Source organism: Flagellimonas marinaquae (assembly GCF_003992675.1).
Classification (GTDB): Bacteria; Bacteroidota; Bacteroidia; order Flavobacteriales; family Flavobacteriaceae; genus Flagellimonas; species Flagellimonas marinaquae.
In genome coordinates, this window is the sequence record NZ_RZMZ01000004.1 from 7,501 (window position 1) to 122,843 (window position 115,343).

Annotated in this window: 109 protein-coding genes and 1 other RNA gene (2 of these 110 only partly in view); 59 read left to right on the forward strand and 51 right to left on the reverse strand. The window is 43.6% G+C overall.

Features of this window, described 5'->3' with window-relative positions; translation table 11 throughout:
* On the reverse strand, positions 1-713 hold the beginning of the coding sequence (locus tag EO130_RS01265) for an Ig-like domain-containing protein (protein ID WP_127139720.1). Its footprint begins 1,471 nt before the window's first position; the window shows 713 of its 2,184 coding nt (coding positions 1-713); its start codon is at positions 711-713; its stop codon lies off the left edge, out of view.
* Between the two features lie 124 nt (positions 714-837).
* Entirely contained in the window at positions 838-1,524 is a 687-nt protein-coding gene (locus EO130_RS01270; protein ID WP_127139721.1) for a ZIP family metal transporter, read from the reverse strand.
* A gap of 56 nt (positions 1,525-1,580) precedes the next feature.
* Here EO130_RS01270 and EO130_RS01275 point away from each other — a divergent pair, with 56 nt between their 5' ends.
* Positions 1,581-2,747 (forward strand): THUMP domain-containing class I SAM-dependent RNA methyltransferase, encoded by a 1,167-nt coding sequence (locus EO130_RS01275; RefSeq protein WP_127139722.1) that lies wholly within the window; start codon positions 1,581-1,583, stop codon positions 2,745-2,747.
* A gap of 140 nt (positions 2,748-2,887) precedes the next feature.
* Here the strand turns inward: EO130_RS01275 and EO130_RS01280 are convergent, their stop codons facing one another.
* From EO130_RS01280 to rlmD, 4 genes are read right to left on the reverse strand one after another with little or no spacing between them, the layout of a single operon-like run.
* The gene (locus EO130_RS01280) at positions 2,888-3,226 is read right to left on the reverse strand and encodes a VOC family protein (protein WP_127139723.1); all 339 of its coding nucleotides are present in this window, start codon (positions 3,224-3,226) and stop codon (positions 2,888-2,890) included.
* 1 nt (position 3,227) lies between these two features.
* Positions 3,228-3,983, reverse strand: coding sequence for a DUF6048 family protein (locus EO130_RS01285; RefSeq protein ID WP_127139724.1), 756 nt, complete (start codon positions 3,981-3,983; stop codon positions 3,228-3,230).
* Entirely contained in the window at positions 3,964-4,482 is a 519-nt protein-coding gene (locus tag EO130_RS01290) for a DUF6452 family protein (RefSeq protein WP_127139725.1), read from the reverse strand. Before EO130_RS01290 ends, EO130_RS01285 begins: the two co-directional genes overlap by 20 nt.
* Positions 4,483-4,512: 30 nt before the next feature.
* Positions 4,513-5,925 (reverse strand): 23S rRNA (uracil(1939)-C(5))-methyltransferase RlmD, encoded by a 1,413-nt coding sequence (gene rlmD, locus EO130_RS01295; RefSeq protein WP_127139726.1) that lies wholly within the window; start codon positions 5,923-5,925, stop codon positions 4,513-4,515.
* Positions 5,926-6,159: 234 nt separating this feature from the next.
* Between rlmD and rocD the strand changes: the two genes are divergently transcribed.
* On the forward strand, positions 6,160-7,443 hold the full coding sequence (gene rocD, locus EO130_RS01300) for an ornithine--oxo-acid transaminase (protein ID WP_127139727.1): 1,284 nt from the start codon (positions 6,160-6,162) through the stop codon (positions 7,441-7,443).
* Here the strand turns inward: rocD and EO130_RS01305 are convergent, their stop codons facing one another.
* The 3 genes from EO130_RS01305 to EO130_RS01315 all read right to left on the reverse strand — a co-directional run bounded on the left by EO130_RS01305 (position 7,444) and on the right by EO130_RS01315 (position 12,442).
* Positions 7,444-8,499, reverse strand: a complete 1,056-nt coding sequence (locus EO130_RS01305; RefSeq protein WP_127139728.1) for an LD-carboxypeptidase — start codon at positions 8,497-8,499, stop codon at positions 7,444-7,446.
* A gap of 59 nt (positions 8,500-8,558) precedes the next feature.
* Positions 8,559-9,878 (reverse strand): carboxypeptidase-like regulatory domain-containing protein, encoded by a 1,320-nt coding sequence (locus EO130_RS01310; RefSeq protein ID WP_127139729.1) that lies wholly within the window; start codon positions 9,876-9,878, stop codon positions 8,559-8,561.
* A gap of 116 nt (positions 9,879-9,994) precedes the next feature.
* On the reverse strand, positions 9,995-12,442 hold the full coding sequence (locus tag EO130_RS01315; protein WP_127139730.1) for a M14 family metallopeptidase: 2,448 nt from the start codon (positions 12,440-12,442) through the stop codon (positions 9,995-9,997).
* Between the two features lie 158 nt (positions 12,443-12,600).
* On the opposite strand from EO130_RS01315, the gene bshC reads away from it, so the two are divergent.
* Complete coding sequence (gene bshC, locus EO130_RS01320) at positions 12,601-14,205, forward strand: bacillithiol biosynthesis cysteine-adding enzyme BshC (RefSeq protein WP_127139731.1); 1,605 nt, start codon at positions 12,601-12,603, stop codon at positions 14,203-14,205.
* 212 nt (positions 14,206-14,417) lie between these two features.
* Here the strand turns inward: bshC and pgmB are convergent, their stop codons facing one another.
* Positions 14,418-15,077, reverse strand: coding sequence for a beta-phosphoglucomutase (gene pgmB, locus EO130_RS01325; RefSeq protein ID WP_127139996.1), 660 nt, complete (start codon positions 15,075-15,077; stop codon positions 14,418-14,420).
* A 208-nt stretch (positions 15,078-15,285) separates the two neighbouring features.
* Between pgmB and guaA the strand changes: the two genes are divergently transcribed.
* Genes guaA through EO130_RS01345 form a run of 4 tightly spaced genes read left to right on the forward strand, consistent with a single transcriptional unit; the run spans position 15,286 to position 19,901 of the window.
* Complete coding sequence (guaA, locus tag EO130_RS01330) at positions 15,286-16,818, forward strand: glutamine-hydrolyzing GMP synthase (RefSeq protein ID WP_127139732.1); 1,533 nt, start codon at positions 15,286-15,288, stop codon at positions 16,816-16,818.
* The gene (locus EO130_RS01335) at positions 16,815-19,001 is read left to right on the forward strand and encodes a LysM peptidoglycan-binding domain-containing protein (RefSeq protein WP_127139733.1); all 2,187 of its coding nucleotides are present in this window, start codon (positions 16,815-16,817) and stop codon (positions 18,999-19,001) included. Before guaA ends, EO130_RS01335 begins: the two co-directional genes overlap by 4 nt.
* The gene (locus tag EO130_RS01340; RefSeq protein ID WP_127139734.1) at positions 18,979-19,383 is read left to right on the forward strand and encodes an OsmC family protein; all 405 of its coding nucleotides are present in this window, start codon (positions 18,979-18,981) and stop codon (positions 19,381-19,383) included. Before EO130_RS01335 ends, EO130_RS01340 begins: the two co-directional genes overlap by 23 nt.
* Positions 19,371-19,901 (forward strand): DUF922 domain-containing protein, encoded by a 531-nt coding sequence (locus EO130_RS01345; RefSeq protein ID WP_127139735.1) that lies wholly within the window; start codon positions 19,371-19,373, stop codon positions 19,899-19,901. The genes EO130_RS01340 and EO130_RS01345 overlap by 13 nt, the downstream gene beginning before the upstream one ends.
* Before the next feature lie 67 nt (positions 19,902-19,968).
* Here the strand turns inward: EO130_RS01345 and EO130_RS01350 are convergent, their stop codons facing one another.
* Positions 19,969-20,832: a hydroxypyruvate isomerase family protein gene (locus tag EO130_RS01350; protein ID WP_127139736.1), complete on the reverse strand. Its 864-nt coding sequence runs from the start codon at positions 20,830-20,832 to the stop codon at positions 19,969-19,971.
* A 43-nt stretch (positions 20,833-20,875) separates the two neighbouring features.
* On the opposite strand from EO130_RS01350, the gene EO130_RS01355 reads away from it, so the two are divergent.
* The 5 genes from EO130_RS01355 (at position 20,876) to EO130_RS01370 (ending at position 25,368) form a co-directional block, all read left to right on the forward strand.
* Positions 20,876-21,118 (forward strand): DUF3820 family protein, encoded by a 243-nt coding sequence (locus EO130_RS01355; protein ID WP_127139737.1) that lies wholly within the window; start codon positions 20,876-20,878, stop codon positions 21,116-21,118.
* 49 nt (positions 21,119-21,167) lie between these two features.
* Positions 21,168-22,802 carry a CTP synthase gene (locus EO130_RS01360; RefSeq protein ID WP_127139738.1) on the forward strand — a complete coding sequence of 545 codons (1,635 nt, stop codon included), beginning with the start codon at positions 21,168-21,170 and terminating at the stop codon, positions 22,800-22,802.
* Positions 22,803-22,867: 65 nt separating this feature from the next.
* Positions 22,868-24,739 (forward strand): membrane protein insertase YidC, encoded by a 1,872-nt coding sequence (yidC, locus tag EO130_RS01365; RefSeq protein WP_127139739.1) that lies wholly within the window; start codon positions 22,868-22,870, stop codon positions 24,737-24,739.
* An 82-nt stretch (positions 24,740-24,821) separates the two neighbouring features.
* Entirely contained in the window at positions 24,822-24,950 is a 129-nt protein-coding gene (locus tag EO130_RS15635; RefSeq protein ID WP_262707318.1) for a hypothetical protein, read from the forward strand.
* 7 nt (positions 24,951-24,957) lie between these two features.
* Positions 24,958-25,368, forward strand: a complete 411-nt coding sequence (locus tag EO130_RS01370; RefSeq protein WP_313781243.1) for a DUF6515 family protein — start codon at positions 24,958-24,960, stop codon at positions 25,366-25,368.
* A 267-nt stretch (positions 25,369-25,635) separates the two neighbouring features.
* Here EO130_RS01370 and EO130_RS01375 read toward each other — a convergent pair whose 3' ends face one another.
* The gene (locus EO130_RS01375; protein ID WP_127139741.1) at positions 25,636-27,519 is read right to left on the reverse strand and encodes a fasciclin domain-containing protein; all 1,884 of its coding nucleotides are present in this window, start codon (positions 27,517-27,519) and stop codon (positions 25,636-25,638) included.
* Positions 27,520-27,720: 201 nt separating this feature from the next.
* Here EO130_RS01375 and mnmA point away from each other — a divergent pair, with 201 nt between their 5' ends.
* From mnmA to EO130_RS01390, 3 genes are read left to right on the forward strand one after another with little or no spacing between them, the layout of a single operon-like run.
* A complete protein-coding gene (mnmA, locus tag EO130_RS01380; protein ID WP_127139742.1) occupies positions 27,721-28,911 on the forward strand; it encodes a tRNA 2-thiouridine(34) synthase MnmA in 1,191 nt (396 codons plus the stop codon).
* 54 nt (positions 28,912-28,965) lie between these two features.
* Positions 28,966-29,907 carry an NAD(P)H-dependent flavin oxidoreductase gene (locus tag EO130_RS01385; protein ID WP_127139743.1) on the forward strand — a complete coding sequence of 314 codons (942 nt, stop codon included), beginning with the start codon at positions 28,966-28,968 and terminating at the stop codon, positions 29,905-29,907.
* A 50-nt stretch (positions 29,908-29,957) separates the two neighbouring features.
* Positions 29,958-30,431 carry a YfiM family lipoprotein gene (locus EO130_RS01390; protein WP_206513102.1) on the forward strand — a complete coding sequence of 158 codons (474 nt, stop codon included), beginning with the start codon at positions 29,958-29,960 and terminating at the stop codon, positions 30,429-30,431.
* 76 nt (positions 30,432-30,507) lie between these two features.
* Here EO130_RS01390 and EO130_RS01395 read toward each other — a convergent pair whose 3' ends face one another.
* From EO130_RS01395 to EO130_RS01420, 6 genes are read right to left on the reverse strand one after another with little or no spacing between them, the layout of a single operon-like run.
* Positions 30,508-31,839: a DUF58 domain-containing protein gene (locus EO130_RS01395; RefSeq protein WP_127139744.1), complete on the reverse strand. Its 1,332-nt coding sequence runs from the start codon at positions 31,837-31,839 to the stop codon at positions 30,508-30,510.
* A 2-nt stretch (positions 31,840-31,841) separates the two neighbouring features.
* On the reverse strand, positions 31,842-32,825 hold the full coding sequence (locus tag EO130_RS01400) for an AAA family ATPase (RefSeq protein WP_127139745.1): 984 nt from the start codon (positions 32,823-32,825) through the stop codon (positions 31,842-31,844).
* Positions 32,815-34,032 (reverse strand): DUF4350 domain-containing protein, encoded by a 1,218-nt coding sequence (locus EO130_RS01405; RefSeq protein ID WP_127139746.1) that lies wholly within the window; start codon positions 34,030-34,032, stop codon positions 32,815-32,817. Before EO130_RS01405 ends, EO130_RS01400 begins: the two co-directional genes overlap by 11 nt.
* Positions 34,025-34,753 carry a DUF4129 domain-containing protein gene (locus tag EO130_RS01410; RefSeq protein WP_127139747.1) on the reverse strand — a complete coding sequence of 243 codons (729 nt, stop codon included), beginning with the start codon at positions 34,751-34,753 and terminating at the stop codon, positions 34,025-34,027. Before EO130_RS01410 ends, EO130_RS01405 begins: the two co-directional genes overlap by 8 nt.
* A complete protein-coding gene (locus EO130_RS01415; protein WP_127139748.1) occupies positions 34,754-35,644 on the reverse strand; it encodes a hypothetical protein in 891 nt (296 codons plus the stop codon).
* Positions 35,628-36,599, reverse strand: coding sequence for a stage II sporulation protein M (locus EO130_RS01420; RefSeq protein WP_127139749.1), 972 nt, complete (start codon positions 36,597-36,599; stop codon positions 35,628-35,630). Before EO130_RS01420 ends, EO130_RS01415 begins: the two co-directional genes overlap by 17 nt.
* Positions 36,600-36,634: 35 nt before the next feature.
* Here EO130_RS01420 and EO130_RS01425 point away from each other — a divergent pair, with 35 nt between their 5' ends.
* From EO130_RS01425 to EO130_RS01440, 4 genes are all read left to right on the forward strand, one after another.
* Entirely contained in the window at positions 36,635-37,351 is a 717-nt protein-coding gene (locus tag EO130_RS01425) for an RDD family protein (RefSeq protein ID WP_127139750.1), read from the forward strand.
* 2 nt (positions 37,352-37,353) lie between these two features.
* Positions 37,354-37,962 carry a trimeric intracellular cation channel family protein gene (locus tag EO130_RS01430; protein ID WP_127139751.1) on the forward strand — a complete coding sequence of 203 codons (609 nt, stop codon included), beginning with the start codon at positions 37,354-37,356 and terminating at the stop codon, positions 37,960-37,962.
* Between the two features lie 199 nt (positions 37,963-38,161).
* Positions 38,162-39,307 (forward strand): hypothetical protein, encoded by a 1,146-nt coding sequence (locus tag EO130_RS01435; RefSeq protein ID WP_127139752.1) that lies wholly within the window; start codon positions 38,162-38,164, stop codon positions 39,305-39,307.
* An 11-nt stretch (positions 39,308-39,318) separates the two neighbouring features.
* Positions 39,319-39,810 (forward strand): hypothetical protein, encoded by a 492-nt coding sequence (locus EO130_RS01440; RefSeq protein ID WP_206513103.1) that lies wholly within the window; start codon positions 39,319-39,321, stop codon positions 39,808-39,810.
* Positions 39,811-39,836: 26 nt separating this feature from the next.
* On the opposite strand, the gene EO130_RS01445 is transcribed toward EO130_RS01440, so the two are convergent.
* Positions 39,837-40,559, reverse strand: a complete 723-nt coding sequence (locus EO130_RS01445) for a peptidylprolyl isomerase (RefSeq protein ID WP_127139753.1) — start codon at positions 40,557-40,559, stop codon at positions 39,837-39,839.
* Here EO130_RS01445 and EO130_RS01450 point away from each other — a divergent pair.
* Positions 40,558-41,199: an NUDIX hydrolase gene (locus EO130_RS01450; RefSeq protein WP_127139754.1), complete on the forward strand. Its 642-nt coding sequence runs from the start codon at positions 40,558-40,560 to the stop codon at positions 41,197-41,199. The two genes, EO130_RS01445 and EO130_RS01450, sit on opposite strands and share 2 nt — an antisense overlap.
* A gap of 40 nt (positions 41,200-41,239) precedes the next feature.
* Positions 41,240-42,061, forward strand: a complete 822-nt coding sequence (locus tag EO130_RS01455; protein WP_127139755.1) for a lysophospholipid acyltransferase family protein — start codon at positions 41,240-41,242, stop codon at positions 42,059-42,061.
* Here EO130_RS01455 and EO130_RS01460 read toward each other — a convergent pair.
* The 3 genes from EO130_RS01460 to EO130_RS01470 form a co-directional block, all read right to left on the reverse strand.
* Positions 42,058-42,702, reverse strand: a complete 645-nt coding sequence (locus tag EO130_RS01460) for a hypothetical protein (protein ID WP_127139756.1) — start codon at positions 42,700-42,702, stop codon at positions 42,058-42,060. The two genes, EO130_RS01455 and EO130_RS01460, sit on opposite strands and share 4 nt — an antisense overlap.
* Before the next feature lie 2 nt (positions 42,703-42,704).
* On the reverse strand, positions 42,705-43,199 hold the full coding sequence (locus EO130_RS01465) for an RNA polymerase sigma factor (protein WP_127139757.1): 495 nt from the start codon (positions 43,197-43,199) through the stop codon (positions 42,705-42,707).
* Positions 43,200-43,271: 72 nt separating this feature from the next.
* Positions 43,272-44,699 (reverse strand): amidohydrolase, encoded by a 1,428-nt coding sequence (locus EO130_RS01470; protein WP_127139758.1) that lies wholly within the window; start codon positions 44,697-44,699, stop codon positions 43,272-43,274.
* 100 nt (positions 44,700-44,799) lie between these two features.
* On the opposite strand from EO130_RS01470, the gene EO130_RS01475 reads away from it, so the two are divergent.
* Complete coding sequence (locus EO130_RS01475; protein ID WP_127139997.1) at positions 44,800-46,107, forward strand: NAD(P)/FAD-dependent oxidoreductase; 1,308 nt, start codon at positions 44,800-44,802, stop codon at positions 46,105-46,107.
* Here EO130_RS01475 and xerD read toward each other — a convergent pair.
* Positions 46,104-47,009: a site-specific tyrosine recombinase XerD gene (gene xerD / locus EO130_RS01480; RefSeq protein WP_127139998.1), complete on the reverse strand. Its 906-nt coding sequence runs from the start codon at positions 47,007-47,009 to the stop codon at positions 46,104-46,106. The two genes, EO130_RS01475 and xerD, sit on opposite strands and share 4 nt — an antisense overlap.
* Before the next feature lie 202 nt (positions 47,010-47,211).
* Positions 47,212-47,397, reverse strand: coding sequence for a CsbD family protein (locus EO130_RS01485; protein ID WP_127139759.1), 186 nt, complete (start codon positions 47,395-47,397; stop codon positions 47,212-47,214).
* A gap of 275 nt (positions 47,398-47,672) precedes the next feature.
* On the opposite strand from EO130_RS01485, the gene EO130_RS01490 reads away from it, so the two are divergent.
* From EO130_RS01490 to aroQ, 4 genes are all read left to right on the forward strand, one after another.
* A complete protein-coding gene (locus EO130_RS01490; protein WP_127139760.1) occupies positions 47,673-48,692 on the forward strand; it encodes an AI-2E family transporter in 1,020 nt (339 codons plus the stop codon).
* Between the two features lie 343 nt (positions 48,693-49,035).
* Complete coding sequence (locus EO130_RS01495) at positions 49,036-49,560, forward strand: outer membrane beta-barrel protein (protein WP_164732853.1); 525 nt, start codon at positions 49,036-49,038, stop codon at positions 49,558-49,560.
* A 77-nt stretch (positions 49,561-49,637) separates the two neighbouring features.
* Complete coding sequence (locus EO130_RS01500) at positions 49,638-50,099, forward strand: hypothetical protein (protein ID WP_127139762.1); 462 nt, start codon at positions 49,638-49,640, stop codon at positions 50,097-50,099.
* A gap of 181 nt (positions 50,100-50,280) precedes the next feature.
* Entirely contained in the window at positions 50,281-50,697 is a 417-nt protein-coding gene (aroQ, locus tag EO130_RS01505; protein ID WP_127139763.1) for a type II 3-dehydroquinate dehydratase, read from the forward strand.
* On the opposite strand, the gene EO130_RS01510 is transcribed toward aroQ, so the two are convergent.
* The 5 genes from EO130_RS01510 to EO130_RS01530 form a co-directional block, all read right to left on the reverse strand.
* The gene (locus EO130_RS01510) at positions 50,689-50,970 is read right to left on the reverse strand and encodes a DUF3817 domain-containing protein (protein WP_127139764.1); all 282 of its coding nucleotides are present in this window, start codon (positions 50,968-50,970) and stop codon (positions 50,689-50,691) included. The two genes, aroQ and EO130_RS01510, sit on opposite strands and share 9 nt — an antisense overlap.
* A gap of 3 nt (positions 50,971-50,973) precedes the next feature.
* Positions 50,974-52,365, reverse strand: a complete 1,392-nt coding sequence (lpdA, locus tag EO130_RS01515) for a dihydrolipoyl dehydrogenase (RefSeq protein WP_127139765.1) — start codon at positions 52,363-52,365, stop codon at positions 50,974-50,976.
* Between the two features lie 146 nt (positions 52,366-52,511).
* Positions 52,512-52,916: a peptide-methionine (R)-S-oxide reductase MsrB gene (gene msrB / locus EO130_RS01520; protein ID WP_127139766.1), complete on the reverse strand. Its 405-nt coding sequence runs from the start codon at positions 52,914-52,916 to the stop codon at positions 52,512-52,514.
* Between the two features lie 19 nt (positions 52,917-52,935).
* Positions 52,936-53,427: a peptide-methionine (R)-S-oxide reductase MsrB gene (gene msrB / locus EO130_RS01525; protein ID WP_127139767.1), complete on the reverse strand. Its 492-nt coding sequence runs from the start codon at positions 53,425-53,427 to the stop codon at positions 52,936-52,938.
* 107 nt (positions 53,428-53,534) lie between these two features.
* Complete coding sequence (locus EO130_RS01530; RefSeq protein WP_127139768.1) at positions 53,535-54,113, reverse strand: collagen-like triple helix repeat-containing protein; 579 nt, start codon at positions 54,111-54,113, stop codon at positions 53,535-53,537.
* Positions 54,114-54,274: 161 nt separating this feature from the next.
* Here EO130_RS01530 and glgB point away from each other — a divergent pair, with 161 nt between their 5' ends.
* The 5 genes from glgB (at position 54,275) to EO130_RS01555 (ending at position 61,867) form a co-directional block, all read left to right on the forward strand.
* Positions 54,275-56,170, forward strand: a complete 1,896-nt coding sequence (gene glgB / locus EO130_RS01535) for a 1,4-alpha-glucan branching protein GlgB (protein ID WP_127139769.1) — start codon at positions 54,275-54,277, stop codon at positions 56,168-56,170.
* Between the two features lie 96 nt (positions 56,171-56,266).
* On the forward strand, positions 56,267-58,666 hold the full coding sequence (locus tag EO130_RS01540) for a glycoside hydrolase family 31 protein (protein WP_127139770.1): 2,400 nt from the start codon (positions 56,267-56,269) through the stop codon (positions 58,664-58,666).
* Between the two features lie 37 nt (positions 58,667-58,703).
* Entirely contained in the window at positions 58,704-59,513 is an 810-nt protein-coding gene (locus tag EO130_RS01545; protein ID WP_127139771.1) for a M48 family metallopeptidase, read from the forward strand.
* Between the two features lie 109 nt (positions 59,514-59,622).
* Positions 59,623-60,945, forward strand: a complete 1,323-nt coding sequence (locus tag EO130_RS01550) for an MFS transporter (protein WP_127139772.1) — start codon at positions 59,623-59,625, stop codon at positions 60,943-60,945.
* Between the two features lie 4 nt (positions 60,946-60,949).
* Positions 60,950-61,867, forward strand: a complete 918-nt coding sequence (locus tag EO130_RS01555; protein ID WP_127139773.1) for a polysaccharide deacetylase family protein — start codon at positions 60,950-60,952, stop codon at positions 61,865-61,867.
* Between the two features lie 71 nt (positions 61,868-61,938).
* Here EO130_RS01555 and EO130_RS01560 read toward each other — a convergent pair whose 3' ends face one another.
* Genes EO130_RS01560 through EO130_RS01575 form a run of 4 tightly spaced genes read right to left on the reverse strand, consistent with a single transcriptional unit; the run spans position 61,939 to position 64,895 of the window.
* Entirely contained in the window at positions 61,939-62,664 is a 726-nt protein-coding gene (locus EO130_RS01560; RefSeq protein WP_127139774.1) for a head GIN domain-containing protein, read from the reverse strand.
* Between the two features lie 32 nt (positions 62,665-62,696).
* Complete coding sequence (locus EO130_RS01565; protein ID WP_127139999.1) at positions 62,697-63,794, reverse strand: DUF4097 family beta strand repeat-containing protein; 1,098 nt, start codon at positions 63,792-63,794, stop codon at positions 62,697-62,699.
* Positions 63,775-64,335 carry a hypothetical protein gene (locus tag EO130_RS01570; RefSeq protein ID WP_127139775.1) on the reverse strand — a complete coding sequence of 187 codons (561 nt, stop codon included), beginning with the start codon at positions 64,333-64,335 and terminating at the stop codon, positions 63,775-63,777. The genes EO130_RS01565 and EO130_RS01570 overlap by 20 nt, the downstream gene beginning before the upstream one ends.
* Before the next feature lie 2 nt (positions 64,336-64,337).
* Complete coding sequence (locus EO130_RS01575; RefSeq protein ID WP_127139776.1) at positions 64,338-64,895, reverse strand: RNA polymerase sigma factor; 558 nt, start codon at positions 64,893-64,895, stop codon at positions 64,338-64,340.
* Between the two features lie 218 nt (positions 64,896-65,113).
* Here EO130_RS01575 and lon point away from each other — a divergent pair, with 218 nt between their 5' ends.
* Both lon and cmk read left to right on the forward strand, forming a co-directional pair.
* On the forward strand, positions 65,114-67,564 hold the full coding sequence (gene lon / locus EO130_RS01580; RefSeq protein ID WP_127139777.1) for an endopeptidase La: 2,451 nt from the start codon (positions 65,114-65,116) through the stop codon (positions 67,562-67,564).
* 49 nt (positions 67,565-67,613) lie between these two features.
* Positions 67,614-68,312, forward strand: a complete 699-nt coding sequence (cmk, locus tag EO130_RS01585; protein WP_127139778.1) for a (d)CMP kinase — start codon at positions 67,614-67,616, stop codon at positions 68,310-68,312.
* Positions 68,313-68,426: 114 nt separating this feature from the next.
* Here cmk and EO130_RS01590 read toward each other — a convergent pair whose 3' ends face one another.
* The 3 genes from EO130_RS01590 to EO130_RS01600 all read right to left on the reverse strand — a co-directional run bounded on the left by EO130_RS01590 (position 68,427) and on the right by EO130_RS01600 (position 72,629).
* Positions 68,427-69,443: a TlpA family protein disulfide reductase gene (locus tag EO130_RS01590; protein WP_127139779.1), complete on the reverse strand. Its 1,017-nt coding sequence runs from the start codon at positions 69,441-69,443 to the stop codon at positions 68,427-68,429.
* Positions 69,444-69,707: 264 nt separating this feature from the next.
* Positions 69,708-70,823, reverse strand: a complete 1,116-nt coding sequence (locus EO130_RS01595) for a serine hydrolase domain-containing protein (protein ID WP_127139780.1) — start codon at positions 70,821-70,823, stop codon at positions 69,708-69,710.
* Positions 70,824-70,922: 99 nt separating this feature from the next.
* A complete protein-coding gene (locus EO130_RS01600) occupies positions 70,923-72,629 on the reverse strand; it encodes an amidohydrolase (protein WP_127139781.1) in 1,707 nt (568 codons plus the stop codon).
* A 201-nt stretch (positions 72,630-72,830) separates the two neighbouring features.
* Between EO130_RS01600 and EO130_RS01605 the strand changes: the two genes are divergently transcribed.
* Positions 72,831-73,259 carry a hotdog fold thioesterase gene (locus EO130_RS01605; RefSeq protein WP_127139782.1) on the forward strand — a complete coding sequence of 143 codons (429 nt, stop codon included), beginning with the start codon at positions 72,831-72,833 and terminating at the stop codon, positions 73,257-73,259.
* Between the two features lie 67 nt (positions 73,260-73,326).
* On the opposite strand, the gene EO130_RS01610 is transcribed toward EO130_RS01605, so the two are convergent.
* The gene (locus EO130_RS01610; RefSeq protein WP_127139783.1) at positions 73,327-73,707 is read right to left on the reverse strand and encodes a LysM peptidoglycan-binding domain-containing protein; all 381 of its coding nucleotides are present in this window, start codon (positions 73,705-73,707) and stop codon (positions 73,327-73,329) included.
* A 257-nt stretch (positions 73,708-73,964) separates the two neighbouring features.
* On the opposite strand from EO130_RS01610, the gene rpsA reads away from it, so the two are divergent.
* The 8 genes from rpsA to ppk1 all read left to right on the forward strand — a co-directional run bounded on the left by rpsA (position 73,965) and on the right by ppk1 (position 81,920).
* Positions 73,965-75,800 (forward strand): 30S ribosomal protein S1, encoded by a 1,836-nt coding sequence (rpsA, locus tag EO130_RS01615; RefSeq protein ID WP_127139784.1) that lies wholly within the window; start codon positions 73,965-73,967, stop codon positions 75,798-75,800.
* A 114-nt stretch (positions 75,801-75,914) separates the two neighbouring features.
* Positions 75,915-76,451: a bifunctional pyr operon transcriptional regulator/uracil phosphoribosyltransferase PyrR gene (pyrR, locus tag EO130_RS01620; protein WP_127139785.1), complete on the forward strand. Its 537-nt coding sequence runs from the start codon at positions 75,915-75,917 to the stop codon at positions 76,449-76,451.
* A 6-nt stretch (positions 76,452-76,457) separates the two neighbouring features.
* Positions 76,458-77,384, forward strand: coding sequence for an aspartate carbamoyltransferase catalytic subunit (locus tag EO130_RS01625; protein WP_127139786.1), 927 nt, complete (start codon positions 76,458-76,460; stop codon positions 77,382-77,384).
* Between the two features lie 5 nt (positions 77,385-77,389).
* A complete protein-coding gene (locus EO130_RS01630; protein ID WP_127139787.1) occupies positions 77,390-77,722 on the forward strand; it encodes a ribonuclease Z in 333 nt (110 codons plus the stop codon).
* The gene (locus tag EO130_RS01635) at positions 77,719-78,630 is read left to right on the forward strand and encodes a ribonuclease Z (RefSeq protein ID WP_127139788.1); all 912 of its coding nucleotides are present in this window, start codon (positions 77,719-77,721) and stop codon (positions 78,628-78,630) included. Before EO130_RS01630 ends, EO130_RS01635 begins: the two co-directional genes overlap by 4 nt.
* A 66-nt stretch (positions 78,631-78,696) precedes the next feature.
* Positions 78,697-79,344 (forward strand): pyridoxamine 5'-phosphate oxidase, encoded by a 648-nt coding sequence (gene pdxH / locus EO130_RS01640; protein WP_127139789.1) that lies wholly within the window; start codon positions 78,697-78,699, stop codon positions 79,342-79,344.
* Positions 79,345-79,355: 11 nt separating this feature from the next.
* A complete protein-coding gene (locus EO130_RS01645) occupies positions 79,356-79,844 on the forward strand; it encodes a SixA phosphatase family protein (RefSeq protein WP_127139790.1) in 489 nt (162 codons plus the stop codon).
* Positions 79,845-81,920, forward strand: a complete 2,076-nt coding sequence (ppk1, locus tag EO130_RS01650) for a polyphosphate kinase 1 (RefSeq protein WP_127139791.1) — start codon at positions 79,845-79,847, stop codon at positions 81,918-81,920.
* A gap of 9 nt (positions 81,921-81,929) precedes the next feature.
* Here the strand turns inward: ppk1 and EO130_RS01655 are convergent, their stop codons facing one another.
* Positions 81,930-82,511, reverse strand: a complete 582-nt coding sequence (locus EO130_RS01655) for a MiaE family protein (protein ID WP_127140000.1) — start codon at positions 82,509-82,511, stop codon at positions 81,930-81,932.
* A gap of 96 nt (positions 82,512-82,607) precedes the next feature.
* Between EO130_RS01655 and EO130_RS01660 the strand changes: the two genes are divergently transcribed.
* From EO130_RS01660 to EO130_RS01690, 7 genes are read left to right on the forward strand one after another with little or no spacing between them, the layout of a single operon-like run.
* Complete coding sequence (locus EO130_RS01660; RefSeq protein WP_127139792.1) at positions 82,608-83,453, forward strand: EboA domain-containing protein; 846 nt, start codon at positions 82,608-82,610, stop codon at positions 83,451-83,453.
* A 4-nt stretch (positions 83,454-83,457) separates the two neighbouring features.
* Entirely contained in the window at positions 83,458-84,366 is a 909-nt protein-coding gene (locus EO130_RS01665; RefSeq protein WP_127139793.1) for a TatD family hydrolase, read from the forward strand.
* Positions 84,366-85,265, forward strand: a complete 900-nt coding sequence (gene eboC, locus EO130_RS01670; RefSeq protein ID WP_127139794.1) for a UbiA-like protein EboC — start codon at positions 84,366-84,368, stop codon at positions 85,263-85,265. The genes EO130_RS01665 and eboC overlap by 1 nt, the downstream gene beginning before the upstream one ends.
* A gap of 3 nt (positions 85,266-85,268) precedes the next feature.
* Positions 85,269-86,435: a 3-dehydroquinate synthase gene (locus tag EO130_RS01675; protein ID WP_127139795.1), complete on the forward strand. Its 1,167-nt coding sequence runs from the start codon at positions 85,269-85,271 to the stop codon at positions 86,433-86,435.
* The gene (gene eboE / locus EO130_RS01680) at positions 86,432-87,622 is read left to right on the forward strand and encodes a metabolite traffic protein EboE (protein WP_127139796.1); all 1,191 of its coding nucleotides are present in this window, start codon (positions 86,432-86,434) and stop codon (positions 87,620-87,622) included. Before EO130_RS01675 ends, eboE begins: the two co-directional genes overlap by 4 nt.
* Positions 87,619-88,992, forward strand: a complete 1,374-nt coding sequence (locus EO130_RS01685) for an alkaline phosphatase family protein (protein WP_127139797.1) — start codon at positions 87,619-87,621, stop codon at positions 88,990-88,992. Before eboE ends, EO130_RS01685 begins: the two co-directional genes overlap by 4 nt.
* 3 nt (positions 88,993-88,995) lie before the next feature.
* Positions 88,996-89,358 carry a transmembrane 220 family protein gene (locus EO130_RS01690; protein WP_127139798.1) on the forward strand — a complete coding sequence of 121 codons (363 nt, stop codon included), beginning with the start codon at positions 88,996-88,998 and terminating at the stop codon, positions 89,356-89,358.
* Here EO130_RS01690 and EO130_RS01695 read toward each other — a convergent pair.
* Positions 89,347-91,125 (reverse strand): DNA polymerase III subunit gamma/tau, encoded by a 1,779-nt coding sequence (locus EO130_RS01695; RefSeq protein ID WP_127139799.1) that lies wholly within the window; start codon positions 91,123-91,125, stop codon positions 89,347-89,349. The genes EO130_RS01690 and EO130_RS01695 overlap by 12 nt on opposite strands.
* Positions 91,126-91,283: 158 nt before the next feature.
* Here EO130_RS01695 and rnpB point away from each other — a divergent pair.
* Positions 91,284-91,610: RNase P RNA component class A (gene rnpB / locus EO130_RS01700), an RNA gene on the forward strand.
* On the opposite strand, the gene EO130_RS01705 is transcribed toward rnpB, so the two are convergent.
* The 3 genes from EO130_RS01705 to EO130_RS01715 are packed head-to-tail and all read right to left on the reverse strand — an operon-like array spanning position 91,605 to position 93,616.
* A complete protein-coding gene (locus EO130_RS01705; RefSeq protein WP_127139800.1) occupies positions 91,605-92,150 on the reverse strand; it encodes an RsmD family RNA methyltransferase in 546 nt (181 codons plus the stop codon). The genes rnpB and EO130_RS01705 overlap by 6 nt on opposite strands.
* Positions 92,151-92,927: a DUF3822 family protein gene (locus EO130_RS01710; RefSeq protein WP_241244280.1), complete on the reverse strand. Its 777-nt coding sequence runs from the start codon at positions 92,925-92,927 to the stop codon at positions 92,151-92,153.
* 38 nt (positions 92,928-92,965) lie between these two features.
* Positions 92,966-93,616 (reverse strand): hypothetical protein, encoded by a 651-nt coding sequence (locus EO130_RS01715; RefSeq protein WP_164732861.1) that lies wholly within the window; start codon positions 93,614-93,616, stop codon positions 92,966-92,968.
* A 194-nt stretch (positions 93,617-93,810) separates the two neighbouring features.
* Between EO130_RS01715 and EO130_RS01720 the strand changes: the two genes are divergently transcribed.
* The 7 genes from EO130_RS01720 (at position 93,811) to EO130_RS01750 (ending at position 101,469) form a co-directional block, all read left to right on the forward strand.
* Positions 93,811-95,244, forward strand: coding sequence for an ATP-dependent DNA helicase (locus EO130_RS01720; RefSeq protein WP_127139803.1), 1,434 nt, complete (start codon positions 93,811-93,813; stop codon positions 95,242-95,244).
* Between the two features lie 24 nt (positions 95,245-95,268).
* Positions 95,269-95,841, forward strand: a complete 573-nt coding sequence (locus EO130_RS01725; protein ID WP_127139804.1) for a DUF4126 domain-containing protein — start codon at positions 95,269-95,271, stop codon at positions 95,839-95,841.
* A gap of 42 nt (positions 95,842-95,883) precedes the next feature.
* Positions 95,884-96,597 (forward strand): 3-deoxy-manno-octulosonate cytidylyltransferase, encoded by a 714-nt coding sequence (gene kdsB, locus EO130_RS01730; protein WP_206513114.1) that lies wholly within the window; start codon positions 95,884-95,886, stop codon positions 96,595-96,597.
* Complete coding sequence (locus EO130_RS01735; RefSeq protein WP_127139806.1) at positions 96,588-97,292, forward strand: HAD family hydrolase; 705 nt, start codon at positions 96,588-96,590, stop codon at positions 97,290-97,292. Before kdsB ends, EO130_RS01735 begins: the two co-directional genes overlap by 10 nt.
* Entirely contained in the window at positions 97,293-98,423 is a 1,131-nt protein-coding gene (locus EO130_RS01740; RefSeq protein ID WP_127139807.1) for an iron-containing alcohol dehydrogenase family protein, read from the forward strand.
* Between the two features lie 33 nt (positions 98,424-98,456).
* The gene (locus EO130_RS01745; protein ID WP_127139808.1) at positions 98,457-98,999 is read left to right on the forward strand and encodes a 1-acyl-sn-glycerol-3-phosphate acyltransferase; all 543 of its coding nucleotides are present in this window, start codon (positions 98,457-98,459) and stop codon (positions 98,997-98,999) included.
* 349 nt (positions 99,000-99,348) lie between these two features.
* Entirely contained in the window at positions 99,349-101,469 is a 2,121-nt protein-coding gene (locus tag EO130_RS01750) for a M28 family peptidase (protein ID WP_127139809.1), read from the forward strand.
* Positions 101,470-101,649: 180 nt separating this feature from the next.
* On the opposite strand, the gene EO130_RS01755 is transcribed toward EO130_RS01750, so the two are convergent.
* From EO130_RS01755 to gcvT, 4 genes are all read right to left on the reverse strand, one after another.
* The gene (locus EO130_RS01755; protein WP_127139810.1) at positions 101,650-102,360 is read right to left on the reverse strand and encodes a YebC/PmpR family DNA-binding transcriptional regulator; all 711 of its coding nucleotides are present in this window, start codon (positions 102,358-102,360) and stop codon (positions 101,650-101,652) included.
* 64 nt (positions 102,361-102,424) lie between these two features.
* The gene (locus EO130_RS01760; protein WP_127139811.1) at positions 102,425-102,712 is read right to left on the reverse strand and encodes a 4a-hydroxytetrahydrobiopterin dehydratase; all 288 of its coding nucleotides are present in this window, start codon (positions 102,710-102,712) and stop codon (positions 102,425-102,427) included.
* Between the two features lie 47 nt (positions 102,713-102,759).
* Positions 102,760-103,578, reverse strand: coding sequence for a sugar nucleotide-binding protein (locus EO130_RS01765; protein WP_127139812.1), 819 nt, complete (start codon positions 103,576-103,578; stop codon positions 102,760-102,762).
* 7 nt (positions 103,579-103,585) lie between these two features.
* Entirely contained in the window at positions 103,586-104,674 is a 1,089-nt protein-coding gene (gcvT, locus tag EO130_RS01770; RefSeq protein ID WP_127139813.1) for a glycine cleavage system aminomethyltransferase GcvT, read from the reverse strand.
* Between the two features lie 141 nt (positions 104,675-104,815).
* Here gcvT and EO130_RS01775 point away from each other — a divergent pair, with 141 nt between their 5' ends.
* On the forward strand, positions 104,816-106,432 hold the full coding sequence (locus tag EO130_RS01775; protein ID WP_127139814.1) for an aminopeptidase P family protein: 1,617 nt from the start codon (positions 104,816-104,818) through the stop codon (positions 106,430-106,432).
* On the opposite strand, the gene thrC is transcribed toward EO130_RS01775, so the two are convergent.
* The 3 genes from thrC to thrA are packed head-to-tail and all read right to left on the reverse strand — an operon-like array spanning position 106,429 to position 111,101.
* The gene (thrC, locus tag EO130_RS01780; RefSeq protein ID WP_127139815.1) at positions 106,429-107,724 is read right to left on the reverse strand and encodes a threonine synthase; all 1,296 of its coding nucleotides are present in this window, start codon (positions 107,722-107,724) and stop codon (positions 106,429-106,431) included. The two genes, EO130_RS01775 and thrC, sit on opposite strands and share 4 nt — an antisense overlap.
* A gap of 5 nt (positions 107,725-107,729) precedes the next feature.
* Positions 107,730-108,653 (reverse strand): homoserine kinase, encoded by a 924-nt coding sequence (locus tag EO130_RS01785; RefSeq protein WP_127139816.1) that lies wholly within the window; start codon positions 108,651-108,653, stop codon positions 107,730-107,732.
* Between the two features lie 3 nt (positions 108,654-108,656).
* Positions 108,657-111,101 (reverse strand): bifunctional aspartate kinase/homoserine dehydrogenase I, encoded by a 2,445-nt coding sequence (gene thrA / locus EO130_RS01790; RefSeq protein WP_127139817.1) that lies wholly within the window; start codon positions 111,099-111,101, stop codon positions 108,657-108,659.
* Positions 111,102-111,356: 255 nt separating this feature from the next.
* On the opposite strand from thrA, the gene EO130_RS01795 reads away from it, so the two are divergent.
* On the forward strand, positions 111,357-112,892 hold the full coding sequence (locus EO130_RS01795) for an NAD(P)H-hydrate dehydratase (protein WP_127139818.1): 1,536 nt from the start codon (positions 111,357-111,359) through the stop codon (positions 112,890-112,892).
* A gap of 3 nt (positions 112,893-112,895) precedes the next feature.
* Here the strand turns inward: EO130_RS01795 and EO130_RS01800 are convergent, their stop codons facing one another.
* Both EO130_RS01800 and EO130_RS01805 read right to left on the reverse strand, forming a co-directional pair.
* The gene (locus EO130_RS01800; RefSeq protein WP_127139819.1) at positions 112,896-113,315 is read right to left on the reverse strand and encodes an STAS/SEC14 domain-containing protein; all 420 of its coding nucleotides are present in this window, start codon (positions 113,313-113,315) and stop codon (positions 112,896-112,898) included.
* A gap of 164 nt (positions 113,316-113,479) precedes the next feature.
* Positions 113,480-115,343, reverse strand: partial view of an ATP-dependent Clp protease ATP-binding subunit gene (locus EO130_RS01805; protein ID WP_127139820.1) — the 3' portion only. Its footprint extends 692 nt past the window's final position; the window shows 1,864 of its 2,556 coding nt (coding positions 693-2,556); the start codon falls outside the window, past its right edge; the stop codon is at positions 113,480-113,482.

Sequence of the window (115,343 nt, forward strand, 5' to 3'; positions counted from 1 at the left end):
TTGGATACGATAATTTCCGGTCCCGTATTGTCGGAAATAAAGGCAACATCGAAGTTGGCAGTATTGTTGGCGAGATCTATCGCCTCAATCCTAAAGGAATTTTCTCCTTCGGATAATTCCAAGGTGTTAATGTTGAATTCAAAGACCTCATCCGAGAATTGTTGTAACAACTCATTGTTTAAAAAAACCTGTATTGTGCTTAGGGCTTCGTTGTCGCTCACTTCAAAGGTCACGGTATTGGTATCTCCATTGATGATGGCTCCATTTTGAAGGGAAACATTGGAAATGGAGGGCAATTCATTGTCAATGTTGATGACCTGCTCTGCGGAACTTTGGTTACCGGAAGTATCTGTGGCGACAATTTTAAGGGTATAGTCCTGGAATTTGCCCGAACTCGGAATTTTCGAAGCGTATTCGGAAAGGTCGATAGTAATTTGGAAAGGTGCGGTTGTATCCTCGCCCACTTTTTGGTCGTTGATGAAGGCTTCCACCTTTGCTACGCCTCCCGCATCCTGTGCATTGATTTCAATAGTGATTTGATTGCTGAAAACCGGAGTTGACCCACTTGGTGAGCTATTGGCACCAGCAACAGCAAAATTTATAGTAGGTGCTATAACGTCGGGCTCCGGAGCAGGATCTTCGGAGTCTGATGAACATGAATATAAAATACTGAATGCAATAAGTAGAATAGAGGTAAGGCGTAAAAGTTTCATATTGTTAGTTTAGTTGTGGTAAAATAATGTTTTTTTTAAAAAGAGCAGGGTGCTTTTATCTTAAAAAGTAAGAAAAATCTGTAAATTGTTGATTTTCAGAAATTGTAGGTTTCTAGAGCTATAACTATACCAAATAGGCAATCCCGATTCCTAAGATAATCACAACTAATTTCCTCAGATTGAAGGCATGCCCTTGGGCACTTTCAAACAAAATAATGGTGGAAATATGGAAGAACACCCCAATGGTCAAAGCCGTTAATAGGTGCCCGTAGTCCCGTACCCATGGAACGGTGGACAAATAACTACCCAAGGGGGTCATTAGGGAAAAGGCCCCAATAAATAACAATACGGTGCTCAACTTCATCTTGGAATTGATCAAAAAGATACTCAGAATAATGGCGATGGGAATCTTGTGGATAATGATTCCATAAAGTATGGAGTCGTTATCGTGTATAGGTACACCTTCGACCAGGGCATGTACGGATAGACTTAGGAACAAAAGTGTAGGAAACTTATTTTCCTTTAATTGAATGTGCATATGCCCATGTTCGGCTCCTTTGGAAAAGAACTCCAAAAAAACCTGTAATAAAATCCCTCCCAAGATGTAAAGTGCTATTATTTTGGGATTGTGGCCGTGGTACACATCGGGTAGCAGTTCAAAAAAGGTAAGGGACAATAAAAAGGCGCCACTAAAGGCCAACAACAGTTTTATATTGTTACTGTTCTTCGGCTTTGCGACCCAAACGAACACAAAACCGAACCAAACGGCTAAAATGGGCACAATGTAGATAATGGCGGAAGGAAAATTCATATCGGGAATTAAAGGGGCAAAAATAACCTATTTTTGCGGAAAGATTTAAGGATAGTATGACAGGGAATTTTAAAATGATGGCAAAAACGCTCTACGGGTTCGAGCATATCTTGGCTAAGGAGCTTCGTAATTTGGGTGCTGGCCATGTTGAGGAAGGTGTTCGTAATGTTACTTTTGAAGGTGATACGGGTTTTATGTACAAGGCCAATCTGTGCCTTAGGACTGCTTTAAAAGTCTACAAACCCATCAAAACCTTTCAGGTGTTCAATGAAAAGGATCTTTACAGACATATCCATGACATTGATTGGCCCTCTATTTTTGATGTGGAAAAGACTTTTGCCCTTGATAGTATCACTACTACGGAGGTCTTTGATAATTCCATGTTCGTTTCCTTAAAAGCAAAGGATGCCATAGTGGACAAGTTTAGGGCTGTGGTGCGAGAGCGCCCCAACGTGAAGACCCAAGACCCCGATATTCGAATCAATATCCATATTTATAAGAATACCTGTACCGTTTCCCTAGACAGTTCGGGCAACTCCCTACATCAAAGAGGATACCGTATTTTGACGAACATAGCTCCTATCAACGAGGTGTTGGCTGCTGGTTTATTGCTCAAGAGCGGATGGGATGGTCAAACGGATTTCTTGGACCCCATGTGTGGGAGCGGGACTTTCTTGGTGGAAGCTGCCATGATTGCTTGTAATATTCCAGTGAACATCAATAGGGAATCCTACGCTTTTATGCACTGGAAGGATTATGATGCCGAATTGCACCAGAAAATAGTGGATGCCAGCTTAAAAAAGGTCAGGGAATTCCACCATAAGATCATAGGGTACGATAAGGCTCCTTCTGCGGTGCGAAAAACACAGGAAAATGTGGATCATGCCAATCTATCGGATTATATCGATGTGGAACGAAAGGACTTTTTTAGGACCGAGAAACCCGTGGAAGGTAAATTGCACATGGTCTTTAATCCGCCTTATGGCGAGCGTTTGCCCATTGAGATGGAGGAGTTTTACGCAAGGATAGGGGATACCTTAAAGCAAAATTACCCAGGGACCGAAGCATGGTTGATCACTTCCAATCTAGAGGCGTTGAAACATGTGGGGTTAAAGACTTCCAAAAAAATCAAGGCCTTTAATGGGAAACTGGAAGCACGATTGGTAAAATATGATATTTACGAGGGGAGCAAAAAGGATAAAAATCAGGACGGCAATCCGTAGTTTTAAAGAAAAAGATTAGTCCATTATCCAAAAAAATAAAGGTAGGAAAAAGCAAAAGATTTGTTTAGATTTGGAAAGTGTTTAAAACACAGCTAACTAACTCAACCAAATTTGTAAAAGGAGCCCCACAAGGGTTCCTTTTACTTTTCGGACCAAATGGCCAATTCATTTCCCGATGGGTCCATGAAATGGAAACGCTTCCCGCCCGGGAACCCAAAAATCTCTTTGCTGATGGCCCCTCCACTTTTAATTACTTTTTCCTTAATCGTTTTAAGATTCCCATGATAAAGTACGACAAGGGCGCCATTCTTTATGGGTTCGGTGCTCAATTCAAAACCGCCAGTAATACCGGCCTCAGAAAATGAAACATAACTGGGACCATAATCCGTAAATTCCCATCCAAAAGCTTCACTGTAGAAATTTTTGGTCTGCCCTAAATCCGTTGATTTGAACTCTATATAGTCAATGGGAGTTTTCATCTTACTGCTCGGCTTCTGGTTGCTTCTTTTTCGATTTTTTGTAGAGGGGGATAAAGTAGGAGATGGAGTAGTTATAGTTCACCCCAAAATTACTTCCATCAGTCACTTTGTTGAATCCTGGAATCCAAAGATTGGGAAATTGCTCATCTTCTGTATTGGTGATCAAAAATCCCAGTCGTGCGCTCATACCCACAAAAATATTGGCAAAAAGCTCCACTTTTGCACCGACAACAAATTCCAACCATGAGGCTGAAAGTCCGCTGAACTCACGGTTCGGATTTTCTCCCGGTAAAAATTCCTCGTTGAAAAATTGATTGGTCTCGTACAGACTGTAATCATTCAGGGTTTGGGTGAAACTGGCGAAGGCATACCTACCTCCAATGGTAATGGCGTTGTTCATCCCATACCAATTGGTGTAGGTGTTGACGTCCACCCCTGCCTTAATGTAACTCCCTGAGGTCTCATAGTCATACAACAGTGTGTTGAGCAAAGTTTCGTCCTGCTTTTTGGTCTCGTTTCCAATTTCGGCCGCGAGATACAATTTTTGCGTTAGCCGATAATCGCCCACCAGTTCCAGTCCGGTGTAATCTTCATCTGCGAAGGAAAGTATGAGCTTACTGATATCGGCACCCACGCGAAGTCCATATTTTTCCTTGTACTCCACCGTATCCTTTTGCGAAAGATTGATGGGTTCGCTCTGCGCCCATGTAAAAAAAGGCATGAGGCCGATTAAAATGCTAGTGAAATATTTTGACATGGATGTTATCGGTATTTTCGACATTGGGTTGAACAACCTTGATATCTTGAATCCAGTTTTCGGTTCCCTCGGTAAGGGTAACTGAAATGTTATTGTAATTGGTCACAAATCCACAGGCCCTTGATATGAAGGCTTCCTCAAGTTCATAGGAAATGGTCAGGGTATCGATATTCCCGATTTCCTCATCGGTTTCATCATCGTCATCCGAGCCCGAAATAATCTGGTACATCGTGGTAACGGCATTGCTCCGCAATGGTACTTGCAGTGAATCTGGTGAATTGGATCGGTCCCCAAAGGTTGAATTGGTTAGTACGCTATCGATATCCATATTTATGATTCGAATGGAGGGTACGGCCTTCGCCTCTGTTGTATCGTTCACATCAAAAAAGCCCAAGACCAATAAGGGGGTATCGCCATCAACGCAGATATCGTCCTTTTCGCAGGAAGATACCCAGTAAAATAGAGCGGTGATAAGTAGGGTGGGGATTAGTTTTTTCATTCCGTTTACCTAAGGGTTTATGTTCAAACGCTAGACCCGTTTTTCCAAAAGTACAACATTTTCAACGTGGTGGGTTTGTGGGAACATATCCACCGGTTGCACTTTGGCCACTTTATATTTTTCCTTCATAAGGGCCAAGTCCCTTGCTTGTGTGGCACTATTGCAGCTTACGTAGACAATCTTTGGCGGGGCCACTTGCAATAATTGCTCTACCACTTGTTTGTGCATACCATCCCTTGGTGGGTCGGTGATGATGATATCCGGCTGGCCGTGGGCCTTGATAAAATCATCATTGAATACATTTTTCATGTCCCCGACAAAAAATTCCACGTTTGAAATTTGGTTGTGTACTGCATTGGCCTTTGCATCGGCAATAGCTTCGGGAACAGATTCGACCCCAATGACCTTTTTGGCATCTTTCGCTACAAACTGGGCAATGGTGCCTGTTCCTGTATATAGATCATATACCAGTTCATTTCCTGATAGTCCGGCAAAATCCCTTGTTACTTTATAAAGCTCGTAGGCTTGGGCCGAGTTGGTCTGGTAGAAGGATTTTGCGTTGATCTTGAATTGTAAACCTTCCATTTCCTCGAAGATATGGTCGCGCCCCGCAAAACAGATTACCTCCTGGTCATAAATAGTATCATTCGCTTTGGAATTGATGACATACAGTAGGGAGGTGATTTCTGGAAAGGTAACTTTTAGATGATTTAGCAACAGCTCTCGGTACTCCTTGTGCTCCTCGAAGAATTGGATAAGTACCATAATTTCGCCAGTGGAGGAGGTACGAATCATCAAAGTCCTTAGCAGCCCTTCCTGTTTTCTCGGATTGAAAAAACTTAGCCCATTTTTATTGGCAAACTGTTTTGTTTCCAAACGGATGGCATTGGAGGGGTCTTCTTGTAAGTGGCACTTTTTGATGTCCAAAATCTTGTCCCACATCCCTGGGATATGGAATCCAAGCGCATTTCTATCATCGATATCTTTGTCGGAATCAATTTCTTTCTGGGTCAACCATCGACTGTCCGAAAAGGAAAACTCCATTTTGTTTCGATAAAAGTATTGTTCCTTGGAGCCCAAAATGAGATTGGTCTCTGGCAATTCCAAGTTACCGATGCGCTTCAGGTTATTTTCCACCTCTTTTTGCTTAAAATAGAGTTGGTGCTCATAGCCCATGTGCTGCCATTTGCAGCCCCCGCAAGTACCAAAATGTTGGCATACTGGTTCCGTTCTTCTATCGGAAAGGGTGTGGAATTTGGTGGCAACCCCCTCAAAATAGGCTTTTCGTTTTTTGGTGGTCATTACATCCACTACATCCCCGGGTACGGCATTGCTCAGGAAAATTACTCGTCCATCAGGGGCTTTCCCCACCGACTTTCCTTTTGCTCCCGCATCGATAACGGTTACGTTTTCAAACGTTTTTCTCCTTCTGTTTTTACGCATGGCACAAAAGTAAGTTCTTTTTGGTATTTCGGGGAACGCAGCTTCTTAAATTGCATCTAAACTTTTGGTTGTTACAGCGGGAAAGGCATGACGAAAATTATATTTTCATCAATTAATTTGTAATTTGCGGGCACTCCAAGGGATGATTTCTCTCCCACGCTGCTTTTTCGAGACTTCGAAAGAATAAAGGTACAGTAGGAATGGTTATTTTATCAATTTTAATCATTTAATGAAATGGCTGTTTTAGAGCATTTAACATCGCAGCAAGCGATAGATTTGGAAAACAAGTACGGAGCGCACAACTATCACCCATTACCCGTGGTCCTGAGCAAAGGCGATGGGGTCCATGTATGGGATGTGGAAGGAAAGCAATATTACGACTTCCTCTCCGCGTATTCTGCCGTAAACCAGGGGCACTGTCACCCCAAAATTATTGGCGCCATGATGGAGCAGGCAAAAACCTTGACCTTGACTTCGCGCGCATTTTACAACGATATGTTGGGGAAATTTGAGAAATACGCTACGGAGACTTTTAATTTTGACAAGTTGTTGCCCATGAACACGGGTGCCGAAGCGGTTGAAACTGCACTGAAAATCTGTAGGAGATGGGCATACGGCAAAAAAGGAATTCCGGAAAACCAAGCGCAGATTATTGTTTGTGAGAATAATTTCCACGGCAGAACCACTACCATTATTTCTTTTTCCAATGATGAAGTGGCCCGAGATAATTATGGTCCTTACACCGAAGGTTTTATCAGAATCGAGTATGATAATTTGACCGCTTTGGAGAACGCCCTTAAAAGCAACCCCCATGTGGCCGGTTTCCTGGTCGAGCCGATACAGGGCGAAGCTGGGGTTTATGTGCCCTCCGAAGGATATTTGAAAGGGGCCAAGGCGCTTTGCGAAAAATACAATGTGCTTTTTATTGCGGATGAAGTGCAAACGGGCATTGCCAGAACGGGACGTTTGCTCGCCACCTGTGGGAATTGCAGCTGTGCAGATAAAAACTGTAGTGGCACACCAGAAGTAAAGCCCGATATTTTGATTTTGGGCAAGGCCCTTTCTGGAGGTGTTTATCCGGTTTCGGCGGTTTTGGCCAACGACCCCATTATGGAAGTAATCACACCAGGGAGCCACGGAAGTACCTTTGGTGGGAATCCTGTAGCGGCAGCTGTTGGCATGGCCGCTTTGGAAGTGGTCAAAGAAGAAAAACTGGCCGAGAATGCAGAAGTATTAGGTGAGCTTTTTCGAGAGGAACTAAATAAGTTTATACCCCAATGCGATTTGGTGGTGAAGGTTCGCGGGCGCGGGCTGCTCAACGCCATCGTCATCAACGATACCGAGGACAGCTCCACGGCATGGGATATTTGCATGGCACTCAAGGAAAACGGCCTATTGGCAAAACCGACCCATGGAAACATTATCCGGTTTGCACCACCTTTGGTGATGAACCGTGAACAATTGCTGGATTGCGTGTCCATTATTATTGAGACATTGCGCCAGTTTAAGAAAAAATAATTATTGGCAAACAGCAGCTTCCATCAAACGAAGCTGCTTTTTGTAGGCATTGAATCGGGCCAAGATACCAATGGGAAGCGTTCCATTCTGTGGAATGTGCCCAAAACTCATTCCGTAAACTGCGGGTATGCCCAAGGGGGCAAGCCTGTCTGTAATCACCTCTTTTAGCGTAAAATTATCGGTGGTCCGTTTGCGGTCGCAACCCTTGCATACCCCAAATATGATTCCCTTAGCTTTTACAAAGGATTCCACTTGAGTGAGTTGTGTGAGCATACGATCCATACGATATGGAGCTTCTTCCACGTCCTCCAAAAAAACAATACGGTCGGTAAAGTCAATTTCATAAGGGGTTCCTATCATGGCCGTAACCAGCGATAAACTTCCGCCAACAAGCTCTCCTTCTGCCATTCCAGGTGTAATGGTGTACCGATAATACTCGCTGTTTCGGTACTGTTTGGGGTCTTCCAGAATGGCATTTTTAATGGGAAGCATCTCTTGGGGTTCCATTAAAACTTTTTTGAAATAGGATTGGCTATATTCATCGTCCAATGTTTTGCCCACGGGTCCATGAAAGCAAACAAGTCCCGTCTTTTTATAAAAGGTGTTGATAAGGGCAGTGATATCGCTAAAGCCAATAAATGCCTTGGGGTTGTTTGCAATGGTCTCGTAGTCCAATAGATCCAAAATTCGGGTGCAGCCATAACCGCCACGAGCGCAAAGAATACCATCGATGTCCGGATTGGCAAACATCTCGTTGATGTCCTTTGCCCGTTCTTCATCCGTATTGCTAAAATATCCGTGATTGCCTTCTATCCGGTCTGTATAAAAAGCCTTGAACCCCATTTTTTTCAGGGTGTCCACTGCAAGATAAATGGACTCTGTATCCAAAGCAAACCCAGGAGCTACCAAGCCAATAGTATCTCCCATTTGTAAGCGTTTGGGTTTTATTTTAGGTATGGGTTGGACGGTGGAAGCATTGCTCCATCCAATTTGGTGCAAAAGGGTCGCCGCACCAAGAGCGGTAGCCGATTTTAGAAAACTTCTTCTTTTGGACATTTATATGGGATTAGGCACCACAAAGATAAAAATCCAAATAGTAAGGTGGTAAAAATGGTTTAATCGCTGCTGCGCTCCTCTCTGCGAAGCTGTCTTTGAATCTTTCTAATGGCCGATTCAATAGATTTTTCAGGTTCAATGATGTTATACTCTCCCCAAAAATCAGGGTCTGAGAAACCAGAGGCCTCATCACTTAGGATTACGGATTTTCGAATACGTTGACGGTATTTTGGCCTTTCGTCCTTGCCGACTTTTTCCCAGTCGGTTACGGCCATTTCAGCGGTCATGCTGTATTGTGAATTGAACCATTTATCGGCCCAGTCCACTTTGAACTCCATAAAAACACTGCTATACCCATAAAACCATTTCCCGTCTTTTTCCCTGTAATCCACACGGTAGGAGACTTCGGTGGGCCACACGTCCACTCTCGCTGGTTTTTTCCGTACAAAAAGCTGTGCGGCCATATCCCTGTCCGTAATATTCAGTGAAAATATGGCGCCTGTCAAAACTTTCTTGTCGACATCAATGTACAGCTCGCCTCGATAAAGGGGTTCCAGTACATCTGGTCGTTGGTCAAACTTGATGACATAGATCAATTGATCGCTGGTACGCGTGGAACGGTCAAAGGTGAACTTGTAATCTTCCAACATTTCCTCAGAAAATAGATAATCTGGATACTTCATCAAATCCACATAGAGCGTATTGTAAGGTCCTCCTTGTAGTTTAAGGGCCACGGTGTCCAATTTGCTGTAGTCCGTACTTTTTCTTGCCTTGTATAGCTCCACGGCATCTTCACGGTTGATATTGTATGGTGTTTTGTACACATTGACCACGGCTTCTGCCAAGGATACGTTCTTTCTTCTTCTTTTAATGGTTTCCCTGTAGAATGCGGTCATTAAGGTAGGGTCCGTAAAATAGTTTTCGCCCCTATTCTTCAGTGTTTCCTTAAAAAGGGCCATCGCATCCTTTGGGGCGTTAATGTTTACCTCAGATAATTGGGTTGCCGATACTTCAAGATAGATTTCATTCTTTTCGTGTTGTAGGCTCGAAATAGGGATTTGTTTTGTTCTGTAGCCCAAAAAAGAAATGATAACGTTTTTATCGAGGTGTTCCTTCGGAACTTTTAAAAGAAAGTTCCCTTCTGTATTGGTAATGGTACTGATATTGGTGCTTTCTACCGTAAGGGTAGCAAAGACCAAGGATTTATTGCTTGATTCCTCTTTGACCTCACCGCTGTATTCATTGTATTCCATGGCAACGGTTTCTTCCTGCAGGGCCAAGCCACTAAAAGGGTTGATTAGGAATATGGCCACTAAGAATGCAATTCGCAAGGCGCCGGATTTTAGTTTTAAAATCAGAGAAAGGTTGATAGGTGACATAGGTGCAATTTTCTTTTTTTCCATTCTACTAAAGATACAAAAAAAAGGACATACGCTTTTGTTCGGATTGCGTTAAAAACCAAACAATACGCTAAATGTCAACCTTTAAGAGTGATCTATTCTACCATAAAAAGGGCATTGGCAAAAAACAGTTTTCCGTTCTCCCAAAATCCTCTAAAAAGCGGATTGTCCACCATATACACCACTTGGCCGCGGCCATAGTTTTCCACCCCAAAGATTAGCGTTTCTGCAATACGCTTTTGGGCCTCTATACCCGCAAAACCAGAAAATGGTTTGGTATTCTGCTCCAGATAAACAGCGTTGCCGTAATCTAGATATTCGTAGGCACTGCTACCCAACTTTAGTGAAAAATAATCTGAATCGTACCCATAGGCAAGCGGGTTCGAATTGTCCACCTTAGTTTTGAAAATAGCTCCGGTAATGGCTCCCTTGATGCGTTCCCTCTCCCAATCTTCATAAGGTTGCGGGGAATTTTCACTGGTATCCTTTTCCATTTTCTTTTGTTTGATTCCGAAACCATTTTCTCCGTCAAGTGCATTTATGGACCCTCCCATGGCTATAATTTTTCCACCTTGGCGAACCCAGCTTTTCAACTCGGAAAGTTTGTCCTCACTAAAATAGTTGCCATAACGCCCGTCGGGCAAAATCAAAATGTGGTACTCGTCTAAATCCACCCTATCGGCATATTCATCATCGATTACGGTCAAAGGATAATGCAATTGCTGTTCAAAAAAGTGCCAAATTTCCCCAAATCGTAGGGTAGAGGTGGGGCCACCGGACAAAACGGCTATTTTGGGTTTGGTGATCATTTGAATGGATGACGACCCAAAGTCTTTTCCTGAATCCACAAAACCGGTACTGGTTGCCGTGATGTCCTTGTTGAATTTTTGGACAATGGAATTCAGGGCAGTGATAAAATCTTTTTTGTTTTCATTATCACCTTTGGTGATGATCAAAGTACCACGGTCAAAGGACTTGCCATCAATGCTAAAGGGGTGGTCAGCTTTGCGGACCCTTATACCTTCATTGAGCAAAGCAGCTAAAAAACGGGCATCTTCCATACTGTTCCAATCCGCGAGATAGGCATAGCTGCCACTGTTGATGCTGGAGCTAGCCACCCTCGGTTGCACCGCTTGTGGCGAAACTGTGGAGGTGGAAGCAATAGCATCCAATCCATAAGCATAAGGCAACGACCAAGCGGTAATGTCGTACGTCAACGAATCCGAAAGTTTGGCGTTGGGCTCGAACAGCACTTTTACCAAGGTTCCTTTAGGTTGATCTGTAGATACGACCATGCCGTTTTTATTGATGGTCAGGCTACCTGTACTACCAGAACTGTAATGATGTCCTTTGTAAGAACCGCTCTCAAGGTCTCCGTATGCAATGTTGTGCTTTTCCAAAAGGGACTTTAAGGCGTTCAATTTGTCTTTATCTCCTTTCAGCACGTAGCTCTTGTACTTGAATGCTTTGTTTTGATGGAACTTTCTAAATTCTTCGTTGAGTTTTTGTGCATTTTGGGAAGAGACCTCCACCGTAGAAAGCCCCGTTGTAAAGTGATGGGCAATACGGTCCTTCAAGGTAAGGGTGTCTCCAATGGAGGTGATAATACCCAATCCGGCCCTTCCGCTTCCACCTTGCTCATAGGTCATCCCGATGGAACCATTGTACATGGGATAAGTATCCCCATAACTTGGATACAACAAGTCAAATACCTCTTTAGTGAAATAGAACCAACCATTGGCATCAAAATATTTGGCATGGTTCCTACCCAAGGTTACCTGAAAATTTCGTTGGAAATCTGTTATCACTTCGTGATAGGGTTCCGCCGCCGGTGCAAAATAATAGGGGTTGTCCACACCTTGTTCATGGAAATCCACATGAACATGGGGCAACCATTGGTTGAACACTTTTAGGCGCTGCTGGCTTTCCACTTGCGTTAGCCAGGCCCAGTCACGGTTCAAATCGAACATGTAGTGATTGCTCCGACCACTCCACCAACCTTCGTGGTGCTCCTTACTGTTAGGGTCCACTTGGTATGGGGTATTTTTGAATTGATTGTACCAGTTGCTGTACCGGTCCCGACCGTCGGGATTGATACAGGGATCCATAATCACCACCGTGTTCTCTAAATAGGAGCTTTTGTTGGTCAACAGTTCATAAATGGTTTTCATGGAAGCCTCGGTACTCACGCTTTCGTTACCGTGCACGTTATAACTCAACCAAACAATGGCCTTGGATAAATTCCCCGTTCCTTCCGTATCTTTCAAATGCTCCTGACGAATATTCTCCAAATTGGAAAGGTTTTCCGCAGACGATACATAAGCCAAAATGAGGGGTCTCCGCTCATTGGTCTGTCCGTAAACGGTTAGTTTTACCCTATCGGGAGCTGCTTCGGCCAAGTATTCGTAATAATCTACCACCTCATGATGGCGACTGAACTGTGTTCCGAGTTCGTATCCCAAAAATTCAGAGGGGGATTTTAATTGTTGTGCGGAGGCGGAAATCGCGACTAAGAAAACAAGAGAAAGTAAAAATCTGGTCATGCTTGGGTTAATTGATTCTACCAAATCTACTAATAAATTAGGGCAGAATCCTAATTTTTGGATGGGCCTTGGCCAAATTTGCATAAAATTCAATTAACGTATTTTTAGGATCAGAAACAAAGAAGAGACTTATCTTTGAACACCTCATTATCGATTGAATGGAAGTAGAATGTATACCCTTTAAGGAAACTGGTTATTTTTCTCAACTGATTTGCGATTATTTAGAACAGAAAAAAGCATTAGCTCCTTTTTACCATAGGTACCCACTGGCCGAGAATTTTGATGACCAAATACAAGAGAAGATGGCCAACTTCCCTAAAGAAAACCGCACTATGCTGGTTGCTGCCCTAAAAAGGCAGTATCGGGATGTTGCGACTTCCAAAGCGACTCGAAAGAACATAGAATCCCTTCAAGACGGTACATCCTTTACCGTAACAACGGGGCATCAATTGAACCTGTTTACCGGGCCACTGTACTTTCTGTATAAAATTGTATCTACCATCAATCTGGCCAAAAAACTGAACAAGGAACATCCCAACAACCATGTTGTACCTGTATATTGGATGGCCACAGAGGACCATGATTTTGAGGAAATTAACTACTTCAACCTGCATGGCAAAAAGGTGCTTTGGAACAGAAAGGCTTCTGGGGCGGTGGGCCGACTTTCCATAGAAGGTCTGGAAGATGTATTTGATGTGTTTGCCGCTGAACTGGGCAATTTGGGACTAACGGAAGATTTAAAGACCCTGTTCCAAAAGGCTTATTTGGAGCATGGGACCTTAACGCAGGCCACTCGTTATTTGGCCAATGCCCTGTTTGGGGAAGAAGGGTTGGTGATTGTTGATGGTGATGACAAGGAACTCAAAAAATTGTTGGTGCCCTACGCCAAAACGGATATACTGGAGCATGTTCCGTATCAAAAAATAAATAAAACCATCGAGGCTTTGCAAGAGGCCTCTCCGGATTATACCATTCAGGTCAACCCAAGGGAAATCAATTATTTTTATTTAAAGGACGGTCTCAGGGAGCGTATTATCCTCAAAAAGGGGAAATATCACGTCATCAATACCCATTTGGATTTTACTAAGGAAGAACTCCTAGCGGAACTGGAAGAAAATCCAGAACGATTTTCGCCTAACGTGGTGGCCCGTCCGCTCTATCAAGAAGTAATTCTGCCCAACCTGTGCTACATTGGTGGAGGAGGGGAGTTGGCCTATTGGTTGGAACTTAAGTCCTATTTTGATGAGGTAGGGGTTACGTTTCCGATGCTGATGTTGCGCAATTCAGCTTTGCTGATTACCGAAAAACAATCGGAAAAGGTGGAAAAGATGGGGCTGAAAGTATCCCATTTGTTCATGAAGCAACATTCGCTAATCAATAAAAAGATACGCGATATTTCCAACATTGACATTGATTTCTCTCCCCAGAAAAAGTTGCTGGAAGAGCAATTTCAGCATATGTACGAGTTGGCTGAAAAAACCGATAAAAGCTTCTTGGGTGCAGTCAAGGCGCAGGAAGTGAAGCAAAAAAAAGGGTTGGATAATTTGGAAAAGCGTTTGTTACGGGCCCAAAAGCGGAAACTAAAGGACCATGTAGTACGCTTAACGGAACTACAGAACGAATTGTTTCCCAATCAATCGCTACAGGAAAGGCAACTCAACTTTTCCGAAATGTACCTGCACATGGGAGAAGGTCTTATTCCTTTGTTGTTGGACACGTTGGATCCGTTCTCCAAGGATTTCACAATTATTCGGCACGAATAGGGTAGCACCCTAAACTTTTCCATTTGTTTATTTTCTAAAAAAATTGAAAACCTTGGTAGGGTATTTTCCTCCAAGGTTGTTTCATTACCGTAAATAGCTATGAAAATTTAAATTTTGAGTTGGTTAACTCATATGTTTAGGTTGGTTTTGATTTTATTGAAAAGCCCCGGAGTGGTTCCCGGGGCTTTTTGTTTTTATAAACTTTGAGGGAGCTAAAACAGTTCCTTAAAATGTGATTTTACCTCAAAAAGGGTAGCCTCTTTCATGGTGTTGAAGCGAATATCCGCGTGACCTACACGCTCTTCAGGTCCGATACCAACACTATGAAACTTTCCAGCTTTGGCAGCATCGATGCCTTTTTCAGCATCCTCAAAAACGATACAATTTTCTGGGGGGAGTCCCAATTTTTCAGCAGCGTAAAGGAAAATGTCCGGTTCGGGTTTGCTTTTGGAGACGCTGTTCCCATCGCCTATCACATCAAAGAAATGTGTAGCGTTCAATTGTTTTAAAACCTTTATGGCGTTTTTGCTAGCACTACCCAGGGCAACCTTGAATCCCTCAGATCGTAGATGGGTTAGAAGTTCGCGAGCTCCGGGGAGGTAGTCATCTGGAGTCATGTCATCCAGACTCGCCACATAAATATCGTTTTTTTTGGTGGCCAGTTCCTCTACCGTGGCATCATCCAAAGTAACTTGGTTGTAATCCATAATCACTTTTATCGAATCCATTCGGGAGATTCCCCTGAGTTTTTCATTGAGTTCACGGTCGAATTTCCAGTTCATATCATCGGACAGTTTCTTCCAAGCTTCGTAATGGAGTTCGGCCGTATCGGTGATCACACCGTCCAAATCAAAAATAAATCCCTTGATCATGGTCATTAGTGTTTAGACCGCAAAGAAATAATGAAATCAGTTAAGAAAAAAACTATATAGCAATATGTTCTTTCCGATTGGCGGTGTAAGGCGAATCCAGAACTGGCCGAACTGTTGATAACCCGTTGGAATTACTTGTGGGGAAAACTTGTCATAAATAACCTTTAAAAGATACTTTTGCAACTAAAGCAAATTGCTATTTTTGCCCATGCATAACAACGTACTCATCCTAGACTTTGGTTCCCAGTACACACAATTGATCGCTAGACGCGTTAGGGAACTCAACATTTACTCAGAAATTAAACCGTACAATAAACTGCCGGAAAATTTGTCCGATTACAAAGCAGTAATTCTTTCCGGGTCCCCGTCATCGGTGCGTTCGGAGAGTGCCCCGCATCCCGATTTATCTGAAATAAAGGGAAAAATACCCCTTTTGGGCATTTGCTACGGTGCACAATACCTGTCCCATTTTCATGGTGGCAATGTTGCGCCCTCCGCGACCAGGGAATATGGCAGGGCGAACCTTTCCTTTGTAAAAGAAGGAGAAGATTTTCTAAAGGGTATTGGCGAAGGAAGTCAGGTTTGGATGAGCCATAGCGATACCATCAAAGAACTGCCCAAAGGCGCCATCCGCCTAGCGAGCACCCACGATGTAGAAAATGCCGCATATAAAATAGAAGGTGAAGCTACTTATGCGATACAGTTTCACCCCGAAGTATACCACACCACGGACGGAACCAAATTGTTGGAAAACTTTTTGGTGAACATCGCAGGATTGGAACAAGATTGGACACCCGATGCCTTTGTGGAAACCACTGTTGAGGAATTACGACAAGAAATCGGTGACGAAAAGGTCATTTTGGGACTTTCTGGTGGCGTGGATTCCAGTGTGGCGGCCATGTTGCTGCACAAAGCTATAGGAGACCACCTATATTGTATCTTCGTGAACAATGGTCTTCTGCGTAAAAATGAGTTTGAAAGTGTACTGGATCAGTACAAGCATATGGGACTCAATGTAAAGGGAGTGGATGCTTCGGCACGCTTTTTGGATGCCTTGAAAGGCGAATCGGACCCTGAAAAGAAACGAAAAATCATTGGAAGGGTATTTATTGAGGTTTTTGATGATGAATCCCACCAAGTAGAGAACGCAAAATGGCTGGCACAGGGTACCATTTATCCCGATAGGATTGAGTCCGTTTCGGCTAGTGGAGGTCCATCAGCGGTAATTAAAAGTCACCATAATGTGGGGGGACTGCCTGATTACATGAAGTTAAAAATAGTAGAGCCCTTAAAAATGTTGTTTAAGGATGAAGTGAGAAGAGTAGGTGCCAGTATGGACATGCCGCCCGAAATATTGGGAAGACATCCTTTCCCAGGTCCTGGATTGGGAATTCGTATCTTGGGCGATATCACCGCAGAAAAGGTGGCCATTTTGCAAGAAGTTGACGCGATTTTTATCGATGGATTAAAAAAATGGGGACTTTATGACAAGGTTTGGCAGGCCGGAGCTATGCTTTTGCCCGTAGATAGTGTAGGTGTTATGGGAGATGAGCGTACCTATGAAAAATGTGTTGCGCTCAGGGCCGTAGAAAGTACCGATGGTATGACGGCAGATTGGGTGAATTTGCCCTACGAATTCCTACAAAAAACCTCAAATGATATAATAAATAAGGTTAAAGGCGTTAATAGAGTGGTGTATGACATTAGCTCAAAACCACCGGCAACTATAGAATGGGAATGAAAAAATATATGTTACGACTGGTTTTTACCATGGTCTTATTATTGGTCATGGTGCCGGTTTCTGCACAAAATTATGCTACACACGCGGTAAAGGAAGGCGAAACATTACAAAGCATTTCACAAAAATATCGGGTGACCCCTTACAGCATTTTACAGGCCAATAAGGAAATCAAAACAGCGGCTGATGTAAAGGAGAACACCATCCTCATTATTCCGTTGAAGGGGAGCAAGCCTGCGGAAACCAAACCTGTAACCAAAAAGGAGGAACCCCAGGAGGAGGAACTAAAACCTATCCGCTTTACAAAACATAGGGTGCGGAGAAGGGAAACCCTTTTTGGACTCACTCAAAAGTATAACATTACCGAAGATCAGCTCAAGCGATACAATACCCGATTGTACTCGGAAACGCTGGACAAGGGCATGGTGCTCCAGATTCCCGTATTTCCAGAAATCGACCCTGATGAGGAAAAGGAACTCGATTTTGAAATCTACACCGTGCAGCCCAAGGAAACCCGTTGGAGTATTGCCCACAAATATGGAATTAGTGTGGATAGTCTATTGGTGCTGAACCCCGAATTGGATAAGAATACCAATTATTTGGCTGCTGGTGAAGAACTCAAGTTACCCAGGCCCAAAGGGGATAGTCTAAAAGAGCAAAAAACTGAGATCTTTACTTCATATACAGTGCCACCTAAGATGACCCTGTACAGTTTGGGACGGGAATATGGGATTCCAACGGACTCCATTGTGCGTTTGAACCCAGAAATCATGAAGGAGGTTGGACTTAAGGAAGGAATGGTGGTCCGTCTACCCAAGAAAAAAGAAAAAGCAGGTTTGGTGAACACTGAAAATTATGTGTTTTATGAAGTTAAACCCAAGCAGAATATTTTCAGGATTACCCAAAACCTAAAAATTAGCCGCGACGAACTGTTTCGATTGAACCCTGCACTCGAAAATGGATTAAAGGCCGGGATGGTGCTGAAATTGCCCAGAGAGAAGGCAAAGGAATTGGAAGTCAAAAATGCACTTGTGCTGGATAAAATCAGCTTGGTGGACAGTATCGATGTGGAGAACAGGCCTAAGTTGGTGTATATGCTGCCCTTTCGATTGGACAAAGTGAATGTGGCCGACACCCAAAAAGCGGAAGAGCTCATTAAAAATAGAAGAGACCTAGCGATCAGCCTTGGTTTCTATACTGGAGCCATGGTGGCCTTGGACTCCATCAAAAAACTTGGGGTGTCCGTGGATGTAAAAACCTACGATACCCAATTGGACCAAGCCAAGGTGAAAGAAATTCTCCTAAGGGAAAGCCTGACCGGCGTTGATGTGGTAATTGGTCCATTGGCCGCTGGTCCCTTGGACGAGGTAGCCGTTCAAGCCGCAGCAAAAAATATTCCTGTAATAGCACCGATTGCCTCGGACAGTAAACTGAGCCATAGCAATGTATTTTTCTCTGTGCCCAGAGATGCGGTCCTTCGGGATAAAATGTTGGAACACATGGAGAAAATCCACAAAGATGAAAATATCATCATCATTGCGGATTCGACACATCAAGTGGCGCACGATTCCATTTTGAGCAAGTTTCCCTTGGCCAAGATTGCCAAGGTAATCGACAATAAATCACTGCACTTGGACCAATTTCTGGTACAATTGTCAGAAGAAAAGGAAAATTGGGTGTTTTTGGAAACCGACCAAGTAAACATGGTGTCCAGTGTTACATCTATTTTAAATTCCGCCAACATCTCTAGATTGGATGCCGAAGAAACCGATAAACAGGTTAAGGTCCGCATGTTTACCACCAGTTACAACGGGGCATTTGAAGATGAGGCCGTATCCAAAGCGCATCTGTCAAATTTGAAGTTTACCTATCCTTCATTTTATCGCGAAACGGTGAATGATGCCTTTACCAAGGCCTATACCCAAAAATATGATGGCCTGCTTCCAGACAGATATGCCGTTCGAGGCTTTGATGTGACCATGGATGTTTTGTTAAAACTCGCCTATAAAAAGAATCTTTTTGAAACTTCTAAATACATCGGTTTGACCGAGTATGCGGGTAACAGCTTCGATTATTACAATGATTGGACATCGGGGTATTTCAACAGGGCGTGCTATATCATGGAATATGACGACCTTCGTATAAAAGAGGTAGAGCAAAAAAATGACAGCAAAAGTAACCTATAAGGGAAACCTGCGCACCACCTGTGTGCATGTACGTTCGGGCAGCGAATACATTACGGATGCCCCAGTGGACAACAACGGAAAGGGCGAAGCTTTTTCGCCCACCGATACCGTGGCCACAGGCTTGGCGAATTGTATGATGACCATGATGGGCATAAAGGCACGTGACCTTGGAGTGAATCTTGTAGGTTCTACCGCAGAGGTAACCAAGCATATGGCCGCCAACCCAAGACGGATTTCCAAGATTGAAGTAAAAATGGAACTGCCCTCTTCTGTTTCAGAAAAACATCGGAAAATTTTGGTGCACACAGCGAATACCTGCCCAGTGCACTATAGCCTGCATCCTGACATTGAACGGTCAATTGAATTTAATTGGGTAAAATAATTTCCATAGCATCTGCCTTGTTGCTCGCTTTTTTTGGATTTGGACAAGAAATCGAGGAAGGAGTGCCATGGACAGAAAACGTTCGCCTCACTTGGGCCGATTTTAAAGGTAAGGTCCCCCCAGGACAACCTCCTGCAGCCACCACCGCAAGTGGTATCAGTTACTCCTATTCCGCCAATTTGTTGCACCACGAAGTAAAGTTGGATTTTGAGGTAAACGCCTATTTTTATCCCAATGAATCGTGGTACAAGCCCGAACTTTGTGACGAAAATACCTTGGCTCACGAGCAGCTCCATTTTGATATTACGGAGGTTTTTGCCCGAAAGATGCGCGAAAAATTACGTCGCACCTCCTTTTCCGACGATGTAAAGGCTGAGGTTAGAAAGATTTACCACGATATTCTCAAAGAACTCCAGGAGTATCAAGAGCGATACGATTGGGAAACCAATTTTTCCCGAAATAGGGAAAAGCAAGCGGAGTGGAACAGGAAGATAGCTGAGGCGTTAAAGAACAATTGAATCAGAAAACAAAGGTTTTTAAGGCTATTTTTTATATGTAATCAATCAGCTTCCATGCTGTTCTCTGTCACACATCACACCGCATAAAACCATCTTTGAGCGCAGCAATTTTATCTTCCCATGTCACGATAAATTCCTGTGCCACGTAGCCTTTAAATCCGGTTTCATGAATGGCTTTGATGATGGCAGGATAGTACAGTTCCTGTGTTTCATCGATTTCGTGCCTGCCGGGAACGCCCGCTGTGTGGTAATGCCCAAAATAAGGATGATAGTTTTGTATGCTTCGGATAATGTCGCCTTCTTGGATTTGCATGTGGTAGATATCGAACAGCAATTTAAAATTGTCGCTACCCAAATGTTTGCAAAGTTCCACGCCCCAAAGGGAATTGTCGCACATATAATCGGGGTGGTTCACTTGGTTGAACAGCTCCATTTGTATCACCACTCCGTACTTTTCTGCCAGGGGCATGATCTGCGAAAGTCCGTCCACACAATTTTGTAATCCAACGTAGTCGTTCATACCGTCCCGATTACCACTAAAACAAATGAGGTTGGTGTAGCCCGCTTCCGCCACCTTCGGAATCATTTCGGTGTAATTTTTTATGAGTTGCCCGTGGTACTTGGGGTTGTTCCATCCCTCGGTCAAGCTTATTTCGGCTCCATTGCACATGGAACAATGGATATCATATTTTTTCAAAATGGGCCATCTATCGGGACCCACCAAATCAATGGCCTTAACACCCAACTCGTTCAAGGTTTTCAAAAAGTCTTCCAACGGAATATCGCTAAAGCACCATTCGCATACACTGTGATTAATGTTTCCCTTAAGTTTGAATTCCTTGGCAGGATTTTGAGCAGCGGCCATGGCAGGGGCCGAAGCCAGGCCTGCGGAACCGACCGCAGCCGTGGCGATAAAATTTCTACGTTTCATTTTACGGATTTGTTGTTGGAAAGATAGTATTTTAGGCCTACAAATGGAAATACGTCCCGATTCACAACAGCTTCTGGAACTGGCACATTACAAAATGCCCTTTGGTAAATATAAGGGGCGTTATCTGGTAGATTTGCCCTTGGCCTATTTGGTGTGGTTTCGGCAAAAAGGGTTTCCCCAAGGCAAGTTGGGCGACTACCTCAATACCATGCTGACCATCAAGGATAACAACCTGGAACCCCTCATCAAAAAGCTGCAAAAAGATTTTCCTAGGGAATCTACCTGATTTTTGCCAAGCAATTAGTAATTTTACGCCCCGTAATAGAATGATCAATATGTCAGATACCAAGTACATTTTCGTTACGGGAGGCGTTACTTCTTCATTGGGTAAAGGAATCATCGCCGCATCCTTGGCCAAACTACTGCAAGCCAGGGGATACCGAACCACCATCCAAAAGTTAGATCCATACATTAACGTAGACCCTGGAACACTAAATCCGTATGAGCATGGCGAATGTTATGTGACCGATGATGGTGCCGAAACCGACTTGGATCTTGGACATTATGAACGCTTTTTAAATGTTCGCACCTCGCAGGCCAATAATGTGACTACGGGAAGGATTTACCAAAGCGTTATAGAAAAGGAGCGAAGAGGAGAGTTTTTGGGCAAGACCGTGCAAGTAGTGCCTCATATCACCAACGAGATCAAAGAGCGTATCCAAATTTTGGGTAACAGTGGAGATTACGACATCGTGATCACAGAAATTGGTGGAACCGTGGGCGATATTGAATCGCTTCCCTACATTGAAGCGGTCCGTCAATTGCTTTGGGAATTGGGCGAACACAACGGTATCGTTATTCATCTTACCTTGGTGCCCTTTTTGTCGGCAGCGGGGGAGCTCAAGACAAAACCTACCCAACACTCGGTAAAAACCTTAATGGAAAGCGGTATCAAGGCCGATATATTGGTATGCCGTACCGAACATCAGATTTCGGAGGATATCAAACAAAAACTCGCGCTTTTCTGCAATGTGAAAAAGGAGGCCGTAATTCAATCCATTGATGCATCTACCATTTACGATGTTCCCGTGATGATGCAAGAAGAAGGTCTGGATGCCGTGGTATTGGAAAAATTAGCACTCTCCAATACGGTAGAGCCCAATTTGGAGCAATGGAAGGAATTTTTACAGCGCCATAAAAACCCAAAGGACAAAGTGGTCATAGGGTTGATTGGAAAATATGTGGAGCTTCCTGATTCCTACAAGTCGATACAAGAAGCATTTATCCACGCAGGGGCGGCAAATGAAGTTGAGGTGGAAGTAAAATCCATACACTCCGAACATCTGTCAGAAAAAAATATTGAAAAGAAATTACAGGGTCTCGACGGTATTCTGGTGGCCCCCGGATTTGGGGAGCGCGGTATCGAAGGAAAAGTGACCGCTGTGAGATATGCAAGGGAAAACAATATTCCTTTCTTGGGCATTTGTTTGGGCATGCAAATGGCGGTGATTGAATTTGCACGGACGGTACTTGGACTTTCCAAAGCCAATTCCACCGAAATGGACAAGGACACACCGGACCCGGTTATCAGTTTGATGGAAGAACAAAAATCCATTACCGATATGGGTGGAACCATGCGATTGGGATCTTGGGACTGCCACCTGCAAGAAGGTAGCTTGGTAAAGCAAGTGTACGGGAGCTCCGATATTGAGGAACGCCACAGGCACCGCTACGAATTCAACAACAAATACAAGGAGCAGATGGAGCAGGCAGGTTTGATCGCTTCAGGGCTAAACCCGAAAACAGGCTTGGTAGAAGTGGTGGAAATTCCATCGCACCCATGGTTTGTGGGAGTGCAGTACCATCCCGAATACAAGAGTACAGTCGCAAGCCCGCATCCGCTGTTCGTGGGGTTTGTAAAGGCCGTGTTGGCGCAAAAACAAAAACAAAACAATGCCAGTTTGGCATAAAACGCGGTTTTGGGCATATATTTGCCCTCTGGAATACCGTAACATAGTTCTACTAAACAATATTCATGGAAGAAAAGAAGCTGGATATTAAATCCATTATTGGATTTGTACTGATTTTTGGGATACTCATTTACATGTTTTACCAAAATCAGCCTACGCCAGAAGAGTTGGAGGCTCAAAAAGCAGAGCAGGCAAGAGTTGAGGCGGCCGAGGCCCAAAAAGAGGAAGTATCTAAAAAGGTTCCTGAAAAAGAAGTAAAAACCATTGATCTTAGCGATTCCACAGCCGTTGCACAATATAAGAGTACGGTAGGTGCCTTTGGATTCACCCCGACAACAGAGGGAACCACCCTATTGGAAAATGAAGTGCTGAAGCTGGAGGTTTCCAATAAAGGCGGACAGATTGTAGAGGCCAAAATGAAGAATTTTGTTACCTACGATTCCGTTCCCGTGTATTTGGTAAAGGATGGCAATGCCAACTTTGCATTGAATTTCACTACTACGGACAATCGTGTCTTGAGCACGGCCGATTTATATTTTGAGCCCTCATTGTCGCAAAGTGGGGATAACCAAGTACTTTCCATGAAGGCCAAAGTGGCCAATAATCAATATTTGGAATATCGGTATGAAATGAAGCCCAATGAATATTTGGTGGACTTTACCGTTCGTTCCCAAGGATTGAATGGAGTTTTCAATACCAGTAAGCCAGTAACTTTGGAATGGGACTTGAAAGGAATTCGGCACAACAAAAGTGTCCAATACGAAAATCGATATACCCGATTGACCTATAACCACGACGATGGAAACATCAGCAAGCTTTCGGAAAGCAGCGATTTTGATGAGGAAACCGAAGTGGATATCAAATGGTTGTCCTACCGTCAACACTTTTTTAGTTCCATCTTGGCCACGGACAATCACTTTAAGACGGCCGATTTGACTTCCACCAACTTGGTTGAGGAAGAAAGCAAGGAATTGCAATTTACCAAGGCGTATACCACTAAAGCACCTTTGGAATTTCAAGGAGGGGAACTGTCCCAAAATATGTATTGGTACTACGGCCCCACAGATGTTAAGGTTTTGGATGATTACACCGATCTAGGGCTTGCAGATTCCATTCCATTTGGATGGGGTATTTTCGGGTGGATCAACCGCTACGTATTTACACCTTTTTATACCTTTTTAAGTTCGTTCTTGCCGTATGGTATCGCCATTATTATCATGACCATTTTGGTACGATTGGCACTTTCGCCTGTTACCTACAAATCCTACTTGTCGCAAGCGAAGATGAAAGTGTTGAAACCGGAGATTACGGAAATCAACGAGAAGTACAAGGACAATGCGATGAAAAAGCAGCAAGAGACGATGAAGCTCTACAACAAAGCCGGTGTGAGCCCCATGAGCGGTTGTGTGCCAGCTTTGCTCCAGTTGCCCATTTTCTACGCGCTCTTCATGTTCTTCCCCACATCGTTTGCACTGCGCCAGAAGTCCTTTTTATGGGCAGAGGATCTATCCTCTTACGATACTATTTTTGAGTTGCCGTTTACCATACCATTTTATGGTGATCACGTATCCTTGTTCCCGATTTTGGCTTCCGTAGCGATTTTCTTTTACATGCAGATGACCACAGGGCAGAGTATGCAGATGCAGCAACAGCCTGGGATGCCGAACATGAAGTTCATTATGTACCTATCGCCCATCATGATGTTGTTTTTCTTCAACAACTACGCAAGTGGGTTGAGTTTGTATTATTTCATCTCCAACTTGATTACCATCTTTATTATGTTGGCCATCAAGAACTACATCTTGGATGAGAATAAAATTCATGCCCAGATTCAGGAGAACAAGAAAAAGCCCAAAAAGGAAAACAAGTTCCAGCGTAAGATGCGCGAAATGATGGAACAGGCTGAGGAACAAAAGAAATTAGGGAAGAGGAAATAATTTTCTGTTGAATTTTAGGTAACCCGATTAAACCTTTGGCGTCAAACGATGTCAAAGTGGGGTTAACCATTAATTCAACAATATGAAAAATATGAGATTGGCTCTTTTGCTATTTGCGTTCCTAGCGTTGGGAACAACCGATTATGTGGAGGCCCAAGTAAGACGAACCCCAGAAGAAAGACGAACTGTTCGAAGAAAAACGTCGCCATAATCGAAGGGTGGTTAGAAGGACGCTACGACGCCTACCCGCAAACACTAGACCCTTGGTATTCCGAAATGTGACCTATTATCCCGTGGGCGGAATGTATTTTGTGAAACGGCGAGGTGTATATGTCCGTTCCTTTCCAGCAAGAGGACTCCGTTTAAGGGCATTGCCGGTAGCCGCTGTCCGTATCGTTGTTCGAGGTATTCCCTATCAGTACGCTGATGGCGTATTTTATTTGGAGAAACAAGGTGAATATGAAGTGACCGCTCCTCCTGTTGGTGCCGTGGTAAATGAACTGCCAGAGGATGCCGAGGAAATCGACTTTGATGGCGTGACCATGCACGAACTGAACCAAGCGGTTTATAAAGAAGTGGAAAATGGTTATGAAATCATCGAGGTATTGGAAGCAGAACCTGAGGAGTAGGGCGAATCCATTTACAAAATAAAAAAAACTCCCTCAAGAAGGTCTTGGGGGAGTTTCCATTTACAGGTTTAGTTTGGAAAGATTTGGGACTCCAAAGATGCGGCATAACCTGCATCCAAAAAATTAAAAGTTGTAAAACGGCTTCTTTTTGTGGGTAACCATCCCCTTGTTGATGTGTCATCGATGAACGGTAATATCCATTCGATAAAAAGCCCCCTCAAACTAGTTTGAGGGGGCTTTTCGATGCACTATCTATGAAATCAAATATTAGTTCATTGTATCAGGAATCAATACAGTGTTCACTGCATGGATAACTCCGTTGCTAGCTTGAACATCCACAGCAATAATACCAATACCTGTGTTTCCGGCACCATCGGTAATATCGGCTATGTTATCACCAGTACCTGGTAGGTTGATGGTAATGTCATCACCTTCCAAAGTGGGCGCCGTAGCCCCGTCAGATAAGTCTCCAGAACGCACATTGGCTCCAGAAACTACATGGTGTTGCAATACGCTGGTCAACAATCCACCATCGATATCTGCCAATCCATTCCACATATCATTGCTATCCAATAAGGTTTGGAAAGCATCGTTGGTAGGAGCAAATACGGTGAATGGTCCAGCTCCGGATAGTGTAGTTACAAAATCAGGTTGTCCTTCAGCGGTCAATGCGGCCTGCAAGGAATCAAATGTTGGGTCGGCAACCGCAAAGGTGACAACGGTTGGCAAATCGATTACAGCATCAACGGTGTGGATAACACCATTGCTAGCTACAATATCGGCAGTAACAACATTACTGATGCCGTTAAGTGTCACGCCATCATCTGTATTGATATAAAGACTTAAGTTTTCATCAGCAGCAAACTCGGCAGCTGTGTTCACATAAGAATTAGTCAAATCAGCGGAGAATGCAGCTGCTCCAACAACGACGTGGTTGGACAAGATGGCATTCAAATCGTTGGAATTTGGATTAGTGAATGCGCTAAAGGCGTCGTTTCCAGGAGCAAATACGGTGAATAGCTCTTCTTCGTTGGATAGCAAATCCGTGAATGTAGTGTTTCCGCCATCGGTCAATGCGCCTACCAATGAGGTAAGTCCTGGATTGGCAACCGCATGGTCAACAATATTTGGTATGTCGATTACGGCATCCACTACGTGAACAATACCGTTCAAGGCTTTAACGTCTGGAGTCACTACGGAAGATACACCGTTAAAGGTAACACCGTCTGTGGCATCAAAGAACAAACTTACCATTTGGTCTCCAGCTCCTGTTGCCATCGTGCTAGTATATCCTGAGCCTAATCCGACCAAGTCTGTAGAGGCAACCTCACCACTGATTACGTGGTTAAGTAGTACATTGGTCAGCACATCCACAGGAATATCTCCTAAGGCAGCTCCGTTAAGGAAGTTTTCGAAAGCTTCATCGGTAGGTGCCAATACAGTGAAGGGTCCATCACCTCTCAATACCTTTGGTAAATCACCATTGGCAGCAGTTAAAGCAGCAACAAGATTTTGAAGATTTTCGTTTCCGATGGCCAAATCGGTAATTGGAACCAAAATAACGTCGGCCAAAGCATCCAAAACAGCTTGTGGCAACAATACTTTATCAATAATATGTACAACACCGTTGGATACCTCAATATCTGGGGTAGTCACTTGGGCGGGCACATCAGTTGCATCTTGAATGAAAACTCCACCTTGTGTGGATACTTCTACAGTTGATCCTTGTAAAGTGGTAATCGTCTGTCCATCGCTTAAATCGGAGGAGAGCACGGAGGCATCAGCCACTACGTGATAGGTCAAGATAACGGCAAGCAAATCTTGCAACTGTTGTGTGTTGAAATCATCCAATGAATCATAGCCGTCCAATTGTGCCAATAAATCTGTAAAGGCTTGATTGGTAGGGGCAAATACGGTAAAGGGTCCTTCTCCGCTTAGGGCGGTAATCAAATCATTGTTCGCACTTTCGTCCGCTTTTTGAAGGGCGGCCACAAGGGAACTCAATTCTGAAGTGGCCTGAGCCGCTTCTACAATGTTGTCACCTGGCTCCTCTGGTGGGGGAGTAGGTCCGTTGTCATCATCGGAGCACGAGGTGAATCCAATGAACAGTAATAATAACGTAAGTCGGGATAATTGTTTTAAAGTTTTCATGTTGTCTATAGATGTTTGTTTAACCATTTAAAAGTATAAGTAAACAAAACGAATTCAATATTGTTTAACATTTTCACATAAAAATTTAACAAAATTAATAGCTTGTTAACCAATTCCGTAGACTTTTGAGTTTTTTGGATAAAAACCAAATCCTATTATATAAGGATCTATTCGTATTTTTGTACCCTTAATGTTATGCTGATGAAAAAGGTTGTTGTAGGGCTTTCAGGAGGAGTCGATTCCAGTGTCGCTGCCTATTTGCTCAAAGAGCAAGGGTACGATGTGATTGGGCTGTTCATGAAGAATTGGCACGATGATTCTGTGACCATTTCTGAAGAATGCCCATGGTTGGAGGATAGTAATGACGCTTTGATTGTAGCTGAAAAGTTGGGTATTCCTTTTCAAACGGTCGATTTGAGCGTGGAGTACAAGGAACGCATCGTGGACTATATGTTCAACGAATACGAGCGGGGCCGAACGCCAAATCCGGATGTGCTCTGCAATCGTGAAATCAAGTTTGATGTCTTCCTAAAGATTGCTTTGCAATTGGGGGCGGATTATGTGGCGACAGGACACTATTGCAGGAAAGGGACCATTCAAAATACCGATGGAACCGAGACTTACCAGCTCTTGTCCGGAAAGGACCCTAATAAGGACCAATCCTATTTCTTATGTCAGCTTTCCCAAGAACAGCTTTCCAAAACCCTCTTTCCCATTGGAGAACTCTTAAAGCCTCAGGTACGGAAAATCGCTGCGGAAAACAATTTAATTACGGCCGACAAAAAGGACTCACAGGGATTGTGCTTTATAGGAAAGGTGCATTTGCCCGAATTCCTTCAACAAAAATTGAAACCGAAAAAAGGGGTGATTGTTGAGGTACCCAGTGATGCCCATCAATTTGCCACTGCAGTTCCTGAGTTCCAAAACGAAAGGGAAAGATTGCTGTTTCAAGCCGAGAAGCCTATCTACTCAGAAACCGATGGAAAGGTAGTGGGAGAACATCAAGGCGCACATTATTTTACCATTGGTCAGCGCAAGGGCTTAAATGTAGGTGGAACAAAGGAGCCTCTGTTCGTCATCGAAACCGATGTGGACAAAAACATTATTTATACAGGTCAAGGTAAATTACATCCTGGGCTACTTAGAAATACGCTGTTTATTAAAGAGGATGAGCTGCATTGGGTTCGACCTGATTTGGCCCTTGGCATGGATGAAAAAATGGAAGTGATGGCTCGTATCCGTTACCGTCAACCTTTGCAACCTGCAACGCTTTACAAAGTAGAGAATGGCTTGTTCGTGGACTTCGAAGAAAAACAATCTGCCATTACGGAGGGTCAGTTTGCCGCATGGTACGTGGAGGATGAATTGATAGGGTCCGGTGTAATTTCCTAAAGGAAATACTGCTTAATTTTGATTATTTTGCTGAAAACTTGAAGAATCGTTTTCATGCAGAACAAAATCACAGAACTTTTCGGAATCGAATATCCCATTATCCAGGCGGGAATGGTTTGGGCCAGCGGTTGGCGTTTGGCCTCTGCAGTCTCCAACGCCGGTGGTCTGGGTCTTTTGGGCGCAGGAAGTATGTATCCGGAAGTATTGGAAGAGCACATCATCAAATGCAAAAAGGCAACGGACAAGCCTTTTGGGGTGAATGTCCCTATGTTGTACCCGGACATCGAGAAGTTGATGGACATTATCGTAAAGCATGAGGTGAAGATTGTCTTTACTTCGGCTGGGAATCCAAAAACCTGGACCCGATTTCTTCAGGAGAAAGGGATTACCGTGGTACATGTGGTGAGTAGTGTGAAGTTTGCCCTCAAAGCACAAGAAGCGGGTGTTGATGCCGTTGTGGCCGAAGGCTTTGAAGCTGGTGGGCACAATGGGCGCGATGAAACCACGACCATGGTTTTGATTCCTTCCGTAAAAGAAAAAATACAAATTCCTCTCATCGCTGCTGGGGGTATTGCCACGGGACGCGCAATGTTGGCTGCAATGGTCTTGGGTGCTGACGGGGTTCAGGTAGGGAGTCGGTTTGTAGCCTCACCCGAAGCCTCTTCGCATCCTCTTTTTAAACAACGTGTGGTGGATGCCCAAGAAGGGGATACCCAATTGACCTTGAAGGAGCTTGCCCCGGTGCGCTTGCTCAAGAACAAGTTCTTTAACGACGTTCAAGCTGCATATGCCAAAGGCGCCGGTCCAGAAGAGTTAAAAACATTATTGGGCAGGGCCCGTGCCAAAAAGGGTATGTTCGAAGGCGATATGGAAGAGGGCGAGCTTGAAATTGGCCAAGTATCCGGTTTGATACATCGCATTGTGCCCGCTGCGGATATTGTTGCCGAACTGCTGGAGGAATACCATAGGGCAAAAGCTGAAATCTGCGGCAATTGATGGCTGGGGCGAAAAATTTCAGAAACTTTTGATATATTTAGCCCAGCGCAATGAGAACACTAATCCCCACACTACTCTTTTTTGTGCTCGCCTCGCATTGCCATGGGCAAGTGGAGCTGGACAAAGCACTCCATTTTTTGGGTGGCAACCTCTTTGGCTTGGCCGGAGCAGGAATCGCCAAACAGGCTTCGGATGGTAACCGTATCTGGACTTTTGTAGGTTCCGTGGCGGGCAGCACCTTGATAGGACTGGCCAAGGAAACCGTAGATGCAGGGCAGCGCGATAATGGCTGGGACAATGATGATTTGGCCGCCACCATCTTAGGCGGCGTTACCATTGGGGTTACCATAGACCTTTTTGCCAAGAAAGATGATAGAAGGCGTTTACTTGGCCGTTATTCCGAACTCAACTTGAAAAGGAAAAAACAATGGTTACAACCCAAAACTGAATTTGTGCTGCTGGAAGGCAAACTTCCCGCTTTGCAAACTTTGGGACTTTCCAACCAAGAGTTTAAGGTTAAATAATAGCGTAATTCTTTTCAACAGGAGCGAATTCGGGAGCATTCCCATTGAAGCAATATACTTCGGGTCTTGACTCCGCTTAAATGATTCCCCTTGCTTTTATTTCCAGATACTTGTTGATGGTGTTCACGGTCAGTTCTTCGGGCTTGGTCAAAATGGTCTGGATACCATATTTCTGAAGTTCTTTTTGCATCAACCGTTTTTCCAGGGAAAATTTTTCCGCAATAGTTTTATGATAAATGGCCTGAAGGTTTTCCGCATCTTCCGCAATGATGGATTCCAACTCCGTATTTTCAAAGAAAATCACCACCAATACGTGCTTCTTGGCCATGGCCAAAATGTAGGGCAGCTGGCGTTTTAGCCCGGAAATATGTTCAAAATTGGTGTACAACAATAATAAGCTTCGTTGGTTTACCTTTCGTTTGACATGGGCGTACAACAATCCAAAATCGGAATCCGAATAATCCGTAGCAACGTTGTACAAGCTTTCCATAATGGTGTTGAGGTGTGTGATTTTTTGGACTGCCGGAACAAAGGTTTCAATCTTTTTGGAAAAGGTGAGCAATCCCGTCTTATCGTTCCGTTTGAGGGCCACATTGGAAAAAGCCAGCGCGGAATTGATGGCATAATCCAATAAGCTCAATCCATTAAATGGCATTTTCATCACTCGGCCCGTATCGATAACCGAATAGATGGGCTGCGACCGTTCATCTTGGTATTGGTTCACCATAAATTGGTTCCGTTTTGCGGTGGCCTTCCAGTTAATGGTCCGTACATCGTCCCCTTTGATATATTCCTTGATTTGCTCAAACTCTTGGGTGTGACCAATTTTTCTGATTTTCTTGAGTCCGAACTCGGTCAACCTATTGTTGGTGGCCAAGAAATCATACTGCTGCATTTGAATGATGGATGGATAAACAGGCACCATCTGGTCTTTCTGGAACACAAATTTACGTTTGATGATACGCAGGGGAGAGGAGGCGAACACAATTAGGTTGCCAAACACATACTCCCCACGTTCCACTGGCCGTACCGAATACTCGAATATATGGGGCTCCCCTTTTTGTAAATCGGTATGGTGCTCAAAATCCCGTTTTTGGAATTGGACGGGAAGTTCGTCTATGATAGTGACCAACGTTTTGAACGGAAATCGGGATCTCAGGTGTACCGATAGTTTGTTTTCGTCGCTGTTGGAAAGCTTCTTTGGTAGATTTCGTTGGGCTTCGATACCATTTTTAGTGCCATACAGCCAATACAGGTCAAAAAAGAACAGCGCCAACAAAAGGTAGACCAACAGCCAAGCAATCGGATAAAGCAAGGGCACCCAAAATGAGATGACAAAGCATGCGGATAGCAGGGCAAGGTACCAGAAGAAGCTGTTATGTATGTACAACGACCGAATAAAAGCCATGCTTATCTGGGGATTTCAACGGATTCCATGATCATGGTAACCACATTTTCTGTGGTCATACCCTCCATTTCCCGTTCAGGGGTCAGGATTACCCTATGGTTCAAGGCAGGCACCAAGGCTTTTTTTACATCTTCTGGCATTACAAAATCACGGCCGGCCATGGCCGCAAATGCCTTAGCGGCAGTCAATGTGGCAATGGATGCTCTTGGCGATGCACCTAGGTACAAATGGGGATGGTTTCTTGTTCTGGTGATGATGTTTGCGATGTAATCCAATATTTTTTTCTCTACCACTACTTCGTGAATGTTCTTCTTGAACTCCATAAGCTTTTTTGGGGTGAGCACTGCCTTAATTTGATCTTGTGGTTTTTCGCCCTTGCGCTCGTGATGGTTTTGAAGAATAGTGATTTCCTCTTCCACTGAGGGGTAATCCACTTTGATCTTAAAAAGGAAACGGTCCAATTGCGCTTCTGGAAGGGCATAAGTACCTTCCTGTTCAATAGGGTTCTGGGTCGCCAGGACCATAAAGGGTTCTCCCATTTTGTAAGTAGTTCCATCAACGGTGGCCTGACGTTCTTCCATGGTCTCAAAAAGTGCGGCCTGGGTTTTGGCCGGAGCACGGTTGATCTCGTCAATCAATATAATATTGGAAAAAATCGGGCCCTTTTTAAATTCAAATTCGGTGGTCTTGGTGTTGAACACCGAAGTTCCCAAAATATCGCTCGGCATTAGGTCGGGAGTGAACTGGATACGGTTGAAATCCGTTTTTAGGGTCTTGGCAAATAGTTTGGCCGTTACCGTTTTTGCAATCCCTGGGACTCCTTCAATAAGGGCATGACCATCGGAAAGCACGGATACAATCAAAAGTTCGATAAAATCCTTTTGCCCCACGATGATAGTGGCCAGTTCCTTTTTTATCTGGTCTACGGTGTCCCGCAATTCTTCCAAGGGTACCCTGCTGTCAAAATTCAAGTCGTTATTTTCCATGAACGTTTGCTTTAAATGCTTCTATTTTTTGGTTCAGATTCTTTAATTCGGTTTCGGTGACCGTCGGTTTGGAACGTAGTCCGTCCATGAGCGCCATCAACTTTTTAACCTCTTCCAATGGGGTATTGCTTCGCATGGACAAGTTTTTCAAGAATGTTTCGTCTTTCAAGTCTTGGGTCGAAGCATGTAGTTTGGACCTGAGATATTCCAAAAAGTAATCAATTTTATGTTTGGTGATGAGGTGCAGCTCACCTTTTTCAAAATACATATCGGCAATGGTACGGGTAAAGGCCAAAGTCTGATTTTTTACAGGCGGTATCACTGGGATGGCCCGTTGCTTTCGTTTGCCTTCAAAAATGATATACACCAGCGCCCCGATCAGCACAAGATAGTAGGCCCACTTAAATTCCTTGGTATTTAGAAACAGGTACATGGGAGAAGTGTAAAAGGATTTCCCTGACTTATGGAAATTATCCATATAAATGTTTCCTCCTTTTTCCAAATACGATAGTAGACCGGCGGTATACGTTAGATTGTTATCCTTTAGGATAAAGTAATTGGTAAAGGCCTTAGGAAAGCTGGTGAGTATGATTTCTCCTTTCCCAAATTCCTGTTTTATGGCATTGATGTGCCTTGAAAGAGTCTCCGTGCTATCGGTTCTGGTATATACTTCCCCAAGCACTACTGTGCGCAAGGTGTCCAATTGATCAAACCTATTCGTGTAATAATCTCTTTTGAATTCAATCTTTTTGCTTTGGAGTTTTGGGTTGGAAAGCTCCAAAAAGAAGAGCGGCTCCAGTGAGCCCTCATTGTATACATTCCTTTGTTCCAAATGGAGGGTATCCAACAGTTTTTTCTCGAAATATTCGGAGGCCACGAAAAGCTGATTTCCCTCATCGACCCAATCCAAAATGGCATTGAGCTCGGCTTCTTCAAAAGCGACGGTTTCATTTACAAAAAAGTAGGTGCCCTGTATGGAATCCGTACGGGTAAGGAACTCAAAGGGCGGTTTTTGGACCTGTTGGACAAGGTCGGCAAATGATTTTTCCATCAAATCGTTCAGCACATAGGTCCCATAAGGTATTTTGTGATGGGAAACATAGGAAGGAAACCAATTGATGTCCTTGGGCTTGTTGTATTCCAAGAGGAATATGCCCAATATGGTCAATAGGCCAATAATGATATAGATCCTTCCTCTTTTAATCATGGGCAATGGCTTTTTGTAAGGAGGTAAAAACCGTTTCTGCTTTGGTGTATCGGTCTTGTTCGATACTAAACTCGCCGTACCAAATGTAATCGTAAAGCACCGTTGCGCGCCCAAAGTCGGCGTAGTGTCCGTATTCGGATAGTTCGTTCAAGTAATCCTCGTTGGTTTTTTGTTGTTGCCAATCGATGATGTCCCGCTCGGAGAGCAATTGTAAGATATAAAGGTAGTGATACCGAATAGCCAATCGGTAATCTTGGCTCGACAAGGCCTCTTTGATCAATTCACGGATATCCTCATTTTTGATGATGTGCTCATCTTCCGATAGGGAAACCACATTGGGATTTCTTTTATCCATTCCCCATCCCATAATCTTGGAGCTTACGAAAAAACGAATGACCAGATATAGGAACAGTGCCAATAGGAGGTAAGGTAGAAGTTCAAAAAAGAGAGCCAAAAAGCCTTCGGCATTGCCCACTCCAAAAATCCATTCAAAAAACCGTCGAATCAGATTGTAGAACCAATTGGTGAAATCGGTCCACCAGTTGTCTTCCGCTTGTGCTTCCTCGTAGTTAAAAGCACTGTCCTCTCGGTAGGTTTGTAAATCATCCTGGTCAATTTGGACAGCTTCAATATCCGAGGTATCGTACTTTACAATGGAATCGTTTTGGGCAACTAATGTCCACGATAGCAATAGGCAGCATACGATCAGGATATTACGCATTTATTCCTCCGATGATTTTCCAAGATTTTCAATACGTTCAAACGTACCGGTAAAATTCTTTTTCTCGTTGAGGTTGAAAAATATGAGCGAAGTGGCCACTAAAAAAATAATGTTCATAAGGAACTGCACCAAGGAGCTCACAATATTCAATAATAGATAAATAGGGTCATTGAAGACATTCATGTTTTCGGCATCCATTTCCCCAGAAAATACCCCCATTTTAATCCACATATAAATGATGGAGGGCAAACTGAAAGCATAGGAAGCGATGGCCACAATGATGTAAATGACAAATAGCGTGGCAAAGGTGATCCACCAGTTTTCCTTGATCAGGGTAAAACTGTACTGGTAGGATTCCATGGCGTCTTTTTTAAGGAATACCAAAATGGCAAAGGAAACAGATAGCGGAACTGCAAGATAAATTCCGGGGATAATGCAAAAGAAAACACCCACGATAACCGATAACCCAACAAGGATACCCAAACCGATAAGCGACCAAAAGGAGCCATATACCCCGCTACGTATCTCGTCGTAATCCGTTTTTCCGTTATGGTCGATGTACGATTTGATGTAGTGGAGTACCGTACCCTGGGCCAAAACATAGGCAGCTATGGAGCTAAACATCATAGCGGCCACGGCCAGCAGCATTATGAAAGGCGAATAGGTGGAAATGGAAGAGTTTCCGATGTTCCCCAGATTAATAATATCTCCTACCGTGTACATGTAGAACCCCATGGAAATCAGCATGGCCAAAATGTAAGGGCCCACTATTTTTAAGATGGTGCCAAAAAAAGGTTTGTACTCGTTTCGGATAAAAACGAAGGAATCGGAAAGGATTTCCCCCAATTCACGCTGCTTTTTAAATTCAATCAACTTATTCTCTGTTTGCATAAGTGGTTTTTCTATGGATTTGGTTTGGATATATGATGTAATAATAGATAATCAATGACAACGAACCCAATATGATGAAAATTGCCAACCAGTCCGGCATTTCGGTATGTCGGGTGACGTACCCTTCCAAAAACCCGGCAATGATAAAAAAGGGTACCGTACTCACCATAATTTTTAGGCCGTTTTTTACCCCGCGCTTAAAGGATTCCAATCGGGTATAAGTGCCCGGAAATAGAATGCCATTGGCAAGCACCAATCCGGCACAGCCTGCAATGATGATGACGGAAATTTCGATGGTGCCATGAATCCAAATCGTGCGGGCCGATTCCCAGAGGAGATCTTTTTCATAAAAAAAGTATTGAAAACTGCCCAACATAATACCATTTCGAAGCATAATGTATAGGGTGCCTACTCCCAAAAATATACCGAAGGCAAAGGCATAAATGGCCACTTTGATGTTGTTGATGGTAATGCCCAAAAACATATTAAAAGCACCTTGCTTTTTATAAACTGCCATAGGGTCGCCTTTTTCAATATTTTCCAGGGTCATGTTTACATAGCCGTTGCCGAGAATGGACCTTACAAAATCCCCCTCGTTGGCCGATGAAAAGGCCCCGACCACAACAAAGAAGGCAAACACCAAAAACGAGATCAGCAGTTCCCGGTGATGGTATTTGAACATGGTAGGGAATTCCGTTTTCCAGAAATGGACAATACGGTTTTTGGATTCCCGTTTGGTCTTGTAGATTTTTTGGTGCGCTTGCGAGGCGAGGGAGTTCAAATAGATTTGTGTGTTACTTCCTGGATAAAAGGTTTTTGCGTAGCTCAAGTGGTCGGTAATCTCAATGTACAGATCCGAAAGCTCATCGGGATGAAGTTGGCCCTTATTGATCAGGGCATTTTCAAAAGCGGCCCATTTATCCTTATTTTGCCTAATAAAAGCGGCCTCGCGCATTAAATTCGATGGTTTGTAAGTAAAGAAACTAAAATATGGAACAATTTCAAATAGAAACGGCCCAAAATATAACCATCAGCCAAAACACTTCGCATTTGGGAGAGCGCATGTTGGCATACATTATCGATAGCTTTATAATTCTGTGCTATTCCATTTTGGTGATTGTTCTTTTGGTTTCGTTGGATATGGATATTGAGGACCAATGGGCCTTTTATTTGATACTTTCCCTCCCGGCTTTTTTTTACTATTTGCTGTTGGAGACCTTAATGGATGGAAAAACCATTGGCAAAGGGGCCATGAACCTCCGTGTGGTCAAATTGGACGGTTCCAAGCCCAATTTTGGTAATTATTTTGTGCGATGGGCCCTTCGCATCATCGATGTGTCGCTTACCTCTGGAGGCGGCGCCGTACTCACTATTTTGATACGCGGCAAGGGACAGCGTATCGGTGACATTGCAGCAGGGACTACCGTGATCAGTGAGAAAAAAAGGGTCTCGCTAAGCGATACCTTATTACGCGAATTGCCCGATGGCTATCAACCGACCTTTCCACAGGTCACCGTTTTTAAGGATGCCGAAATGCGCACCATTAAAGAGCTTTACGATCAAGCCAAACGTGATGGCAATCACAACATCATCGTTTCGCTGGATGTCCGAATCAAGGAAGTTCTGGGCGTTCAAACCGCGTTGAAACCCATTGAATTTGTGAATGTAATCATCAACGATTACAATTACTACACCCAAAACATGTAACTATGCTGTATCTCACCATCGATATTTTGGGCACCATTGCCTTTGCCATTTCCGGTGTTTTGGTCGCTATGGAAAAGCGGTTAGATCTGTTTGGGGTGCTCATCATCGCCTTTGTAACGGCCATTGGTGGCGGTACCTTGCGTGACCTGTTGATAGGTAATACGCCTGTGGGTTGGATGCATGACCTGACCTATGTAATCACCATATTTATTTCAGTGGTTTTTGCCATCATTTTTGTAAATAAGCTCAAATATTTGAGAAAATCTCTCTTCTTGTTCGATACCATTGGTATTGGGCTCTATACCATGGTAGGTGTTGAAAAAGGACTGGAAGCGCAGCTTTTGCCTATCATGTGTGTATTCTTGGGCACCATGACGGCTTGTTTCGGTGGGGTCATTAGGGATATACTCTGCAACGAGATACCGGTAATCTTCAGAAAGGAAATTTACGCTACCGCATGTATTTTAGGTGCTTTGAGCTACTTTTTGATTGTACAACTTCCGGTTAAGGAGGAGTTTGCCTATATCGCAGGCATCCTTATTGTCATTATCCTCCGATTGCTTGCGGTCAAATTCAAGATAAGCCTACCGAGCATCTATAAAAAGATTTAGGTTCGATTCCCTATAACCATTTCACAAGCTTGCTTAGCTGTTGCTTAGCGCCATTAACCTCCCGTTAATCATTATTACCATTTCGTTAGCCCCAATCATTGCGGGATACTGCTACTTTGGCTTCCGAGCAAATTTAGTAACAACCAGGGGAGGGGTGCACTTAGGTATCTGCACTCCCATAACCAATCAAAAGTCAGGTATGAGAACTTCACAATCATTAATCATTTTTTGTTTAGGGGTGATTTCATTTGTTGGCATCCAAAGAGCAAACGCCCAGGGCTGCGTAGCCATACGTCATTTTTCCTCATGTGTGGGTAATACATTGGAGAATAATCTACTGGGGCCAGGAGATATCCAAATTGGGAGTAATTATCGCTACTTCAAGTCCTTTCGCCATTTTAGGGGCACGGAAGAAGAACCGGACAGGGTCTCCAATGAGACAGAAGTCATCAATCACTCCCATTCGTGGGACTTCTTTTTGACCTATGGCATCTCCAATCGATGGTATGCCAGCATTACCATTCCAACCGTTATCAATACACGTTCTTCGTTGTACGAACACGGTCGTGAAGAGCGTAACACCACTTTTTCCAGGGGTCTTGCGGATATCAGGGTGGGAGTAGGCTACTGGCTGTTCGATTTGGAAAAAAATCAAAATGGCAACGTAGCCGTTGGACTTGGGTTCAAACTACCAACAGGCAGTTATAATGCTTCGGACATATTCTACAACGTTGGACCAGAGGGAGGTCCCCAAGTAAGACCTGTGGATCAAAGTATCCAACCTGGGGATGGTGGATTTGGGATTACCTTGGATTTTCAGTTTTACCAAAAGATTGCCGAGCGCTTTTTTGCCTACGGAGGAGGTTTTTATTTGATCAATCCAAGAGAGACGAACGGAACACGGACCTTTAGGGAAACCTTGAGTCCCATCTTACAGAATGAGGCGATTATGGCCGTTCCCGATCAGTTTTCCGTTAGGGGAGGATTCAGTCATGCCCTGACCAATACCATCTCGGCATCCTTGGGTGCACGTTACGAAGGTGTTCCAGTGAAAGATTTGATTGGGGGTAATCAAGGGTTTCGAAGACCTGGAAATGTACTTTCCGTTGATCCAGGAATCGCTTTTATGAAGGGTAATTTCGCCCTCAACCTTAATGTTCCTTTCGCTGTACGACGTGAGCGTCCGCAAAGTGTCACCGATTTGGAGACGCAACAAATAACGGGAGAGCCAAGAATGGGCGATGCCGCCTTTGCAGATTATTTGATCAACCTTGGGGTTTCCTATCGTTTTGCGAGCAGCAAGGTAAAGGTTGACCCCGAACTGATGAACGAATTCAATAAGTAAAGCAACTTAGCATGGGAGATACCATCAAAAAACGATTACTGTCAATTTCAATGGGTATTGTATATCTCTGGTTCGGGGCATTAAAATTTGTCCCGAGCCTGAGTCCTGCCGAAGACTTGGCAAAGAATACCATTCATCAACTTAGCTTCGGTCTGGTTCCCGATACAGTTTCTATTTTTATGCTAGCAACCTGGGAAGTGGCACTTGGTTTTATGTTGTTGTTCAGGCTATGGAAACGACAAGCTGTTATCTTGGGCCTCATTCATATGGTATGCACCTTTTCGCCCCTTATCTTTTTTCCCGAAGCCACCTTCGGTGAGGCTCTTTTCTCATTGACCTTGGTGGGCCAATACATTTTTAAGAACCTTATTATCGTAGCGGTACTTTTATTTCTTTATGAAAGAAAACCCGCAAAGGAAACCTCCATTCCAAAGTCAGAGATACCTAAGCCAGCATTGTTTTTGATTGTACTAGCGATCAAGAATAGATTCAAAAAAGTATAAATTGATGATGGTTGGGTAGGGTCCAGCTACAGGACTTCTGCTTTCAAGATGTAGACATTCTTGAATGGCCAGTCGCCATCGCCTACGGGAACGTTGTTTATGGCGTCCACTACATCCATCCCGTCAATGACCCGCCCAAAAGGGGTGTAAGAGCCATCAAGATGGTAAGATCCTGGTTCGGTCACCACGATAAAAAACTCGTAGGGAGAGGCCAATTTATGCGGATTGTCACGTTCACTGCTGGGCATGGAAATGGTGCCCCGATGGTGTTTATATCCTTTTTTGGCATCGGGAGGTAGTAAGTAACGACCTATTTTTCCTCTTTTTCGAGCAGTTCTTTTATCATCGGAATTACCTCCTTGAATTATAAAATCCTTGACTACTCGGTGGAATTGGGTGCTGTCAAAGTATTTTTGTCTGGCCAAATAAATAAAGTTGGCCTTGTGATAGGGCACATCATCATAGAGCTGCACGGTAAAGCTTCCCATGGTTGTGGTAATCTTTACTTTGTCCTTTTTTAGGTTTTTGGAATAATCAAAAAAGAAGTCTATCGCATTCTCTTCGGTCAATTGGAAGGGTTCTTCCTCTTCTTCTTCAATGGCGGTACTATCAATCTGAGTTGTGGTGACCGTATCGGTTTTTGCGATATTTTCCTCAACTTTGTCTTTGTCCTTTTTAGGAGATTCTCCGCAGGAAACGATTAGAAAAAGAAATAGGATTGTAGGTAAAGCCGATTGTCTCAACAGCATGGATTTTAATGAATTTTGTCAAAGAGCCCTAAAATTAAAAAATCTCCCACTTCCAGGGGAGGAATCGCACCATAAAATGTCCCCAGAGCTTCGAATCGAATGGTTGAAGAAGAATCGATTCGAAGATATGAACCCCAAGCGGGCAGGGGTCATGGCATTGTTTTATCCTGATGTGGAGCAACAAACACGCCTTTTGTTAATTCTGCGAAAGGTCTACCAAGGGGTACATTCCAATCAGATAGGCTTTCCGGGAGGCAAGGTGGAGCGAATAGATAAAGATTTGATGGATACCGCACTCCGGGAAACCCATGAAGAGGTGGGGGTGCCAGCATCCGAAGTTGAGATAATCAAGGAACTCAGCGATGTATACATTCCCCCCAGTAATTTTTTGGTGCGTCCTTTTATGGGAATTTACCGCAATCCAAGACCATTTGTCAGAGAAGAGGCCGAAGTGGAACGGTTGGTAGAGGTGTATTTGACGGATTTTTTGGACGACTCCAATCATATTCAAGAAATTTTGAGTACCTCATATGCCAAAAATATCAACGTACCTGCCTTTAAATTAAATGGTTATACTGTTTGGGGCGCCACTGCCATGATGATGAGCGAGATCAAGGAGCTTTTACGGCAAGTGCTTTAACGGCGATTTCGTAAATTTGCGGTTACAATCAACACAAAATATGGGTCTTTTCAAGAAAAATCCTTTCGGTCATATTTTATTTTTAAAAAGATGGCTCATCCGTATAGCGGGTATGTTGACGCACCAGCGGTACAAGGGATTCAATACATTGGAGATCGAAGGCTCTCAGATCATTCGGGACCTCCCTGAAAACAATGTACTTTTTGTGAGCAACCATCAAACCTATTTTGCCGATGTGGTGGCCATGTTCCATGTATTCAATGCAAGTTTGAAGGGAAGGGACGATTCCATTAAAAATTTGGGTTACCTCTGGAATCCCAAATTGAATATCTACTATGTAGCCGCCAAGGAAACCATGAAAAAGAGCCTGCTGACCAAGATTTTGGCCTATGCAGGGTCCATAAGCATTGAAAGGACATGGCGGGCAGATGGGCAAGAAGTGAACAGACAGGTAAAGTTCAGCGACATTTCCAACATAGGAAAAGCGCTTAACGATGGTTGGGTAATTACCTTTCCACAAGGCACCACCACTCCATGGAAACCGCTCCGTAAGGGTACGGCACATATCATCAAAAAATATAAGCCCGTAGTTGTGCCCGTAGTGATTGATGGTTTTCGTCGTTCGTTCGATAAAAAGGGGCTTAGGGTCAAAAAGAAAGGGATTCTCCAATCCATGCACATTAAGGAACCTTTGGAAATCGACTACGACAATGAATCCATAGAGGCTATTTTGGAAAAGTTGGAATATGCCATTGAACAGCATCCATCTTTTCTAAAGGTTATTCCTCAAGCGGAATTGTTGGCCTACGAAGAGGAAAACCAAAAAAGGCGCTACAGTTACAAAGGCAAAATCGATGGCTAAACCTCTAACCGTTTGAGCTCATTGTAATTTTTGCGCAGTTTTTTGAGCAAAATCCCATAAAGCAATTTGTAGAACAGCCAGATGATGAAGAGCCCAACTGCGGTTATGGCTATAGAGGTTATTATGATCAAGGCCCAAAACTCCGTGCTATCGCCATCCTGTGCTGCTGCTTGCACGATTTCTTGACCTTCCGGGGTGTACAGAAGAACACCATACCCATAAATAATGGCACTTACGGTAAAAATGATGAGGTTGAACCATACATATTGGGTTACCGTTCGTTTTACCTTCAAAATGGTGCGCATCATGACCCTTGATGAATCCGTAAAGGAGATTTTCTTGTAATTGGTGTAAAATTTGTAGATGAAAAAAAGGATTATGCCGTAGTTGAAGATATTCAGTACCATAACCACTTTGTAGATGTGCATGTCCCTTAGCTCCTGCATGGTCTCTGGGCCACTAAAAATGATATTGATACCCGCCCAGAACACAAACTCTATGATACTGATGTAAAAAATCCATTTTACTATGGACGATGATTTTTTCTTTATCATCGGGTAAATCTGCTCATAAGACAATTTGGGAAGGTCTGCCTCCCGCTTCTGCCAATCCTTTTTCAAGAGCTCCAGTTCATCCAACATAATCACGGATTTAGAATTGTTTTTAATTTCGTTTTCACTCTGCTCATCTTCACTCTCGCATTCACTTCTGTAATACCCAAAGTTTCGGCTATTTCGGAATAATCTTTGTCCTCCAAATAGAGAAATACCAACGCTTTGTCAATGTCGCCAAGTTGTTTAATGGCATCGTACATTAATTTTAATTGGCGTTCCTCCGTGTCGTCGTATTCCTTGGCCTTGATTTTATAAAGTACCGAATCAAAATCTTGGGTCCTCACCCTTTTTTTGGATTTTCGGTACAAGGTAATGGCAGTGTTCAGTGCGACGCGATACATCCATGTACTGAATTTGGCATCGCCACGAAACTTTGGGTACGCCTTCCATAACTGTATGGTAATCTCTTGGAACAAATCTTGATGGGAATCCTTGTCGTTGGTATATAGGCTGCACACCTTATGGACAATATTCTGATTGTCCTCAAGTTCCGTCACAAAACGATGTTCCAGTTCCTTGTTCACTTAAATGGTTGGTGAGTTTGCTTTACCTATTAGTATATCCAACTGCTAATTTGTTACAAGGATTCCCAAAAACTATTTTCGATAATCCAATGCAGGGGGTCTGTTGCCCAGCATGGGGGTGTATTTGAAGTCTTTTCCCCTTCGCTCTTCCAGTTCTTTTTTGGCAGCTTCCACTGTGCTGGGATTTTCAAAAATATCCATAGCGGTCAAAGCCAGGGTTTTTGCGGCGACCATCATTCCTTTGGAACCAATGCTCATGCCTCCAGCGGCGACTGCTTGCCAACTGTGTGCAGGTGTGCCTGGCGCCCAAGTGGCGGCTCCCAGCCCGGCAGTGGGCACTGTATAGCTAACATCACCAACATCGGTAGAGCCAAACGCTTCTGCGGTTTCTTTGTATGGTTGCACGGTTTCTGCCATTTCCATGTTAAGCGTTTTGTTGCCCAAGCTTTTCGATATTTTTTCAGCAAAGGCCTTTTCTTCCTCGTTATAGGTAACACCGCCTACTTTTACCAAATTGTCGTACATCACTTTTTGAACGGTCAAATTGGGCAAAAGCTCGTGGGTTCCCCCGATCATTTCGTAATCCATTGTGGTACCAGTACCCAAAGCAGCACCTTCTGCGGCTTTTACCATTCTATCAAAGATATCGACTACCACATCTCTGGTATTGTGTCTCGCATAGTAGTACACTTCTGCAAAATCGGGCACCACGTTGGGCGCCTCGCCGCCTTCGGTGATGACATAGTGGATTCTTGCATCTTCTGGTACATGCTCTCGCATCATGTTCACCATATAGTTCATAGCCTCCACACCATCCAATGCAGAACGTCCCATTTGTGGAGCAGCAGCGGCATGGGCGGAAATGCCATAGAATCTGAACTTAGCTGATTTATTGGCCAGGGCAGCGCCTGCACTTGCGGCATTGGCTGAGCTCGGATGCCAATGGAGGGCCACATCCACATCATCAAAAACACCTTCTCTAACCATATACACCTTTCCAGAGCCCCCTTCCTCGGCAGGGCATCCATAAAAGCGAATGGTTCCCTTTATGTTGTTCGCTTTCATCCAATCCTTTACGGAAATGGCCGCAGCTGTGGACGCAGTTCCGAACAGGTGATGGCCACAGGCATGCCCAGCTTCTCCACCAGCAGATTTTTTTTCTGGTACCGCTTCTTGTGAAAGCCCGGGCAGGGCGTCGTATTCCCCTAAAATTCCGATTACAGGATACCCTGAGCCATATTCGGCCACAAAAGCGGTCGGAATCCCAGCAATGCCGGTTTCAATGGAAAAACCTTCGGCACTAAGTGTTTCCTGCAACAGAGCCGAACTCTTTTCTTCTAAATAGCCCATTTCGGCAAAGTTCCATATAGAATGGGCAATTTCGCTATAGGTTTCGGCTTTTGCGTCCAATTGCTTTAGGACATCATTTTTCTTTTTTTGGGAATGTAAGGGCATAGTGCACAATAGCAGTAGCACACCCAAGGGGAGAAACTTTTTCATTGGTTGAAGTTATTTTGAGTTAGACACTAAAGATACAAAAAAACCTTCCTGCCATGGGTGGCTGTTGTGTGGAATACGTAAATTTGTGAGTATGTCAAGCATGAACATTCCTCAATCCAGTTTTCCAAGAGTCGTTATCATTGGCGGCGGTTTCGGAGGCATTGCCCTAGCCAAAAAATTAAGCAAGAAAGAAGTACAGGTCGTATTGTTGGATAAACATAATTATCACAATTTCCAGCCTTTATTGTATCAGGTATCTACCGGAGGTCTAGAGCCCGATTCGATTGCGTACCCCATTCGTAAGGTGCTGCAAGGATACCCTAATTTCTATTTTCGATTGGCCCAAGTAAAAGAGGTAAAGACGAAAGCTAAGCAAATCAAGACCAATATTGGTGAAATCGCTTACGATTATTTGGTAGTGGCAACTGGTTCGGAGACCAATTTTTTTGGAAACAAAGCACTGGAGTCAAAGGGAATGGCCATGAAGACAATCCCGCAATCCTTAAACCTGCGAAGTCTTATTCTTGAAAACTTTGAGCAAGCTCTTTTAACGGACGACCTCCACGAAAGGGATGCCCTCATGAATTTTGTAATCGTTGGCGGCGGACCTACAGGAGTGGAGCTGGCAGGTGCCCTGGCGGAAATCAAAAAGGGAATCTTGCCCAAGGATTATCCAGATCTGGACACCAGAAGGGCACAAATCAATTTGGTGCAGGCAGGGGATAGGTTGTTGCCCGCCATGAGCGAGGTGGCCTCCCTAAAGGCAGAAAAGTTTTTGGAGGAGCTTGGGGTGAACGTATGGAAGAATATTAGGGTAACCGACTACGATGGCAAACGGATAACCACCAATACCAATACTGTTTTTGATACGGAAACATTGGTTTGGGCAGCCGGGGTAAAGGCGGTGAGCCTAAAAGGTTTGGATGGGGCAAATTACCTGAGTCGTGGCAACAGGTTGCGGGTAAATGAGTTTCACCAAGTCGAAGGGTTCGAGGATATTTTTGCCATTGGTGATGTAGCCCAAATGGAGACCGAGGCATTTCCGCATGGACACCCCATGATGGCACAGCCCGCTATGCAACAGGGCAGGAATTTAGGGGATAACTTGGTGCGACTGGTAGAAGGCAAACCGATGAAGCCCTTTGTCTATAAAGACAAGGGAAGTATGGCCACCGTTGGCCGGAACAAAGCCGTGGTGGATTTGCCCAAGTTCAAGTTTCAGGGGGTTTTTGCGTGGTTCGTATGGATGTTCGTACATCTTTATTTTCTCATAGGTTTTAGGAACCGCGTAGTGGTCTTTATCAATTGGGTGTACAACTATATCCGATTCGACCGGGAGGCCCGACTCATCATCCGCCCCTTCAAAAAGCAGAACAAAGCAGAAAAAAGTGCCTTGATACAGGATTAACTTTCCATTCTTCTGGGATGGAACTCTTCGAGTACTTTGCTCAAATGTGAACGGTTTACGTGCATGTATACTTCGGTGGTAGTAATGCTCTCATGACCCAACATTTGTTGTATGGCCCTTAAATCTGCACCGTTTTCCAACAAGTGTGTTGCAAAGGAATGGCGGAAGGTATGTGGGCTGATGTTTTTCTGCAGCCCTACTTTTTCGGCCAGTTGCTTCACTATGGTAAAAATCATGGCCCGCGTCAATTGCTTGCCTCTTCGATTTAAAAACACAATGTCTTCATATTCCCTTTGGATGGGTAAATGAACCCGTATTTCCTTCCTGTAAATGTCAATGTACTTTTGGTTGATGCCACTGATGGGAACAAAACGCTGTTTATTGCCCTTTCCCGTGACTTGGATAAAATCTTCATCAAAATAAAGGTCGGATAGTTTTAGGTTGATGAGTTCCGAAACCCGCAGACCACAGCCATACAAGGTTTCGATAATGGCCCGGTTACGCTCGCCTTCTGGTTTGGAGAGGTCGATAGCGGCAATCAAGCTATTGATTTCTGTTTCGGAAAGGGTGTCTGGAAGTTTGCGTCCAATTTTAGGTGTTTCGATCAAGTCCATGGGATTGTCTTCGCGGTAATCCTCAAAAACCAAATAATTGAAGAATCCTTTTAGACCGGAGATCATCCTTGCCTGGGTCCTCGGGGTAACCACTTTGGCAATGGTATAAATAAACCCGTGAACCGTTTCCCGTTGGATATGAACAGGTTTTTTGTCAATGGAGTATTCGTTTAGATAATTTCGGAGTTTTTCCAAATCCATGGTGTAATTCACAATGGAGTTTGGAGAAAGCCCTCGTTCTATCTTCAAATAATTTTGATAATCCTTAATTGCCTGCTGCCAATTCATCATCACAAATATAAATCAATCCATGGTACTCTTAGGTCGACTTTTATGTAGTTCAATTTTGTTTAAAGATAAATGGATTATGGAACTGTGCTTATACAGGTATAATTATTTTACTTAGATTCTTCGGTTCTGCGGTAAATCGATTTTAAAATAAAAAATCCCGTCGCAAGACGGGGACTTTTTATATGGAAAAAGGAAGGTATTATAAGCTTTCGATTTCCTTTTTTAATGCTTCTTTGGATTTTCCTGTTTTCTCTTGTACTCTTCCTAGCATTTCTTCGAATTTTCCTTCGGAATAAGAAAGGTCGTCATCGGTTATCTCCCCATATTTTTGTTTAAACTTTCCTTTTACTTGTTTCCATTTGCCTTCTAGTTGATCACTATTCATAATGTTATAGTTTTAATGATTAATAATGACCTCAATTTAAAGAGTGAGTCTTAAACTACTTATCGTCAAACCTTTAATTGTTGACGCAATAGCATATTCTGAATAAACTTAAAATAGTTTTAAGGGCAATAAAAACCTCGAATGGGATAAGCTGACGTCGTTTATTTTTTCAATTTGAACATATTTATGATGGTCCCTTTTTTAAGATATTAAGTGAAATCCATCCATGTAAACAGGACCAATCACGAGCAGTTTGAACAACCTATAGACAACAGATGAAACAAATACCCTCAAAAATAGTACGACAGATTTTTATTCTACTCTTGATTCTTATGATGGCAGGGTTGATTTTCTTGGAAATAGCCCCCTATTTCTCAGGTATTCTTGGTACGATTACCTTGTTTGTCCTTTTAAAAAGGCCCATGGAAAAGTTGGTGGACAAGGGATGGAATTCAACATTGTCCGCAATTCTTTTAATGTTGACCTCCTTTTTTATCATTTTACTTCCCATCGTAGGAGCGTTTTTTATGCTTGGGAAACGGATCCGTATGGCTGTGGAAAATTCTGAGAAGATAACCTCCATGATCAAAACCCAATTACAAACGCTCGAAGACTACATAGGTTTCAAGCTTACTTCACAGGTGGACGCCTCTGCAGTAACGGAATGGTTGACATCAAGTTTACAGGGACTTGCTGGAGGTACCTTTAATGCTGTAATAGCCATTTCCGTAATGTATTTTTTATTGTTTTACATGCTCACCAATCAGAAAAAGTTATACCGGTCGCTTTATGAGTACATACCTATTGGCAATCATAATTTGAAGATTATCGGAGATGAAGTCCGTGAAATTGTGCGTGCCAATACGTTAGGAATTCCATTGGTCGCTTTTGCACAGGGTTTGGTGGCCTTGATAGGTTTTCTGATTTTTGGGGTTGATAATGCTTTGTTTTGGGCTATCATGGTTACCATTGGTTCCATGATTCCCTTTGTAGGTAATCTGCTGGGGACTTTGCCCGTATTTGTATTGTCCCTATCCAACGGGGATAATTTTCAGGCTTGGGGTGTTTTGTTGTATGGATCCATAGTGGTCGCGTCTACCGATAATCTAATTCGATTGTATGTGCTTAAAAAACTCGATGATGTTCACCCGCTTGTAACTATGATTGGGGTTTTGGTAGGTATCCCCTTATTTGGATTTATAGGTCTGGTTTTTGGTCCGTTACTGGTCAGTCTGTTTTTGGTAATCGTGCGCATTTATAAAAGAGAGTATGGAAAGGAAGGGACTGGACCCTGATTAAAATATAGGGTTGTTCTCAGCGATTTTTTGATTCCATCATTTTGGCATAGCCATCCTGATGTAACAGGAATTCCATAAATCGGTTTTTATTTGACGGTTCGCATAACTTTTTCAGAGATACAAAAAAAGTATTGCAATAAATATTCCGTTGATCCAGAAGGGGCATTGGTCAACTCAAAAAGGGCATCCGTCAATTGGCCACTTCAAACATTATTAATTTCTCTACTTTTCGGTAAGCAAACCAAGCTTCATTTTAAAATGAAATATTTTCATAAGAAAAATATTACAAAAGGTACTTTTTTAACCATCAATGCGTTTTTCAGGTAGAAAAAATACAACCATGATTAAAAAAACCTTTGTATTGGCAATCCTAGTGATGGTTGCCATCAGTTATTCGTCCCATGCACAGCATGTGGACCGTACCAGTTTTAAAGCAGGAGTCCATGTTGGTGTGCCAATAGGCGATATTTCCGATTTTTCCAATTTTGAGTTGGGTCTTGATCTTGGATATCATTGGTCCGTATCCGAAATGGTGGATGTTGGTTTGGCCACTGGATTTATGAATGCTTTTGGCAATACGTCGACCGAAGATATTGGCCCTGTAGCCGTAGAAGTTGATTTTCCGGACATCCAATACATTCCAGTCGCTGCGGCATTACGACTTTACCCGACTTATGATTTTAAATTGGGTGCCGATGTTGGATACGCTGTTGGTGTAAACGAGGGCAACGATGGCGGATTCTACGTGCGCCCCATGATTGGATACAACATCAATGGGAATACCGAATTGAATGTTTCCTATACAACGATAAGTGACGATTACGACTACTCGATGGTCGCCTTGGGATTGTTGTTTTTGTTTTAGATAGTAAAAAAGTAACTGTTCATAACCCCAAATCTTGCAAAAAAACATGAATATTAACCATTAATTATGTTTAGAAAATGAGAAAATTACTTTTAGTTTTTGCAATTGGAATGCTTGGACATTTGGCGGTAAAGGCCCAAACCAACTATCGGGCAGCCTTGGGATTGGGTGTCGATCTGTATGATGAGGCCACCTTTTTTGGGGCAACAGGGAAATACTTTTTTTCCGATAACCACGTGGGTCAGGGCGATTTGGGATTTGAGGACAATGCTACCATTGCTACATTTTTGTACTCCTATCACAAGGAATTTTTTAGGGCAAAAGGTTTACGTTGGTACGCTGGGGTAGGGCCAAGCATTATTTTTATCAAGAATTCGGATAACATTTTTGCGTTGCGCCCGCATTTAGGACTGGATTTTAAAGTGGACGGGGTCCCTTTTGTCATTAATTTTGACTGGCGTCCCTCGGTGGTACTAAGCGAATTTGGCGATAATCAAGTTGCCGCATTCGGCTTTGGCCTTCAGTTTGCCATTAACTAAAGAATAGAAAATAGCAGAATAAAGAGGCTGTCTAAAAAGCGGTAATAGTTGAATTTTGTCAGGTTGAGCGCAGTCGAAACCCATTGATTTTCAATGTGTCTTAAGTTCTCGACTGCGCTCGAACTGACAGGCAAACTGCTTTCTAGACAGTCTCTTTTCTTTTTATTGTATTTTTGAAGGCATGAAATTGATCATTATCAACGGACCCAATCTGAACCTCTTGGGAAAACGTGAGCCCGAAATCTACGGGAGTACTACTTTTGAGGACTATTTTGCTACGCTTCAAAACAAGTTTCCCAATGTGGAATTGACATATTATCAGTCCAATATTGAAGGGGAGATCATAGCCAAAATTCAGGAAGTTGGGTTCGATTACGACGGTATCATTCTAAATGCGGCTGCCTATACGCATACCTCTGTTGGTATCGGTGATGCAGTTAAAGCTGTGGAATCTCCGGTAATCGAGGTGCATATTTCCAATACGCACGAGCGTGAGGCGTATCGCCATGTATCTTACATCGCACCGGTCGCCAAAGGCGTAATTCTGGGATTTGGCCTCAAGAGTTACGATTTGGCCATCCAGAGTTTTTTAGGCTAGCTCTTTCAAGTATTTCTTATCCGCGTAGAACGTCCCGAAGGGAAGGAGGGAAGCCACAAAAAGAATGATGAACCTTCTGAGCTTCCATTTGCGTTCCCAACAAAAAACAATGGCCACCACTACGTAAAGAATGAACAATACTCCATGAACCATTCCAACTACCAGATTTGGTTCAGGAATATCCGCCCAATACTTCAACGGCATGGTCATTCCGAAAAGGAGTAGATAGGAAATACCTTCTAAAATAGCAGTGGCCCTAAAAATCTTCAGCATACGTTATAGGTGGATTACTTCATCGTAAGCATCCGCAACTGCTTCCATAACCGCTTCGCTCATGGTAGGGTGTGGGTGGACCGCTTTAAGTACTTCATGCCCGGTGGTCTCCAATTTTCTGGCCACTACGGCTTCCGCGATCATGTCGGTTACACCAACGCCGATCATATGGCAACCCAACCATTCTCCGTATTTGGCATCAAAAATCACCTTTACAAACCCATCAGGAGTTCCGGCCGCTTTGGCCTTACCACTCGCTGAAAACGGGAATTTACCAATTTTAAGTTCGTATCCTTTTTCTTTGGCTTGCTTCTCCGTCAATCCAACAGAGGCAATTTCGGGGATACAGTAGGTACACCCTGGAATGTTTCCGTAATCCAGCGGTTCTACGTGCATTCCGGCCAACTTTTCCACACAGATAATCCCTTCTGCGGAGGCTACGTGAGCCAATGCCTGACCTGGTGTTACGTCGCCAATGGCAAAGTAACCCGGTATGTTGGTTTGGTAGTAATCGTTCACCAATATTTTGTCACGGTCTGTGGCAATGCCCACATCTTCCAATCCGATATTTTCGATATTGGTTTTGATCCCAACTGCGGAAAGCACTATGTCCGCTTCCAATACTTCTTCGCCTTTTTGGGTCTTCACCGTGGCCTTGACCCCGTCACCGGAGGTATCCACTTTGGTCACCTCTGCGGAGGTCTTGATTTTTATACCTGATTTTTTGAAGTTACGTTCCAACTGTTTGGAGATATCCTCGTCCTCTACGGGAACAATGTTCGGCATGTATTCCACTACGGTAACTTCGGTACCCATGGAGTGATAGAAATAGGCAAACTCCATACCTATGGCACCGCTACCGACAACAATCATTTTCTTGGGCTGTTTTTCCAAGGTCATAGCCTCACGGTACCCAATCACTTTTTTGCCATCTTGGGGAAGGCTAGGCAATTCGCGGCTGCGAGCTCCAGTGGCAATGATAATGTGGTCTGCTGCGTATTCCGTAGTATCACCGTTCTCAGCTTTTACTTCTACTTTTTTTCCTTTTTTCAGCTTTCCAAATCCATTGATGACCTCGATTTTGTTCTTTTTCATCAAAAATTGGACGCCCTTGCTCATGCCATCGGCTACGCTACGGCTTCTCTTTACCACTGCATCAAAATCGTGCGATACATCTTTGGCATTCAAACCATAATCCTCGGCATGCTTTAAATATTCGAACACCTGAGCAGATTTAAGAAGGGCCTTGGTAGGGATACACCCCCAATTAAGACATACACCTCCCAAACTTTCTTTTTCTATAATGGCTGTTTTGAAACCTAATTGTGATGCCCGTATGGCAGTAACATATCCACCTGGACCACTTCCCAAAACAATTATATCGAACTTGCTCATTAGATTTTGATTTTAGTTGTTAGATAAAAACCTGCCGTTGAATGGCAGCTGCAAAAGTACGCAAAACCATATCCAATTCCCAAGTCGAAAAACTCAAATTTGGATTCGTTTGTGAAATCTGAACCTTTGGTTGTTCGAGGAATAAATTAAGCCTCTGGGTCGAAATCGATGCTCACCGAATTGATGCAGTACCGTTGCCCTGTGGTTTCCCGTGGCCCGTCGTTAAAAACATGCCCCAAATGACTACCGCAGTTGGCACAGACCGTTTCCGTGCGTACCATGCCGTGACTGGTATCCCGGATATATTCGATGGCACCTTCAACAGCTTGGTCAAAAGAGGGCCATCCGCAACCACTTTCAAATTTGTGGCCGCTTTCAAACAGCTTGGCATTGCAGGCCTTACAATGGTAGCTTCCATTTTCAAAATGGAGGTCGAACTTTCCTGTATAGGGTCTTTCTGTGCCCTTTTGCCTGAGGACATAATACTCCTCTGGGGAAAGTTGTTGTTTCCATTCTTCTTCGGTCTTGTTTACTCCATATTTTTTGTTCATAGCCCTTTTTTGTGCCAAATTATGGGTTATCTGGAATAAAATCAAGGGCCGCACCATTGATACAGTGCCTTTTTCCGGTGGTATTTCGCGGACCATCATTAAATACGTGCCCCAAGTGCCCTCCGCACACGGTGCAGTGCTCCTCGGTTCTGGCTACTCCAATTTTGTAATCCACGTCGTAGGCGACATTTCCCTCGATTTCTCGATCAAAGCTGGGCCATCCTGTCCCGGAGTCAAATTTATGTTCACTTTTAAAAAGGGGAGTCCCACAACCGGCACAAACGTAGGTTCCTTTTTCTTTAATGTCCAAGAGCTCACTGGAAAAGGCATTTTCGGTGGCCGCTTTGCGCAGTACGTAGTATTCCATATCGGTAAGTTCAGCACGCCATTCGGCATCGGTTTTATTGACCTTGAACGATGTTTCTTTTTCAGCTTCTTTTTTCTCTTCCTGTGAAGTTCCCTTGCATCCGGCAAAAATGACCAAGGCAAATACTAGCAATCTTTTTCCCATTCTTGAATTTTTATAGTTTGACGAAATTTTATAGCCATCCTTTCATAATAACATAAAAAAAGTCCCATTGGTTTTCAATGAGACTTAAGATACCATTTTTGTATGATTTATTGAATATCCAACTGGATAACCTGCTCTTCATTTATTTGCAATTTGGACATCACGCTTTCAATATTGGAAGCATCAAAATCGGCAGACTGTGCATATTCACTTGGTATGAATACAATTCGGAACAGCTGGTTGTCCGTAAAGTCGGTGCTGAGGGTGGACAAATCGAAATTACCATCAATAAATAGTTCTACATCCACAAAGGTGTGGGCAAAAACGTATTGTATGGTACCTTCGTTCAAAAAGTAGTTCTGTGGTATTTGGGTCCAGGCATCGGCAGTGGAACCATCGCTTAGTTCTATCACACCATCGTGTCGGTATACCAATACGGCATCCGATTCAAAGACCTCAAAATTGGTGACATCGGAAAAGGTAATCAACGTACTGAAGAGATTGGCTTGGGCATCATAGCCAAAGTCAACTCCCTCTACTTCCACGACCTGTCCTTGGATACCTGGAGCGCCGGGAGCACCATCTAGGCCGTCCAACCCGTCAAAACCCGGAGGGCCCTGTGGGCCTTCGCAAGCCGCAAAAACAAAAACGATAACTGCTCCTAAAATTGTACTAAATTTATTCATGATTTTTGGATTTTGGATTTGTGTTCTATTATCTATTAACGTGGTAAAATCAAAAAGCGTTCCATTTTTTAAAAAATGTGGATTCCACTATCAAACCTGTGGTCAAAATCGTATTCTTCCACAAAGATGCGTATTATTGTATAAGCACTAAATGCACTTTTATGTCAAAGGTAGTTCCACACAGTTTTTTTACGGAGTTTGATATCAATCTTTTTAGGTCGGGAAAGCATTTTCGGCTGTATGATAAGTTAGGGTCGCATCTCACCGAAGTCGATGGGGTAAAGGGAACCTATTTTGCTGTTTGGGCGCCCTCGGCCAAGTCGGTTAGCGTGATTGGTGATTTTAACTATTGGACTGCTGGAGAGCACCAATTGAATGTTCGCTGGGACAGCAGCGGAATCTGGGAGGGTTTTATTCCGGGAGTTGACAAAGGAATCAAGTACAAATACAAAATACAATCCCATAACAACGATATCTGGACCGAAAAGGCGGACCCATTTGCTCGTTTCTGTGAGCAACCTCCGCAAACGGCTTCCTTGGTCTGGGACGACCATTATAAATGGAAGGACCACGATTGGATGGAAACCCGCCAAGAAAAGAATGCGTTGGACAAACCTTTTTCCGTCTATGAGGTCCATTTGGGTTCATGGAAAAAAAAGAATGGATGGCAATGGCTCAGCTATTTGGAATTGGCAAAGGAATTGGCCGACTATGTGGAAGAAATGGGATTCACCCATGTGGAATTTATGCCCATCATGGAGTACCCGTACGACCCTTCTTGGGGATATCAGCTCACAGGTTATTTTGCCCCCACCTCCCGTTTTGGCAAGCCAGAAGACTTTAAGGTTTTGGTAGATGCCTTGCACCAGCGTGGCATTGGCGTAATTCTGGATTGGGTCCCTTCGCACTTCCCCGAAGATGCACATGGACTCGGTTTTTTTGATGGTTCCCACTTATACGAACATCCCGATAGGCGAAGAGGGTACCATCCCGATTGGAAGAGTCTCATCTTTAATTACGGGAGAAATGAGGTACGGGCATTTTTGATCAGTAATGCCATTTTTTGGCTCGATCAATACCATGTGGACGGATTGCGCGTGGATGCTGTGGCCTCCATGCTCTATTTGGATTATTCCCGTGAAGATGGAGAATGGGAGCCCAATATTTACGGAAACAACGAAAATTTGGAAGCCATATCCTTCTTGCAAGAAATGAACCAAGAGGTCTATGCCAGTTTTAAAGGAGTACAGACCATTGCAGAAGAATCCACCGCTTTTACGGGAGTTACCAAACCCGTCCATTACGGAGGGCTGGGTTTTGGCATGAAATGGATGATGGGCTGGATGCACGACACCTTGGAGTTCTTTAAAAAAGACCCGATACATCGCTCGTATGATTTGAACTCCATCAGTTTTAGCCTTACCTACGCCTTTACGGAAAATTTTATGCTGCCATTTTCACATGATGAGGTGGTATATGGCAAACAATCCTTACTGTACCGAATGCCAGGGGATGAATGGCAACGCTTTGCCAATTTGAGGTTGCTGTATGGTTATATGTTTACACATCCAGGGGGCAATTTATTGTTCATGGGAGGTGAATTTGGACAGTCCTCCGAATGGAATTTTCAAGAAAGTTTGGATTGGCATTTGACACAGTACGACTTTCATTCGGGAATTCAGGAGGTCATCAAAGACTTGAACAAACTATACAAAACCAGTCCGGCACTGTACGAAAAACAATTTAGCCCCGAAGGATTTCAGTGGATTGAATATAACGATCAGGAGAACTCGGTGATTTCATACATCCGTAAAGGAAGCGACCCAAAGGACGATTTGATCATTGTTTGTAATTTCACCCCGGTACCAAGAGAAAATTATAGGGTGGGGGTAGCTAAAAACAGTACGCTCAAATTGGTCTTCAACAGTGATGACAAAAAATACTCGGGAAGCGGAATGGGCAAAAAGACCATGAAACCTTCCAAAACCAAATGGAACGGACAGGAGCAGTCCGTTTTGATGAATCTTCCGCCTTTGGGCGTGGTCGTGTACCGATAAAAGGAAAGCTACAACGTTGTAGTTGATTGCTTTTCAAAACATATTTTTAATTATTCAGGCTTTTGTGTTTCTTTTGCTAGCCTCAACTGATTATAGATGATAACCAATACAGAAATAGCAAGAACGGGAAATCAGTTCCCCAATCATATAGTCGATTTTAAACAAGAAAACGACAAACTATACTTCACCACACAGAACGGGGTCATATTACAGGTCACCATACTTAGGGACAGCGTAGTCCGATTCAGGTATGCTACGGACCATGTGTTTGAACCCGATTTTTCCTATGCCATTAGTGAAGATGTCAACCTCGGGTACAATGAACTGACCGTCGAGGATGAGATTCCGGAGTATGTAATCACCACAGCAAAAATCAAAATCTACATCAACAAGACCAACCTTAAGGTGCAGATAGTGGATATGGATGCCGTAATTTTAACGGAGGACGAGCTAGGGTTCCATTGGGAGGAAAATTTCGATTATGGGGGCAATGTGGTGAAAATGAGCAAAATTTGCCATGCGGGCGAAAGTTACTATGGTATGGGAGATAAAGCCTCCCACACAAACTTAAAGGGAAAACGGGTAAATAATTGGGTGACGGACTCCTACGCATATGGAAAGGATCAGGAACCCTTGTACAAATCCATACCTTTTTATGTGGGGCTTAAGGAAAGTACCGCTTATGGTATATTTTTCGACAATTCCTTCAGTACCTATTTTGATTTTGCCAATGAAAAAAGGAACGTTACCAGTTTTTGGGCCGATGGTGGGGAAATGAACTATTATTTCTTCTATGGACCCAAAATGAAGGATGTGGTGGAGTCTTATACCGATTTGACCGGTGTTCCAGAGCTTCCACCCTTATGGGCCCTAGGGTTCCATCAATCCAAATGGAGCTATTTTCCAGAAGAAAAGGTCAAAAACATTGCCTCTACTTTTAGAGAGTTGAAGATTCCCTGTGATGCCATTTATTTGGATATCGATTATATGGAAGGTTTCCGTTGCTTTACATGGAACAATCAACATTTCCCCAACCCAAAAAAGATGATCAAGGAAATGGCCGAGGATGGCTTTAAGGTCATCACCATGATTGATCCCGGTATCAAAATAGACCGTGATTATTGGGTGTATCAACAGGCCATGGATCATGGTTTCTTTTGTAGAAGGGCTGATGGACCTCATTTTAAGGGCAAAGTATGGCCGGGAGAATGCAAGTTCCCCGATTTCACGCACCCCAAGGTGCGGGAGTGGTGGGCCGATCTTTATAAAGAAATGATAGCTGAGATGGGCGTAAGCGGTGTTTGGAACGATATGAACGAACCCGCTGTAATGGAAGTGCCCACAAAAACGGCCAATTTGGATGTTCGCCACGATTACGATGGCCATCCATGTAGCCATAGAAAGGCCCATAACGTTTATGGCATGCAAATGGTTCGGGCCACGTACGAAGGCGTTAAAAAATTTATGTTCCCACGACGCCCTTTTGTGCTCACCAGGGCGGCCTATGCTGGTACACAGCGCTATTGTGCCACTTGGACGGGCGATAATGTGGCCACTTGGGAACACCTGTGGATAGCCAATGTACAAATGCAGCGCATGTGCATGAGCGGTTATTCCTTTGTGGGTTCCGATATTGGAGGATTTGCAGAACAGCCCAATGGCGAACTTTTTGCCCGTTGGATGCAGTTGGCCGTATTCCATCCCTTTTGCCGTGTGCATTCCAGTGGCGATCACGGAGATCAAGAACCATGGTCATTTGGAGAAGAGATTACCGATATTGTTCGGGAATTTATAGAGTTGAGGTACCAATTGCTGCCCTATCTCTACACCATGTTCTACAATTATATCAAGCAAGGATTTCCAATGTTGCAATCCTTGGTGTTTTATGATCAGGAAGATCAACAAACACATTTCCGTACGGACGAATTCATTTTTGGAAAACAGATTTTGGTCTGTCCGGTGCAGGAACCCAACGCAATGGGTCGTAGAATGTACTTCCCAAAAGGAAATTGGTACAACTATTGGACCGATGAACTCAACGAAGGTGGAATGGAACGTTGGGTTTCGGCCGAAATACATCGTATTCCACTCTTTATAAAAGAAGGGGCCATGATTCCTAAGTATCCCGTACAGCAGTATGTGGGAGAAAAGGAAATTGAAAAACTTATGATCGATGTGTATTTTAAGGAAGGAACCGAGAACTCGCAGGTGTACGAAGATCAGCAAGAAGGATATGACTATAAAAAGGGACGTTTTAGTTTAAGACGCTTTAAATTGACGGGCAAGAAAACTGAGTTGATCATTCAACAGTTCAAGGACGGAAATTACATCACCCCGTATGAGACCTTTAAAATGACCTTCCATGGTCTGCCTTTCAAAATTGATTCGGTGGAAGTGGACAACGAAGAGGTTAATTTGGATGACATCAAATTGAATGGCAACAACTCCATTGAAGTGAGCAAGGATTTCACCGAGCTTCACATTTTCGGAGCATAAATTTTGTAAATTCAAAGAACAAAAACACATAGACCATATGAGAAAAATTGTTTTGACAGCTTTGGTTTTCTTGATGCTATCGGCTTGCAAAACCAATCCGTTTACAGGAAAGAGCACTCTTAATTTTTACTCCAATAGTCAAATGTTCCCCATGGCTTTTGCCCAGTACGACCAATTTTTGGAGAGCAACAAGGTAGTTACGGGAACTTCCGAGGCACAGATGATACAAAGGGTAGGGCAACGCATTGCTTCTGCCGCTGAACGCTGGCTGGATGCCAACGGCTACCCAGGATACCTTAAGGATTACAAATGGGAATATAACCTTGTTCAAGATGAAACCGTCAATGCGTGGTGTATGCCCGGCGGAAAGATTGTTTTTTACACAGGGATATTGCCGATTACCCAAAACGAAACGGGGGTAGCGGTCGTTATGGGCCATGAGGTGGCACATGCCTTGGCCGACCATGGTGCGCAACGTATGAGTGCTGGAACCCTTCAGCAAATCGGTGCCGTAGCTGGAAATGTGGCCATCCAAGATCCAGAAAAGAGAAACATGTTCAATCAAGCGTATGGTATTGGTTCACAGGTAGGGGTCATGCTGCCCTTTAGCAGAAGCCATGAAACCGAAGCTGACAGGATAGGACTTCAAATTATGGCGATTGCCGGGTACGATCCCAGCGAAGCCGCCGAACTTTGGAAACGAATGAAGGCGAAATCGGGAGGACAGGCACCACCAGAGTTTTTGAGCACCCACCCGTCCAACGATACCAGAATCAGTAATTTGACCGCATGGGCCCCAGCAGCAAAACAGGAAGCTCGGAAATTTGGGGTTACCTCCTTCAAATAAATTGATATAACTAATTAGAGATGTCACTTCGAAACAGGCGAAAAATCCAAAAGACACCAAAAAGGGTTTTTCCAAATGGGGCGAGGTGATATTTTTTTTATGATATAGCATGGCACAGACATTGGCATTAAAAGGAAGTAAAAAACTGTTGAACGCGTGGGCGTTTTACGATTGGGCCAATTCGGTGTACAGTTTGGTGATTTCGTCCGCCATTTTTCCACTTTTTTATGGACTGTTGTTCCGAACAGCAGGCATTGAGCAAGTAACCATCTTTGGAGGTGAGATTGCTAGGGCCCCTCTCATCAGTTATGTGACTTCTTTGGCCTTTGTTTTTATAGCAATCGTAACCCCGCTTGTTTCCGGAGTGGCCGATTATTTGGGTAACAAAAAGATGTTTCTCAAGTTTTTTTGCTATTTGGGAGCTGCCTCCTGTATAGGGTTATACTGGTTCTCGTTGGAAAATATCCTTTTTGGACTGGCCTGTTATTTTTTTGGACTTGTTGGGTTTTGGGTGAGTTTTGCTATCAACAACTCTTACTTGCCGGACATCGCCTATCCGGAGCAACAGGACAGCATCAGTGCCAAAGGATTCTCCTTGGGCTATGTGGGCAGTGTAATCCTACTCGTGTTTAATCTCTTCATGGTGATGGAACCCGATTTTTTTGGTATTACCGATAGTGGTGGCGAGATTGCTGAAATCAAGGCGATGAAGTACTCTTTTATTTCTGTAGGTATCTGGTGGATACTTTTCAGTCAATACACTTTTAAACATTTACCCAAAGGGTATAAACGGGAAGGGGAGCGACACCATATCATTTTGAACGGTTTCAAGGAATTGAAGCTCGTATGGCATCAACTGGGGGAGAATAGGAGGCTAAAACGGTATTTAGGTGCATTTTTCACCTACAGTATGGCGGTACAGACCATTATGCTGATTGCCACCTACTTTGGGGAAGAAGAAATTGTATGGGGTTCGGATAATGAACGCACCATGGGATTGATTATAAGTATTTTGTTGATACAGATCGTCGCTATTTTGGGAGCAACACTAACGGCAAGGGCATCCAAGGCGTATGGAAATATCAAAACCTTAATTTGTATCAATGTGATATGGGCTTTGCTGTGCGTTTACGCCTATTTTTTACAGACACCAACGGATTTTTATATAGCCGCAGGTTTGGTCGGTGTGGTCATGGGAGGCATACAGGCTCTTTCGCGCTCCACCTACTCCAAATTTTTGCCGGATACGACCGACACTACTTCCTTTTTCAGTTTTTACGATGTGGCCGAAAAAATAGGGATTATCATCGGTACGCTTATGTACGGTATCGTGGCACAACTTACGGGGAGCATGCGCAATAGCACCATCTTTTTGGGGGTGTTCTTCTTAATCGGTATCTTTTTGCTCACTAGGGTCAACAAAAAAAGTTAAACAAATGAAACAAATTTTTATGCTGACCATGTCACTATGGTTTATGGGAACACAACTTCAGGCACAACAAACGGTTCAAGAGCGTTTGGGCTATCCTGCCGATGCCAAGTTGTTAATCGTGCATGCGGATGATCTTGGGGTTATTCATTCTGCGAACCAAGCCACGTTCAAGGCATTCAAGGAAGGTGCTGTAAACAGCGCCAGCATCATGGTACCTACCCCTTGGTTATCCGAAGTTGCCGAATATGCCAAAGCCAATCCAGATCACGACATGGGTATCCATCTAACGTTAACCAGTGAATGGAACTATTTACGATGGGGACCGGTGGCTTCCAAATCAGAGGTGTCCAGCTTGCTGGATGAAAATGGCTATTTATATCCAGATTGTGCACAACTTTGGGAAAATGCCAAGATCGAGGAAGTGGAAATAGAATTAAGGGCCCAAATAGATAAGGCCATTGCCATGGGTATCCATCCTACCCATTTGGATAGCCACATGGGTTGCTTGTTTTCCACAGACCCGCGATACTACGAACTATATGCCAATCTGGCCAAAGAATACGGTATTCCAGCCATGATCAATCATCAAATTGAAGAACTGGGCGGCTCAAATGGTACCAAACAACCAGTGATCATCAATCAAATATTTGGAGCAGGACCTGCTGATTTTGATACCGATATGGCCGCTTACTACGCGAACACTCTCCGTGAATTGGAACCAGGGGTCCACGTGATGATCATACACTGCGGATTTGACAATTTGGAAAGTCAGGGCATGTCCGTGGACCACCCGTATTGGGGGGCCAAATGGCGCCAACAGGATTACGATTTTTTCACCAGTGAAGCCTGTGACCAAATTTTGGAGGAGGAAAACATCCATTTGGTGACTTGGAAAGAAATTGGAGCTTTGTTAAAAAAATAAAGTTCGATTTAAATAAAAAAAAGCCCCGACATTCATCGGGGCTTTTTTGGTAAAATTTTTGTGGATCAGGGCTATACTTTCGTAATATCTCCCGATCCAGAGGCTTTGGAGTGTACTTTTTTGGGATTGCCCTTATACTGAATGTCCCCAGAACCGGATACCCTTGCATCCAAGGATTGGTTTGCGGTCACTTTGATATCGGCCGAGCCCGAAACGGTCGCCTCAACAAATTCAGCTTCCAAATCGAATGCCTTGATATCCCCTGAACCGGAAACCGATACTGAAAAGTCCGTTACTTTTCCAGATAAGTTGATATCACCAGAACCGGAAAGTGTGGCTTCTAGCTCATTGGCTTCAACGGTCAAGGTCACATCGCCAGATCCTGACATGCTGGCATCGAACTGGTCCGCTTGGATGGTCGTTTTCCCTACAATGTCCCCAGAACCCGATAGGCTTACAAAGTCAATGGAAGATATGGGAACCGTAATTCGGATACCCCTATTCCAACTGGAAGGTCTAAGGTTCATGCCATTTTCGGCTTTAATGACCAGTTTTCCGTTCTTGACCTCAGTTTTAATGTGCTCCAAAAGGTTGGATTCGCCTTCCAAGGTCAGTTCGCCTTCGGTTCCAGAAACCAGTTCCACATCAAACCAACCTGCCAGAGCGACCCCATCGTACTCCCCAACAGAGCGCTCCAGGGTTACGTAATCCCCGTTTCCTTTGACCCGTTTGCCCCATTGGGCGTTGGTACAGGCTATCATTCCTAAGGCGAGCACAAATGTGATAAGTTTTTTCATGATCTTGTGATTAAATTGTTTTTTGATTGCTATTAATTCTGATAAAATGAGATACCCCCGTAGTCGCTGGTAATGTTGACCCTGTTTCCAGAATTGGCCTTACCATAGAACCCACGATAATATTTTTCGGTCGATTTTTCCTTACTGATGTTGATTTCAAAATCTTCCTTGCCGCTTACACCGGCATATTCGGTACTGATTTCAAAATCAAAATGGTAACTTGGATCATAACCAATCTTGATGCCCGTATAATCTGAACCAATTTCAATATTTCCGGCGTCAGGTGCCATTCGGTCAATTTTAATGGACCCATAGTCGCTGGTAATGGCCACATTGCCGTGTACATTGCCCAGTTTTACACCAATGTAGTTACCGTTGCCTTCCACATTGGTCACATTTCTTACGTCGATGGAACCATAATCACTGGCATATTGTAGGTTGTCCATTTCTTCTACCACCACATTGGTGTAGTCCGCTTTAATGTTGAGGTTGCCTGCCTTTTCGATGGTAAATCCGGAATAATCTGCAATAATCTCCGCACTGTTGATGTAATCGAAGGTTGATCTTGAGGTATAATCGAACCGAAGCTCGTTATTGCGCCCCCGTAGTTCACCGATTTCCAGCTTCCCGTAATCACAGCTGATCTTGGCATGTCCGTCGATACGGTCCAAAATAATGCTTCCATAATCGTTGCTGAGGTTAACGCTGTTCTTCACGGGGAGTTTTATGGTATAGTTGACCTGTACGCTAACTTTTTTGCGTCCTCCCCAGCTCCACCCCCAGCTATTTTTGCGATCTCCGAAACGGGTGGTGGCAGAGACCATATCAGGACTGTTTTCAAACTCCACGTCGATTTCATCCAATCGTTCCTGCACACGGTCTTCGTCGTTGCCGTTGGTTTTGATGTGCACCTCAATGGCCACACGGTTCTCGTTCCAAGAGGTAAGGGTTACGTTGCCGTAGCTGTTCTTCACCTTAAAAAGAGCTTCAGGATTTACGTTGTATTCTTTTTTAATGGTCTTTTCCTTGGTGTACCTGCCGTTAAGCTTATCGTTGTCCACGTGGGCCATAGCCACAAAGGGAATCAAAGCCAAGGCGAAAAAGAGGGATTTAAATGGTAAAACTTTCATCATGTTGTGATTTTAGATTCTTAATATTTTCTATTTGGCTCAAAACTTCTTTCAATAGGTCGATACGTGTTTGGAAATTGGTGATCATTGCGCTCAGGATGATTTTGCTATCGCCACCGTCTACCAGATCTTGTTCCAGGGTTCGGTAGTCCTTGTCCAATTTGGCCAATTGTGCCAAAGTGTCGTCTACCAATTGGGCTGTTTCCGGGGTTTTTTCTTCCTTGAGCTCTTCCACTTGCGCTTCTATCAAACTGGCAAAGTAGAACTCGGTCTGGGAAACTTCCGGTGCAATTTTGGTGACCTGTTGTTTAAGGCTCGGCCCCGACCCAAAGGCACCATATCCCAAAACGGCCACTATGACCACGGATGCGGCAATGGACAAGGGTTTCCACCATGAGCTTTTTTTCTTGCCCAAGGCAATGGTGCCTTGTTGCTGGTTCAATTTTTCCAAAAACCGCCCTTGGTGCCCGTTTTCCGGCTCTTCCACATCGAACGCTCCTTGGAGGCGCTCGAACAGATGATCTAAACTATCCTTTTTCATAACTAAACATTTACGGTCAATTTTTTTCTAAGGCTATCTTTGGCCCTTGAAATGGTGGTCCTACAATTAGCATAGCTAATGTTCATTATTTCACTGATTTCTTCGTAATCGTATCCTTCTATTAAATGTAAGGTCAAAGAAACTCTGTAATTGTCTTTCAAACTTTTCATGGTTTCCATCACTTTTTGAGCCTTCAGTTCTGTATAACCATTGTGGTCCGAAGCAACTACATCATTATCTTCGACCTTGTACATTACATCATCCAAATCCGCAGTCCGCTTTTTCTGCTGCTTTTTGTAATGATAGATACTGTTATTGATCACAATCCGCTTTAACCATGCCCCAAAGGCGACGTCTCCTTTAAAGGTGTGCAATTTGGTAAATGCGCTCAGGAACGATTCCTGCATCACATCCTCTGCCTCTGCCGTATGCTTTACAATCCTCAAAGCGGTATTGTACATCGCTTTGTAATAGCGGTTGTAAACCTCTAGCTGTGCACTTTGTTTGCCCTGCTTGCACAATTCGAGCAGCGTGTCAATATGTTCATTTTGTCGGCTCAAAAAATGATTGGTTTGTCTTATAGATTATGGAATTTACCAATTGTTACACTTTTTTCTTAAAATTTGATTTTTAAATGGCACAGGAATTGCCAAACAATGGTGGATAGTTAGCTTGTAAATTACTATTAATGTTGATTTTTAGGGGTTTATGCGGCTATTGATGTTGAACAAAAATGCGGGTCGTTCGTCGATTATGACAAAATGACCGAAAAGATGATATGGGAGAGATGAAAATTACCAAATTTGACAATATAGACCTTCAGGGATTGGACGAGGATGCAGAATTGATTCCTTTGTTGACCCCTGAGGACGAAGAGCAAATGAACAAGGAGAGTTTACCGGAGACATTGCCGGTACTTCCCCTTAGAAATACTGTTTTGTTCCCCGGGGTGGTAATCCCCATCACAGCGGGAAGGGATAAATCCATCAACCTGATCAAGGATGCCAATAATGGTTCCAAGGTCATCGGGGTGGTTTCCCAAAAGGACGAAAGCGTTGAGAATCCAGGCCCAGAGGATATCAATACGGTGGGTACCGTGGCACGTATTCTTCGGGTACTACAAATGCCCGATGGGAACACCACGGTCATCATTCAAGGAAAAAAACGATTCAAGATAGATGCACTACTGACCCAAAAACCGTACATAACGGCAAAGGTGAGTGAGGCGGCAGAGGAGCGCCCTGATGACCAAAGCGGCGAATTCGAGGCCATTATCGATTCCATCAAGGAATTGGCCTTCAAGATTATCAAGGACAATCCCAATATCCCGAGCGAGGCCACTTTTGCGATCAAAAACATACAGAGCAATCCGTTTCTGATCAATTTCGTTTCGTCCAACCTCAATCTATCGGTTTCAGAGAAGCAACAGCTCTTGGAAATACCGAATTTACAGGAGCGTGCCCTGGCCACTTTGAAGTACATGAACATGGAACTTCAAAAATTGGAGTTGCGCAACGATATCCAAAGCAAGGTTCGTAGCGATATGGACCAGCAACAGCGGGAATACTTCCTCCACCAACAGATGAAGACCATCCAAGAAGAGTTGGGAGGGCTTTCGTACGAAGAAGAGGTGGACGAAATGACCGAAAAGGCCAAGACGAAGAAGTGGAGCAAAAAGGTGGAGGAGCATTTTGAGAAAGAATTGGCCAAAATGCGCCGGATGAATCCCCAGGTGGCTGAGTATTCCATCCAACGGAATTATTTGGACCTGTTGCTCGACCTGCCATGGAACGAATACTCCAAGGATAAGTTCGATTTAAAAAAGGCTCAGCAGATTTTGGACCGCGACCACTATGGTCTGGAAGATGTAAAACGCCGCATCATTGAATATTTGGCCGTGTTAAAATTGCGTAACGACATGAAGTCGCCCATTCTTTGCCTATACGGCCCTCCGGGAGTGGGTAAAACCTCTTTGGGGAAATCGGTGGCAGAGGCTTTGGGACGTGAGTATGTGCGCATGTCCTTGGGCGGTCTCCGCGATGAAGCAGAAATCCGTGGCCACCGAAAAACATATATCGGTGCCATGCCAGGACGTATCATCCAAAGTTTAAAGAAAGCAGGAACTTCCAACCCCGTATTCATTTTGGATGAGATCGATAAATTGGCCAGCAGTCACCAAGGAGATCCTTCTTCGGCCATGCTGGAGGTATTAGACCCTGAGCAGAACAGTGATTTCCACGATAACTTCTTGGAAATGGGCTACGATTTGTCCAAGGTGATGTTCATTGCCACGGCGAACAATCTATCCACCATTCAACCTGCACTTCGTGACCGTATGGAAATTATCAACGTAACGGGTTACACGATAGAGGAGAAGGTGGAAATTGCCAAACGCCATTTGTTGCCCAAGCAGCTGGAAGAACACGGACTTTCCAAAAAAGACCTGAAAATTGGCAAACGCCAGTTGGAAAAAATCGTTGAGGGCTATACACGCGAATCCGGGGTGCGTAGTCTAGAGAAACAAATTGCCAAGGTGGTGCGCTACGCTGCCAAATCCATTGCCATGGAGGAGGAATACAATGTAACGGTCACCAACGAGGATATTGAAAAGATTTTAGGCCCTGCCCGATTGGAGCGCGACAAGTACGAGAACAACGATGTGGCCGGTGTGGTCACAGGTTTGGCTTGGACCAGTGTTGGGGGTGATATTCTGTTCATCGAGTCCATACTTTCCAAAGGAAAGGGCAGTATGAACATTACCGGTAACCTGGGCAAAGTGATGAAGGAATCGGCTACGATTGCGATGGAATACATCAAATCGAATGCAGAAACCTATGGTATTGACCCGACGGTTTTCGATAAATATAATGTGCATATCCACGTACCCGAAGGAGCTACGCCAAAAGATGGCCCCAGCGCGGGGATTACGATGCTGACTTCTTTGGTTTCACTCTTTACCCAGCGAAAAGTGAAGAAGAGCTTGGCAATGACAGGCGAGATTACACTTCGAGGCAAGGTGTTGCCGGTTGGGGGTATCAAAGAAAAAATCTTGGCCGCCAAAAGGGCGCGCATTAAGGAAATCATTCTTTGTGCGGACAACAAAAAGGACATTGAGGAAATCAAGGACGAATATCTAAAAGGGCTTACGTTCCATTACGTGACCGACATGAGCGAGGTAATCGATATTGCCGTCACCAAACAGAAAGTAAAGAACGCCAAGGAGCTATAATTCGTAAAAGTCTTAAGGGCAGAAGCGCTTTTCTGCCTATTTTTGGCGTATGGGAAAAATTACGATTGCCATTGACGGATATTCCTCTACGGGAAAAAGTACCATCGCCAAACGCCTGGCGGCTAGCCTGAACTATATTTATGTGGATACCGGTGCCATGTACCGCGCCGTAACGCTCTTTGCTTTGCAAGAGGGCATTATAAATGAAAGCGGGCAGTTGGATGAAGCCGCTTTGGTTGACAAGCTGTCTGAGATTCACCTTAAATTTGTGCCCAACCAAGAGACGGGACGCTCCGAAATGTTCTTGAACAACAAGAATGTGGAGCACGAGATTCGCACCCTGCACGTTTCCGGGTTTGTGAGCAAGGTGGCCGCCATTAAGGAAGTGCGCGAAAAATTGGTGAAGATGCAGCAGGCTATGGGCAAGGATAAGGGTATTGTGATGGATGGCCGTGATATCGGTACCGTAGTGTTTCCCGAAGCCGAACTGAAACTGTTTATGACCGCTTCTCCTGAGACCCGAGCTGCACGCCGGTATAAGGAACTGTTGGAAAAGGGCGAACAGGTCACCTATGATGAGGTGCTGAGAAATGTGGAAGAGCGCGACCGCATCGATTCCACCCGCACCGTTTCCCCATTGACCAAGGCCAAGGATGCCATCGAGTTTGACAATAGCGATATGGGTTTGGAAGAACAGTTTGAACGTATCCACGACTATGCCCAACGGGTGATGGCGAAGGTGGGGTGAGGATTACAAAGTTCTTGAGGTTTCACTCATAGGTATGTGTATGATTAGTTTTGGAAAACGATTCAAATGATTTTCTACTTTGGATAAATTATACCGAATGTTGTCAACCAGTGTTTATTCCAATGCTTTTTCAAAATCGCGAAACGAATTATATCTTGCTTTGATTTCTCCATTACTTTTTAAAAGCAAATAAGTTGGGAAAGACCATATTGCCATATCTTTTGTAACTCTTTTAAGAGAATCGATTTCTCTATAATTTTTCCAGTTGTAATTTTGCTTTTTCAAATATTCTTTCCAGACCGAGTGGTTTCGATCAGTAGAAATTCCAATGAGCTCTACTTTTTTTTCTTTAAGCAAACCCAATTTTTTGGAAATCAACTTATGGTCTCTGATACACGGTGGGCAATTAACAAACCAAAAATCAAGAAGATACATTTTTGATTTTTCTATATTAATTGATGATAGTTGATTATCAATATTCGCAAACTTATAATCTCCAGTATTTAAAAAATTTACCTTTAGTATGTTTTCTATTTTTCCGTGAATGCTTATCAAGTGATTTTTTAAAGTATCGCTTTGCGTCGAAAGTATATCAAATAGTTTTCCAATTTTGGCTTTGTTATTCTGATTTCTATGTATGAATGTATTTGCCACAGCAAACGAAAATGGACTTTGGATATTTTGACTAATATTTTCCAAAAGAAATTTATCAATTGCAGTACTATCAGATTTATTTTGAATTAATTCACCATAGTTTTTTGAAAAATTTATGGACCTATAATACAAGTCTGAATTTATAACAGAATCAATTTCAATTTTGTCAGTTAGTTTTGCATTTACAATTACATTGTTTCCATTTAACCAAATTTGATTTGCCTTTCTTCCATTTTCTGTGTAAAAAGCGATATTATACAAATCATTTAATTTTTCTTCAAAGTTCACTTTAATTGTATCCTTAAGTGGTAAAAAAAAACTTTCGGTTTGTCCAATATTGGAAATCCAAACACTATCAATTTTAGTGTCGGTTTGTAATACTAGATTAATATCGGATAAATCACTTTTTTTGGGTTTTATCTCAGACGTACATCCGAAAACAAAAGAGCAAATTAGTAGGGCAATTGTTTGTTTCATACTAGTACGTTGATTCGTTTATAATTTTTTACAGCGTTAAAGATATGATTCGTTTTAACACTTTGGCTACGCAGAGTACGCAGTGAATTATATCGACCGATACCGAAACCAGTTCGGTAAAGGGTAGTGAAGTTAGTCTTTTTGTGGTAAAACCCCGAAAGCAAAAAACCCCAAAGGACACCTTTTCAAAGGTTCACTATTAGCTATTATTTCCAACGGATGATTGCGAAGAGAAAGGTTTAAGTGTTAAGGTATTTCACTTCCTTAAAATGTCCTCATAAGCCCAAAACAGAGTTGGTCAATGTGTATCATGGGGTCGCCAAGTGCTGAAACGTTGGACAAGACAATAATGGCATTTTTACTTTCCGTATTCATTACCAAACAGGATGTGTACCCTCCAGTTCCACCATTGTGCCATATCCAATTTTCGCCGGATGGTCCTTTGCGTATGTGCCATCCCAAACCTACACTGGAATCTTCGTTTATAGCATGTGTTGCCGCTCTGGTAAGTGCCAAAGTTTCATCATTTTCCTGAAATTGTGCCATTACAAATTTGGAAAGATCTTCTGCGGTAGAAATTATATCCCCCGCACCGGTTAACGATGCCAAATTCCAATTTTGCACGGGTTGCCCTTCAGGACTTTTGCCTTGGACTAAAAACATAGATACATTTTCGCTCCCTATGGTGCTGTTGGGCATATTATATTTTGAAAATATTTTTTCCTGGAACAACTGGTTCAAGGGTTTTTCTCCAATCTTTGATAAGGTATGGCCCAATAATCCAGCTCCTAAATTTGAATACTCGTATGCGCCATTCTCATCAAAAGATAAATCCATTTCATTAGCCAAATAGTATTTTAACTTTTCTGCATCGTAAGAGGAAAATGGGTCTTGGTTACCGATATCAAAGTCAAGGTTGGAGGGCATACGTGGAAGGCCCGAAGTATGGTTCGCCAAGGTTTTAAAAGTAATCACTTGGCCATTGTTGAACTCAAAATCGTAGTGGGGGTTGATGGAATCTTCCAGTTTTACTTTGTTTTGCAAAACAAAATCTGCAAGAAGGGTCGCGTTGAAAACTTTCGTGATAGATCCGATTTCAAATGCATTTTGTCGATTTCTAATCGTAAAAATAGTATCGTTCCTTTTTTCAACACCATAATATATTGCAGTGCCATTTTTAATAAAGGCAAAGGCGAGTTGGGTGTTGTCCGGAAATACCTTTGTATGATCAAAGATCAGTTCCGATTGGGCATTTGTGATGCCAACCTCTTTAGCAATTTGGTGATTTATGGTTGCTTTGTTTTGTGGATTGCCGCAACCCAAGAATAATAGGAATATTGGAAAAAGGCTTAAAATGGTATTATTCATGGTCAACTTCATGGAATAAAACAGATTTGATGTGAAACTTCCACCAATGGATAGCTATTACACAATGTCGTTGACCATGTATCACCCTTACGGTAAAAAGTAAAATTTAATCTATCTTCTGTACACCGAAACGCCATTTTTAATGGTTTCCATCACTTTGATGTCTTTAATGTCGCTTTCGGGCACCTTTAACGGATTTTTGTCCAAGATCACCAAGTCCGCTGTCTTGCCTACTTCCAACGTCCCTTTGGTTGCTTCTTCAAAATGTTGGTAGGCGGACCATTCCGTGATTCCTTTTAACGCTTCGTAGGGGGTCATTTTTTCGTTCTCTCCGATCAATTGCCCGGAACGCGACTTGCGTTCTACCGATATGCCCACCATGCGCATGAGGTTGGGCAGGGCCACAGGTGCATCGGTATGTATGGTGATGTTTAGGCCTTTGTTCAGCGCAGTGCGCGTAGGGCTTATTTTGTTGCCCAAACTATCCCCAATGATTTGTTTGTGCCAATCGCCCCAATAAAAGGTGTGCAACGGGAAAAGAGATGCAATCACATCCAATTTTTTGAGGGAGTCCAACTGGTCCTCACGCACGTATTGCCCGTGAATGAGTACGCTTCTCCGATCTTCATTGCCATGGGTTTGGGCGGCAGTTTTCATGGTGCGGATCATTTGGTCGATGGCGGCATCGCCGTTGGCGTGGGTCAAAATTTGCCAATTGTTTTTGAAGGCTTTGTCGTAAATGGCCGTGACCACACTGTCCTGTGGAATGGCAGGATACCCGCTGTAATCCGCGCTGGCGCCATCCGGCGGAATCAAATAGGGGGTGGTGCGCCACGCAGTTCTTCCTTGGGGCGAGCCATCTAGGGTAACTTTCATCCCCCCAATACGGTAATGGTTATTGTAGTTAGTGCTTTTCCATTCGGATTCGAGATACTTGTCCACAAAAAGATAATCGATATAGCTGACCACGTCCAATTTTAATTTTTGGGCCTCCGCCAATTGGACAAATTGCTCTACATTGCCCATATCCCGTCCTTCTTGCGCGGTGGTGTAGCCGTAGGAGAGGGCCATTTCTTGTCCTGCTTCAAAAAATAGGTTGGCCGCTTCGGCCGATGCGGGGGTAAATGCTTTGGCGTAATACGGAATGGCAGCCAGTTCTTCCAATACCCCATTGGGTTCGTTGTTGTCTTCTCTACGGATAATGCCGCCTTCGGGGTCGGGTGTGTTGGCGTCGATGCCCAATAATTCAAGTCCTTTGGTGTTGACCACCGCAAAGTGGCCAGATATGTGTACGATCATAATGGGGTGCTCGGTGGATACTTCATCGAGGTCGTACTTGGTCGGGAATCGGTTTTCCTCCAAAACGGAGTCGTCAAAGCCCATTCCGAAAATCCATCCAGTAAGTGCCCTATTCTCTGGCGTGTTCCATTCCTTTAAAATGGAGATAAGGGTAGGGATATCTTTTGCTCCAGCATCGGGTGGTGGTAGGATTTGCGCTCCAATGGCCTGAGCGGAGAAGGAGGAAAAGTGGGCGTGGCCATCGATTAAGCCCGGCAGCATGGTACGGCCTTCCAAACTTACCATTTGATGGCCTTTGCCCGCTTGGTTCATGGCTTCGTCAGCGGCTCCGGCATAGATAATTTGACCATCCCGAACCACAAGGGCCTCCACATATTCGGGACTGTCACCGGCCATGGTGAGGATGTCTCCCCCATGGTAAACTATGGCAGGGGTTGTATCAATGTGCTTGTTGTCCGATTTACATGCCATGACAAGCATAATCACGGAACATATGGTAAAGGTTTTCAAATGATGCATAGGTTGGATTTTTAAAAAATTAAGGTTTGTGGATTGGTAATCGTAGTTTGTTGATAATCAACTAAATTTAGTAATTTTCGGTTTATGGGCGATAAAAAAATGTGCCTTAATCACTATTATTTTTTGATTTGATAAATGATAGCTGTAGCCATTAAATCAGCAGGGTATCCTGTCCTTGGCGAAATATTGTAGTTTTGGACTATGGATGAAAAAACAAGGCAACAACTGATTCGTTTGGCTGAAGATGAAATTCCGATACACCGCTATTTGGGATTAAAAGTAGTGACCATCGAAAAGGAATTTATACGGGTACGGATTCCGTTTCGTGAAGATTTTGTTGGAGATATCCGCACAAAACGTTGGCATGGCGGCATCATGGCCACGGTGATGGATTCTGTGGGCGGTGCCATAGGAATAGCCAATTTTGAGTCGCAGGAGGATAAGCTTTCCACCATTGATCTACGTGTGGACTATTTGCGATTTGCAGAGGGTAAAGACCTCATTTTTGAAGGTAAACTGGTACGGATGGGCAACCGTATTATGGTGACCAAGATGAAAGCGTTTCAAGATGGGGTTTTGGTAGCGGAAGGAAGAGGCGTTTATAATTTTATTCGGGCGTTGCAAGAGTAGCAAACGATTTCAATTGCCATCAAAAGAAAACAGTCCGAGACCAACGGCCCCGAACTGTGCATCAATTTTACAAATTGGGAATCACCAAAACTTGGTCAGGGTGAATCACATCTGGATTTTTTAGAATATTGGTGTTGGCCTCAAAAATTTTGGTGTACTTCATCGGGTCACCGTAGTAATGCTTGGCAATCTTGCTCAGGGATTCCCCGCTCTTCACCGTATGCCTATGGTAAACGGATTCATCCTCCACAGTGATATTGGCTTTGATATCCGAGGGATTTTCCCCACCAATCTCCTTGATTTTGTCCCATAATAGGTTCTTTTCATATTGGGTCTTGGTCATGCCCTTGATTTTAAGGACATCGCCGTCCACGGTAACATCACCATTTTGTACGTTCAATTTTTCACCTAGGTCCAGTACAGGCTGATACTTTGCTTTTACGCTCATAAGGGTACTTTTTTATAGTTAATAATTAGAAATCTCAAGATAATCAATCTCTCTTTATTTTATCGTTAAATCACGGGATTACTTTTTTTGCGCAAAGCTTGTTTTTAGGCTTTGTATATCAATAATTTAATTGTATTTTTGCACCCCTTTTAGCAAGTAGGCAAGGGCGAAAGGGACTAAAGAAAATCAATTTAAAACCGCTTCCACGGTAATTGTTCAGCTCTTGTAAAACGTGGAATACAAATTTTAATCAGCACATGGCTGAAGACAAACAAAACGTTGAGGTAGAAGAAACTGCCTTGGCAACAGAAGTAAAAGAAGCAAAACAACCCGAACAAGATCCTCAGGAATTTCTTGAAAACTTTGATTGGGACAAGTACGAAGAAGGAATTGAGCGCGTGGACGACACCAAGCTCAAGGAATTTGAAAACCTTGTTGAGGAAAACTTTGTGGACACTGCCGATGAAGAAGTAGTGGAAGGAACAGTGGTTCACATGACCGACCGTGAGGCGATCATTGACATCAATGCCAAATCCGAAGGTGTAATTTCCTTGAATGAGTTCCGATACAATCCCGATCTTAAAGTTGGTGACAAAGTTGAGGTACTTATAGATATCCGTGAAGACAAAACCGGTCAGTTGGTATTGTCCCACAGAAAAGCAAGGACCATCAAAGCTTGGGAGCGTGTGAACAACGCACACGATAAGGAAGAGATTGTTACCGGTTTCGTTAAATGCCGTACCAAAGGAGGTATGATCGTTGACGTATTCGGTATCGAGGCCTTCTTACCAGGTTCCCAAATCGATGTGAAGCCTATCCGTGATTACGATCAGTATGTAGGCAAGACCATGGAGTTCAAGGTAGTAAAGATCAACCACGAGTTCAAGAACGTAGTGGTATCTCACAAAGCCTTGATCGAAGCGGACATCGAAGAGCAGAAAAAAGAGATCATCGGCCAATTGGAAAAAGGACAAGTATTGGAAGGTGTGGTCAAGAACATTACATCTTACGGGGTATTTATCGACCTTGGCGGTGTGGATGGATTGGTGCACATTACCGACCTTTCTTGGAGCCGTATCAACCACCCGAACGAGGTGGTGGAGCTAGACCAAAAATTGAACGTGGTTATCTTGGACTTCGACGACAACAAGTCCAGAATCCAGTTAGGTCTTAAGCAATTGGAGAAACACCCATGGGATGCCCTTGGTGATGAGATCAAAGTAGGAGACAAGGTGAAAGGTAAAGTAGTCGTAATCGCTGATTACGGCGCGTTTATCGAAGTAGCCGAAGGAGTGGAAGGTTTGATCCACGTTTCGGAAATGTCTTGGAGTACTCACCTAAGATCAGCCCAAGATTTCGTGAACGTAGGTGATGAAGTTGAGGCCGTAGTATTGACCTTGGATAGAGAAGATCGTAAAATGTCGCTAGGTATCAAGCAATTGACTCCTGACCCATGGACCGATATCACTTCCAAATACCCAGTGGGATCAAGACACAAGGGAATCGTTAGAAACTTTACCAACTTTGGAGTATTCGTAGAGTTGGAAGAAGGAATCGACGGTTTGATCTATATCTCCGACCTTTCTTGGACCAAGAAAATCAAGCATCCATCCGAGTTTGTTGCCGTAGGTGATACCTTGGAGGTTGAAGTATTGGAATTGGACGTGGAAGGCCGCAAGTTGAGCCTTGGACACAAGCAGACTACAGAGAACCCTTGGGACAAGTACTCCGAGGAGTTTGCAGAAGGTACCATCCACAAAGCTGCCATCGCAGAGGTGGTGGACAAAGGAGCTACCATCAACTTTAACGAGGATATCGTAGGGTTTGTGCCACAGCGCCACATGGAAAAAGAAGACGGTAAAAAACTCCAAAAAGGAGAAGAGGCCGAATTCAAGATTATCGAGTTCAACAAAGATTTCAAGCGAGTTGTGGCCAGCCACACTGCTATCTTTAGAGAGCAAGAGGACAAGAATGTGAAAGCTGCCAAGAAAAGAGCCGCATCATCCGATGAAGCTGCTCCGACCCTTGGAGATGCCAACTCACAGTTGCAAGCCTTGAAGGACAAAATGGAAGCTGATTCCAAGAAAAAGTAATCAGGCCTTTCAATGATACAAAGCCCCGCTGGAAACAGTGGGGCTTTTTTATGTTCCAAACATTTTAAAGAATTGCTTACTTTTGTATTCAACCGAGTTGGTCGCACAAAGCCTATGAGTCAAAAAGTTCTGCTTACTTCAAAGGAAATCAACATCATACTGCACCGGTTGGCCTGCCAGCTCATGGAAAACCATTTGGATTTTAGCGATACCGCATTGATTGGAATACAGCCCAGGGGTGTTTTTTTGGCAGAGCGATTGGTCAAGATTCTCAAAAAGGAATACAAGATCAAACATATTGATTTAGGGTTTTTGGACATCACATTTTTTAGGGACGATTTTGGACGAGGGGAAATCCTCAAGGCCAACTCCACACAGATGAATTTTTTGGTGGAGGACAAAAAAGTGGTGTTTATCGATGATGTGCTCTACACTGGTAGAAGCATCCGGGCGGCCCTTACAGCCATCCAGTCCTTTGGCAGACCAAGCAATATTGAACTTTTGACACTGATCGATAGACGTTTTAGCAGACACTTGCCCATTCAGCCCACTTATCGTGGCCGACAAGTGGATGCCATTAACGAAGAAAAAGTCAAAGTGATGTGGGAAGAAAACGACGGTGAGGATAAAGTATATTTAGTAAGCAAATAAAAGGGAATGAGCGAATTAAGCGTAAACCACTTGTTGGGAATCAAATATCTGAACAAAAAGGATATATCGCTCATTTTTGAAACGGCCGACCACTTTAAGGAGGTCATCAACCGTTCCATTAAAAAAGTGCCCACCCTTCGCGATATTACCATTGCCAATATCTTTTTTGAAAACAGTACCCGTACCAAGCTCTCCTTTGAGCTCGCCGAAAAACGACTTTCAGCCGACGTGGTCAATTTCTCGGCAGGGCAATCTTCCGTTAAAAAGGGGGAAACCTTAATCGATACCGTCAACAATATCCTATCGATGAAAGTGGATATGGTGGTAATGCGACACCCCAATCCCGGAGCTGGTATATTTTTGTCGAAGCACGTAAAAGCATCCATTGTAAATGCAGGTGACGGTGCCCATGAGCATCCGACCCAGGCGTTGCTTGATTCTTTCTCCATTCGGGAAAAGTTGGGCGACGTAGGTGGAAAAAATGTGGTCATTGTCGGAGATATTCTGCATTCACGGGTGGCCCTTTCCAATATTTTTGCACTAAAGCTGCAAGGAGCCAACGTAAAAGTCTGTGGACCAAAAACACTGATTCCCAAACATATTGAATCTTTGGGGGTAGGTGTGGAGACCAATTTGAGAAAGGCCTTGGAATGGTGCGATGTGGCCAATATGCTTCGGGTACAGAACGAACGAATGGACATCAGCTACTTTCCGTCCACACGGGAATACACCCAACAGTTCGGGGTCAATAAAGAATTGTTGAACAGTTTGGACAAAGAGATTGTCATCATGCACCCCGGCCCCATTAACCGAGGCGTAGAGATTACCAGTGATGTCGCCGATTCCGACCAGTCCATTATCCTCCACCAAGTGGAAAATGGCGTAGCCATTCGAATGGCCGTACTATATCTTTTGGCATCAAAAATAAAGTAAGCGATATGATCATCGACAAAGAAGGAACCACCACCATCGTCTTTCAAGAGAAGACCACGCTTTCCGGATTTATGGAAAACCTGCAGAACGCCTACCCAAAACTGAAGCACGACAATATCGTAGTCAACCTCTTTTCGTTCAAGAAATTGACAGTGAACGATGTGTTGGAATTTTTGGACCTCTCCAATTCTCACAAGGCAGGCGGGCAATCCTTTGTTTTGGTCACCGATGCGTTGAATTACGACGAGATTCCAGAGGAGTTGAGCGTGGTGCCAACCCTTCAAGAGGCCAAGGACATCATCGAAATGGAAGAAATTGAACGTGACCTTGGCATATGAAGCTTACCGTACTCGGTTGTTATGCCGCCACACCACGAACCTTTACCAATCCTACCTCCCAGGTGCTCGAAATCAAGAACCATCTATTTTTGATTGATTGTGGCGAAGGGACCCAAGTACAGCTCCGAAAATATAAGGTCAAGTTTTCCAGAATCAACCATATTTTTATCTCACACCTCCATGGAGACCATTTTTTCGGTCTACCGGGATTGATTTCCACCTTCCGATTATTGGGAAGGGATAAAGAGCTTCATATTTATGGCCCAAAAGGCATTAAACAAGCCATTACCCTATTTTTGAAATTGGGGGATTCTTGGACCAATTACCCTTTGATTTTCCACGAATTGGAGTCCAAAGAACCCGAACTCATTTTTGAAGATGAAAAAGTGACCGTACGCACTGTCCCTTTGATTCACAGGGTATATACGAACGGATTTTTGTTTCAGGAAAAGGAATCACCCAGAACTTTAGATGTTGAGGCCGCCCGAAAGTTCGGTGTAGACCGAAGTCAGTTCAACAACATAAAAAATGGAGCGGACGGTGTTGATAAATCAGGTCAAAAGGTTCCGAACAAAAAGTTGACTCTGGACCCGCCAGAACCCAAAAGCTATGCTTTTTGCAGCGACACGATGTACAACGAAACCATTTTGCCCACTATCCAAAATGTTACTGTTTTGTACCACGAGTCAACCTTCCTGGAATCGGAAGTACATCTATGTGAAAAAACAAAACATTCCACAGCCATGCAGGCTGCCCAAATAGCTCAAAAAGCCAATGCCAAACTTTTGATTTTGGGCCATTATTCCACACGCTACAAATCCATTCGGTTTTTTAAAGAGGAGGCAGAAGCCATTTTTGCACCAGTTGATTTGGCCGATGACGGTAAGGTGTTTGACTTTGGGGATTAAAAATTTTACGAAAGTTTTACAAACTTCCCGTTTTGAGGAGACCCTATTTTTAACGATCTTCACCTTATGCAAAAAGATCTTAGCGATTACCGAAAATCTTACGAAAAAAGCGAGCTGACCGAAGCCTCCATTAAACACAATCCCATGGAGCAGTTCCAAAAATGGTTCCATGAGGTGGAAGCTACCGATGGTGTGGACGAACCCAATGCCATGACGGTTTCCACTATTGGATTGGACGGCTTCCCCAAAAGCAGGGTAGTATTGATGAAAAGGTTCACTTTTGAGGGTTTTATTTTTTATACCAACTATCTAAGTGAGAAGGGAAGGGCTATAGCGGCCAACCCATCCGTATGTCTTTCCTTTTTTTGGCCCAATTTGGAGCGCCAGGTAATCATAAAAGGGAAAGCTGAAAAGATTGCAGAAAACCTTTCCGACGGCTATTTTGAGTCCCGGCCCAAAGGAAGTCAATTGGGTGCCGTGGTTTCGGACCAGAGTGAAGTGGTGCCTTCCCGTGAACATTTGGAAGGTAAACTAAAGGAGCTCGAAAAAGAATATGAGGGAAAGGAAGTACCACGACCCGAATACTGGGGAGGTTTTTTGGTGCGGCCCATATCCATCGAGTTTTGGCAAGGCCGTCCCAACCGATTGCACGATAGGATACGATATACGCTGCAAGAAGATTTTGATTGGAAAATAGAACGATTGGCCCCATAAAACCTAAGACAATGAAACAATTGATATTGATGCGACATGGAAAATCCTCATGGGATTATGATGTTTCCGATAAAGACCGGCCCTTACAGGAACGTGGCATAAACGATGCCCACAAGGTATCCAAGACGTTTGGATTGCATGCGCCAAAAATTGATTTCATCTTTTCCAGTCCTGCCAACAGGGCCTTGCATACCAGTATGATATTTGTTAGGAATCTGGAATATGACCTATCCAATTTTAGGGTAAATGATATGCTCTACGATTTTTCAGGCAATAGCGTTGAACAATTTGTTCATCAACTGCACAAGGATTGGGATACGGTTGCCCTGTTTGGCCACAATAATGCCTTTACCTCGCTTGCAAATACTTGGGGAGATCAGTATATTGACAACGTTCCCACTGCAGGATTGGTCCATATTACATTTGGTGTGGACGATTGGTCCAAAATAACCAAGGGAACCACAAAACAAATGGTCTTTCCAAAACACTTAAAAAAATAGATGGTAAAAACAACTAACGAATATATCAATAGGGAAATCAGCTGGTTGCAGTTTAATGCAAGAGTATTGCAAGAAGCAAAGGACCACAGGGTCCCCCTGATTGACAGACTACGATTTTTAGGGATTTTCAGTAACAACTTGGACGAGTTTTTCAAGGTGCGTTATGCTACGGTAAAACGTATCGTGGATGCTGGGAAAACCGGAAAAAGTGTATTGGGAGGAGAAAGGGCCAAGGATTTGTTGGAAGAAATCACTAAAATAGTGATTGACCAGCAAGCACGTAGTTTGGACATTTTTAAACAGATCGATAAAGAACTTCGGCAAGAGAACATCTTTATCATCAGGGAAACCGAAGTCAACGAAAGCCAGGCCGAATTTATTCGGGACTACTTCTTTAAAAAAGTCAACCAGGAACTGATGACCATCATCCTGAACGACCTGACCGAATTCCCTTTATTAAAAGATACCGCAGCCTATTTGGCCGTTAAAGTGGTCATGAAAAACGGAACCCCTCGTGGAAAGCACAATCGATATGCACTGATTGAGATTCCCAAAGGAATTGACCGTTTTGTGGTACTGCCCAAGGAAGGGGATAAGGACTATGTCATCATGTTGGATGATTTGATTCGCTACTGTTTGGACAGTGTCTTTACCATGTTCGAATTCGATTCCATTTCGGCGCATATGATCAAAATCACCCGTGATGCCGAACTAGATATTGACAATGATTTGAGCAAGAGCTTTATTGAGAAAATATCTTCGAGTGTGGAGGATAGAAAAATCAGCGACCCCGTGCGTTTTGTCTACGATAAGAGCATTGATAAGGACACCCTTCAATTCCTCAAGGATAAAATGGACATCATGGATACCGATAGCGTCATTCCCGGTGGACGTTACCATAACCGCAGGGACTATATGGGCTTTCCAAGTCTTGGGCGAAATGACCTGATGTACGACAAGATTGAGCCTTTACCCGTGAAGGGACTGAGCATGAAGGGAAGTTTGCTGGATATGATTGCCCATAAGGACTATATGATCTATGCGCCCTATCATACGTTTAGTTATGTGACCAAGTTTCTACGAGAAGCCGCGCTAGATCCGCGAGTGCGATCTATAAAGATTACCATTTATCGTTTGGCCAGTGAAAGTCAAATTGCATCGGCATTGGTCAATGCAGTAAAGAACGGGAAACAGGTCACTGTGCAGATTGAACTGCAAGCGAGGTTTGATGAACAGAACAATATTGAGTATGCCAACTACTTACAGGACGAAGGTGTCAATTTGATTTTTGGTGTACCGGGGCTCAAAGTACACAGCAAAATATGTTTGATAGAACGAGAGGAAGGACATCAGATCAAAAGGTACGGTTTTATCAGTACAGGGAATTTTAACGAATCCACTGCAAAAATCTACACCGACTACACCCTCTTTACTGCCCATCAAGGCATCTTGAAGGATATGAACAAGGTTTTCGGTTTTTTCGAGACCAATTATAAAATCAATAAATACAAGCATCTGATTGTTTCCCCTCACTATACCAAATCGACTTTTATGAAGTTGATCGATAGGGAAATTGCCTTTGCCAAAGCTGGAAAACGGGCATACATCAAAATAAAGATGAACAGTCTCACCTCTTATAAAATGGTGGACAAATTGTATGAAGCCAGTAGGGCTGGGGTAAAGATACAAATGATTGTTCGGGGTATCTGTTGCCTTATTCCAGGGGTCGAAGGCATGAGCGAGAATATAGAGGCCATCAGTGTGGTGGATAAGTTTTTGGAACATCCAAGATTGTTCATTTTTGGAAACGATGGCGACCCAAAAATCTATATTTCCTCAGCGGATTGGATGACCCGGAACCTAGACTTCAGGGTAGAGGTAGGTTGTCCTATTTACGACCCAGACATAAGGCAGGAACTGCTCGATACTTTTGAGATTTCTTGGAAGGACAATTCTAAGGCCCGTGTGTTCTCTGCAGAGCAGGACAACGCCTACAGAAAAAGGAGCAAGGGCCAACCTGAATTTAGGTCACAATTTGAAATGTACGATTATTACAAAAGGAAGTTGGAGGAGTAACCTACGGAGTTATCCGTGCATGGTTTCCTTTTTCCCAAGATTTTTCATGAGTTGGGCCTCGTACTCCAATAGGTCGTTCCACTTTTGGTCCACTTCCTCCTTTTTCCCGTATTTTCGGGCAAATTTGAGGAACATGGTATAGTGATTGGCTTCACTGATCATGAGATTGCGGTAAAACTCCGACAGCTCTTGGTCATCGATTTCTTCGGAAAGTAACCTAAAACGTTCGCAACTGCGGGCTTCGATCAAGGCAGCATATAATAATTTATGCACCAAGTGGGTCTCTCGGCTCCCACCTTTTGGGAAAAATTTCATTAGTTCGATGACGTATTCATCCTTACGTTCGCGACCCAAAACCCATCCACGCTGGATAATTTTGTCGTGAACCATATTGAAGTGTCCCATTTCCTCACGGGCCAAAGCGGTCATTTCTTTCACCAATTCCGATTTTTCCGGAAATCCGATAATCAACGATATGGCAGTACTGGCAGCTTTTTGCTCACAATAAGCGTGATCTGTCAGAATCTCCTCGATGTTCTTCTCAACGATGTTCACCCATCTTGGGTCGGTAGGTAATTTTAAGCCTAACATGGTCATCTAATTTTGGACAAAGATAATCCGATAGGATTAAATAAAATCGGTGAACCCTCGTTATATTTGTAAACCAACGTATTCTAGTCAGAATTTATGGCCAAAACCTCAAAAGAATATCTCTCCGATATCCTGAAACTAAACTTAGAAAAAACTGAATTTGAATGGTTGATGGATGCCATAACAAGGGTCGCCAATGCTAAAAGCAAGAAAGACCTGTACATCAGCTATAGCTTATGCACTTCAAAAATAAAGGATAGGCCTATCAGTGATTTTGGAGATGAGAATTTCCAATGGGAAAGTTACCTCAAGCAGCAAAAAGCCTCTACCTTGGAAATGTCACGGATTTTTATGCTTTTGTCGGTTTTGGAGTTGGAGGAGGTGTTTTTAAAACCTGTTCAACAATTGATACAAATATCGGATAAAACCGAGTTGGAAACTTTTTTGAAATATTTGGTTCTTTTACCGAAACCGGAACATTTTAAGTTCGCTGCAGTAGAAGCGCTACGGACCAATATTGCAACGGTGTTCAATGCCATTTCCCAAATGAATCCTTATCCTTCAAGGTACTTCACCACAGCGGAATGGAACCAAATGTACCTGAAGTCTGCTTTTATGCAGCAGGATTTAAAGAGGATACCAGAGGTAGAAAAAATGGCCAATAAGGATTTGACAAGAATCATCTCGGACTACGCTCACGAAAGATGGGCTGCTTCACGGGATATTGACCCGATGTTCTGGCGACCTGTGTCACCCTTTTTGGAAGGAGCTTTGGTCAATGATATTGAACGCTTGTTCCAAAGCGAAAACCAACGCGAACAAAAAGCGGCTACCTTGGTGTGCTTTCATTCGGATACCCAACCGGCAAAAAAATTATTGGATACATATAACACCTATCTACAACAGGTAGAAAAGGGTGAATTAACTTGGAAAAACGTATAACAGCATGGATGATAAATTAATGGTCATAGACCCACACGTTCACATGACCTCAAGAACTACCGATGACTATGAGGCCATGGCAGCAGCTGGGGTGGTGGCGGTAATAGAACCTTCCTTTTGGTTGGGGCAGCCCAGAACGCAGGTTGGTTCCTTTCAGGACTATTTCAGCAGTTTGGTGGGATGGGAGCCCTTTAGGGCCTCACAATTTGGAATCAAACATTATTGTACCATCGGTCTTAACTCCAAAGAAGCCAACAATGTGCCCTTGGCCGAAGAAGTTATGGAGCTTTTGCCGTTGTATCTACACAAGGAAAATGTGGTGGCCATTGGCGAAATCGGTTATGACGACCAAACCGAGGCAGAAGACCGGTTCTTCCGGGAGCAGTTGGAGCTAGCCAAAGAGTTTAACATGATGGTCCAAGTGCATACGCCCCACAGGGACAAAAAAGCAGGGACCATTAAAAGTATGGAGGTGTGCGTAGAACACGGAATTGACCCTGGAATGGTGGTCATCGACCATAATAATGAAGAAACGGTTAGAGAAGTTTTGGACCGTGGATTTATTGCAGCCTTTACCATATATCCAAAAACCAAGATGGGCAATCAACGTATGGTGGAGGTAGTCAAAAAATTCGGTAGCACCAATATTATTGTCGATAGTTCCGCGGATTGGGGTGTTTCCGACCCATTGGCGGTTCCAAAAACGGCCAACTTAATGCTGCAAAATGGAGTTGCCCGTGAGGATGTGGTAAAAACCTGTTACCAGAATGCACTGGACTTTTTTGGCAGGTCGGGAAAAATGAAAGCTGAACATTGGCTAAATCCCGAATCCATCGACCAACGAAAACTATTTAATGATAACAGTGTCTTAAGAGGACAAGAGCCAAAGGTAGAGGACAACAAAATCGTTTAATGAACCCACGCTTAAAGGCATATCTCCAATTGTGTAGGCCTGCGAATTTGCCTACCGCTGCAGCCGATATCTTGGCAGGGATGGCCATTTCCGGTTTGTTTGCCATAGATGGAGTCTTTCAGTTGCCTCAAGTAGCTGTTTTACCTTTTATCCTATTGGTTGTAGGATCTGTCTTCCTGTACGCAGGTGGGGTTGTGCTCAACGATGTTTTTGACATAGAAATAGATCGGGTGGAGCGACCGGAACGTCCTATTCCCAGTGGAGTGGTGCCTTTGGGAAAGGCAAGGTCCCTTGGTTTTGTCTTGCTCGCGGTAGGAATCGGCCTGGCTTTTTTAGTGAAAATAACCAGTGGGACAATTGCTATTTTTTTGGCTCTGGCCATCTTGTCCTATGATAAGTTTGCGAAGCACCACCCAATAATGGGTCCCTTAAATATGGGCATTTGTAGGGGGCTCAACCTTTTGATGGGGATTTCAATATTAGGTGCTTTTCACTATTGGCCCTATGTGTTGCTTCCCATTGTATTCATATTTGCAGTGACCATGATCAGTAGGGGTGAAGTACATGGCAAGAACAAAGGAAATATCCTATTGGCAGGATTGCTATATGGAATGGTTATCGCAGGAGTGGTTTTCTTACATATGTTTTATGCAGAAGGTGATTTATGGTATCTATTGTTTTTGTTGACGTTTGCCTTAATGGTATTTCGGCCTTTGGTGCGTGCTTACAGGGACAATACCCCGGCCCACATCAAAAATGCCGTAAAATCTGGAGTGCTGTCCATTGTTTTATTGGACGCTTCATTAGCCGTAGCGCACGCTAATCTTTTGATAGGATTATTAATCCTACTATTATTGCCGTTATCCATTTTTTTGGCCAAACAATTTGCAGTAACCTGATTTATGAATACGAATTTACCTCCCATTCGCCAAGCGTTTCAAGTAAGGTACAGCTATCAGCTGCTTTTTACGCAACATGTATTTGCCGTGGAGAATCCTTTGTTCAAAAACTTGCTGGCGGAATATAGGCCCAACGAGGCCATCAAATGTCTTTTCGTGGTCGATAAGGGTGTTATGGATCACCATGCCCAATTGGAAAGCTCCATAAAACAATACTGCAATCAATACCCATCACAGATCCAATTTACAGAATTGGTCGTGGTTCCGGGCGGGGAGCAGAGCAAACAAGACCAGTCAAGTGTTGATAAGTGCCTAAAGGCGATCAATGAAAATGCCATTTGTAGGCATTCCTTCGTTCTAGCCATTGGGGGTGGAGCCGTGGTGGACATGGTTGGTTATGCAGCTACCATTGCTCACCGTGGAGTTCAACTTATCCGCATACCTACAACGGTACTAGCACAAAACGATGCCGCAGTGGGGGTCAAGAATAGCGTCAATGCCTTTGAAAAAAAGAACTTTTTGGGAACATTTTCTGTTCCCCACGCCATCATCAATGACCTGGAATTTCTGAAGACCCTGGAACAAAGGGATTGGGTGGCCGGAATTGCCGAAGCAATTAAAGTCGCCTTGATCAAGGATAAGGCCTTTTTTGAATACATTGAAGAAAATACTGAAGCTTTAGCCAATAGGGAAATGGAGGTCATGGCCTATCTCATCCATCGCTGTGCAGAGCTGCACATGGAGCACATCTCCAAAGGAGGTGATCCCTTTGAAAGCGGTTCGTCCAGGCCTTTGGACTTTGGTCATTGGTCCGCCCATAAAATGGAGTACATGACCAATTATCAATTACGACATGGTGAGGCTGTTGCCTTGGGTATGGCCATAGATATGGTTTATGCCGATTTGATGGGAGTTCTGCAGGATGATTTAAACAGGGTGCTGGACGTGATCAAAAAGGTAGGGTTCCAGTTGGAAATTCCTTTCGAAAGCGACAAAGAAATCAAGGAACTACTTAAGGGTATCGAAGAATTTCGAGAACATTTAGGTGGGGAACTCACCATCCCGTTGATTCCCAAAATTGGTACAAAAATGGATGTGCACCATATCGATTATGAACTAATGGATCAAGCTATACGAAGCTTTGTTTGCAAACCGCAAAACTCATTATGAGGTTCAACGAAAAATACCATCTGACCTATTGTACCAATATCCATGCAGGTGGCAACTGGGAAGAAACATTTGATAGCCTAAAACAGCATTTACCCCAAATCAAAAAGGCTGTTTGTCCCGATCAACCTTTTGGTTTGGGTCTACGGCTGGGAAATAGGGCCAGTTTGGAACTGGGTCAGGGTCATCTTCAAGATTTTAAGGAATGGCTGAACAATGAAGATTGTTACATATTTACCATGAACGGGTTTCCCTATGGGAATTTTCATGGCGAACCGGTCAAGGATAAAGTGCATGTTCCGGATTGGACCACACAAGAACGTTTGGATTATACCCTTAGGTTGTTCAAACAATTGGATGTTTTGGCGCCCGAAGGTATGGAATGTGGTATTTCCACTTCCCCGGTTTCCTACAAAAATTGGTTCGATTCTGAAGAAGATAAGCGAAAAGCATTGACCAGTGGGGCCAAAAATATGGTTCGCATAGCTGTTGAGCTGTATCAAAAGGAGAAAGCTTCGGGCAGGTATATGCATTTGGATGTGGAGCCCGAACCCGATGGTTTTTTGGAAAATACGCCAGAGGTACTGGACTTTTATTCGAAATACTTGGTTCCCGAAGCTATTGAAGCTTTCACGGAGTTTCAAATGACTAAGGAGCAGGCATCGGAATTGCTGAAGCGCTACATTACGGTTTGCTATGACGTATGTCATTTCGCACTGGCCTATGAAGCTCCAAATTTGACCTTTGAAAAGCTTAAGGAAGCGAAAATAAAGATAGGTAAGATTCAAGTGAGTGCCGCACTGAAAATCATGTATGACCATGAAAAGGCAGATGAAATCTGGAACACCTTGGCACAGTTTAATGAACCCGTTTATCTCCATCAGGTTACGGAACTGGTAAACGGCAAAGTGAAGACCTATAATGATTTACCTATGATCTTGGAAAGGAAAGCCCCTTTTACAGAGTTGCGCTCCCATTTTCATGTGCCCATCTTCCTGAAAGATTATGGCTTGTTGCACTCAACTCAAGATCAGATTGAAGGTGTTTTGGCCTATTTGGAAAATCATTTGGTGAGTCATCATATAGAGGTAGAAACCTATACATGGGATGTTTTGCCCAATGACCTAAAATTGCCCATTACGGAATCCATAGCGCGGGAGTTGAACTGGATGAAATCAAGATTGAGATGAAAAAAACGGTAGTGATCAATATCGTAGGATTGACCCATAGATTGATAGGGGAGCATACCCCTTTCATCCAATCGTTCTTTGAAAAAGGCAAAAGCAGTGTGGTACAGCCCGTATTGCCTGCCGTTACCTGCTCTGCCCAAAGTACATATCTCACCGGAAAATGGCCCTCGGAACATGGCATTGTTGGGAATGGATGGTTTTTTAAGGACGAGTTGGAAGTAAAGTTTTGGAGGCAGGGAAATCCTTTGGTGCAATCCACTAAAATTTGGGACGAACTCAAGACATTGGATTCCAATTTTACCTGTGCCAATATGTTTTGGTGGTACAATATGTACAGTACGGTGGATTTTAGTGCCACCCCACGCCCCAATTACTTGGCGGATGGCAGAAAGATTCCGGATATTTATACCTATCCGGCCGAACTGAGAGACAAGCTTCAAGCCAAATTGGGTACGTTCCCATTGTTCAAGTTTTGGGGACCCAAAACATCCATTGCGTCCAGTAGATGGATTGCCGATGCGACGATGGAAATGGACCGTGAGCATGACCCCACACTTACCTTGGTGTATCTTCCACATTTGGATTACAATACACAACGCCATGGGCTCAACTTTGATATCCTCCAAAAGGATTTAAGGGAAATAGACGAAGTGGTCAAGGATTTGGTGCAGTATTACGAAGGCAAATTGGCCCATGTAGTGCTGTTGTCCGAGTATGGCATCACCAATGTATCAAATCCCATCCACATTAACCGATATCTCAGGAAAAAGGGATATTTGGGTATTCGTGTGGAAAGGGGATTGGAACTCTTGGATGCAGGTGCGAGCAAGGCCTTTGCGGTTGCAGATCATCAAGTAGCGCATGTGTATGCCAAGGAATCTACGGATTATGAGGGGTTGCACACGTATTTGAAGACCATACCTGGTGTGGAAAAAGTCATTCCAAAGCGTGAATTGGAGTCGCATCATTTAAACCATGATCGGGCAGGGGATTTCGTGCTAGTAGCAGATAAGGATAGTTGGTTTACCTATTATTTCTGGGAAGATGATGCTGTGGCACCCGATTATGCCCGAATGGTGGACATTCATAAAAAGCCGGGGTATGACCCCGTTGAAATGTTTACGGACCCTTCAGATCCGTTTGTAATGCCCAAAGTGATTTGGAAACTTCTTAAAAAGAAATTGGGCTTTAGGACGGTAATGGATGTCATTCCCTTAAAGGCCGAATTGGTCAAAGGTTCCCATGGCAGAATACCGGAGTATAAGGAAGACTGGCCCATATTCGCCACCAACGCTCAAGATTATTTGCCAAACGAGGAATTATTGGCGACCGATGTTTATGAAGTACTTAAAAACCATATAATCCAATAAATCATGGAAACCTTTTTTAAAATTTTTGCCCTTGTATTCACGCTATTGTTCGGCTACGCCATGGTTGTTCAGTTCAATGACCCCGATGCCTTAAAATGGATTTTGATTTATTTGGCCGCCGCAGTGGCATCGGTGCTTTTCTTGTTGAAAAAAATGAAATCAGGTATCTTCTTTTTCCTTTCAGGCTTCTTTATCATGCTTTTCATTCTCTATTGGCCGGAAACCTGGGAAGGGGTTCAGTTGGACAATGGGATGAAAACCGTAAATATAGAGGAAGGTCGAGAGTCTTTAGGTTCTTTGATTGCGGGAATTGTGATGTTGGTGTATGGTTTTAGGATCCGTTTTAGCAACCGATCAAAAATCTAGGTCAAACTCTTTTCTAAGCAGGTCCAAGTTTGGGTTTTTCTCCCGTAGCTTTTCATATTTTTCTTGAGGGGTAAAGGCAAACTTTTTGGCTACTTCTTCGTTTACCGTAATATGTAGCGAGATGGAGTAGTTGTTCAACTTCTGTTTGAGGTAATCCAGCATCAAACTTTGTTCACGTTCTATTTCCTTTTTCATGGTACCATTGGGAAGCTCTATCCAAATAGTGTTTTCGTTCTTGAGCTTGGGTATATCGGTCTGTAGATTGCTTGCCAATATTTTTCTTCCCTGCTGCTCCAATTGGTGTACAAAATCATCCCAATGCTGTTGCATTTCCTTTTCTTCAAAGGCATCTTTGGGAAGGTCTTTCTCGTCAACACCAGGCGCTTTGGTGTTTTGATGCTGCTTTTTGACCTTGATACTGGACAGCGAAAGGCCAGACACCCGTTTTTCAGAACCTTTTATATTGATTTTTTTGGGTTGGTAAGCTTCTTCCGGCTCTTTTACCTTTTCTTTTTCTGGTTGCTTTTCAACCGCTATCTCTGTCTGATGCTCCATTTCTTGGACCGATGCCATCGTTTTTTGCTCTGGTCGTTTTACTTCTGAAGGAGTTTCGGAAGTATGGGTTTCAGCAGTTTCGATACCGTTTGTGGTAACTTTTTTCTCCTGAAAGCGTGAAGCCGGTATTATGAAATTAGAGTTTTTTTTTTCTCCATCGAAAGTGATGGACGCTAGCTTCATAAGAGTAAGTTCTACCAGTAGTCGCTGGTTTTTACTGGTCTTGTATTGTAAATCGCAATCGTTGGCCATGTCGAGTGCTTTCAATAAAAAAGCTTTGGATGCCTTTTTGGATTGCTCTTGATAATGTTTCACTACATCTTCGCCCACCTCCAATAAGCTGAGGGTATCTTTGTGTTGGCAAACCATTAAATCCCTGAAATGGGAAGCAAGTCCGGTTACAAAGTGATGTCCGTCAAAACCTAATGACAAGGTTTTGTTGAACAAGACCAATAGTTCGGGAATGTTGTTGTCCAGAATCAAATCGGTGGCGGAAAAATAAATGTCGTAGTCCAGTACGTTGAGGTTTTCCGTAACGGCCTTTCTGGTAAGCTCTTTTCCCGAAAAGCTGACTACCCTGTCAAAAATGGATAACGCATCCCGCATGGCGCCGTCCGCTTTTTGGGCAATGATGTGCAAAGCGCTTTCCTCCGCTTGAATACCTTGTTGCTCTGCAATATATTTTAAATATTCCGTAGCATCCTTTACAGTAATACGCTTAAAGTCAAAAATTTGACAACGTGAGAGGATGGTAGGGATGATTTTGTGTTTTTCCGTGGTCGCCAAAATGAATATGGCGTGCTTTGGTGGTTCCTCCAAGGTCTTCAAAAAAGCGTTGAAGGCCGATTGGGAAAGCATGTGTACCTCGTCGATGATGTATACTTTGTACTTTCCTGTCTGCGGAGGAATACGCACTTGGTCGATCAAGCTACGGATATCATCCACGGAATTGTTGGAAGCAGCATCGAGCTCAAAAATATTGAAGGCAAAATCCTCATCTTCCCGTTCGGTACCATCTTGGTTTATTTTTTTGGCCAAAATCCGCGCACAGGTTGTTTTGCCGACACCCCTAGGGCCACAGAACAAAAGGGCCTGCGCCAAATGGTTGTTCTCAATGGCATTAAGCAGGGTATTGGTAATGGACGATTGGCCCACGACATCCTTGAACGTCTGGGGTCTATATTTTCTAGCCGATACGATAAATGGTTCCAATGCTGGGAAAAATAGATTTCATACAAATATAAAAATAGCAGCGGCGAAAGTTATCCGTAAGTGAAGAGTTACCCCTTTTTTTATTAACAATTGGATTACCTTTGCAGTAAGCAGGCCACCTTATCGCCGTGTACTGAACGTGTTTCAGTGCCTTCATGGGAATCACACCGATTCCCTTGGAGGTCCCAGATCAAGTCTGGAACAAGGAGGAAAGTCCGGACACCATAGTGCGGCATAGCGGGTAACGCCCGTCCGCCGAAAGGCGAGGACCAGTGCAACAGAAAGCAAGTACAGTTCGGCTGTAGTGAAATCAGGTAAACTCTATGCGGTGAAACGTCATGTAAACCAATGTTTGAGGGCTGCACGCCCGAGTTGGAGGGTAGGCGGTTGGAACACTTGGGCAACCATTTGTCTAGATAAATGATAAGGAATTCCCGAAGTTGATTCGGGATTCACAGAATCCGGCTTATGGCCTGCTTTTATTCTTCTTTTTCTTCAAAAAAACTGAAAATGCTTCCCCCATATTTTCTTTGTTCTGAAAATTTTGGATGTTCGGAAAGATTGGTTTGCTCAGAATGTTCGATGATCAAAACCCCATCGGGGAGCAAAAGATTTTTTGCAAAGACCAAATCTGCAATTTTCAAAAATTGTATGGTATCAAAATCATAAGGTGGGTCGGCAAAAATGAGGTCGAATTGTTCCGATGCACCTTCCAAAAATTTATAAACGTCCGATTTGATGGTATTAATGGAAAAATCGAGTTCACTTGAAGTTTTGGAGATGTACCTTACGCATCCCGGGAAGCTGTCCACGGCCGTAATCTTTTCTGTGCCTCGTGAAGCAAGTTCAAAACTTATGTTTCCTGTACCTGAAAATAGATCGAGTACTTTAAGTTCATCAAAATAAAAGCGGTTGTTCAAAATATTGAACAATGCTTCCTTGGCCATGTCGGTTGTGGGCCGGACAGGCAGTTTCTTTGGTGCTGTCAATCGCTTTCCTTTATATTTCCCAGAAATAATGCGCATTTAAAGCGAGCTTAAAATGGAAAAGTCAATGCTTTCGTTTTCCAATTGTTCTAAAGGAAAGGAAGGATTGCTCGGTACAAACACGGAGACGTTTTTGATGTATTGGTAGCAGAGGTCGTAAATGGGGTCACCTACTTCAATGGCACCGAAGAGTTTCAGCTGTGCACTTTCGAGGTCTATTTGCAATTGTTCCAAACTGAACAACACATAGTATAGAAAATCTTCTTTGGTCTTGTATTCGAATTGGTTGTAGAACAGCAGCTTTTTATCTGATATCACCATCATTTCCATCTCCCCCGTTGAGACTTGTATATAACAAATGGGTTCGGTTCCGGTCCTGTTTTGGTTCAAAAGCGTGTTGATAAGGACTGTACCGCTATGCTTGAACTCAAATTCGCCAAAAAGTTCAAAAATATAGTTGTTGACATTGGTGTAGGGGACATACACATTGATGATTTCCTGGTTCGGTATCTCATCATAGGCAATCAAATCGTTCGCCATGATTTTGGTGTTGAACTTCAAGTAGTTCGGCAGCTCTTCTTTGTTAAAAAGTGGTTTGGGGACCAGTCCAAACAAGTTGTTTTTATGAATGACCATAACTTCTGAAAAGTTTTGCCCCACATTACCTTGTTTCCCCAACTTTTCCTTCAGTTCCTTGAGCATCAGATAGGGGGTAAGTTGTGATTTGAAGTTTACCCTTTCAAAAGCAAGGATTTTCTGGGTGATGGTATCCAGTACACAAAAAGAAAGTCCATTCAAGCCAGCTTGAATGGACAATTTTCTATGGGTGCTATTTGTGTTGTCCTGTACTATAGCTAGTTGTTCTTTTTCCTGTCGTAAACAGGTGGCCAGTTACCGTTGGTACTAACATCGGTCAATGAGCCTACTTTTATTTCTGTGCCGTTTACCTCTTCCACACTTTGGTAAGAGTTTTCTTTTTCAACCAAATCTTGTGGCTGGTCATAAAGCACTACGTTCTTTTTTACTTTGGCTTCGAAAACAGGGGCTTTGTAGCCACTCTTATCAATGATGTCCGCCTTCATCTCAAACTTCTCATCGTTCTGCGCATAAGGTACATTCATCATGGTTTTGTAACGGTCGTCCGCTCCAAAAAGGGAATCCTTAACCTTTACGGTACCCAAGGTGTCTATGATAACCGTATCTTGTTGCATCTCAATTTGATATACTCGATCGTATCTCATAAAAGAGGAATCACGCTGGGTGGTGATGGTGTAATTACCGGTATCGATGAACTTGATCAAGCTTTCAAAATTATTTGCGTATTTTCCGTTCACCGTTTTGTAGGCTTCCTGAGAATCCCTGATGTCTTTTAGTTTGTTGATTACCTTGGCAAATCTTTCGTTCCTTACCTTGTTGAATTCAATTGGGGCGTTGATGGAATCGTATATTTTGAATCCTAGGAAAATGCTCAAAATTCCAAAGAGAATCACCAATATCGGCTTCACTTTTTGAGGTAAAAATCTATCGATCAAGAAAACAAGCCCTACGGTCACAAGGCATATTAAAACAACAATAAGAATTAAGTTTAACATATCTGATACTGTCTTTCAAAGTTAATTTAGTGGTTACAGACAAATCTACAATATTTTTTTTATTGGGAAACTTTTTGCTTTAAAAAAGACCACTATATTTAGGCTCCATGAATGATGCTACCGTACCTACATTTTTAAAAATATTAACCGATAAATTCCCCCATGCGCCTACCTTAAAACAGGATGTTGCACTTAATAAGCTGGCTAACTTTGTATTAGGAAAACAAAAGGACAATGTATTTCTTTTAAAGGGATTTGCGGGCACAGGAAAAACGACCTTGGTAGCCACTTTGGTGAGTAGTTTATGGAAGGTAAAAATGAGTGCGGTATTAATGGCCCCTACAGGTAGAGCCGCCAAAGTCATGTCGGTTTATTCAGGTAACAAGGCGTACACCATTCATAAAAAGATATATTTTCCCAAAAAGCAGTCGGGCGGGGGCATTCAATTTGTTTTGGCTCCGAACAAGCACCGCAACACCATTTTTATTGTGGACGAAGCCTCGATGATACCCGATACCCCAGCAGACTCCAAGCTGTTCGACAACGGTTCCCTTTTAGATGACCTGATGCAATACGTGCATTCGGGCCATAATTGTAAATTGATATTGATAGGGGATACTGCTCAGCTACCTCCCGTAAAATTGGAACTTAGCCCAGCATTGGATGAGGACCGTTTATCCTTGAACTATAATAAGGATGTCGAATGTTTGGAACTTGACGAGGTGATGCGTCAAGCGGGGGATTCCGGTATTCTTTATAATGCCACCAACCTTCGTGAGCAATTGCAATCTGAGTTTTTTGAGGATTTCAAGTTCGAGCTCAACCCATATACCGATATCGTTAGGTTGATTGATGGCAACGAAATCCAAGAGGCTATTGACTCGTCCTATAGTGAAAACGGGAAGGAGCAAACGGCCATTATCGTGCGTTCCAACAAAAGGGCCAATTTGTACAATCAAAATATTCGGGAACGTATCCTTTTTTTGGACAATGAGATTGCCGTTGGTGATTATATGATGGTGGTCAAGAACAATTACTTTTGGTTAAAACCCAATTCCGAGGCAGGGTTTATTGCCAATGGTGATATTATCGAAGTGCTAGAGCTGTTTGCGATTAAGGAACTCTACGGATTCAAGTTCGCCGAGGTAAAGGTAAAGATGGTAGATTATCCCAATCAAAGACCTTTTGAGACGGTTTTGCTATTGGATACCATAACCGCCGAAACACCATCGCTTTCTTATGAGGATGGAAACAAGCTCTATCAGGAGGTGATGAAGGACTATGCCCATGAAAAAACCAAATACCGTAAGTTTTTGGGTGTCAAAAACAACAAGTTTTTCAACGCCCTGCAAGTGAAGTTCTCTTATGCAATCACCTGCCATAAATCCCAAGGAGGCCAGTGGGATACGGTGTTCGTGGAGCAGCCCTACCTGCCCAACGGCGTGGACAAGGATTACCTACGGTGGTTATACACAGCCGTAACGCGCGCTGAGCGTCAACTCTATTTAATAGGATTCAAGGATGATTTTTTTCTTGGCTAGGAAAAGGCTAATTTAGACATCGACATGAACATTGAACCAGACACCATAATAAGTTTATTCCTAGGAATTGGGTTGGCCGCCTCCGCCGGTTTTCGTGTTTTTTTACCCCTTTTTGCGCTTAGTTTTGCGGCATATTTGGGGGTATGGGAACTGAACGATAATTGGCAATGGATAGGTAGTCTTACCGCTCTCATCACCTTGGGAATCGCCACGGTGGTTGAAATCTTTGCGTATTTCATACCTTGGGTAGACAATGCCCTGGATACCATAGCCCTACCTTTAGCTGGGATAGCGGGTACCGCCGCAGTGGTCTCCACGGCAAGCAATATGGATCCGGTTATTACATGGTCCTTGGCCATTATTGCGGGTGGAGGAACCGCTACGGCCATCAAAGGTGCGAATGCAACAGGGAGGTTGGCTTCAACAGGGGCTACAGGTGGATTGGCAAACCCATTGGTGTCGACCGTTGAAACAGGAGCAGCCGTTGCCGTGAGTACCGCCTCCATTTTAGTGCCACCCATTGCTGCGATATTGGTCATCATCATTTTGCTGATCATCTTTAGGATCTACCGAAAAATTCGACCCAAAGCCAAATAAAACCTTGTTCAAACCAAAAACTAAAAAGTGAAGATAATTTCCATGATTCCCGCCCGCTATCAAGCCTCGCGCTTTCCTGCCAAATTAATGCAGGACCTCGGAGGGAAGCCCGTTATTGTAAGGACCTACGAAGCTGCAGTCAATACCGGACTGTTCGACGAAGTATTTGTGGTGACCGATAGTACAGTGATTGCAGAAGTCATCCAGAACATTGGCGGAAAGGTCATCATGAGCAAGAGAACGCATGAAAGCGGCAGTGATAGAATCGCCGAAGCTGTGGAAGATATGGATGTGGATGTGGTGATCAATGTGCAAGGGGATGAGCCCTTTATTGATGCCGATAGTTTGGGCAAAATCATCACGGTGTTTAAAAATGATACTGAGCAAGAAATTGATTTGGGTTCGTTGATGACTCCGATTAGCGATTGGGACGAAATCTCTAACCCCAATACTGTAAAGGTCGTTGTGGACAATCAGGGTTTTGCATTGTATTTTTCACGTTCCCCGATTCCTTATCCACGTGACGAGAAGGTTGATGCCACCTATTACAAACATAAAGGCGTCTATGTGTTCAGAAAAAGGGCGTTGATGGATTTTCAAAAATTGCCCATGTTACCTTTGGAGGCCAAGGAAAAAATAGAGGCCATACGCTTTTTGGAGTATGGCAAAAAAATAAAAATGGTAGAGACCCATGTCACCGGTATCGAAATTGATACGCCAGAAGACTTGGAACGTGCACGAAAAGTATGGAAGTAGATTTCAGCAACATAAAAACCATTGGCTTTGATGCAGACGATACCCTTTGGGTCAACGAGACCTATTTTAGGGATACCGAAGAAAAGTTCGCGGAATTACTGGAAGGGTATGAAACCAAGAACAAGATAGACCAAGAGCTATTTAAAATGGAAATGGCCAATCTGGACAGTTATGGATATGGTATCAAGGGATTTATGCTTTCCATGATTGAATCCGCATTGGACCTTTCCAATAATAAGGTCCCACAAGAGACCATTGCACAGATTTTGGAACTTGGTAAAAAAATGATCACGCATCCCGTGGAGCTGCTCGATGGGGTAGAGGAAGTGCTTTCCAAACTATCAGGAAAATACAGGTTGATCGTGCTAACCAAAGGTGATCTTTTAGATCAGGAACGAAAGTTGGAAAGATCGGGACTTTCCCAATACTTTCATCATGTAGAGGTATTGAGCGATAAAAAGGAAAGCAATTACAAAAACCTGCTGGACCACTTGAACATCGATGTCAAGGAATTTTTGATGATAGGAAACTCCCTAAAGTCGGATGTATTGCCTATCTTGAATATTGGAGCGCAAGCGGTACATGTGCCCTTTCATACCACTTGGGCCCATGAGATGGTATCGGAAGACGAAATGGTCAACAATCACTTGAAATTGAATCGTCTAAGAGATATTTTGAAGTATTTGGACAACTAAATGAAGATAGCGAATAATTTGAAGAAACAAGAAGAAATAGCCTCCACCCATAGAACTGCCTATAAAAACTTCCCCATGGTTCCCAGGGTAATTTTTGGGTCAGGATGTTTTTCGCAATTGGGAGAGATACTATTGCCCCAACGGAAAAGTTCGGAGGCACCCTTTATATTTTTGGTGGATGATTATTTTGAGAACGCCGAGTTTATGGCCAAAGTGCCCCTCATGTTCAACGACGAAATCATATTCATCTCGGCGGAAGAGGAACCCAAAACGGCCCAGGTAGATGCTTTGGTGGCGCAGATACGCGAAAAGTATAGCGAGATGCCCTCAGGAATCATCGGAATAGGTGGCGGCACACTACTCGATTTGGCGAAGGCGGTATCCATACTGTTGAACAATAAGGGATTGGCCAAAGACTACCAGGGGTGGGATTTGGTGAACAAGCCAGCGCTGTATCATATGGGCATTCCCACCATAAGTGGCACAGGCGCGGAGGTTTCAAGGACCACGGTACTCTTGGGGCCCGAAAAAAAATTGGGAATCAATTCCGACTTCACTCCTTTTGACCAAGTACTGTTAGACCCTGATTTCAGTGAAACCGTACCCAAGGAACAATGGTTCTATACGGGAATGGACTGCTATATACATTGCGTGGAATCGTTGACCGGTACTTATTTGAATGCTTTTAGCCAGAGTTATGGTGAAAAAGCCATGGAATTGTGCAAGGAGGTCTTTCTGGAAGATATACCGGCCGAGGAATCCCGGGATAAATTAATGATGGCCTCTTGGCATGGGGGAATGAGTATTGCCTATTCGCAGGTAGGTGTGGCACATGCCATGAGCTATGGATTGTCCTATTTATTGGGCATAAAACATGGTATAGGCAATTGCTTGGTGTTCCAACATTTGGAAGAATTTTATCCCGATGGTGTGGCACTCTTCAAAAAAATGATGGAGAAACATAGCATTTCTTTGCCCAAAGGTATCTGTGCCGATTTGACCCAAAACGACTTTGATGTAATGGTCAATGTTTCGATGGGATTGGAGCCACTTTGGGAAAATGCATTGGGAAAAGATTGGAAAACCAAAATGACACCTGAACGGCTTAAGGCTTTGTTCGAAAAAATATAAGGTTCGCTCCTTGAAGAACGAATCCTCCGAATCATGCGATCAGTAGCAAAGTTTATTTATTTTAAACTATTGGGTTGGAAACTCAATGGGCAATTTCCGAAATTGGATCAATGTGTGGTCATTGTAATTCCCCATACCCATTGGTTGGACTTTTTTCTGGGCCTGTTGATTCGAAAAGTCATCAAGGAGGAAATTAATTACATTGGAAAAAAGAGTCTTTTCAAGCCTCCGTTTGGATGGTTTTTTCGTTGGACGGGAGGTGCACCCGTAGATCGTTCCAAAAGTTCCAATACGGTGGACAATATCGTTCAAATCTTCAAAGAGCGAAAAGTATTCCGATTGGCTCTGGCACCCGAAGGTACCCGTAAAAAGGTAACCCAATTACGAACTGGATTTTACCATATTGCCCAAAAGGCCAATGTGCCCATAGTGATGGTGGCTTTCGATTTTGGCAAGAAAGAAATCAAAATTGGCGAACCATTTTGGGTAACCGATGATCAGGAAAGTGATTTTGCAAAGATACACGACTTCTATACTGGCGTAAAAGGCAAGATTCCAGCGTATAGCTTCCCCTGATATGTTAAGGGCAACGATGGTCCACAAGATTTTCTGCCTAAAACCAAACCACCTTTTCATTATCTCCGTATGTAAAAGTACAGTGACCAATTCGCAGGACTTACCAGAAGTGTATTGTTTGCCTTTCACCGGGAAAGTCTTACTATGAATTAGTGGTTTACATTGTTTTAGGTTAGGTTAATTAGGTGTCTTAAGGATCTACAGTCAGTAGGTCCTTTTGATTTTTTAGAGGGATTGTCCCAGCTAGAAACCATCCAAGCATTTTTTCAAAATCAATTTATCCCCAATGCATGGCAGATTTTTGAGCATTTTAAACCCTATATTTAGGCAACCAAAACTAACTCAAATTATGAAGCTCAACAATTCAAGAAAAAAATGGGGGTATCTCATTGCCCTTGTAGGTTTAATGTACACTTCCATATTATCCGCACAAGATTGGAACGGGTATACCCCTTCTTCCATGGAAAAACAAGCCCAAACAGAGGCTACCTTTCTGAAAAGCGTGGATTTTCCAAAATATAGGGAGCACCTTCAAAAACTCACGGAAAAACCCCATGTGGCGGGAACTGTTGCCAACGAAGAAGTGGCCAGATATATGGCGACCGTAATGGAAAATGCCGGGATGGAGGTAGATTTCTATCCGTATGATATCTACATGTCCACCTCTGGAGGAAAATCCTCAGTAGAATTGGTTACGCCTTACCGCAGGCCGCTTAATCAACAGGAAAATATTTTGGATGAAGACCGATTTTCTTCTGACCCTACCTTGGAGAAAGGCTGGAACGCCTACTCTGGAAGCGGTGATGTTACCGCTACTGTTGTATATGCCAATTATGGAACCAAGGAAGACTTTGAACGCCTTGCGGAATTGGGAATCGATGTAAAAGGAAAAATCGTTATTGCCCGTTATGGACGGAATTTTAGGGGATACAAGGCCAAGTTTGCCGAGCAATATGGGGCAGCAGGACTCATTATGTATACCGATCCTGCCGATAGCGGGTACACCAAGGGCTTGGTCTATCCAGAAGGATACACCTATAATGAAAGCGCCATACAACGTGGTTCCGTTCTTACTTTGGACTATCAAGGAGACCCATTGACCCCTTTTGAACCTGCACTTCCCATGGATGGTAAAAAGAAAGTGAAACGAATGGACCCATCCGAAGCAGCCTTGCACACTATTCCTGTGCTTCCTTTGCCCTATGGTTCGGCAGCCGAAATTATTGGAAATATGAAAGGAAAACCGGTCCCGCAAGAATGGCAGGGCGGCTTACCCTATACCTATAGGCTTGAAGGTGGCGACGAATTGACCGTTCGACTATATGTGGACCAACCCAAGGAATTTGTTCGTGTGAGCAATGTGGTGGGAACGTTCAAGGGTACCGAATATCCAGATGAATGGATTATTTTGGGTTGCCATTACGACGCTTGGGCCTTCGGGGCCACCGACCCCAACAGTGGAACGGCCATGCTATTATCCTTGAGCGAAAGTATTGGAAAATTGGTCAAAAGTGGGAATGGTCCCAAAAGATCTATCCTTATTGCACATTGGGATGCAGAGGAGCACGGCGTGATAGGATCATCCGAATGGGTGGAACAGCTAAAGGATGAATTGGGGGCGAAAGCGGTAGCCTACCTAAATTTTGATGGTGGTGTATCTGGAAAGAATTTTGGTGCATCTTCCTCTCCAACCTTGAAACAATTAGTTTCCGAAATGGCCAAACAAGTGGATTATCCCTATTCAGAAAAGTCGCTCTATGATCAGTGGAGGGGAGACAAGGAGGAGCCAACCATTGGAAATTTGGGTGGGGGGTCCGACCATATCGGTTTCTACATGCACGTGGGCGTTCCATCATTGAGTGGGGGAGCCGGAGGCCCTACCTTGTACCACACCAACTACGACAGCTTTCACTTCTACGAAACCTTTGTAGATCCTGAGTTTAAAATGGGAGGCACCATTGAGCAATGGACTGGACTCATGACTTTGCGTATGGCCAATGCTGAATTGATTCCGTATGATGTAGAACGATATGCTGTGGATTTGAAAGAGCACTTTGCCAAGGCTGTGGAAAAAATAAAAGGGTTTTACAACGAGTTTGAAGGTTTTGACCAAGTGGACCAATCCATTGTCACACTGGAAGAGAACACCAAGCTTTTGGATGATGCCTTGGCCAATGCTTTGTCTTCAGGAGCATTATCAAAAAAGGACATCAAGGACATCAACAGGCAATTAATAGCCCTTGAGAAAAGCTTTATCGATGAAAAAGGAATGTATTATGGATCATGGTTTAAATCCCTGTATGCTTCAACAGATCCTTTTAGTGGGTATGCCTCATGGATTTTACCGGGTTTGGAGTATGAAATTTCCTTGAAATCCACAGATAGAATAGAAGAGTGGGACCAACGATATGCTGGAGCCATTTCGTCCTTGGCCGATAAGGTATTGGCTTTGGCCCAAAGTATTCGATAAGAAATAAAACGAGTCAACTAAAAAGGAGGCTGTCTCAAAAGCAGTTTGCTTGTCAGTTCGAGCGCAGTCGAGAACTTAAGACACATTGATAATCAATGGGTTTCGACTGCGCTCAACCTGACAAAGTTCAAATATAATCGCTTTTTAGACAGCCCCTTTTTTATATTGTTGATTTGGTAACTATTCCTTCATAGTGTGGTATACGTTCTGCACATCATCATCCTCTTCAATTTTTTCCAGAAGTTTTTCCACATCGGCAGCTTCCTCTTCGCTGAGCTCCTTGGTTACCTGTGGGATGCGTTCAAAACCTGAAGAGATAATCTCGATTCCCTTGGACTCCAGTTCTTTTTGAATGGCCCCAAAATTCTCGAAAGGCGCATAAATATGGATTCCGTCCTCATCCGTGAACACTTCTTCGGCCCCAAAGTCGATCATCTCCAGTTCCAGTTCCTCTGGGTCTATACCTTCACCATTAATGGTAAAATTACAGGTATGGTCGAACATGAATTCAACCGAACCCGATGTTCCCAAACTCCCATTACATTTGTTGAAATAACTCCGGATGTTGGCCACGGTTCGCGTATTGTTGTCGGTGGCGGTCTCAATCAAAATGGCGATACCATGGGGTGCGTAGCCCTCAAAAAGCACTTCTTTATAATCTCCTTGGTTTTTATCAGAAGCCCTCTTGATAGCACGCTCAATATTGTCTTTGGGCATGTTTACCGCCTTGGCATTCTGAATTACGGCACGGAGCTTTGCATTGGCATCTGGGTCGGGACCACCTTCCTTGACCGCCATTACAATATCCTTTCCAATTCTGGTAAACGCTTTGGACATCGCGGCCCAGCGCTTCATTTTTCGTGCTTTTCTAAATTCGAACGCTCTTCCCATAACATCTTACATTCTGGATGCTGGCAAATTTAACAAAAAATGGACCTTTGTCAAGTCGATAATTTTAACGCTTACCAACAATTTTTTCGATGGATTTTGCCAGGTCGATATCCTTTTGGGTAACACCACCGGCATCGTGTGTGCTTAGTTGAATGTTGAGGCTATTGTACACGTTTTCCCAATTGGGATGGTGGTTTTGTTTTTCACATTCAAAGGCAATGTGTGTCATCACCGAGAAGGCTTCCTTAAAATCCCCAAAAGTGAAGGATTTTTGGATTGTCTCATCTTTTAGGGTCCAACCGGATAGGTCTTTTAGTGCATCTTCAATTTCTTGTGTATGTAGCTTCTTCATAAATATGTTTTTTTATAAGATAATCAAAAGTGGATGGAATGGAAAACTTAGACAGGTAAATGATGGTCGATGATCTCCTGACAGCTGATGCGAAGATTCTTGGGCAGGATGTTGTCCTTAGGTAAAGCAGCCAAATACCGGTCTTCATTGGTAGTGTACACCCTTTTGTACACAGGATGATAATTGCCTAAGTGCGCTATGACCTCTTTGATGAATTCCTCATGCTGGATAAGGTCACTGCTACCCAAGTGATAGATTCCCGTTTTGTTCCTATTGATGAGGTAATGGATTTGTTGCGTAAGCCTATCATCATTGGTCACATTAATGATGAGGTTAGGGAACACCTCAATGGGTTCATTGTTTTCAATACTTTCTTTAATTTCCCGAATTCGGGGAGAAGCATTGCCAAAGACCATGGGCACCCTTAAAATGGCCGTTTTTTCCTTGGGTAACCGCATCATCATATTTTCAATCTTGATTTTTAGCCTACCATATACACTAAGTGATAGTGTTTTGTCATGTTCGTAGGATGGAAATTTGCTGTAGGCATCGAACACATTGGCCGAGGAAATAAAGTAGAGTTTGGCCTTGTTACGAACCAAATACTCCATCAAATGCTGATGCGCCTGAATTTGGGCCGGGAAATTTCCACGAAGTGCCGAGACAATTACGTCCGGGCGTACCTGCTCCAATACCTGAAAAATATCGTCCTCTTCCAGGTCATAGCGTATAAACTGCTTGTTCTTGGCAAACGAACGATTGGAATAGTAGGTACCATAAGTATCAAAATAGGAGCAAAGCTCTTTGTATATGGCATTGCCAACAAATCCGCTTGCTCCCAATATCAATATCTTTTTTTTATCCAAAGGCTAACTAAGTGTTTTTATAGAATGGCAGCTTCACAATGGTTGCAGGAACCTTGTTGATTCGGATTTGAATAAAAATTGGGGAGTCGACCTTGGAATATTCCATGGTGACATAGCCCAAACCGATTCCTTTGGAAAGGGAAGGGGACATGGTACCCGAAGTCACCTTGCCAATTTGATTGCCCTCGCTATCCAGAATCGGATATCCAGCCCTTGGAATCCCCCGTTCCTCCATCTGGAAGGCAACGAGCTTTCTTTTGGATCCATCGGCTTTTTCTTTGGACAAGTTTTCACTATTCACGAATTCCTTGGTGAATTTGGTGATCCAGCCCAACCCAGCTTCAAAAGGGGAGGTGGTATCGTCAATGTCGTTTCCGTAAAGGCAATAGCCCATTTCCAAACGTAGCGTATCCCGTGCCGCCAAACCAATAGGTTTGATTCCAAAGCTGGCTCCGGCCTCCAGTACCTTGTCCCATACCTGCTGTACTTCGGAGTTTTTGCAATAAATCTCAAAACCGCCAGAACCCGTGTAGCCGGTCGCAGAAATGATGACATGCTCGATGCCGGCAAAATCGCCGACCACAAAGCTGTAAAAGTTGATGGAAGCCAAATCGACCGAAGTCAAACTTTGCATCGCCTCCACAGCTTTTGGACCTTGGATGGCCAATAGTGAATAGTCATCAGAAATATTTCTCATGTCGGCCCCAATGGCCTCGTTGTACTTGGAAATATGGTCCCAATCTTTGTCAATGTTGGAAGCATTTACCACCAAAAGATAGGTTTCCTCTTTGATTCGGTAAATGATCAAATCGTCGACAATACCCCCTGTTTCGTTGGGCATGCAACTGTACTGCGCCTTACCTACGGTCAATTTGGAAGCATCGTTGGTCGTCACTTTTTGGATCAATTCCAAAGCCTTGGGCCCTTCGACCAAAAACTCGCCCATGTGCGACACGTCGAACACCCCTACCGCTTTGCGAACAGTTTCATGTTCAATATTGACACCTTCATAAGAAACGGGCATATTGTAACCCGCAAAGGGTACCATTTTGGCTCCCAACGCTTTGTGCGTTTCGGTAAGTGCAGTATTTTTCATTGACTCTAATTTTACGATGGGCAAATTTATAGAATTAATTAAGGATACCCTTATTTTCGGGTATTATGATTTTGCTAAAACTGACTTCATATTGGATATATCGTATGTCCAAAATTTGTATTTTCATCAAAATATGTAATCATGTCAAAAATCAAATGGAGCTTTTTATCGGCTATCTTATTCATGACAGTTGGGATTTCGCAGGATTTACCCACTGATTATCTTCCAGCCGATTTTCATAAGGATAGAAGGGACGCGGTGAAGGCCAAATTGCCGCCCAATACCGCTGTGGTGCTTTTTGCCAATGCAGAACGCAATCGGGCAAATGATGTGGATTATGTGTACCATCAAGATCCAAACTTTTATTATTTGACGGGTTATAAGGAGCCCAATGCGGTACTGATTCTCTTTTCTGAAATGCAGACCGATGCTTCTGGCAATACCTTTGACGAGATTTTTTACGTACAGGAAAGAAATGCTAGGGCCGAGCAATGGACCGGAAAGCGCCTAGGTGTAGAAGGGGCTAAGGAAAAATTGGGATTCAATATGGTGTTCAATGGTAGTGAATTCGAGAACTTTCCCTTGGATTTTACTTTGTTTGACCATGTTTCGTTTGTCGATTTTCAGAATGACTACCGCGATAAACCCGGCACGGCAGATTTGTTCGATTTGGTAAAAACCTTCAAGGTAAAAGCAAACTACCCTGCAGACTATAATCCAATACGGAACCAGTTGTACAAAAGAATAGCTGAGACAAGTGCCACTAATTCAGATGAAGTCGCCGAAACCATCCAAAGGTACATGGAGCGCTACCCGGAATTGCAGGAGGATGACCTGCTCAATGATTTTGTGGAAGCGAATTCTGAAGACATCCGTGACGAAATAAAAAACAAAGTGCTCGTGGTCCAAAGATCGTCCAACTTGGATTCCAGTATTTTGCCCTCTGTGATGGCAGAATTACGTCAGGATAAAACTCCAGAGGAATTGAAGTTGCTCAAAAAAGCTATCGAAATTTCCGCGGTCGGTCAAATAGAGGTGATGAAGGCCATGCACCCTAATATGTCGGAGACCGAAATACAGGGTGTTCACGAATATGTGTACAAAAAGTATGGTGCCGAGTATGAAGGCTATCCCTCCATTGTGGGCGGTGGACACAACGGCTGCATTCTTCATTACATTGAGAACAATAAGACGAAGGTGGGAGATGATTTGGTACTGATGGATTTGGGAGCGGAATATCACGGATATACTGCTGATGTGACCCGTACCATCCCTGCCAACGGCAAATTTTCACCAGAGCAAAAGGCCATCTACGATATCGTCTATGATGCGCAGGAAGCAGGGATCGCCGCAAGTGTGGTCGGCGCATCCTTCGGAGAGCCGCACAAAGCCGCTTTGGAAGTGGTGACCCAAGGCTTGTTGGACCTTGGAATCATTAAGGATGCCAAAGAGGCCCGGACCTACTTTCCACACGGAACTTCCCATTACTTGGGATTGGATGTGCATGATGCAGGTACGTACCAGGCCTTTAAGCCCAACCAAGTAATTACCGTTGAGCCCGGCATTTATATTCCTGAAAACAGTGATTGCGCTGAAAAATGGTGGGGCATTGCCGTGCGAATCGAAGATGATATCCTGATTACGGAGGAAGGGCCTGTCAACCTTTCAGCCATGGCTCCTCGAACCACCGAGGCCATCGAAGAAGTAATGAAACAACCTAGTCCGTTGGACAGTTTTAAACTGCCCAAATTGGATTAATGCAGCAGCAAGTGCTGTTTCAGCTCCTCGTAACTCGCAATTCGATGTGACTTTTTATCCATGTCCATCACTTTCATGATTTGTGGTGGAATTTCTGGACGTACTTCCAATGTGTCTTCGACCACATCCAAAAATTTAACGGGATGCGCCGTTTCCAAGAAAATACCAAAGGTATCGGGCTGGGATTTTTGATATTCCTTTAACCCAAGATACCCCACTGCACCGTGGGGGTCCATTACGTAGCCTGTTTTGGCATATACCTCTTGCATGATTTGTTTGGTTGCCGTATCCGAAAAGGAATAAGAGGAGAGGTTGTTTTGAAGTGTTTCCAGGTTGTTTTGGTATAACTGCCTGATCCGAACAAAATTACTTGGGTCTCCCACATCCATAGCGTTGGAAATGGTCGCTACGGAAGGCATGGGCTCATATACCCCTTTTTTCATGTATTTGGGAACCACGTCGTTTACATTGGTAGATGCCACAAAATGTTTGACGGGCATGCCCAATTTTTGGGCCACCATCCCGGCACAGATATTTCCAAAATTACCCGAAGGCACAGAAAAGACAATATCCTTTCCTTTTGATTTGGCCTGCTTGTAGGCGAACAAGAAATAAAATAGTTGGGGCAGCCAGCGGGCCACATTGATACTATTGGCTGAAGTCAATTTTTTATGGTCAGTGATTTCTGTATCCAAAAACGCTGTCTTCACCATACGCTGGCAATCATCAAAAACACCGTCCACTTCCATGGCCTCGATATTTTGGCCCAGGGTGGTCAGTTGTTTTTCTTGGATTTCACTCACCTTTCCGCTAGGGTAGAGGATAACCACTTTTACCCCATCAATCCCTAAAAAGCCATTGGCAACGGCACCGCCGGTATCTCCAGAAGTAGCGACCAGTACCGTAACATCCTGTTTTTGTCCTTGTGAAAAGTAGCCCAAACAGTTCGCCATAAAACGGGCACCAACGTCCTTAAAGGCCATGGTTGGCCCATGGAAAAGTTCCAAGGCCGCCACATTTTTCTCAATCTCCATTACAGGAAAATCAAAATCCAAGGTGTTGGCTATGATTTCTTTCAGGACTTCATCGGGAATATCGTCGCTCACGAACTGATGAATGGCTTTGAAAGCTATTTCGTGATTGGAAAGCTTTTCAATATTCTCAAAAAAATCGGCATTGAGTGGTGTAATTTTCTCCGGAAAGTATAGCCCCTTGTCGGGTGCAATTCCTGCTATGACCGCCTCTTTGAACGATGCCTGTATGTCCTTATCGTTTAGACTATAAAACTTCATGGGATTTAGGTTATTTTTTTTACACCTTGGCTGTTGACTTTCGAAATATGGATATCGAAATCGATGCCTATGTTTTGATAGGTTTCCTGCATGGACTGGGCCACTTTTTTGGCCATCGCTTCGCCCTTGCTCAAGGCGAAAATCGAGGGTCCAGAGCCCGAAATGCCGCTACCAAGTGCCCCTGCGCTGAGAGCATTGGCCTTGATGTCATCAAAAGCGGGAATCAAAATGGAACGGATGGGCTCCACGATGTGATCGTGCAACGAGCGCCCGATAAGGTCATAGTCATCTTGAAAAAGACCGGCTATAAGTCCACCCAAGTTGCCCCATTGCTGAATGCCCTGCTGCATGGAAATGGTCGTCTTCAAAATTTTTCGTGAGTCCGAGGTTTTGATTTCGATTTGTGGATGAATCACTGTAGCGTACAATTCCGAAGGCGTCGGTATGGGGACAATGTCCAGAGGTTCGTAGCTTCTCACCAATGTAAATCCACCATAAATTGCGGGAGCCACATTATCGGCATGGGCCACATCGCTGGCCAATTTTTCGCCTTGCATGGCAAATTGGACCAGTTCCAGCTTTGAAAAGGGTCTTCCCAAGAGTTCGTTCATGGCCCAAACGGCACCTGCGGAACTGGCTGCACTGCTGCCAATACCACTCCCGGGTTTGATGCGCTTGTCGATTTCAACCTCAAACCCGCCCTCGTAATCACTTTTGTCCAAAAGGGCCAGACCAGCCACCCCCGCAACATTCTGCTCGGCCTCCAAAGGAAGTTCCTGTCCAACAATCTTTGAAATACGAATCCCTTTTTCGGGAATCTTGCGAACCGTCATTTCATCACCCACCCAATCCAACGCCAAACCGAGCACATCGAATCCACAGGATACGTTGGCTATGGTTGCCGGGCAAAATACCTTGATTTCTTCCATGGTTTAAAAATTTCCGATTCGTACAATATCCGCAAAGATACCCGATGCCGTCACATCTGCCCCTGCTCCAGCACCTTTTATGATCAAGGGTTGGTTCACATACCGGTCGGTAAAGAACAATACGATATTGTCACTGCCTTCCAAAGTATAAAAATCATGGTCTTTGGGTATTTCCTGTAGGCCCACTTTGGCCTTACCATCTTCAAACTGCGCCACGTATTTTAGTTTGCAGTCCTTTGCAGCTGCATCTTTGTAGAGTTTCTGAAAATCGTCCTCATATTTTTTCAAACTTTCAAAAAAGGCTTCATTGGAGTTGGCATCCAAACTTTCTTTGGGCAAAAAGGCTTCATTTTCAATGGCATCAATGTCCAATTGATGACCGCTTTCCCGCGCCAGTATCAAAATCTTACGCATCACGTCCACACCGCTCAAATCAATGGTCGGGTCCGGTTCGGTGTAGCCCTGTTCCTGTGCTGCTTTCACCACATCATGAAAGGTGGTGGAATCATTGAAGGTATTAAAGACAAAATTGAGACTGCCCGATAATACTGCCTGTATTTTTCTCACCCTATCACCAGAAGCTATCAAATGCTTTAAGGTGTCGATGATGGGCAATCCGGCACCTACATTGGTCTCAAAGAGGTAAGGGGCGTTGTACTGTTTGGCCAATTGTTTCAGTTCCTTATAATAAGCATAGTCCGAGGAGGAGGCGATTTTGTTGCAGGTGACCACCGAAATACTGTTTTTGAGATAGCTCGCATAGCTTTTGGCAACTTCTTCGCTCGCCGTGTTGTCCACAAAAATACTGTTACGGTAGTTCAAGGTGTTGATGCGGTCGAAAAATTTCTGCTTGTCCGCCGGTTCTCCTTGCTCCAAGATGCTTTCCCAATCTTTTAGGGAAATACCATTTTCATCAAAGGCCATTGTTCTGGAGTTGCTTATTCCAATGACCCGAACATTAAGCTTTAGTTCTTCTTTTAAGTATTTTTTCTGCTGACGGATTTGTGCCAAGAATTTAGAGCCTACGTTGCCAACCCCCATTACAAATAGATTGAGCTGCTTGATGTTTTCTTCGAAAAAGGTCTCATGAAGCGAGTTGAGCGCTTTTTTGACATCCTCTTTTTTGATGACCGCCGAAATATTCCGCTCGGACGCTCCCTGTGCAATGGCCCGAATGTTTACGTTGTTTTTGCCCAGCGTACTGAACATTTTACCGCTCAATCCTTGATGGCTTTTCATATTGTCACCGACCAAAGCTACGATGGTAAGATCTTTTTCAACGATGACCGGCTTTATCTTTTTAGTAGAAATTTCGAACTCAAAGGTTTCGTTTACTGCCTCTGCTGCAACATCCACATCTTGGTCGGCAATACCTACGCAGATGGAATGCTCGGATGAGGCTTGGGTAATCAGGACAATGCTGATGTTCTTGACCGATAGGGTCTCAAAAAAGCGTTTGGATATGCCGGGAATCCCTATCATTCCTGGACCTTCAAGGGATAATAGGCTGATATTGCCCACGTGACTGATGCCACGCACCGTTTTGCCGTTTCCATTGGTATTTTTCGCTACTAAAGTGCCCGGATTTTCAGGGTCGAAGGTGTTTTTGATAGCAATCGGGATCTCTTTGCCCAACACAGGTTGAATGGTTGGTGGATAGAGTACCTTAGCTCCAAAATGGGAAAGTTCCATAGCCTCTTGATAGCTGATGTGGGCCACGCACTTCGCCTGTTTTACCAATTTTGGGTTGGCCGTGTACATTCCGCTTACATCGGTCCATATTTCCAGCATATCAGCATCAACTGCGGCAGCAATGATGGCAGCGGTATAATCGGAACCTCCCCTGCCCAAAGTGGTCAAATCCCCACTTTTACTGGAAGCGACAAAGCCGGGCAGTAGGGTGATTTGATGTTTGGACGTTTCAAAATAGGCCTTAAAATTGGCATTGGTGGTCGCAAAGTCCACATTGGCCTTTCCAAACTGATTGTCGGTAATAATGAGTTCCCTGCTATCTTTAAAGGCTACGTCCAAACCTTCGGACTTTAAAAATTCACTGATAATGAACGAGGAAAGCAGTTCTCCATAGCTCACGATTTTATCGGAAAGCTTTGGAGTGATTTCGCCAATCAGGAAAGAACCTTCCAGAAGGGTTTCCAATACATTTAGTTCGCTTTTCACTTTGCTCAGGGCCGCACTTTGGGATTTGACGGGAATCAGTTTGCGAATGGCGGATATGTGTCGGTCCTCAATCTCCTGGAGACTGTTTTTATAGTTGATGTCCTGTTGGGCAGCTGCTTGTGATGCAGTAAGAAGCACATCTGTCACTCCTCCAAAGGCGGAAACGACTACGGCAATTTGTTGCTCGTTCTGTTGAGCCAAGATAGACTTGACCTTATGGATGTTTTCTGGATTGGCTACGGAAGTGCCTCCAAATTTTAAGACTTTCATAAAAAGGGTATTGAAAAAAGTTGTAAACAGATTAAAAAACGGACGGATTGATATATAGCAGACTTACCCCAAAGGGGTGGTAATGGTAATAGTGAAGATAGATGAACAGGTATTCATCAAATTCCAGTTGTTATCCGTTTGTTTTATCTCCATTGCTCACAAATGAGGTGATAAATGTAGTATTTTTGATAACCGCATCAAATCGTATGTGTTGGTTTTGCGAAATCTGTATTAATACGCCATATTTTTTGCCGAATGAAAATTTTTTCTGCCGATCAAATCTATCAAGCTGATAAATCCACAATTGAAAAGGAACAGATAAAGAGCGAAGAGCTTATGGAACGGGCTGCAGACCAGCTCTTTGAGTGGATGCATTCCCGTTTGCGGGGCACACAAGTAAAGATTCAATTGTTTTGCGGTATTGGTAACAATGGTGGCGACGGTTTGGTGCTGGCCAGAAAGTTGCAACAACATGGGTATTCGATAAAAGTGCACGTGGTCAACTATAGCGATAAGCGTTCGGAGGATTTTTTGTTCAACCTGAAGCGATTAAAGGAAAGCAAGGTATGGCCCAATGTGATTGCCGAGGAAAGTGATCTTCCCGAACTATCTGCCAACGATATTATTGTGGACGCGATTTTTGGTATTGGTATCAACCGGGTACCGGATGATTGGGTAGGTCGTTTAATAGCACATATCAATGCTTCCCAAGCTTTTGTTCTGTCGGTCGATGTGCCCTCGGGATTGCCTATGGATAAGGCTCCATGGAACCCTGAATACGTGATTCAGGCGAGTTATGTGCTCAGTTTTCAATTTCCGAAGCTGGTGTTCTTTTTACCTGAGACAGGCGTGTATCTCAATCAATGGGAGATTTTGGATATAGGTCTAGATCCCGAATACATTGCCAAGACCGAAACTGCTTTTGAACTGATCGGCAGACCGGAAGTGTTGCCCCTATACCGTCCCCGATTGAAATTTTCGCACAAGGGAAACTATGGTCATTCGGTCATGATAGGGGGGAGCTACGGTAAAATCGGTGCCGTACAATTGGCCAGCAACGCCTGTTTGAGTGTTGGTAGCGGCTTGGTTACGGCATTTGTGCCCAAATGTGGCTATGATTCCCTACAAACTGCAGTTCCAGAGCTCATGGTGTTGACGGGCTCCCGTGACAAGTATATTTCAGATATTGATATTCCGTTTGAAGCCTCTGTCATTGGTGTGGGAATGGGAATGGGAATGGATGATGATACGGTTTCCGCCTTTGGTACTTTTTTAAAGGGTTCTGATGTGCCCATGGTGATTGATGCTGATGGATTGAATATTTTATCCCAAAACCCGGACATGCTAAACGATGTACCAAAAATGTCGGTGTTAACACCCCATCCGAAAGAGTTGGCCCGCTTAATGGGCTATTGGAATTCGGATTTTGAAAAACTGGAAAAAGCTATGGCTTTCTCGGCAAAGTACGACGTGGTACTTGTACTTAAAGGGGCACATACGATTACCGTATATAAGGATAAAGGCTATGTGAACACTACTGGAAATCCAGGTATGGCTACCGCGGGTTCTGGTGATGTGCTCACCGGAATGATCACAGGTCTAATGGCACAAGGATACGAACCTTTAGAAGCTGCGATGTTTGGTGTTTACCTGCACGGTTTGGCGGGTGATTTGGCGGTATCGGTAAGGGGATATGAGGCTATGAAGGCGTCTCATCTTGTGGAATATATCGGTAACGCTTACACGGAACTTCTTCGTCAACCTGAGATGGAGCAGAGGGATAATGCTTGAGGATTAAGCGCTGTTTCTCCCATTTTTGAGCCCTAGCCGTTTTTGCACCCAAGCAAGAGCATTGTCAAACTCGATGAAAAATTCCATAGGTTTTTTGTAGAACATTTTTTCTATGTTGAAATTGTGCATATCAATTTCCTTCTTGGAAACAATGGCAAATGCCTTGAGGTTATCCAACCCTCTTAAATAATTGTACACAGTGGGGTCTATTGCATAGGAATTCTTTCTAAGGCTGATGTAGCCAAAGTCCTTGTCCCTAAAGTGTATTTCCGAAATCCCAATGATTTGATAGGTCCTCTCTAATGTTATAGTAGCACCTTCATCAAAAGAAGCGACCATGTAGTTTTCAAAGACCTGCACGGTTCCCACCTCCAGCCGATACTCGCGTACCACCACAGTCTTCTTATTAGAAGTTATTTTCATCCCCAAGCGTAATTATAGTGTCTCGCTTACGAAAGTATGTGGGGATCACACTTAACGAAAAAATAATAGATTAAACGCTAAAATATCGTATGTACGGTAATTACGGGCATAAAAAAAAGCTGACGACTGTCAGCTTTCTTTTTTGTGATTGTCTCATCTTGAGGTTACTTTTCTGCCTCAGGAGATTTCTCCGCTTTTTTTATTTCAATGGTGAGTTCTTCTTTTTTCTCGTCGAGTTCCATAAAAATACTATCACCTTCTTCCAATTTGGAGTTTACGATTTCCTCTGCAAGGGCGTCCTCAATATACTTTTGGATGGCTCTTTTTAGAGGTCGTGCACCATATTGTTTATCAAAACCTTTGTCGGCAATGTAATCCTTGGCCTCATCGGATAGGTGCAAATCGTAACCAATATCCTTGATGCGACTGTACAGCTTATTGAGCTCGATATCGATAATTTTATGGATATCCTCACGCTCTAAAGGATTAAAGACCACAACATCGTCTATCCTGTTCAAAAACTCTGGTGCGAAAGCCTTTTTAAGGGCGTTTTCGATAACACTTTTCTGGTGGGTATCGGCCTGAGCTTTTTTGGCAGCTGTTCCGAAGCCAACACCTTGACCGAAATCCTTCAACTGTCTGGCTCCAATATTGGATGTCATGATGATGATGGTATTCCTAAAGTCGATTTTACGCCCAAGGCTATCCGTTAGGAATCCATCGTCCAATACTTGCAACAGCATATTGAAAACATCGGGGTGTGCTTTTTCCACCTCATCCAGCAGCACTACGGAATACGGCTTGCGACGTACTTTTTCCGTCAATTGTCCGCCTTCTTCATAACCTACGTACCCGGGAGGTGCACCAACCAATCGGGATATGGCAAATTTCTCCATGTATTCGCTCATATCGATTCGGATAAGGGCATCTTCGGAATCAAAGAGTTCCTTGGCCAAAATTTTGGCCAGTTGGGTCTTTCCTACACCGGTCTGTCCCAAGAAAATGAATGACCCAATGGGTTTGTTCGGGTCTTTGAGCCCCGCTCTATTTCGTTGTATCGCCCGGGCCACTTTGGATACGGCTTCATCCTGCCCAATGACAAAACCTTTGATCAGGTTCGGTAACTCGGCAAGTTTGTTGCTTTCCGTTTGTGCTATTCTATTCACGGGGATTCCGCTCATCATGGAAACTACATCGGCAACATTGTCCTCAGTAACGGTTTCGCGATGCAATTTGCTCTCTTCTTCCCAGCGTTCTTGGGCGGTGGCCAATTCTTTTTCAAGACGCTTTTCGTCGTCCCTTAGCTTGGCTGCTTCTTCGTATTTCTGTTTTTTGACGACACTGTTCTTCAGTTCGCGCACATCTTCCAATTGGCTTTCCAGTTCCAGGATTTGCTTTGGAACATCCATATTTACGATGTGTACACGGGAACCAGCTTCATCCAAGGCATCAATAGCCTTGTCCGGCAGAAAACGGTCGGTCATGTATCTATTGGTCAATTTTACACAGGCCAAGATGGCTTCATCCGTATAATTGACGTTATGGTGCTCTTCGTACTTGCCTTTGATGTTCATCAAAATTTCGATGGTTTCCTCTACCGTGGTAGGTTCTACCATGACCTTTTGGAAACGTCGCTCTAGGGCACCGTCTTTTTCGATGTACTGTCTGTATTCATCCAGTGTAGTGGCACCTATACATTGAATTTCACCTCTTGCCAATGCCGGCTTGAACATGTTGGAGGCATCTAGGCTCCCTGTTGCGCCACCTGCACCTACAATGGTGTGGATCTCATCTATGAAAAGAATGATATCATCGTTCTTCTCCAGTTCGTTCATCACGGCTTTCATCCGCTCCTCGAACTGTCCACGATATTTTGTTCCTGCGACCAGAGAGGCTAAATCCAAGGTCACAACTCTTTTGTTGTAGAGGATTCTGGAAACTTTCTTGTTGATGATGCGCAGCGCCAATCCCTCGGCGATTGCACTTTTACCCACTCCGGGCTCACCTATAAGCAGTGGATTGTTTTTT

Coding starts and splice junctions, on each gene's coding strand:
- EO130_RS01400 (WP_127139745.1), bottom strand. CDS start 32,825: ATGGAAAATAACGACTTGAATTTTGACAGCAGGGTACCCTTGGAAGAA.
- EO130_RS01610 (WP_127139783.1), bottom strand. CDS start 73,707: ATGAGCGTAAAAGCAAAGTATCAGCCTGTACTGGACCTAGGTGAAAAA.
- guaA (WP_127139732.1), top strand. CDS start 15,286: ATGCATAACAACGTACTCATCCTAGACTTTGGTTCCCAGTACACACAA.
- EO130_RS01450 (WP_127139754.1), top strand. CDS start 40,558: ATGGATTTTAATGAATTTTGTCAAAGAGCCCTAAAATTAAAAAATCTC.
- bshC (WP_127139731.1), top strand. CDS start 12,601: ATGGAAGTAGAATGTATACCCTTTAAGGAAACTGGTTATTTTTCTCAA.
- EO130_RS01285 (WP_127139724.1), bottom strand. CDS start 3,983: ATGTCAAAATATTTCACTAGCATTTTAATCGGCCTCATGCCTTTTTTT.
- EO130_RS01795 (WP_127139818.1), top strand. CDS start 111,357: ATGAAAATTTTTTCTGCCGATCAAATCTATCAAGCTGATAAATCCACA.
- EO130_RS01360 (WP_127139738.1), top strand. CDS start 21,168: ATGTCAGATACCAAGTACATTTTCGTTACGGGAGGCGTTACTTCTTCA.
- EO130_RS01490 (WP_127139760.1), top strand. CDS start 47,673: ATGAAACAAATACCCTCAAAAATAGTACGACAGATTTTTATTCTACTC.
- EO130_RS01745 (WP_127139808.1), top strand. CDS start 98,457: ATGCGATCAGTAGCAAAGTTTATTTATTTTAAACTATTGGGTTGGAAA.
- EO130_RS01760 (WP_127139811.1), bottom strand. CDS start 102,712: ATGAAGAAGCTACATACACAAGAAATTGAAGATGCACTAAAAGACCTA.
- EO130_RS01445 (WP_127139753.1), bottom strand. CDS start 40,559: ATGCTGTTGAGACAATCGGCTTTACCTACAATCCTATTTCTTTTTCTA.
- EO130_RS01540 (WP_127139770.1), top strand. CDS start 56,267: ATGATAACCAATACAGAAATAGCAAGAACGGGAAATCAGTTCCCCAAT.
- kdsB (WP_206513114.1), top strand. CDS start 95,884: ATGATTCCCGCCCGCTATCAAGCCTCGCGCTTTCCTGCCAAATTAATG.
- EO130_RS01460 (WP_127139756.1), bottom strand. CDS start 42,702: ATGTTGGATGAACTGGAGCTCTTGAAAAAGGATTGGCAGAAGCGGGAG.
- EO130_RS01630 (WP_127139787.1), top strand. CDS start 77,390: ATGATCATCGACAAAGAAGGAACCACCACCATCGTCTTTCAAGAGAAG.
- EO130_RS01440 (WP_206513103.1), top strand. CDS start 39,319: ATGGGAGATACCATCAAAAAACGATTACTGTCAATTTCAATGGGTATT.
- EO130_RS01565 (WP_127139999.1), bottom strand. CDS start 63,794: ATGAAAGTTTTACCATTTAAATCCCTCTTTTTCGCCTTGGCTTTGATT.
- EO130_RS01455 (WP_127139755.1), top strand. CDS start 41,240: ATGGGTCTTTTCAAGAAAAATCCTTTCGGTCATATTTTATTTTTAAAA.
- EO130_RS01705 (WP_127139800.1), bottom strand. CDS start 92,150: ATGCGCATTATTTCTGGGAAATATAAAGGAAAGCGATTGACAGCACCA.
- EO130_RS01785 (WP_127139816.1), bottom strand. CDS start 108,653: ATGGAAGAAATCAAGGTATTTTGCCCGGCAACCATAGCCAACGTATCC.
- EO130_RS01545 (WP_127139771.1), top strand. CDS start 58,704: ATGAGAAAAATTGTTTTGACAGCTTTGGTTTTCTTGATGCTATCGGCT.
- thrA (WP_127139817.1), bottom strand. CDS start 111,101: ATGAAAGTCTTAAAATTTGGAGGCACTTCCGTAGCCAATCCAGAAAAC.
- EO130_RS01555 (WP_127139773.1), top strand. CDS start 60,950: ATGAAACAAATTTTTATGCTGACCATGTCACTATGGTTTATGGGAACA.
- aroQ (WP_127139763.1), top strand. CDS start 50,281: ATGAAATTGATCATTATCAACGGACCCAATCTGAACCTCTTGGGAAAA.
- EO130_RS01600 (WP_127139781.1), bottom strand. CDS start 72,629: ATGCATCATTTGAAAACCTTTACCATATGTTCCGTGATTATGCTTGTC.
- lon (WP_127139777.1), top strand. CDS start 65,114: ATGGGAGAGATGAAAATTACCAAATTTGACAATATAGACCTTCAGGGA.
- EO130_RS01725 (WP_127139804.1), top strand. CDS start 95,269: ATGAACATTGAACCAGACACCATAATAAGTTTATTCCTAGGAATTGGG.
- EO130_RS01560 (WP_127139774.1), bottom strand. CDS start 62,664: ATGAAAAAACTTATCACATTTGTGCTCGCCTTAGGAATGATAGCCTGT.
- mnmA (WP_127139742.1), top strand. CDS start 27,721: ATGAAAAAGGTTGTTGTAGGGCTTTCAGGAGGAGTCGATTCCAGTGTC.
- EO130_RS01430 (WP_127139751.1), top strand. CDS start 37,354: ATGCTGTATCTCACCATCGATATTTTGGGCACCATTGCCTTTGCCATT.
- EO130_RS01735 (WP_127139806.1), top strand. CDS start 96,588: ATGGAAGTAGATTTCAGCAACATAAAAACCATTGGCTTTGATGCAGAC.
- EO130_RS01800 (WP_127139819.1), bottom strand. CDS start 113,315: ATGAAAATAACTTCTAATAAGAAGACTGTGGTGGTACGCGAGTATCGG.
- EO130_RS01415 (WP_127139748.1), bottom strand. CDS start 35,644: ATGCAAACAGAGAATAAGTTGATTGAATTTAAAAAGCAGCGTGAATTG.
- EO130_RS01350 (WP_127139736.1), bottom strand. CDS start 20,832: ATGAAACGTAGAAATTTTATCGCCACGGCTGCGGTCGGTTCCGCAGGC.
- EO130_RS01530 (WP_127139768.1), bottom strand. CDS start 54,113: ATGAATAAATTTAGTACAATTTTAGGAGCAGTTATCGTTTTTGTTTTT.
- EO130_RS01305 (WP_127139728.1), bottom strand. CDS start 8,499: ATGTCCAAAAGAAGAAGTTTTCTAAAATCGGCTACCGCTCTTGGTGCG.
- thrC (WP_127139815.1), bottom strand. CDS start 107,724: ATGAAGTTTTATAGTCTAAACGATAAGGACATACAGGCATCGTTCAAA.
- EO130_RS01755 (WP_127139810.1), bottom strand. CDS start 102,360: ATGGGAAGAGCGTTCGAATTTAGAAAAGCACGAAAAATGAAGCGCTGG.
- EO130_RS01625 (WP_127139786.1), top strand. CDS start 76,458: ATGAGCGAATTAAGCGTAAACCACTTGTTGGGAATCAAATATCTGAAC.
- cmk (WP_127139778.1), top strand. CDS start 67,614: ATGGGAAAAATTACGATTGCCATTGACGGATATTCCTCTACGGGAAAA.
- EO130_RS01310 (WP_127139729.1), bottom strand. CDS start 9,878: ATGTCACCTATCAACCTTTCTCTGATTTTAAAACTAAAATCCGGCGCC.
- EO130_RS01590 (WP_127139779.1), bottom strand. CDS start 69,443: ATGAAACAAACAATTGCCCTACTAATTTGCTCTTTTGTTTTCGGATGT.
- EO130_RS01385 (WP_127139743.1), top strand. CDS start 28,966: ATGCAGAACAAAATCACAGAACTTTTCGGAATCGAATATCCCATTATC.
- xerD (WP_127139998.1), bottom strand. CDS start 47,009: ATGAATTGGCAGCAGGCAATTAAGGATTATCAAAATTATTTGAAGATA.
- EO130_RS01635 (WP_127139788.1), top strand. CDS start 77,719: ATGAAGCTTACCGTACTCGGTTGTTATGCCGCCACACCACGAACCTTT.
- gcvT (WP_127139813.1), bottom strand. CDS start 104,674: ATGAAAAATACTGCACTTACCGAAACGCACAAAGCGTTGGGAGCCAAA.
- EO130_RS01750 (WP_127139809.1), top strand. CDS start 99,349: ATGAAGCTCAACAATTCAAGAAAAAAATGGGGGTATCTCATTGCCCTT.
- eboC (WP_127139794.1), top strand. CDS start 84,366: ATGAACCCACGCTTAAAGGCATATCTCCAATTGTGTAGGCCTGCGAAT.
- msrB (WP_127139766.1), bottom strand. CDS start 52,916: ATGAACAAAAAATATGGAGTAAACAAGACCGAAGAAGAATGGAAACAA.
- EO130_RS01720 (WP_127139803.1), top strand. CDS start 93,811: ATGAATGATGCTACCGTACCTACATTTTTAAAAATATTAACCGATAAA.
- EO130_RS01355 (WP_127139737.1), top strand. CDS start 20,876: ATGGAAATACGTCCCGATTCACAACAGCTTCTGGAACTGGCACATTAC.
- EO130_RS01390 (WP_206513102.1), top strand. CDS start 29,958: ATGAGAACACTAATCCCCACACTACTCTTTTTTGTGCTCGCCTCGCAT.
- EO130_RS01405 (WP_127139746.1), bottom strand. CDS start 34,032: ATGATTAAAAGAGGAAGGATCTATATCATTATTGGCCTATTGACCATA.
- EO130_RS01690 (WP_127139798.1), top strand. CDS start 88,996: ATGGAAACCTTTTTTAAAATTTTTGCCCTTGTATTCACGCTATTGTTC.
- EO130_RS01665 (WP_127139793.1), top strand. CDS start 83,458: ATGGATGATAAATTAATGGTCATAGACCCACACGTTCACATGACCTCA.
- ppk1 (WP_127139791.1), top strand. CDS start 79,845: ATGGTAAAAACAACTAACGAATATATCAATAGGGAAATCAGCTGGTTG.
- EO130_RS01395 (WP_127139744.1), bottom strand. CDS start 31,839: ATGGCTTTTATTCGGTCGTTGTACATACATAACAGCTTCTTCTGGTAC.
- EO130_RS01270 (WP_127139721.1), bottom strand. CDS start 1,524: ATGAATTTTCCTTCCGCCATTATCTACATTGTGCCCATTTTAGCCGTT.
- EO130_RS01510 (WP_127139764.1), bottom strand. CDS start 50,970: ATGCTGAAGATTTTTAGGGCCACTGCTATTTTAGAAGGTATTTCCTAT.
- EO130_RS01340 (WP_127139734.1), top strand. CDS start 18,979: ATGACAGCAAAAGTAACCTATAAGGGAAACCTGCGCACCACCTGTGTG.
- EO130_RS01335 (WP_127139733.1), top strand. CDS start 16,815: ATGAAAAAATATATGTTACGACTGGTTTTTACCATGGTCTTATTATTG.
- EO130_RS01495 (WP_164732853.1), top strand. CDS start 49,036: ATGATTAAAAAAACCTTTGTATTGGCAATCCTAGTGATGGTTGCCATC.
- EO130_RS01275 (WP_127139722.1), top strand. CDS start 1,581: ATGACAGGGAATTTTAAAATGATGGCAAAAACGCTCTACGGGTTCGAG.
- EO130_RS01425 (WP_127139750.1), top strand. CDS start 36,635: ATGGAACAATTTCAAATAGAAACGGCCCAAAATATAACCATCAGCCAA.
- EO130_RS01570 (WP_127139775.1), bottom strand. CDS start 64,335: ATGAAAAAGGATAGTTTAGATCATCTGTTCGAGCGCCTCCAAGGAGCG.
- pdxH (WP_127139789.1), top strand. CDS start 78,697: ATGCAAAAAGATCTTAGCGATTACCGAAAATCTTACGAAAAAAGCGAG.
- EO130_RS15635 (WP_262707318.1), top strand. CDS start 24,822: ATGAAAAATATGAGATTGGCTCTTTTGCTATTTGCGTTCCTAGCGTTG.
- EO130_RS01655 (WP_127140000.1), bottom strand. CDS start 82,511: ATGTTAGGCTTAAAATTACCTACCGACCCAAGATGGGTGAACATCGTT.
- rocD (WP_127139727.1), top strand. CDS start 6,160: ATGGCTGTTTTAGAGCATTTAACATCGCAGCAAGCGATAGATTTGGAA.
- pgmB (WP_127139996.1), bottom strand. CDS start 15,077: ATGATCAAGGGATTTATTTTTGATTTGGACGGTGTGATCACCGATACG.
- eboE (WP_127139796.1), top strand. CDS start 86,432: ATGAGGTTCAACGAAAAATACCATCTGACCTATTGTACCAATATCCAT.
- EO130_RS01315 (WP_127139730.1), bottom strand. CDS start 12,442: ATGACCAGATTTTTACTTTCTCTTGTTTTCTTAGTCGCGATTTCCGCC.
- yidC (WP_127139739.1), top strand. CDS start 22,868: ATGGAAGAAAAGAAGCTGGATATTAAATCCATTATTGGATTTGTACTG.
- EO130_RS01660 (WP_127139792.1), top strand. CDS start 82,608: ATGGCCAAAACCTCAAAAGAATATCTCTCCGATATCCTGAAACTAAAC.
- EO130_RS01675 (WP_127139795.1), top strand. CDS start 85,269: ATGAATACGAATTTACCTCCCATTCGCCAAGCGTTTCAAGTAAGGTAC.
- msrB (WP_127139767.1), bottom strand. CDS start 53,427: ATGGGAAAAAGATTGCTAGTATTTGCCTTGGTCATTTTTGCCGGATGC.
- EO130_RS01645 (WP_127139790.1), top strand. CDS start 79,356: ATGAAACAATTGATATTGATGCGACATGGAAAATCCTCATGGGATTAT.
- EO130_RS01595 (WP_127139780.1), bottom strand. CDS start 70,823: ATGAAGTTGACCATGAATAATACCATTTTAAGCCTTTTTCCAATATTC.
- EO130_RS01470 (WP_127139758.1), bottom strand. CDS start 44,699: ATGAAAAAGTTTCTCCCCTTGGGTGTGCTACTGCTATTGTGCACTATG.
- EO130_RS01775 (WP_127139814.1), top strand. CDS start 104,816: ATGTCAAAAATCAAATGGAGCTTTTTATCGGCTATCTTATTCATGACA.
- EO130_RS01375 (WP_127139741.1), bottom strand. CDS start 27,519: ATGAAAACTTTAAAACAATTATCCCGACTTACGTTATTATTACTGTTC.
- EO130_RS01485 (WP_127139759.1), bottom strand. CDS start 47,397: ATGAATAGTGATCAACTAGAAGGCAAATGGAAACAAGTAAAAGGAAAG.
- EO130_RS01740 (WP_127139807.1), top strand. CDS start 97,293: ATGAAGATAGCGAATAATTTGAAGAAACAAGAAGAAATAGCCTCCACC.
- EO130_RS01410 (WP_127139747.1), bottom strand. CDS start 34,753: ATGCGTAATATCCTGATCGTATGCTGCCTATTGCTATCGTGGACATTA.
- glgB (WP_127139769.1), top strand. CDS start 54,275: ATGTCAAAGGTAGTTCCACACAGTTTTTTTACGGAGTTTGATATCAAT.
- pyrR (WP_127139785.1), top strand. CDS start 75,915: ATGAGTCAAAAAGTTCTGCTTACTTCAAAGGAAATCAACATCATACTG.
- EO130_RS01290 (WP_127139725.1), bottom strand. CDS start 4,482: ATGAAAAAACTAATCCCCACCCTACTTATCACCGCTCTATTTTACTGG.
- EO130_RS01550 (WP_127139772.1), top strand. CDS start 59,623: ATGGCACAGACATTGGCATTAAAAGGAAGTAAAAAACTGTTGAACGCG.
- rpsA (WP_127139784.1), top strand. CDS start 73,965: ATGGCTGAAGACAAACAAAACGTTGAGGTAGAAGAAACTGCCTTGGCA.
- EO130_RS01280 (WP_127139723.1), bottom strand. CDS start 3,226: ATGAAAACTCCCATTGACTATATAGAGTTCAAATCAACGGATTTAGGG.
- EO130_RS01420 (WP_127139749.1), bottom strand. CDS start 36,599: ATGCGCGAGGCCGCTTTTATTAGGCAAAATAAGGATAAATGGGCCGCT.
- EO130_RS01500 (WP_127139762.1), top strand. CDS start 49,638: ATGAGAAAATTACTTTTAGTTTTTGCAATTGGAATGCTTGGACATTTG.
- EO130_RS01435 (WP_127139752.1), top strand. CDS start 38,162: ATGAGAACTTCACAATCATTAATCATTTTTTGTTTAGGGGTGATTTCA.
- EO130_RS01685 (WP_127139797.1), top strand. CDS start 87,619: ATGAAAAAAACGGTAGTGATCAATATCGTAGGATTGACCCATAGATTG.
- lpdA (WP_127139765.1), bottom strand. CDS start 52,365: ATGAGCAAGTTCGATATAATTGTTTTGGGAAGTGGTCCAGGTGGATAT.
- EO130_RS01475 (WP_127139997.1), top strand. CDS start 44,800: ATGAACATTCCTCAATCCAGTTTTCCAAGAGTCGTTATCATTGGCGGC.
- EO130_RS01605 (WP_127139782.1), top strand. CDS start 72,831: ATGGATGAAAAAACAAGGCAACAACTGATTCGTTTGGCTGAAGATGAA.
- rlmD (WP_127139726.1), bottom strand. CDS start 5,925: ATGCGTAAAAACAGAAGGAGAAAAACGTTTGAAAACGTAACCGTTATC.